This is a genomic window from Hymenobacter cellulosivorans (genome assembly GCF_022919135.1).
GTDB lineage: Bacteria > Bacteroidota > Bacteroidia > Cytophagales > Hymenobacteraceae > Hymenobacter > Hymenobacter cellulosivorans.
The window spans coordinates 5,637,892-5,752,714 of sequence record NZ_CP095049.1 but is presented as its reverse complement, the minus strand read 5'-3'; the positions used below and the strand labels follow the sequence as shown (position 1 = coordinate 5,752,714).

Annotated in this window: 98 protein-coding genes and 2 pseudogenes (1 of these 100 cut by a window edge); 42 read left to right on the top strand and 58 right to left on the bottom strand. The window is 58.8% G+C overall.

The window, feature by feature from the left end:
• The 8 genes from prfB to MUN80_RS24280 form a co-directional block, all read right to left on the bottom strand.
• Positions 1-173, bottom strand: a protein-coding gene (prfB, locus tag MUN80_RS24315; RefSeq protein ID WP_244717232.1) for a peptide chain release factor 2 whose coding sequence is annotated in 2 segments (ribosomal slippage) — positions 1-121 and positions 123-173 — 1,077 coding nt in all (it extends 905 nt beyond the left edge of the window). Because the reading frame shifts where the segments join, the coding sequence is not laid out codon by codon here.
• Between the two features lie 119 nt (positions 174-292).
• Complete coding sequence (locus MUN80_RS24310; protein ID WP_244717229.1) at positions 293-1,357, bottom strand: branched-chain amino acid aminotransferase; 1,065 nt, start codon at positions 1,355-1,357, stop codon at positions 293-295.
• Positions 1,358-1,423: 66 nt separating this feature from the next.
• A complete protein-coding gene (locus MUN80_RS24305) occupies positions 1,424-1,975 on the bottom strand; it encodes a cob(I)yrinic acid a,c-diamide adenosyltransferase (protein WP_244717227.1) in 552 nt (183 codons plus the stop codon).
• A gap of 93 nt (positions 1,976-2,068) precedes the next feature.
• Positions 2,069-2,782, bottom strand: a complete 714-nt coding sequence (locus tag MUN80_RS24300; RefSeq protein WP_244717225.1) for an ABC transporter ATP-binding protein — start codon at positions 2,780-2,782, stop codon at positions 2,069-2,071.
• Positions 2,783-2,800: 18 nt separating this feature from the next.
• On the bottom strand, positions 2,801-5,854 hold the full coding sequence (locus MUN80_RS24295) for a tetratricopeptide repeat protein (protein ID WP_244717223.1): 3,054 nt from the start codon (positions 5,852-5,854) through the stop codon (positions 2,801-2,803).
• A 9-nt stretch (positions 5,855-5,863) separates the two neighbouring features.
• The gene (gene gatC, locus MUN80_RS24290; protein ID WP_135397914.1) at positions 5,864-6,151 is read right to left on the bottom strand and encodes an Asp-tRNA(Asn)/Glu-tRNA(Gln) amidotransferase subunit GatC; all 288 of its coding nucleotides are present in this window, start codon (positions 6,149-6,151) and stop codon (positions 5,864-5,866) included.
• A 27-nt stretch (positions 6,152-6,178) separates the two neighbouring features.
• Positions 6,179-7,003 (bottom strand): lysophospholipid acyltransferase family protein, encoded by an 825-nt coding sequence (locus MUN80_RS24285; RefSeq protein WP_244717221.1) that lies wholly within the window; start codon positions 7,001-7,003, stop codon positions 6,179-6,181.
• Positions 7,004-7,072: 69 nt separating this feature from the next.
• On the bottom strand, positions 7,073-7,654 hold the full coding sequence (locus MUN80_RS24280) for an NUDIX domain-containing protein (RefSeq protein WP_244717219.1): 582 nt from the start codon (positions 7,652-7,654) through the stop codon (positions 7,073-7,075).
• 443 nt (positions 7,655-8,097) lie between these two features.
• Between MUN80_RS24280 and MUN80_RS24275 the strand changes: the two genes are divergently transcribed.
• Together MUN80_RS24275 and rnhB are read left to right on the top strand one after the other, a co-directional pair.
• Positions 8,098-8,340: a hypothetical protein gene (locus MUN80_RS24275; protein ID WP_244717217.1), complete on the top strand. Its 243-nt coding sequence runs from the start codon at positions 8,098-8,100 to the stop codon at positions 8,338-8,340.
• 214 nt (positions 8,341-8,554) lie between these two features.
• Positions 8,555-9,130, top strand: a complete 576-nt coding sequence (gene rnhB, locus MUN80_RS24270; protein ID WP_244717215.1) for a ribonuclease HII — start codon at positions 8,555-8,557, stop codon at positions 9,128-9,130.
• A gap of 244 nt (positions 9,131-9,374) precedes the next feature.
• Here rnhB and MUN80_RS24265 read toward each other — a convergent pair whose 3' ends face one another.
• From MUN80_RS24265 to MUN80_RS24255, 3 genes are read right to left on the bottom strand one after another with little or no spacing between them, the layout of a single operon-like run.
• A complete protein-coding gene (locus tag MUN80_RS24265; RefSeq protein ID WP_244717213.1) occupies positions 9,375-9,818 on the bottom strand; it encodes a response regulator in 444 nt (147 codons plus the stop codon).
• Positions 9,819-9,874: 56 nt separating this feature from the next.
• Complete coding sequence (locus MUN80_RS24260; RefSeq protein ID WP_244717211.1) at positions 9,875-11,416, bottom strand: sensor histidine kinase; 1,542 nt, start codon at positions 11,414-11,416, stop codon at positions 9,875-9,877.
• Positions 11,417-11,446: 30 nt separating this feature from the next.
• Positions 11,447-11,812 (bottom strand): CZB domain-containing protein, encoded by a 366-nt coding sequence (locus tag MUN80_RS24255; RefSeq protein WP_244717208.1) that lies wholly within the window; start codon positions 11,810-11,812, stop codon positions 11,447-11,449.
• A gap of 206 nt (positions 11,813-12,018) precedes the next feature.
• Here MUN80_RS24255 and gcvT point away from each other — a divergent pair, with 206 nt between their 5' ends.
• Positions 12,019-13,125: a glycine cleavage system aminomethyltransferase GcvT gene (gene gcvT, locus MUN80_RS24250; RefSeq protein WP_244724957.1), complete on the top strand. Its 1,107-nt coding sequence runs from the start codon at positions 12,019-12,021 to the stop codon at positions 13,123-13,125.
• A 131-nt stretch (positions 13,126-13,256) separates the two neighbouring features.
• Positions 13,257-13,973 (top strand): 2-phosphosulfolactate phosphatase, encoded by a 717-nt coding sequence (locus MUN80_RS24245; RefSeq protein ID WP_244717206.1) that lies wholly within the window; start codon positions 13,257-13,259, stop codon positions 13,971-13,973.
• Between the two features lie 285 nt (positions 13,974-14,258).
• Here the strand turns inward: MUN80_RS24245 and MUN80_RS24240 are convergent, their stop codons facing one another.
• Positions 14,259-14,585, bottom strand: a complete 327-nt coding sequence (locus tag MUN80_RS24240) for a nucleotide pyrophosphohydrolase (RefSeq protein ID WP_244717204.1) — start codon at positions 14,583-14,585, stop codon at positions 14,259-14,261.
• Between the two features lie 308 nt (positions 14,586-14,893).
• Complete coding sequence (dtd, locus tag MUN80_RS24235) at positions 14,894-15,343, bottom strand: D-aminoacyl-tRNA deacylase (RefSeq protein ID WP_244717202.1); 450 nt, start codon at positions 15,341-15,343, stop codon at positions 14,894-14,896.
• A gap of 74 nt (positions 15,344-15,417) precedes the next feature.
• On the opposite strand from dtd, the gene MUN80_RS24230 reads away from it, so the two are divergent.
• A complete protein-coding gene (locus tag MUN80_RS24230) occupies positions 15,418-16,911 on the top strand; it encodes a hypothetical protein (protein ID WP_244717200.1) in 1,494 nt (497 codons plus the stop codon).
• 56 nt (positions 16,912-16,967) lie between these two features.
• On the opposite strand, the gene mltG is transcribed toward MUN80_RS24230, so the two are convergent.
• The 3 genes from mltG to MUN80_RS24215 all read right to left on the bottom strand — a co-directional run bounded on the left by mltG (position 16,968) and on the right by MUN80_RS24215 (position 20,487).
• A complete protein-coding gene (gene mltG / locus MUN80_RS24225; RefSeq protein ID WP_244717198.1) occupies positions 16,968-18,038 on the bottom strand; it encodes an endolytic transglycosylase MltG in 1,071 nt (356 codons plus the stop codon).
• A gap of 18 nt (positions 18,039-18,056) precedes the next feature.
• A complete protein-coding gene (locus tag MUN80_RS24220) occupies positions 18,057-18,827 on the bottom strand; it encodes a class I SAM-dependent methyltransferase (protein ID WP_244717196.1) in 771 nt (256 codons plus the stop codon).
• A 211-nt stretch (positions 18,828-19,038) separates the two neighbouring features.
• Positions 19,039-20,487 (bottom strand): helix-turn-helix domain-containing protein, encoded by a 1,449-nt coding sequence (locus tag MUN80_RS24215; protein ID WP_244717194.1) that lies wholly within the window; start codon positions 20,485-20,487, stop codon positions 19,039-19,041.
• A gap of 239 nt (positions 20,488-20,726) precedes the next feature.
• Here MUN80_RS24215 and aceB point away from each other — a divergent pair, with 239 nt between their 5' ends.
• Positions 20,727-22,361, top strand: coding sequence for a malate synthase A (gene aceB / locus MUN80_RS24210; protein ID WP_244717192.1), 1,635 nt, complete (start codon positions 20,727-20,729; stop codon positions 22,359-22,361).
• A 202-nt stretch (positions 22,362-22,563) separates the two neighbouring features.
• Positions 22,564-23,850 carry an isocitrate lyase gene (gene aceA / locus MUN80_RS24205; RefSeq protein ID WP_244717190.1) on the top strand — a complete coding sequence of 429 codons (1,287 nt, stop codon included), beginning with the start codon at positions 22,564-22,566 and terminating at the stop codon, positions 23,848-23,850.
• Positions 23,851-24,219: 369 nt separating this feature from the next.
• Here the strand turns inward: aceA and MUN80_RS24200 are convergent, their stop codons facing one another.
• Both MUN80_RS24200 and MUN80_RS24195 read right to left on the bottom strand, forming a co-directional pair.
• Positions 24,220-25,398 (bottom strand): ribonuclease D, encoded by a 1,179-nt coding sequence (locus MUN80_RS24200; RefSeq protein ID WP_244717188.1) that lies wholly within the window; start codon positions 25,396-25,398, stop codon positions 24,220-24,222.
• A gap of 137 nt (positions 25,399-25,535) precedes the next feature.
• On the bottom strand, positions 25,536-26,024 hold the full coding sequence (locus MUN80_RS24195; protein WP_244717186.1) for a hypothetical protein: 489 nt from the start codon (positions 26,022-26,024) through the stop codon (positions 25,536-25,538).
• A gap of 212 nt (positions 26,025-26,236) precedes the next feature.
• On the opposite strand from MUN80_RS24195, the gene MUN80_RS24190 reads away from it, so the two are divergent.
• On the top strand, positions 26,237-26,485 hold the full coding sequence (locus MUN80_RS24190) for a hypothetical protein (RefSeq protein WP_244717184.1): 249 nt from the start codon (positions 26,237-26,239) through the stop codon (positions 26,483-26,485).
• 191 nt (positions 26,486-26,676) lie between these two features.
• On the opposite strand, the gene MUN80_RS24185 is transcribed toward MUN80_RS24190, so the two are convergent.
• Positions 26,677-27,096: a DUF2721 domain-containing protein gene (locus MUN80_RS24185; protein WP_244717182.1), complete on the bottom strand. Its 420-nt coding sequence runs from the start codon at positions 27,094-27,096 to the stop codon at positions 26,677-26,679.
• 154 nt (positions 27,097-27,250) lie between these two features.
• Here MUN80_RS24185 and MUN80_RS24180 point away from each other — a divergent pair, with 154 nt between their 5' ends.
• On the top strand, positions 27,251-29,812 hold the full coding sequence (locus tag MUN80_RS24180) for a M14 family metallopeptidase (RefSeq protein ID WP_244717180.1): 2,562 nt from the start codon (positions 27,251-27,253) through the stop codon (positions 29,810-29,812).
• Positions 29,813-29,887: 75 nt separating this feature from the next.
• On the opposite strand, the gene MUN80_RS24175 is transcribed toward MUN80_RS24180, so the two are convergent.
• From MUN80_RS24175 to MUN80_RS24165, 3 genes are all read right to left on the bottom strand, one after another.
• Positions 29,888-30,205 carry a hypothetical protein gene (locus MUN80_RS24175; RefSeq protein ID WP_244717178.1) on the bottom strand — a complete coding sequence of 106 codons (318 nt, stop codon included), beginning with the start codon at positions 30,203-30,205 and terminating at the stop codon, positions 29,888-29,890.
• 266 nt (positions 30,206-30,471) lie between these two features.
• The gene (locus tag MUN80_RS24170) at positions 30,472-31,707 is read right to left on the bottom strand and encodes an S-adenosylmethionine:tRNA ribosyltransferase-isomerase (RefSeq protein ID WP_244717176.1); all 1,236 of its coding nucleotides are present in this window, start codon (positions 31,705-31,707) and stop codon (positions 30,472-30,474) included.
• A gap of 62 nt (positions 31,708-31,769) precedes the next feature.
• On the bottom strand, positions 31,770-32,549 hold the full coding sequence (locus tag MUN80_RS24165) for a class I SAM-dependent methyltransferase (RefSeq protein ID WP_244717174.1): 780 nt from the start codon (positions 32,547-32,549) through the stop codon (positions 31,770-31,772).
• A gap of 249 nt (positions 32,550-32,798) precedes the next feature.
• Here MUN80_RS24165 and MUN80_RS24160 point away from each other — a divergent pair, with 249 nt between their 5' ends.
• Positions 32,799-33,389, top strand: a complete 591-nt coding sequence (locus MUN80_RS24160) for a hypothetical protein (protein WP_244717173.1) — start codon at positions 32,799-32,801, stop codon at positions 33,387-33,389.
• Between the two features lie 997 nt (positions 33,390-34,386).
• On the opposite strand, the gene priA is transcribed toward MUN80_RS24160, so the two are convergent.
• The 6 genes from priA to rpsF form a co-directional block, all read right to left on the bottom strand.
• On the bottom strand, positions 34,387-36,924 hold the full coding sequence (gene priA, locus MUN80_RS24155) for a replication restart helicase PriA (RefSeq protein ID WP_244717171.1): 2,538 nt from the start codon (positions 36,922-36,924) through the stop codon (positions 34,387-34,389).
• 109 nt (positions 36,925-37,033) lie between these two features.
• On the bottom strand, positions 37,034-39,085 hold the full coding sequence (locus MUN80_RS24150; protein WP_244717169.1) for a thioredoxin domain-containing protein: 2,052 nt from the start codon (positions 39,083-39,085) through the stop codon (positions 37,034-37,036).
• A 56-nt stretch (positions 39,086-39,141) separates the two neighbouring features.
• On the bottom strand, positions 39,142-41,358 hold the full coding sequence (locus MUN80_RS24145) for a GSCFA domain-containing protein (RefSeq protein WP_244717167.1): 2,217 nt from the start codon (positions 41,356-41,358) through the stop codon (positions 39,142-39,144).
• A gap of 305 nt (positions 41,359-41,663) precedes the next feature.
• Positions 41,664-42,107: a 50S ribosomal protein L9 gene (gene rplI / locus MUN80_RS24140; RefSeq protein WP_100338886.1), complete on the bottom strand. Its 444-nt coding sequence runs from the start codon at positions 42,105-42,107 to the stop codon at positions 41,664-41,666.
• A gap of 21 nt (positions 42,108-42,128) precedes the next feature.
• Positions 42,129-42,380, bottom strand: a complete 252-nt coding sequence (gene rpsR, locus MUN80_RS24135) for a 30S ribosomal protein S18 (RefSeq protein ID WP_100338887.1) — start codon at positions 42,378-42,380, stop codon at positions 42,129-42,131.
• Between the two features lie 4 nt (positions 42,381-42,384).
• Positions 42,385-42,762 carry a 30S ribosomal protein S6 gene (gene rpsF, locus MUN80_RS24130; protein WP_244717165.1) on the bottom strand — a complete coding sequence of 126 codons (378 nt, stop codon included), beginning with the start codon at positions 42,760-42,762 and terminating at the stop codon, positions 42,385-42,387.
• 383 nt (positions 42,763-43,145) lie between these two features.
• On the opposite strand from rpsF, the gene MUN80_RS24125 reads away from it, so the two are divergent.
• The 19 genes from MUN80_RS24125 (at position 43,146) to MUN80_RS24035 (ending at position 68,269) form a co-directional block, all read left to right on the top strand.
• Entirely contained in the window at positions 43,146-44,507 is a 1,362-nt protein-coding gene (locus MUN80_RS24125) for a cytochrome c3 family protein (protein ID WP_244717163.1), read from the top strand.
• Between the two features lie 154 nt (positions 44,508-44,661).
• Positions 44,662-47,691 (top strand): TAT-variant-translocated molybdopterin oxidoreductase, encoded by a 3,030-nt coding sequence (locus MUN80_RS24120; RefSeq protein WP_244717161.1) that lies wholly within the window; start codon positions 44,662-44,664, stop codon positions 47,689-47,691.
• A gap of 111 nt (positions 47,692-47,802) precedes the next feature.
• A complete protein-coding gene (gene nrfD, locus MUN80_RS24115; protein WP_244717159.1) occupies positions 47,803-49,260 on the top strand; it encodes an NrfD/PsrC family molybdoenzyme membrane anchor subunit in 1,458 nt (485 codons plus the stop codon).
• Positions 49,253-49,777 carry a DUF3341 domain-containing protein gene (locus MUN80_RS24110; RefSeq protein ID WP_244717157.1) on the top strand — a complete coding sequence of 175 codons (525 nt, stop codon included), beginning with the start codon at positions 49,253-49,255 and terminating at the stop codon, positions 49,775-49,777. Before nrfD ends, MUN80_RS24110 begins: the two co-directional genes overlap by 8 nt.
• On the top strand, positions 49,777-50,499 hold the full coding sequence (locus tag MUN80_RS24105) for a c-type cytochrome (RefSeq protein WP_244717155.1): 723 nt from the start codon (positions 49,777-49,779) through the stop codon (positions 50,497-50,499). Before MUN80_RS24110 ends, MUN80_RS24105 begins: the two co-directional genes overlap by 1 nt.
• A gap of 2 nt (positions 50,500-50,501) precedes the next feature.
• Positions 50,502-51,833, top strand: a complete 1,332-nt coding sequence (locus tag MUN80_RS24100) for a quinol:cytochrome C oxidoreductase (protein ID WP_244717153.1) — start codon at positions 50,502-50,504, stop codon at positions 51,831-51,833.
• 94 nt (positions 51,834-51,927) lie between these two features.
• Positions 51,928-52,998 carry a cytochrome c oxidase subunit II gene (locus tag MUN80_RS24095; RefSeq protein ID WP_244717151.1) on the top strand — a complete coding sequence of 357 codons (1,071 nt, stop codon included), beginning with the start codon at positions 51,928-51,930 and terminating at the stop codon, positions 52,996-52,998.
• Positions 52,999-53,024: 26 nt separating this feature from the next.
• Positions 53,025-54,890 carry a cytochrome c oxidase subunit I gene (locus MUN80_RS24090; RefSeq protein ID WP_244717149.1) on the top strand — a complete coding sequence of 622 codons (1,866 nt, stop codon included), beginning with the start codon at positions 53,025-53,027 and terminating at the stop codon, positions 54,888-54,890.
• A gap of 168 nt (positions 54,891-55,058) precedes the next feature.
• A complete protein-coding gene (locus MUN80_RS24085; protein WP_244717147.1) occupies positions 55,059-56,138 on the top strand; it encodes a COX15/CtaA family protein in 1,080 nt (359 codons plus the stop codon).
• 51 nt (positions 56,139-56,189) lie between these two features.
• On the top strand, positions 56,190-57,041 hold the full coding sequence (cyoE, locus tag MUN80_RS24080) for a heme o synthase (protein WP_244717145.1): 852 nt from the start codon (positions 56,190-56,192) through the stop codon (positions 57,039-57,041).
• A gap of 9 nt (positions 57,042-57,050) precedes the next feature.
• On the top strand, positions 57,051-57,638 hold the full coding sequence (locus MUN80_RS24075; protein WP_244717143.1) for a cytochrome c oxidase subunit 3: 588 nt from the start codon (positions 57,051-57,053) through the stop codon (positions 57,636-57,638).
• 22 nt (positions 57,639-57,660) lie between these two features.
• Complete coding sequence (locus tag MUN80_RS24070) at positions 57,661-58,434, top strand: cytochrome c oxidase subunit 3 (RefSeq protein ID WP_244717141.1); 774 nt, start codon at positions 57,661-57,663, stop codon at positions 58,432-58,434.
• A gap of 92 nt (positions 58,435-58,526) precedes the next feature.
• Positions 58,527-58,868, top strand: coding sequence for a cytochrome C oxidase subunit IV family protein (locus tag MUN80_RS24065; protein ID WP_244717139.1), 342 nt, complete (start codon positions 58,527-58,529; stop codon positions 58,866-58,868).
• Positions 58,869-58,872: 4 nt separating this feature from the next.
• On the top strand, positions 58,873-59,547 hold the full coding sequence (locus MUN80_RS24060; RefSeq protein WP_244717137.1) for an SCO family protein: 675 nt from the start codon (positions 58,873-58,875) through the stop codon (positions 59,545-59,547).
• Positions 59,522-60,076, top strand: coding sequence for a DUF420 domain-containing protein (locus MUN80_RS24055; RefSeq protein WP_244717135.1), 555 nt, complete (start codon positions 59,522-59,524; stop codon positions 60,074-60,076). Before MUN80_RS24060 ends, MUN80_RS24055 begins: the two co-directional genes overlap by 26 nt.
• A gap of 41 nt (positions 60,077-60,117) precedes the next feature.
• The gene (locus MUN80_RS24050) at positions 60,118-60,363 is read left to right on the top strand and encodes a CAMCR motif-containing small membrane protein (RefSeq protein ID WP_244717133.1); all 246 of its coding nucleotides are present in this window, start codon (positions 60,118-60,120) and stop codon (positions 60,361-60,363) included.
• Complete coding sequence (locus tag MUN80_RS24045) at positions 60,363-60,770, top strand: DUF983 domain-containing protein (RefSeq protein WP_244717131.1); 408 nt, start codon at positions 60,363-60,365, stop codon at positions 60,768-60,770. The genes MUN80_RS24050 and MUN80_RS24045 overlap by 1 nt, the downstream gene beginning before the upstream one ends.
• Positions 60,771-60,853: 83 nt before the next feature.
• Positions 60,854-64,585: a sensor histidine kinase gene (locus MUN80_RS24040; protein ID WP_244717129.1), complete on the top strand. Its 3,732-nt coding sequence runs from the start codon at positions 60,854-60,856 to the stop codon at positions 64,583-64,585.
• Between the two features lie 153 nt (positions 64,586-64,738).
• Positions 64,739-68,269, top strand: a complete 3,531-nt coding sequence (locus MUN80_RS24035; RefSeq protein ID WP_244717127.1) for a DUF8818 domain-containing protein — start codon at positions 64,739-64,741, stop codon at positions 68,267-68,269.
• Positions 68,270-68,371: 102 nt separating this feature from the next.
• On the opposite strand, the gene MUN80_RS24030 is transcribed toward MUN80_RS24035, so the two are convergent.
• The 3 genes from MUN80_RS24030 to MUN80_RS24020 all read right to left on the bottom strand — a co-directional run bounded on the left by MUN80_RS24030 (position 68,372) and on the right by MUN80_RS24020 (position 72,904).
• Positions 68,372-70,006, bottom strand: a complete 1,635-nt coding sequence (locus MUN80_RS24030) for a tyrosinase family protein (RefSeq protein WP_244717125.1) — start codon at positions 70,004-70,006, stop codon at positions 68,372-68,374.
• Positions 70,003-70,476 carry a hypothetical protein gene (locus tag MUN80_RS24025; protein WP_244717123.1) on the bottom strand — a complete coding sequence of 158 codons (474 nt, stop codon included), beginning with the start codon at positions 70,474-70,476 and terminating at the stop codon, positions 70,003-70,005. Before MUN80_RS24025 ends, MUN80_RS24030 begins: the two co-directional genes overlap by 4 nt.
• A gap of 328 nt (positions 70,477-70,804) precedes the next feature.
• Positions 70,805-72,904, bottom strand: coding sequence for a beta-N-acetylhexosaminidase (locus MUN80_RS24020; RefSeq protein WP_244717121.1), 2,100 nt, complete (start codon positions 72,902-72,904; stop codon positions 70,805-70,807).
• A 126-nt stretch (positions 72,905-73,030) separates the two neighbouring features.
• Here MUN80_RS24020 and MUN80_RS24015 point away from each other — a divergent pair, with 126 nt between their 5' ends.
• Positions 73,031-74,815, top strand: a complete 1,785-nt coding sequence (locus tag MUN80_RS24015; RefSeq protein WP_244717119.1) for a hypothetical protein — start codon at positions 73,031-73,033, stop codon at positions 74,813-74,815.
• 18 nt (positions 74,816-74,833) lie between these two features.
• Here MUN80_RS24015 and MUN80_RS24010 read toward each other — a convergent pair whose 3' ends face one another.
• The 6 genes from MUN80_RS24010 to MUN80_RS23985 form a co-directional block, all read right to left on the bottom strand.
• Positions 74,834-76,192, bottom strand: coding sequence for a DUF58 domain-containing protein (locus tag MUN80_RS24010; RefSeq protein WP_244724956.1), 1,359 nt, complete (start codon positions 76,190-76,192; stop codon positions 74,834-74,836).
• 127 nt (positions 76,193-76,319) lie between these two features.
• Positions 76,320-77,360, bottom strand: a complete 1,041-nt coding sequence (locus MUN80_RS24005; protein WP_262922028.1) for an AAA family ATPase — start codon at positions 77,358-77,360, stop codon at positions 76,320-76,322.
• Positions 77,361-77,520: 160 nt separating this feature from the next.
• Positions 77,521-78,918, bottom strand: a complete 1,398-nt coding sequence (locus MUN80_RS24000) for a DUF4350 domain-containing protein (RefSeq protein WP_244717117.1) — start codon at positions 78,916-78,918, stop codon at positions 77,521-77,523.
• Between the two features lie 12 nt (positions 78,919-78,930).
• Complete coding sequence (locus tag MUN80_RS23995; RefSeq protein ID WP_244717115.1) at positions 78,931-79,653, bottom strand: DUF4129 domain-containing protein; 723 nt, start codon at positions 79,651-79,653, stop codon at positions 78,931-78,933.
• 129 nt (positions 79,654-79,782) lie between these two features.
• Complete coding sequence (locus MUN80_RS23990) at positions 79,783-80,745, bottom strand: hypothetical protein (protein ID WP_244717113.1); 963 nt, start codon at positions 80,743-80,745, stop codon at positions 79,783-79,785.
• A gap of 13 nt (positions 80,746-80,758) precedes the next feature.
• Positions 80,759-81,709, bottom strand: coding sequence for a stage II sporulation protein M (locus MUN80_RS23985; RefSeq protein ID WP_244717111.1), 951 nt, complete (start codon positions 81,707-81,709; stop codon positions 80,759-80,761).
• Positions 81,710-81,928: 219 nt separating this feature from the next.
• Here MUN80_RS23985 and MUN80_RS23980 point away from each other — a divergent pair, with 219 nt between their 5' ends.
• Entirely contained in the window at positions 81,929-82,654 is a 726-nt protein-coding gene (locus MUN80_RS23980; protein WP_244717109.1) for an RDD family protein, read from the top strand.
• 99 nt (positions 82,655-82,753) lie between these two features.
• Here MUN80_RS23980 and MUN80_RS26260 read toward each other — a convergent pair whose 3' ends face one another.
• The 3 genes and pseudogenes from MUN80_RS26260 to MUN80_RS23970 form a co-directional block, all read right to left on the bottom strand.
• The gene (locus tag MUN80_RS26260) at positions 82,754-83,065 is read right to left on the bottom strand and encodes a T9SS type A sorting domain-containing protein (RefSeq protein ID WP_375373996.1); all 312 of its coding nucleotides are present in this window, start codon (positions 83,063-83,065) and stop codon (positions 82,754-82,756) included.
• A gap of 60 nt (positions 83,066-83,125) precedes the next feature.
• A pseudogene (locus tag MUN80_RS23975) lies at positions 83,126-84,754 on the bottom strand (DUF4394 domain-containing protein); the annotation flags it as partial.
• Between the two features lie 231 nt (positions 84,755-84,985).
• Positions 84,986-85,717 carry an SDR family oxidoreductase gene (locus MUN80_RS23970; RefSeq protein ID WP_244717105.1) on the bottom strand — a complete coding sequence of 244 codons (732 nt, stop codon included), beginning with the start codon at positions 85,715-85,717 and terminating at the stop codon, positions 84,986-84,988.
• 353 nt (positions 85,718-86,070) lie between these two features.
• Between MUN80_RS23970 and MUN80_RS23965 the strand changes: the two genes are divergently transcribed.
• Together MUN80_RS23965 and MUN80_RS23960 are read left to right on the top strand one after the other, a co-directional pair.
• Positions 86,071-86,310, top strand: a complete 240-nt coding sequence (locus MUN80_RS23965) for a hypothetical protein (protein ID WP_244717103.1) — start codon at positions 86,071-86,073, stop codon at positions 86,308-86,310.
• A gap of 11 nt (positions 86,311-86,321) precedes the next feature.
• Positions 86,322-86,732, top strand: coding sequence for a hypothetical protein (locus tag MUN80_RS23960; protein WP_244717101.1), 411 nt, complete (start codon positions 86,322-86,324; stop codon positions 86,730-86,732).
• Positions 86,733-86,753: 21 nt separating this feature from the next.
• On the opposite strand, the gene MUN80_RS23955 is transcribed toward MUN80_RS23960, so the two are convergent.
• Both MUN80_RS23955 and MUN80_RS23950 read right to left on the bottom strand, forming a co-directional pair.
• On the bottom strand, positions 86,754-87,380 hold the full coding sequence (locus MUN80_RS23955) for a response regulator (RefSeq protein WP_244717099.1): 627 nt from the start codon (positions 87,378-87,380) through the stop codon (positions 86,754-86,756).
• Between the two features lie 3 nt (positions 87,381-87,383).
• Positions 87,384-89,444: a tetratricopeptide repeat-containing sensor histidine kinase gene (locus tag MUN80_RS23950; protein ID WP_244717097.1), complete on the bottom strand. Its 2,061-nt coding sequence runs from the start codon at positions 89,442-89,444 to the stop codon at positions 87,384-87,386.
• Between the two features lie 163 nt (positions 89,445-89,607).
• On the opposite strand from MUN80_RS23950, the gene MUN80_RS23945 reads away from it, so the two are divergent.
• From MUN80_RS23945 to MUN80_RS23935, 3 genes are all read left to right on the top strand, one after another.
• Positions 89,608-90,984, top strand: coding sequence for a YCF48-related protein (locus tag MUN80_RS23945; protein ID WP_244717095.1), 1,377 nt, complete (start codon positions 89,608-89,610; stop codon positions 90,982-90,984).
• 58 nt (positions 90,985-91,042) lie between these two features.
• The gene (locus MUN80_RS23940; RefSeq protein WP_244717093.1) at positions 91,043-91,852 is read left to right on the top strand and encodes a carboxypeptidase-like regulatory domain-containing protein; all 810 of its coding nucleotides are present in this window, start codon (positions 91,043-91,045) and stop codon (positions 91,850-91,852) included.
• A 66-nt stretch (positions 91,853-91,918) separates the two neighbouring features.
• On the top strand, positions 91,919-92,917 hold the full coding sequence (locus MUN80_RS23935) for a porin family protein (protein ID WP_244717091.1): 999 nt from the start codon (positions 91,919-91,921) through the stop codon (positions 92,915-92,917).
• Between the two features lie 111 nt (positions 92,918-93,028).
• Here the strand turns inward: MUN80_RS23935 and MUN80_RS23930 are convergent, their stop codons facing one another.
• Both MUN80_RS23930 and MUN80_RS23925 read right to left on the bottom strand, forming a co-directional pair.
• On the bottom strand, positions 93,029-93,556 hold the full coding sequence (locus tag MUN80_RS23930) for an RDD family protein (protein WP_244717089.1): 528 nt from the start codon (positions 93,554-93,556) through the stop codon (positions 93,029-93,031).
• 185 nt (positions 93,557-93,741) lie between these two features.
• A complete protein-coding gene (locus MUN80_RS23925; RefSeq protein ID WP_244717087.1) occupies positions 93,742-94,641 on the bottom strand; it encodes an arginase family protein in 900 nt (299 codons plus the stop codon).
• 428 nt (positions 94,642-95,069) lie between these two features.
• On the opposite strand from MUN80_RS23925, the gene MUN80_RS23920 reads away from it, so the two are divergent.
• Positions 95,070-95,834 carry a type 1 glutamine amidotransferase domain-containing protein gene (locus MUN80_RS23920; RefSeq protein ID WP_244717085.1) on the top strand — a complete coding sequence of 255 codons (765 nt, stop codon included), beginning with the start codon at positions 95,070-95,072 and terminating at the stop codon, positions 95,832-95,834.
• Positions 95,835-96,180: 346 nt separating this feature from the next.
• Entirely contained in the window at positions 96,181-96,756 is a 576-nt protein-coding gene (locus tag MUN80_RS23915) for a Crp/Fnr family transcriptional regulator (protein WP_244717083.1), read from the top strand.
• A gap of 160 nt (positions 96,757-96,916) precedes the next feature.
• On the opposite strand, the gene MUN80_RS23910 is transcribed toward MUN80_RS23915, so the two are convergent.
• From MUN80_RS23910 to MUN80_RS23880, 7 genes are all read right to left on the bottom strand, one after another.
• Complete coding sequence (locus tag MUN80_RS23910; RefSeq protein ID WP_244717081.1) at positions 96,917-97,075, bottom strand: hypothetical protein; 159 nt, start codon at positions 97,073-97,075, stop codon at positions 96,917-96,919.
• A gap of 122 nt (positions 97,076-97,197) precedes the next feature.
• A complete protein-coding gene (locus MUN80_RS23905; RefSeq protein WP_244717079.1) occupies positions 97,198-98,478 on the bottom strand; it encodes an erythromycin esterase family protein in 1,281 nt (426 codons plus the stop codon).
• Positions 98,479-99,109: 631 nt separating this feature from the next.
• Positions 99,110-99,487: a hypothetical protein gene (locus MUN80_RS23900; protein ID WP_244717077.1), complete on the bottom strand. Its 378-nt coding sequence runs from the start codon at positions 99,485-99,487 to the stop codon at positions 99,110-99,112.
• A 368-nt stretch (positions 99,488-99,855) separates the two neighbouring features.
• Positions 99,856-100,893 carry a bestrophin family protein gene (locus tag MUN80_RS23895; protein ID WP_244717075.1) on the bottom strand — a complete coding sequence of 346 codons (1,038 nt, stop codon included), beginning with the start codon at positions 100,891-100,893 and terminating at the stop codon, positions 99,856-99,858.
• A gap of 42 nt (positions 100,894-100,935) precedes the next feature.
• On the bottom strand, positions 100,936-102,060 hold the full coding sequence (locus tag MUN80_RS23890) for an adenylate/guanylate cyclase domain-containing protein (RefSeq protein WP_244717073.1): 1,125 nt from the start codon (positions 102,058-102,060) through the stop codon (positions 100,936-100,938).
• A gap of 56 nt (positions 102,061-102,116) precedes the next feature.
• Positions 102,117-102,956 (bottom strand): helix-turn-helix domain-containing protein, encoded by an 840-nt coding sequence (locus MUN80_RS23885; RefSeq protein WP_244717071.1) that lies wholly within the window; start codon positions 102,954-102,956, stop codon positions 102,117-102,119.
• Between the two features lie 168 nt (positions 102,957-103,124).
• Entirely contained in the window at positions 103,125-104,144 is a 1,020-nt protein-coding gene (locus MUN80_RS23880; protein ID WP_244717069.1) for an SDR family NAD(P)-dependent oxidoreductase, read from the bottom strand.
• 565 nt (positions 104,145-104,709) lie between these two features.
• On the opposite strand from MUN80_RS23880, the gene MUN80_RS23875 reads away from it, so the two are divergent.
• A complete protein-coding gene (locus MUN80_RS23875; RefSeq protein ID WP_244717067.1) occupies positions 104,710-105,468 on the top strand; it encodes a DUF72 domain-containing protein in 759 nt (252 codons plus the stop codon).
• Positions 105,469-105,760: 292 nt separating this feature from the next.
• Here the strand turns inward: MUN80_RS23875 and MUN80_RS23870 are convergent, their stop codons facing one another.
• The 4 genes and pseudogenes from MUN80_RS23870 to MUN80_RS26295 all read right to left on the bottom strand — a co-directional run bounded on the left by MUN80_RS23870 (position 105,761) and on the right by MUN80_RS26295 (position 108,536).
• On the bottom strand, positions 105,761-106,372 hold the full coding sequence (locus tag MUN80_RS23870; RefSeq protein WP_244724954.1) for a S66 peptidase family protein: 612 nt from the start codon (positions 106,370-106,372) through the stop codon (positions 105,761-105,763).
• A 48-nt stretch (positions 106,373-106,420) separates the two neighbouring features.
• A pseudogene (locus MUN80_RS23865) lies at positions 106,421-106,822 on the bottom strand (LD-carboxypeptidase); the annotation flags it as partial.
• Positions 106,823-106,854: 32 nt separating this feature from the next.
• Positions 106,855-107,655 (bottom strand): nucleotidyltransferase domain-containing protein, encoded by an 801-nt coding sequence (locus MUN80_RS23860; protein ID WP_244717065.1) that lies wholly within the window; start codon positions 107,653-107,655, stop codon positions 106,855-106,857.
• A gap of 74 nt (positions 107,656-107,729) precedes the next feature.
• Positions 107,730-108,536, bottom strand: coding sequence for a helix-turn-helix domain-containing protein (locus tag MUN80_RS26295; protein ID WP_511181441.1), 807 nt, complete (start codon positions 108,534-108,536; stop codon positions 107,730-107,732).
• A 231-nt stretch (positions 108,537-108,767) separates the two neighbouring features.
• Between MUN80_RS26295 and MUN80_RS23850 the strand changes: the two genes are divergently transcribed.
• Together MUN80_RS23850 and MUN80_RS23845 are read left to right on the top strand one after the other, a co-directional pair.
• Complete coding sequence (locus MUN80_RS23850; protein ID WP_244717061.1) at positions 108,768-110,030, top strand: peptidase MA family metallohydrolase; 1,263 nt, start codon at positions 108,768-108,770, stop codon at positions 110,028-110,030.
• Between the two features lie 282 nt (positions 110,031-110,312).
• On the top strand, positions 110,313-110,687 hold the full coding sequence (locus MUN80_RS23845) for a zinc-binding dehydrogenase (RefSeq protein ID WP_375373971.1): 375 nt from the start codon (positions 110,313-110,315) through the stop codon (positions 110,685-110,687).
• A gap of 372 nt (positions 110,688-111,059) precedes the next feature.
• On the opposite strand, the gene MUN80_RS23840 is transcribed toward MUN80_RS23845, so the two are convergent.
• A complete protein-coding gene (locus tag MUN80_RS23840) occupies positions 111,060-111,827 on the bottom strand; it encodes a glucose 1-dehydrogenase (protein ID WP_244717059.1) in 768 nt (255 codons plus the stop codon).
• Positions 111,828-112,244: 417 nt separating this feature from the next.
• On the opposite strand from MUN80_RS23840, the gene MUN80_RS23835 reads away from it, so the two are divergent.
• Complete coding sequence (locus MUN80_RS23835; RefSeq protein ID WP_244717057.1) at positions 112,245-112,823, top strand: Crp/Fnr family transcriptional regulator; 579 nt, start codon at positions 112,245-112,247, stop codon at positions 112,821-112,823.
• Here the strand turns inward: MUN80_RS23835 and MUN80_RS23830 are convergent, their stop codons facing one another.
• Positions 112,824-113,837 (bottom strand): SDR family NAD(P)-dependent oxidoreductase, encoded by a 1,014-nt coding sequence (locus MUN80_RS23830; RefSeq protein ID WP_244717055.1) that lies wholly within the window; start codon positions 113,835-113,837, stop codon positions 112,824-112,826.
• A gap of 28 nt (positions 113,838-113,865) precedes the next feature.
• Entirely contained in the window at positions 113,866-114,621 is a 756-nt protein-coding gene (locus MUN80_RS23825) for an SDR family NAD(P)-dependent oxidoreductase (protein WP_244717053.1), read from the bottom strand.
• Positions 114,622-114,823: the final 202 nt, after the last annotated feature.

The window sequence follows — 114,823 nt, the reverse complement described above, 5'->3', positions numbered from 1 at the left end:
CGGTTTTGATGTCCTTCAGGATAGCTTCCGCCTTCTTGGAATCATCCCAGAAGCCTGGGGCTGTCGTCTGCTTCTCGGTTTCTACGACCTGAGCTTTGCGGTTGTCGTAGTCAAAGGTACCTCCTCAAGGCCTCAGCGCGGCCCTTCAATTCCTTAACCTGGTCTTGGGTCATTGGAAAAAAAGATGAATGTTGAAAAAAATGGGTGTTAAGCAAAGGTAACTAATGCAAAACGCCCGCCGCCGAATTGTTATCGGCAGCGGGCGTAGCCTTATACAGGCATTTTTAAGCCCCTATACCTGCACCATCCACTGGTGGGTGTCGGGGGCCTCGCCCGTGCGAATGTCACTTAGCATGGCACTGGCTTTCTGCGAAAATGAGTTAGCAGTCGGCGTAGGCAGGTTATAATCCTGGCCCTGGTAGCCAATAGTGGCAATGGGAGCAATGGTGGCAGCGGTGCCTACTCCGAAAGCCTCTTGCAGCGTGCCGTTGGCCTGGGCTGTCATTACTTCCGTAGCCGACACCTTACGCTCTTCCACGGGCATGCCCAGGTCGCGGGCTACTTGCAGCACACTCTTCCGGGTGATGCCATCCAGAATCGAAGTGCTCAGGGCAGGCGTAATCACCTTGCCGTCGATGACAAACATAACGTTCATCGTGCCCGATTCCTCGATAAACTGGTGGGCCGATGAATCGGTCCAGAGCAACTGGTGGTAACCTTCTTGCTGGGCCAGCTTGGTGGGCCACATAGCTGCGCCGTAGTTGCCGGCAGCCTTGGCGTAGCCGGCGCCACCTTCGGCTGAGCGAACGAACTTCTCTTCGAAACGAACGCGCAAAGGCTTGTTATAGTACAAGCCAACCGGGCAAGTGAAGATCATGAAACGGTAGTTGTCTGAGGGGCGTACGCCGATGAAACCATCCGTAGCAAACATGAAAGGCCGGATGTATAGGGCGCTGCCAGGGGCTTTAGGAACCCAGTTGGCGTCGAGGCGAATAAGCTGGGACAAGCCCTGCATAAACAGCTCCTCGGGAATCTGCGGCATGCACATGCGCTCCGCCGAGAGGTTGAGACGCTGCAGGTTGTCGTAGGGACGGAACAGGGCAATTTCGCCCTGCGGGTTTTTGTAGGCCTTCATGCCCTCAAAAATAGCCTGACCGTAGTGCAGAGCCGAGTTAGCAGGGCTGACGGCCATGTCGCCGTAGGGCACAATCTGGGGCTCCTGCCATTCGCCATCCTGATAGTCGACAACAAACATGTGGTCGGAGAATACCTTGCCGAATTCAAGGTTGGCAGGATCCAGCTCCTGAAGGCGGGAGGCCGTGGTGCGCTGGGTCCGAATAGTGAGTGTGTCGAGCATAAGCAGGATAGTGGGAGAGTGGGAAAAGAGCGGGTGGGAGATAGAGGCAATATCCCTGAAACGGGCCTAGGAGAGGCGCGGTTTCCAGGTAACTTCTTCGGCATTCAATTCGTGCGCCATCTGGCGGCTGAGCACGAATAAATAGTCCGATAAACGGTTGAGGTACATCACCACGAGTTCGGCTACGAAGGAGTCTTCGCGCAGGGCAATAACCAGTCGTTCGGCGCGGCGGCACACGCAGCGGGCCACGTGGGCGTAGGATACGGAAGGGTGGCCGCCAGGCAGAATGAACACCCGCAACTCGGGCAGCGTCTCGTTCATCCGGTCCATTTCGCGCTCCAGCAGCAGGACGTCTTCCTCGTGCAGATCCGGAATTTTCATCTTCGACTTCTCCGGATCGGAAGCCAGCGAGGCGCCCATTGTGAAGAGCCGGTCCTGGATTTCCTTGAGCAGGTCGCGGCGGCTGAGGTTTACTTCCTGGTCACGCACCAGGCCGATGTAGGAGTTGAGCTCGTCGACGGTGCCGTAGCACTCGATGCGCAGGCTGGACTTAGGAACCCGGGTGCCGCCAATAAGCGAAGTAAGGCCTTTGTCGCCGGTTTTGGTGTAGATCTTCATGCAATGAACGAAGGACAGAGGGCAGGAGCTGAGGTTGCAGAAAAAACATGAACAAAAAAGTCAGCTCAATGTCGGCAGCTCGTCCTTGGAAAGTCAGCTGAGGATGTGGGTCGCCACTTTGTGGTTAACCACATCCGACTCCACCTGCCCGTCGCGCAGGCGCACGATGCGGTGGGCAAAGTTGGCAATATCCTCTTCGTGGGTTACCATGATAATGGTATTGCCTTTGGCGTAAAGGGCCTCAAACAAGTCCATAATTTCGTGACTGGTCTTGGAGTCGAGGGCACCGGTTGGTTCGTCGGCCAACAACACGCTGGGGTCGTTGACTAAGGCCCGAGCAATGGCTACGCGCTGGCGCTGACCGCCGGACAGCTCATTGGGCTTGTGCTTGGCGCGGGTGTCGAGGCCTACGCTCTTGAGGGCCAGCATGGCTTTCTCCTCCCGGTCTGACTTGCTGTAGCCGGCATAAATCAGGGGCAGAGCCACGTTGTCGAGGGATGTGGCCCGGGGCAGCAGGTTGAAGCTCTGGAAAATGAAGCCGATTTCCTTGTTGCGCACGTCGGCCAGCTGATTGTCCGACATGCTGCTGACGTTTTTGCCATTCAGGATGTAGGTACCTCGTGTGGGTGTGTCGAGGCAGCCCACGATGTTCATCAGCGTGGATTTGCCCGAACCCGAAGGCCCCATGAAGGCTACATACTCGCCCCGCTGGATGGTGATGGTGACGGACCGTAGTGCCTGGATGAGCTCCGTGCCCATCTGGTATTCCTTCGCAATGTCGAGGGTTTCAATTACTGGATGTAACATGGGCAGCTAGGTTTGGTCCTAATTCCAGGGAGTAGCGGCAGCCGTTTGGGAGGCGCGCCGGGCGTTGTACTGCGAAAGAAAGGTACTGTATTCCGCGGGTGAAAGCAATGGGCGCAGTTTTTCCAGGGAAGCTGCAGCATATTCACTCAAACCTGCTGGAATAGCGGCCAGCGTATAGGCTTTCAGCAAGGGCACCGACTCCGGGTTGTATTCCAGCCCCTTGAGCAAGGCGTTGTAGGCCGGCATGTCCTGTTGGCGGCTCAGGTAGAAGTCGGCGGCTGCCAGCACGGCAGCTTCCAGAAACGGAGCCTGCTCTACTACTCTGGCGTAGCGCTTGGTGGCTTGGGGCGCGTTGTTGTCCAGTTGGGCCAGGGCTGCCTGGTAATACAGTTTGTATGGCTGGTCGAGGCGGCTGAAATAGCCTTGCTGCACCACGGTGCGCAACTGGGGCAGCTGCTTACCTTGCAAGTAAAGCTGGCCGCGGAGCACATTCCAGGCCGAGCTGGCGGGCGTCGCCGTAGCGGGTTTTGGGGCAAAGAGCTCCAGGGCCTGCTGTGCCGCTGGCAACTGTCCGGCCTGCACGGCCCGGGGAATCTGGGCCAGCAAGGCCGCCTCGCGGGAAGCTGGGGGACTCAGACCCGCCGCCCGCGGTACGAGGCTTTCCGGGTACAATGATGCGCCTCGCAATACCAAATACTGAGCTTTTATTGAGTCGGGTGCTGTGGGATATTGCGTATTAAAGTCCAGGTTCAGAACAGACAGCAACCGCTGGGCCCGTTGGCTGGTGCCAAAGGTCTTATCCGATAGGGCTTGCTGAGCCGACACCCGGGCTGAGTCGGGCTGGTTGAGCAAGGCCAGTGCGTAAGCCCGGAACAAGGCAGCTTCCGCGTAGCCATTGCGGCGGGCATCGGCCAAGCGGGCAGCGGCGGGCTTGTACTGGCGTTGCTCCAACAGCCACAGTCCCCACAGGTTCTGGTAGTAGGCGCTGCCCGCGGAATTTCCGGTGGTGAGCGGTAGCAGGGTGTTTTGCGCGGCCACGGTTTGGCCACCGTAGTGCTGGGTCAGGGCCCGCAGAAAGGTCAGCTGGTCGGCGTAGGGACTGTTGTCGGGCTGCTGGGCCAGGCGCTCCAGCAGTCCGAGCTGACTTACATCGGCCAGGGCAGTGCGGTGCAGGGCGTCGTGGTAGAGGCGGGCAAACTCGGCCGTAGTCAGCACCGGGGAAGGCAACTCCGTGGTGGCCGGTTTTCGGGGTTTGCCACTAAGCAGGTGAAGCAGGGAGACGTTGCTGGACCAGGCGGCATTATCAGTGCCGCTTTTCCGTTCGGCAATCAGCTTGCGGGCAGCCTCCATTTGCTGATCCTGAATCAGGAAAGCCAGCCGGTTGGTTTCCACGGCCGGGCTGTTGGGGGCCAGCGCCTCAGCGCGCTGCAGATAATAATCTACCGAGTCGGTGAGGGTGGAGCGGGTGTAAAGCTGGGCCAGGTCGTTGGCCAGGCGGGCGCTGCGGGGCGTGTTTTTGATGCCTTGGCGCAGTACGGCAAGCCGGTCGAAAAAGTCACCAGGCTCATTATACAGAGCAGCCAGGCGCAGGGAAATCTTTTCCGACGGAGCTCGGTTCAAGGCCCGACGCAAAGCATTTATTTCATTCTGACGTTGGGAGCGGAAATGGTACAACGCCGCCCGGCCCATGCTGGCGCGGTGGTTGTGCTGGTCGAGCACGTCACTTTCGGCGTAGTACCGCTCGGCCAGCAAGGCCAGCCCATCGGCATTGGGCTGCTCCTCACTCTGGAGGCGGGTCAGGTCGCCCACGTTGTTGAAGTAACCGGCCTGCACCTGGTCGAGTACGAAGAAATTGTTGCGCATTTCCACGGCCAGCAGGCTGCCGATACCCACCACGTACACAATGTAGAAGGGCAAGCGTTTGGGCTCGTACACCACCCGAAACACCCGCAGCTTCTGCCGAATCAGGGTAACGAAGTTGAAGAGCACGTAAATTAGGAAGGCCGTACCTACGCAGAGCAGGGCTAGGGCCGTAAAGTCGCGGGCGGCGCTGAGCAGCGGGTCATTAGCAGTGGCAAAGGCAAAGCCCAGAAAGCCCGCCGCCACCGTAAGCAGCACCAGAAATAGCAGCTGGGCTGCCTCAAACGGCACAAACTCTTCGTAGGTAGCCGCCCGGCGGCGCAAGTTCAGCCAGCTGATAACAGCGGCTGGCACCAGCAACACGAGCGGGTCCAGATTAACGCCGGGCAGAATGAGTAGCTCGCCATTGTTCCAGTAATACAGCAGCAGCGTGCCCAAGTACAGGCCGCTGGCCAGCAAAAACGGCAGGATGCCGAAGCGGCTGCCCGGGTTTTCTGCCTGGGAGTTAAACCACAGCAATCCATAAATATTCTCGATGCTCAGCCAGAGCACCAGCAGCGCTACGGCCGCCGCGCCGCTGCTGGTAGCGTAGCTTACCAGGTGCAAGGCAGTAGTATCGGCGGGGTTTTCGCTGCGCTGAAACAGCAGGGCGGCTAAGCCTGCCACCAGCAAGGCAAAAGTGAGCAAGCGGCGGCCCAGCGGCACATCTGACCAGAAGGCGTGAAACACGTAGGCCGGTACGCCCAGCGTGGCCAGGGTCAGAATCAGGAAGTACTGCTCCCGCGAGTCGAAAACGCCGAGCATGTCAGCATTGAAAGACATCAGCAGGAAGAACAGCAGAGCCATACCCGCCACAAACGACAAGCGCGGCAAGGTGCTGATAACGGCCAGGTAAAAGACTAATGCCACAGCCAGCAGCCCGAGCAAGGCCACGGCTGCGTCGGGCCGCACGAAGGGCCCGGTCACGTCGTGGGTAGCGCTGACCAGATAGCCATTGACGCGCACTGGTAGCTCATCCAGCCCGACCCGCACGTGTTGGAGCACGGTGGGTACAGGTTTGAGCTGGGCTATTTCCTGCACCCGCAGCGTGTAGTCGTCGCCGGTGAAGTAATAATACAGGGCCAGGGCCAGGGCAATGCCGGCCAGCACGCCCAATACTGAGCGGATAAGTCGCCAGCCGGAAGAGCGGGGAGAAGAAAGCAGGAGCGTCAAGACAGAAGGTTATTCCAGCACTTTTGGTACGCGGAAATAGTCGGAGTCCTTGCGCGGGGCGTTGCGCAGGCCTTCCTGGTGGCTCACCGAGTTGCGGGCCTCATCGGGGCGCAGCACATTAATTTCGTGCGACAAATGCACCAGCGGCTCCACGTTGGTCGTGTCCAGCTCGCTAAGCTGAGCCACCCAGTCCAGAATCTTGTTCAGGTCGCCCAGCATCTGCTGCTCTTTGGTGGCGTCGAATTCGAGGCGAGAAAGATGAGCCAGTTTGCGCAGGGTTGATAAATCGGTACTCACAGTGGTAAGGAAAAAGAGAAGTTCAACTTAGGACTTGGGCAGATCCAGCTCCGGCTGCGGAGCGGGTTCCGGTTTGGGCTTGCCCAGGCGGGAAGGCCCCGGAATACCGGCGGCTTCGGGCCGAAACGCGCTGGCAATAGTACGAAAAGCCTGGTCCCGGATACGGGGCACATCGGCAGTAGTCAGACCCTGAGTGAAGATAGGCTCGTGAATTACGACCTGCAACGGCGTGTAGCGCACCCGGATACCGCCAACATCGGGCATAAAGCGGTGGTTCAACGGCATCGAAACCGGCACGATGGGTACGCCCGTGGCAATGGCCAGCTGAAAGGCTCCGTCCTTGAAGGGACCCATTTCCTCACCAGGCTTTTTGGAAATCGTGCCTTCCGGAAAAATCACTACCGAGCGGCCCGCTTCCAGGCTTTGCTTGGCCTGCACCATCGCCCGGCCCCGACTTACGGCGCTGTTGCGGTTCACAGTAATGTAGACGCTGCCGAAAATCGGGCCCCAGAGCGGTACTTGGGCCAGGGCACTTTTGCCGATAATGTTCAGATAGCCCGGAATAGCCTTGAACAGCACCGGAATATCGATGTAGGAGCTGTGGTTCGAAACGTAAATGCACGGCTGGCCCGCTGGTAGCGGCTGTTTGCGGACGATATCCACGGGCATGCCCCACATTCGGATGGCAAATGACGACCAGCCCCGGTTGATGCTGTGCAGGTGCCGGTGCAAAGACGGCTTGCGGCCCAGCAACACCTGAATCGGGTAGGTAACTACGAAGGGCAGTACAAACCAGAACGTGCTCCAGGTAGTGTAGATGCGGTGCCAGATATAGTGCAACAGTCGACGCATACCGGCAAAAATACGAGCTATAAACTTAGAAGCCGTTGGCTGCTCCGGGTACGAGCCGCGGGGCCGCAACTATTGCTGCCGACTCTGCAGCACCTTTTCGGCCTTGAGCAAACCCGCCACGCTAATGGCGTCGGTTATCCGGTCGTCCATGACCATGGCTACAGCTTCCGATAGGGGCAGCTTCCAGAGGCGCAGCTCCTCGGTTTCTTCGGGCTCTACTTCGCCAGCCTCCAGGTCTTCGGCCAAGTACACGAAGCCTTCCTCGTCGGTAACCGAATTGGAGGTGTGCAGGCGGGCAATTTTGGTCCAGCGCCGGGCCGTAAAACCTGTTTCCTCCTTGAGCTCCCGTTGGGCCGATTCGAGAATGTCCAATTCTACCGGTCCGCCGCCCATCGGAATTTCCCAGGAATATTCGTTCAGCGGGTAGCGGTACTGCCCCACCAGCCAGGTGTTGCCCTCCGCATCCACAGGCACAATTCCCAGGGCCTTATTCTTCATTGAAACGACGCCGTAGATGCCCCGGCCGCCCTTAGGGTTGATTACTTGGTCTTCCCGTACCCGAATCCAGGGGTTCTGGTAAGTCAGCTCAGAGCTGAGAATTTGCCACGGGTTGTGGGTTTCGTCGAAGTCAGGCGAGGGAATATGGCTCATAGTAGAGAAGTAAATCGAAACGGCTTAACAGGGCAAAGGTACAATTTCACCGTCAGCCCGGAAGAGCATTTCACGTCCGTCGGGCTACAAGCTGGGTTAGTCGGGTAAGAACCCTCGTTTGACAAAAACAGCCTAATAAACGCCTGACACCAAGTAGTTTTGTCGTAGAAAGGAACCAGCACAGATAGAGGTTGTGGAAAGGAAGTCTCTGTCTTGTGTAACAAGCCGACCGGTCAAGGAGTAGGGTGGATGAATTTCTACCGGTCGGTGCAAAATTAAGAGCCGTTGCCTAGAGCAACGGCTTTTTTTGTGCCCGGATTTTTGGCGGCACTACGCCAAAATCTTGTTGGGCCCTGGGTTGGCTTTACCTCAACCCCATAGTGTTGGGGTGCGTACCAGTCAGTAATTGGCTGTTTACATCCCAGCCGGTACCGGATATTTTTATGGCAAATCAGCCCAAAAACCAGCCCGCCCAGGCCCAGCCCGGAGACCCATTGTTCAATCTGAAACACGCCCAGGCCGAAGCTGAGCTAGCCCAGAATACGGGCGGCCTTGGCCCCATCACCAACGTATATGTTACTTCCGACGAGGACGACGCCATTGACGAAGGCCCTCGTGACAAGCAAGGCAACCGCCGCGGTGAGCCCGACGCTCCCGATGCTGGCACTACCGCCGGCCGACACTAAGCAGTGAACCAGTGAGATAGTGAAATGGCGCGTTTTTATGCTGCCGGCTTTTGGCTTGCACGCAGCAAAAGCGACATTTCCTTTCTCTACAATAAACTTTCCTTGAAAAAGGCCTCTCCGGGTGCTGCGGCTCCCGGGGAGGCCTTTTTGTTTGCAGCTACTTTAGTGGCTTGGTTGGGCCAGCGGGGCGGCTGGTCGTACCTTCGCCGCCTCTATGCTGCTTGCCTCCTACACTGAACTCCCGCTTGAAGCCGGCCTCGACGAAGCCGGCCGCGGCTGCCTGGCCGGTCCGGTTTTCGCCGCTGCTGTTATTCTGCCCCCCGATTTTGCTCCCGCATACCTCAACGACTCCAAGCTGATGACGGCGCGGCGACGGGAGGTAATCCGCAAGGATATCTGTCGAGAAGCCGTAGCCTGGGCCGTAGGCGAGGCCAATACCGCAGAAATTGCCTCTATCAATATTGCCCAGGCCAGCTACCTGGCCATGCACCGGGCCGTGGCCCAGCTAGCCCAGGTGCCGGAGCACCTGATTGTGGACGGCAACCGGTTTCGGGCCTACCCTGGTATCGAGCATACTTGCTTCGTGAAGGGCGACGGGCGCTACCGCAGCATTGCCGCCGCCTCGGTGCTGGCCAAAACCTTCCGCGACGACCGAATGCACGAACTGGCCCTGGAGTATCCTATGTATGGCTGGGAGCAAAATGCCGGCTACCCCACCGAAAAGCACCGCGCCGCCATCCGCGAGTACGGTCCCAGTGAGCACCACCGCATGGGCTTCCGGCTGTTGTAAATAGTGAAATAGTGAGATGGTGAGTTGTCGTTCGGCTGGCGCTTGTTGCGCTTATTATCTTGAGCAGCGTGACGCAAACAACCTTCCTTCGGTAAGTGCCCGGCCCGGCTTAATGCAAAAAAGCCCCTTCCATGTTTTGGGAAAGGGCTTTTTGCATTGGTAAAACCGGTAGCGGGGTAAGTGAAGCCTTACAAGCGCCAGCCGAACGACAACTCACCAGTTCACCATCTCCCTATTTCACCATTTAATCTTTCAAGCGGAGCAGGTCTAGGAAGAGGCTGAAGCCGTCGACGGTAGAGCCGCCTTCCCCGAACTTGTCGAAGTTTAGGGGCTTGATGATGTAACCACTTACAGCTAGTTCCCGGGCTTTGAGGCGGTCGGTTTCCAGGTCGGAGGTCGTCATAATGAATACGTTCAAGCCCACAAAATCGGGGTCGGAGCGTAGGGCTTCCAGCAGCTCCAGGCCGTTCATGCGGGGCATGTTGATGTCGAGCATGACTACACTGGGCTTCTGAATCTGGTTCTGGCCGCCTTCACCCTTGAGCAGGTGCAGGGCTTCACGGCCGTTTTTGGCAATATGCAGGGGGACGTTGATATCGTGTTTGCGTAACTCCCGCTGCACATTCATGATGTCCATCTGGTCGTCCTCGACGAGCAGAATGCTGGGGGCAAGTTCGGCGGTTGACATATGGTGGGAAGGAAAAGTCAGGTCTGAATTCATCTTCTATACGGAAGTTTTAATATTCAGACGGTCTTAGCCGCCGATTGAGCGGCCGTAATCCGGCGTTCGGCGTGCATGGCGCGCTCTTTGGGCCAGGTGAAGATGAAGGTAGCGCCCTGGCCTTCTGTCGATTCAACGTGGATGGTGCCGCCCTGGCGCTCCACAATTTTCTTGACAATAGCCAGGCCCACCCCGGTGCTTTCCAGCGTGTCGCGCTCCACCAGGGTCTGGAAGATGACGAAAATCCGCTCGTGGTACTCTGGGTCGATGCCGGGGCCGTTGTCGGCAATGGAGAAGGTATACTGCAGCCGATCTTCGCGGCAGCTGATGCGCACCACGCCCTGCTCGGGCCGGTCGTGGTACTTCAGGGCGTTGCTGATCAGGTTGGTAAACACCTGCTGCAGCTGCACCCGATTCGACATCATAGTGGGCAAATACGTGGGCAGCTCTACGCGGAAGCCCGGTGGCGGCGCCAGCGAGTCCACGATTTCGTTGAGCAGCTCCCGCACGTTGATGCGCTCATCGGCCTGCTTGGTGCGCCCGATGCGGGCCAGGTCCAGAATGCCGCTGATCAGGTTTTCCATGCGGTGCACCCGGGTCCGCATCAGCAGCAGAAATTCGCGGATATGCTCGGGCACGTCCTGGCCCATGTCCTCCTCAATCCAGCGGGAGGCACTTTCGATGCCTCGCAGCGGCGCTTTCAAATCGTGCGACACGACGTAGGCAAACTGGTCGAGCTCCTGGTTGCGGCGCTCCAGCTGATTGATGGTCGAGTCGATGGTGCGGGCCATGACGTTGAGTGAGTCGGCCAGCTCACTTAGCTCATCTTGCTCCGTATCCTGGATGCGGGTGTTGTAGTCACCGGTGGCAATCTGGGTCGAGAGGCCCACCATCATATCGATGCGGTGGGCAATTAGGCGGGTGATGTAAGATGCCCAAAGCAAGCCAATGCCGATGGCCAGCACCGTGACAATAATCGAAATCAGGCGGGTCTGGCGGATGCTGTCTTCCAGCTTCTGCCGCACTTTGTCGCGGTCGGCTAGCTCGGTGCGCTCGAAGCCGGCAAACAGCACCCGAATCTGGTCCATGATCTGCTTGCCGGTCAGGCTTTCGGCCAGGGCCCGGTGCGCCATGCCTTCCATGCCGATCTGGTCGGGGTTGCGGCGGCGAGCCTCGCGCTTTTCGCTGATCAGCAGGTGGGAATATGCCGACCACTGCTGGTAGAGGCGCTGGGTACGCAGAATGCGGGCATACTGCGGGTCGTCGGGCTCCATCTGATTGCGCAGGCTGGCAAACTGCTGGAGCAACTCCTGTTCTCCCTTATAATAGGGCTGGAGCACGGCTTCGCTGCCAATGAGCATATAGCCCCGGAAGCCGGATTCCATGTCGATGATATTGCGAAACAGCGCCGAGGCCTCGGCCGTGACAATCTGGGAGGCCTGAACTCGCTCGGAGTTGCGCAGCACCTGGCGCGAGAGCTGGTAGTTGACGAATACAACCAGGGCAAACAAGGCCGAAATGACCAGGAAACCAGCAAATAGTTTGGTGGAAAGCTTGAGCTTCATGCGGCGCCGCTACGGAAAGGACCGGTAGAGTTAGCGAGGCGTACGCAGCTTGCTCTGGATGGTTTGCAGCAGCTCGGTGATTCGGTCGGTGAGGGGCAGCAGCTCGGTGAGGCCTTCGCGGGCCTGCTCGGTAAATCCCTGCAGGTACATATCCATGAGCTGGTTGGCCTGCTGGTGCACCTGGCGGTGGGCCCGGTCGAGGGCGGCCCATTCGGGCACGTGCCCCCAGGCACTGCGGCGGCGCTCCGTAATCCAGATGCCGAGGCTGCACTGGTCCGGGTCGCGGGCCGGGCCCTCGGCCATAGCGCTGCCGTAGAGAAAGGAGCGAAGCTTGGATTTAAACAGCAAGTGCTTGAGCATGGCCGTTTCGAAATCCTGTTTGATGTCTAAATCCATAAGTAACTGCCCGCGGGAGGCACGCTGCGAGAGAGATGCAAAGGTAACCAGTCCCGAAAATAAGGCGGCAACGGCCCGACCCAGAATAGCAGAAGTGGGGCGCAATGGTTGAGCTTGTACGGTCCAGCCACCGGAAATGGCTAATTTCGCCCGGTCCTTTCTCCGAGGACTTGCGCAAAACTTCCCTCCACCTCCCAACCTGCCCCATGGCCGAAGAACTCAAAACCGTTGTCCTCAATGACGTGCACCAGCAGCTAGGTGCCAAAATGGTCCCGTTTGCGGGGTATAACATGCCCGTGCGCTACTCTTCCGACCTGGAAGAGCACCGCACCGTACGGCGCGCCGTGGGTATTTTCGACGTGTCGCACATGGGTGAGTTTCGGGTGCGTGGCCCTCAGGCCCTGGACCTGATTCAGCGCGTGACTAGCAACGACGCCAGCAAGCTTACCGATGGCAAGGCCCAGTACTCCTGCCTGCCCAACCAGGATGGGGGCATCGTGGACGATTTGCTGGTGTACAAGCTGGCCGACGAAGACTATATGCTGGTCGTAAATGCCTCCAACATTGAGAAGGACTGGAACTGGATCAGCCAGTTTAACACGGGTGGGGCCGAGCTGGAAAACATTTCCGACCAAACCAGCCTGTTTGCCGTGCAAGGCCCCAAAGCCGCCGAGGCGCTGCAGAGCCTGACCGACGCCGACCTGAAGAGCATTCCCTACTATAGCTTCGTGCAGGGCACGTTTGCCGGCGCGCCGAATGTCATTATCTCAGCCACGGGGTACACCGGGGCTGGCGGCTTCGAGCTGTATATTCCCAACGAACATGCCCAGCAGGTGTGGGACAAAATCATGGAAGCCGGGCAGCCGTTCGGTCTGAAGCCCATCGGGCTTGGTGCGCGCGACACGCTGCGCCTGGAAATGGGCTTCTCGCTCTACGGCAACGACATCGACGACTCGACTTCGCCGCTGGAAGCCGGCCTGGGCTGGATTACCAAATTCACCAAGGAGTTTACCAACTCGGCCAGCCTCAAGACTCAGAAAGAGCAGGGCGTGAGCCGCAAGCTGGTGGCTTTCCTGATGGATGGGGCCGGGATTCCGCGCAGCCACTACGAGTTGGTAAATGAGGCCGGCGAGAAAATCGGGGAAGTTACTTCGGGCACTCAGTCGCCGTCGTTGAGCAAAGGCATCGGCCTGGGCTACGTGAAAACCGAATTCAGCGCGCCCGGCAGCCAGATATTCGTGCAGGTGCGGGGTAAGAACCTGCCCGCTACCGTGGTGAAGCTGCCGTTTGTGAAAGGCACGGAAGAGGCATAGGCACTGGCCATTATTTGACTAGAACGTCATTCGGAGCGAAGTCTGCGAGATTCCTCGGCTTCGCTCCGAATGACGTTCTGCTTTCTTTTTGACTTTTCCTTTGACTTCTCAATCCCCTAATACCTTTTCGTATGCCCTCAGTTGATATTTGCTTTAGTCCGGAGCTGTTGCCATTGTACCAGTTGGAAGGGAAGGTGGCCGTGGTAGTGGATATTCTGCGGGCAACTTCCTCTATCGTAACGGCGCTGGCGGCGGGCGTGACGCATATCGTGCCCTTCAGCGAGCTGGAAGACTGCCGGGCTCTGGCGGCCCAGGGCTACCTGACGGCTGCTGAGCGCGACGGGCGCCAGGCCGAGGGCTTCGACCTGGGCAACTCGCCTTTCGGCTACCTTGATGGGGTACTGCCCGTACAAGGGCGGGGCGTGGCCATTACCACTACCAACGGCACCCGGGCCCTGCATCTGTCCTTGGCTGCTGATGCCGTAGTAATCGGGGCTTTTCTCAATCTGGAGGCCGTGGCGGAGTTTGCGCGGGCCCAGGGCAAGGACGTAATAGTGGTGTGTGCGGGCTGGAAGGGCATGTTCAACCTGGAGGATACCGTTTTTGGCGGGGCCCTGGCCGAGCGGCTGGCTTCCACGTTTGACACGAGCAGCAGCGACGCTACACTAGCCGCCCGCCACTTGTGGCAGCAAGCCCAACCGGATTTGGCCGGTTATCTGTTGCAGTCGGCCCACGTGCGGCGGCTCAATTCGCTGGAGGCTAATAAGGACTTCGAGTACTGCGTGCAGGTGGATACCCACTCGGTGCTGCCCATTTGGCAAGAGGGGCGGCTAATAGCCAACGGGTAATACTCTCAAGAATACACTAACGCAACAGGGCGTCCGGAAGCAGTTTCCGGACGCCCTGTTGCGTTGTAGCGCGGCTCTGCAACCACGTCGGACGTCCAGGATACGGCTTCGGCCACTGTTGAAACCATTTCGGACGCCCCTGAAGTCATTTCGGACACCCTTGAAAGCATTTCGGACGTCCTTGAATCCATTTTGGACGCCTTAAGTGCGGTTTTGGACCCCCTTGAACCCATTTCGGACGACCCTGAACTCATTTCGGAGGGGTGATGGGCGGGATGGGAAGACCTAGCGCAGCTTCTCGTTTTGCTGGTGGCGGGTGGCGTCGCGCTGGGTTTTCTTTTCCAGGTTGCGCTGCAACGCTTCCGTGAGGTTGACCCCAGTTTGATTGGCCAGGCAGATTACCACGAACAGCACATCGGCCAGTTCATCGGCTAAGACCTTGTCCTTATCCGACTCTTTAAAGGACTGTTCCCCGTACTGGCGGGCAATGATGCGGGCCACTTCCCCAACTTCCTCGGTAAGCATGGCCATGTTGGTCAGCTCATTGAAATACCGCACGCCGGTGGTTTGAATCCAGGTATCAACGGTTTGTTGGGCTTCTTCGATGGTCATAGCGGTGGAGTGGTAAAATGGTGAAACAGTGAGTTGGACGTGCTGGTGGCGCTAACAACTTTTGTCCTTGCGAGGCAGAGCCGAAGCAATCCGGCCTCTACGAAGGTAGTCACAGCCTTTTCCCAGAAAGCTTTGATGTCTGCGCAGGGGTTAGGCTCTGACTCTGGGACGCAGCGGTATGTAGCGACGTCTCGGCACTGAATAATGGCGAAAGGGCTTTCTGATAAAAGAGCGAGTCGCACTACGTAGAGGACGCATTGCTTCGCCCTTCAGCCTTGCAAGGGCATAAACTCGCAAATTTCACCTCCTCACCGCTCCGGCGAGTCGAGGACGATGGTGACGGGACCGTCGTTGAGGAGCTCTACTTTCATGTCGGCGCCGAACTCGCCAGTGGGCACGGGCTGACCCAAGAGCTGTTCCAGCATGTGCACAAACTGCTCGTAGAGCGGGATGGCCACGGGGGGCGGGGCGGCTCCAATGTAGCTAGGACGGTTGCCCTTGCGGGCGTCGGCCAGCAGCGTAAACTGGCTTACGACCAGCACCTGGCCCCCGATGTCCTGGACGCTGCGGTTCATTTTGCCTTCTTCGTCGCTGAAGATGCGCAGCTGTACGAGCTTGCGGGCCATCCAGTCGAGGGACTGGGTAGTATCGTCGGGGGCAAAGCCGGCCAGTACCAGCAAGCCGGGGCCAATCTGGCCGGTAACGCGGCCTTCCACCGTGACGCTGGCCTGACTGACGCGCTGAAGAACTACTCGCATAGGCGAAGAGCGAAAAGCTGAATGTTCGGGAGGGTTGTCGTACTTCGCAGGGCCAACCGGCGCCCGACATCCGCATGACGGCCACGAAGAACGACAATCTGCCCCTAAAAAATGCTCTACCCGCACTGCTGGCCCTGCTGCTGGTAGCGGCCGTGCGCCTCTACGGCCTCAGTCAGGCTGCCTTACCCGACTACGACTCGGTGCGCAACTGGCAGATTGTGCAGGAAATAGCCCAGGGCAACCTGCGCAACCTGTTCCACCACGGCAGCCCCGGCTTCTCGGTGCTCTACGTGCCGGTGGCCTGGGTCACGACCAACTTTCGCGTGTTTCAGCACTTGAATGCCCTGTTGGCCGTGGCGGCGGTGGGGGCCCTGGTAGCCTTTGTGACTAAGGTGGCCCGGCTGGGGCCCTGGGAAACCGCGCTGCTCATTCTATTTATCGGCAGTTCGGTGTTCCTCACCTTTTCCGGCCGCGACTTCACCATGGGTTCGGCTTCGCTATTGGTATTTGCCGGACTGCTGAATGCCTACTACCAGCGGCTAAACATGCCCACCGACCAACACCTGCGCCGGGCGGCACTCTGGCTGGCCCTGGGCTTGAGCATCAACTATAAGTTTATCCTGACCCTACCGATTCTGGGTGTGTTGGAGCTCTTGCAGCGCGACGGGCTTTTGTGGGCGCGGCGCAACTGGCTGCGGGTGGCGGGCATTTTGGCCACGCCGTTTGTGGTGTTTGGCCTCATCGGGGTATTGGCCGGGTTGCCCTGGTACCGGTGGCCGGCCGTGTACTACAACGTGCTGTTTCCGGGCGCGGCCAACGCAGCCGGGCGGCAAGGCAGCGTGCAGCTGGACTTGCTGTTTTACCCGTGGTTTATGCTGGACTATGAGTCGTGGCTGATGCTGGCGTGGGTGCCTCTGCTGCCCTGGCTGTGGCGGCGGGAGTTGTTTACCGGGTTGCGGCATATCAACCTGATGCGCTACCTGGCGGTGTGGGCCTACGCATATCTGGTGGGCATGTCATTGCTGCTGAAAGCACCCCGGGGGCTGCTGCTGGCTTATGGGCTGTTCTACACCCTGGCTTTTCTGAGCTTGCGGCGCAATGTAGGTGGGTGGGGCCTGGCCCTGCTTGTGCTGCTGGCCTGCAGCTTTAACCTGGGTAAGATTCGAACGGAGGTGTACGCCCACACGCCCAGCAGCTACCCACAGGTAGCCCAGTGGCTGCGGGCCCGAGGAGCCAGTAAAGTAGTCAGCACCGTAGGCCTGGGACTAGCGCCATTCGGGGTAGATTCGGTGGTGAGTATCACGTCCGAGAAGCAGCTGTCTGCATGGCGGCAGCGCGGCTTTCACTACGTGCTGCTCGACGACTACTACGTAGTGACCAACGTGCAGCAGTTCGACTCCCTGCGGCGGCAGCAGCCGGTTGCTGAATGGCAGGAGCCGCCACTAGCCTCGCCGCTGCTGTTCTTGGAGCACTCTGAATACACCGGGCTGAGCATGAAAGAAACGATAAAGCGCCAGGACCAGGTAAGTCGGAGTGGCGGGGCGCACCTGCGGCTATATCGGCTGTAGCAGGCATTTCCTGCCGAGTGCACTGTGAAGTAGAGCTTCGCGGCGTGGAGCAAAGACTACCGCAGAATCTTCAGGCTGTCGAGGGTGTGCTGGTACTTGCGGGCGTTGCGCTTGTGGTCGGCGTAGGTTTCGGCAAAGTCGGAGAAGCCGCTGCGGTCGGGGCGGGCACAGAAGAAGTAGTACTTATGGGCCGTGGGCTTGAGCACGGCATTCAGGCTGGAGCGGTTGGCCGAGGTGATAGGGCCTGGTGGCAGGCCTTTGTGTTTGTAGGTGTTATAGGGCGAGTCTACGAGCTTGTCCTTGTTGAGCACCCGCTTCACTCCAAAGTTGCCAATGGCCCAGAGCAGGGTCGGGTCGGCCTGCAGGCGCATACCGTGCTTGAGCCGATTCAGATATACCCCGGCAATGATGGGTTTGTCCGTTGGCTCCGAGGTTTCGCGCTGCACAATGCTGGCCAGTACGTGTACCTGCGTGGGGGTGAGGCCCAGTGAATCGGCCCGCTGCCGGCGCTGGGGCGTCCAGAACCGGCCGTGCATGGCCGCTGCCGAATCCAAGAACTGGGTGGCTGAGGTGTTCCATTCAAACTGATAAGGCCCCGGCAGGAACATGGTCAGAATGGTGGTCGTGTCGAGGTGGTAGCGGCGCAGCAGCAGACCGTTGTCGTTGAGCAGGCGGCGCAGGTGGGCCGAGTCGGCTTCGAGCTGCCGGGCTACCTGCCGGATCAGCTGGGGCTTGTACTTGAAAGCGTCGAGGGTGAAGTCTACCGTGTCCTGGGGGCCCTGGCTGAGCTTGTCGATCAGGGCGGAGTTGCCCAGGTCCGGAGTCAGCAAATAGCGGCCGGGACGCACGTGGGCCGGATACTCGCGCCACTGAGCCACCTGCCGGAACGTCTCCGGGTCGCGCAGCAACTCGTGCTTGTCCAACGAATCCAGCACGGCTTGGTAGGAAGCGCCGGTACGGATGTACAGGTACGCCGGGCCAAACGCCGAGGCCGTTACGTTCGGTTTCCACAGCAGCTGCCAGGCTTTAAAGCCGACAACACCGCCCGCCACCAGAAGTATCACGAGCAGAATTCGCCCGACCCGCCACCAGAGCGGAGTTGTATTCGAAGAAGGTTGTTGACTCAAAACGTTGTACGGCTTGTTTTAGGGCTTGACGGCCTTGGCCACCACCCGTTGCCAGACAAAGGTAAAGTCTGCGCCGGGAAGCTCCTGAATCTGAAAATGCTGCTGGGCCTCGACCGACGCGTTTTGAAACTCCCGGCGAACCTGCTCGGCCTTCTCGCCGGTGCAGCCGGCTTTGGTCAGCCAGTCGTTGAGCTGCATGGCACCGTCGGGCGCGGCTTCCTCCACTTTCTCCACCACTAGCCCAGCAGCCTCCATGGCAGCTCGCCACTCCCGGGGCTCCAGGTTGCGGGCGTGCGACGGGTCCCGGAGCTTTTCCACGTAGTTCTGCCACTGGTTCAGCTCTGGCTGATTGTCGAGCACGCAGGTATCAGCCAGCAAAAACTGGCCGCCGGGCTGCAGCACCCGGCGCACTTCCGCCAGAAATTGCGGTACCGAGTCGAAATGGTGGGGCGCCACCCGGCAGGTAACGATGCTGAACGAGGCGTCGGGAAACGGCAGTTGCTCAGCCGCGCCTTCCAGCCACGTCACGTTAGCTATTCCTTGTTCCTGCTGCCGCTTCTGCGCTTCGGCTAGCATCCCTGTCGAAACATCCAGTCCTACTACCGACTGCACATGCGGGGCAAAGGCCAGAGCCGTAAAGCCCGTGCCGGTAGCTACATCCAGCACGGTATCGGTCGGCTGGGCATCGGCGTGCTCCAGTAGCCACCGCAGCAGCGCCTCACTCCACGTGTTCCACTGGGTATTGTAGTGCGCGGCTTGGCGGTCAAACTGTTCTTTAGCGGAAGTCATGGAGGTAGTTGTTGGTTGCTCGTTGGCAGTTATTAGGCAGAAGAACGTCTGGTCGAGCAGCGCGAGGCATCTTGCCTGCTGACATTGTCGGGCTATACGCCAAGCTCAGCATGAGGTATTATTGCGTTGTTCTGTATTTAACAACGGACTCCGTGAGATGTGCCGCGTTGCTCAACCGGACGTTCTTTAACAGAACATCGAGCAACTAAAATCATCCCCCGTTTACCAGCGTGGCAATGGCGGCTTCGATTTCCTGGGTGCGCTGCTTCCGCTCGATTTCAATGGGAGCGGCGGCCCGCACTTCGCAGTCGTAGATGGCGCACCGCTCACAGGTTTCGTTGACAATGCGCACCGGAATGGCCGGGTCGTCGAGGAAACTGACTTTCTGCTTGAGGTTGTCGTCGCAGAGGAGGCCCACGGTTACGCTCACGGCGGGTTCATTGGGCCCGCCGGCCCGGGCCAGGGTCAGGCACAGGTACTCGTCGTCGGTGCCGAAATAATGGGAGCGTTGGGCCGAAATAGCCGTGTTTGGGGCACCGGAAAGCGGCTCCTGGCGCAGTTCCGAAATCAGACGCAGCGATACCCAGCGGCGACAGTAGTGCTCGTGCAGCTCGTTGCCGTGGGGGTTGTGCAGGCGGGAAAGGTGGAGCTCCTTGGTCAGCATGAAGCCCGCGTTGGCGTTGGCCTGGTCGAAGCGCAGGAAAAACAGGCTCTGTAGGCCGAAGTGCCGGGGCAGCAGGTTGGTGATGCGCTGCATAAACATCTCCGGCGACACGTCATACTTGCTGATCAAGTCCAGAAATGCCGATGGGTCCCACTTTTTGCTGGCAAATAGCTTTTGAAAGTCCCGGGTCAGGTTTTCCTCTTCCATCAGCAGGGCTCCGGCGAAGTAGGAAGCCTTGAAGTTGTTGAGCACCTCGTCGAAGCTGCGCACCGGGAAGGACGCATTCACGTAGGGCCGCTCCCGCAGATTGAGGTAGTTAAACGCCAGCTCCCGGCCCAATACAAAGGCTTCCTGGGCCCGGGTAAGACCAGGACGCATGAGTAGGCGCTTGGTTTTGGGTTGAAACACCGAGCGGAGTCGGCCCAGACTAGCGTACTCGCCCAGCTTGGTGCGGTCCACGCTGTAGCCGTATTTCTCGGTCAGGACCTGCTCCAGCTGCCGGGTGGCGAAGGGCGCGGCTACCATCAGCTTTTCCTGGCCAATGAAGGTGCGTACGTCCTGCTCCAGCTCTTCGAAGTAGTTGTCGTGCATCTCCTGGTAGGAGCGCAGGGCGGCCAGAAAAAAGTGCTCCTGCCGCATTTCGTAGTTGCGGGCAATTTCGAACAGCGTCCCGATGAAGGCGTTCATCTTGGCAGGAGCGTCCGAAATCAGCTCTACGATGCGCACCGGATCTAACCCGAACATTTCCAGGGGAAACTCTTTGAGCAAATCCGACTGCAGCAGCTCAGAAATAGGCTCCAGCTTGCGGCTCAAGGTCAGGGAAGTCAACTGGTCGTAGCTTACTTCCAGCACCTTGCTCAGACTCAGTATTTTATCGGCCTTGGGATACTTCTTGCCCTTTTCTATCTCATTCAGATACGATACCGACACGTCGCAGGCCCGGGCCAGCTCGGCGGGGGTAAAGCCGCGTTCCTGCCGCAGCTCGCGCAGTTTCAAACCAAAAATTAACCGGACAACCTGACCGTGACTAAGCATAAGGGAATACAGAAGTAGGCTCCGCGCAGCTAACAAGGACTACGGGAACGGCTACAAGAAAAAGATACAGCGCTGAAAGCCTAGCAAAAGTAGGTAAAAACCAACTTTTATAAACTTTAGCGAAAATTCGCTTGATTAATAAAATTCGCTAACGTATGTTTGGTTATATTCTTTCCCGCTTCTCTCCAAACCCTAAGCCTATGTCACCTTTCACTGAGTCCCAAACGTTGGTTTCCCCACCCGCCTACCTCACGCCCGAGCGGGTGAAAGTGGTAGGAGCCTACTCTCCCGAGTTTGCTGAAATCCTGACGCCGTCGGCCCTGGCCTTTGTAGCCGAGCTGCACCGCCGTTTCGACCGGACCCGCCGGGAGCTGTTGCTGCGCCGTGAGGCCCGGCAGCGCGACTTCGAGGCTGGTATCCTGCCCGACTTCCTGCCCGAGACCAAGATGATTCGGGACAAGCCCTGGACCGTGGCGCCCGTGCCTGCCGATTTGCAGGACCGCCGGGTGGAAATCACCGGGCCGGTGGAGCGTAAGATGATTATCAACGCCCTGAACTCGGGGGCCAAGGTGTTCATGGCTGATCTGGAAGATTCCAACTCCCCGACCTGGGCCAACGTCATCGAAGGGCAGCGCAACCTACGCGACGCCGTGCGCCGGACTATTTCGCTCAGCACCCCGACCAAGGAATACAAGCTGAACGAGGAAACTGCTACGCTGGTAGTGCGGCCGCGCGGCTGGCACCTGGTCGAAAATCATGTGCTGGTGGATGGGGAGCCCATTAGCGCCTCTATGTTCGACTTCGGGCTGTATTTTTTTCATAACGCCCACGAACTGTGCAGCCGCGGCAGCGCCCCGTATTACTACCTGCCCAAGATTGAAAGTCATCTGGAAGCCCGGCTATGGAACGACATTTTCGGCTTTGCCCAATGGTCGTTGAAAATGCCCAAGTGCACCATCAAGGCCACGGTCCTGATTGAAACGCTGCCCGCCGCCTTTGAGCTCAACGAAATCCTGTATGAGCTGCGGGAGCACAGTGCTGGCCTGAACTGCGGGCGTTGGGACTATATCTTCTCCTACATCAAGCGTCTGGGGCTGAAGCCCGAGTTTCGTCTGCCCGACCGGGCCCAGGTAACCATGATGGTGCCCTTTATGGCCGCGTATTCCCAGTTGGTTGTCCAGACCTGCCACCGCCGCGGGGTGCACGCCATTGGGGGCATGGCCGCCCAGATTCCGATTAAGAACGACCCCGAAGCTAACGAGGCCGCCTTGGAGAAAGTCCGTCTCGACAAGGTGCGCGAAGCCAAAAACGGCCACGATGGCACCTGGGTAGCTCACCCTGGCTTGGTACCGGTGGCGTTGGCTGTGTTCAACGAACTGATGCCCCAACCCAACCAGATTGACAACAAGCGCGAAGACGTGCAGGTAACGGCGGCCGACCTGGTGAAAGCGCCCCAGGGCACAATTACCGAGGAAGGCCTTAAACTCAACATCGACGTGGCTATTCAGTACATCGAGGCCTGGCTGGGCGGCAACGGCTGCGTACCCATCTACAACCTGATGGAAGACGCCGCCACAGCCGAAATCAGTCGGGCCCAGGTGTGGCAGTGGCTGCACACGCCCGGCACGACCCTGACTGACGGCCGCGAAATCACCGTGGAGCTGTACCGCTCGTACGTGCCCCAGCAACTGGAGAAAATCCGCAGCCTGGTAGGGGAGGAGCGTTATACCAACGGCCGCTATCTGCAGGCCGCCCGCCTCTTCGACAGCCTGGTGACCAGTGAGAAGTTCATCGAGTTTCTGACCGTGCCGGCCTACGAGCAGCTGCCGAGCTAAACCATCCCACTGCTAGAAGCGTGGTCTGCTGCCTTCTAAGCAGTAGGCTATCCACCCTACTTCGCGCGGTTAAAACCGTGCGCCAGCTCTTTCTTGCCTTTTTCAAAAGCGGCTTTTCAGCCTGCCGGGCACCGCTTTGCCTTCTCATTCCTGCTTCCACAACCACTTTTCCACTCTTCCTTTCACTTCAATTTCCTCTCTCATGAACAAGCAAGAACGTATTGCCGCCATTACGCACGACTGGGCCACGAATCCGCGCTGGAAAGGCGTAGAGCGGCCATATTCGGCCGAGGATGTGGTAAAGCTGCAAAACTCTATCCGCATCGAGTATTCCCTGGCCCGGCAGGGAGCTGAGCGGCTCTGGAGCCTGCTGCACACGGAGCAGTACGTGGCCGGGCTCGGGGCCCTGACCGGCAACCAGGCCGTGCAGGAAGTGCAGGCCGGCCTGAATGCCATTTACCTCAGCGGCTGGCAGGTGGCCGCCGACGCCAACGGCGCCGGCCAGATGTACCCCGACCAAAGTCTGTACCCGGTAGACAGCGTGCCAAGCGTGGTGAAGCGCATCAACAACGCCCTGCTGCGCGCCGACCAGATTCAGAACCTGAGCGGAGAAGGCAACGTGCACTGGCTGGTACCCATCGTGGCCGATGCCGAGGCCGGTTTCGGGGGCAACCTCAATGCTTTTGAGTTAATGAAAATGATGATTGAGGCCGGGGCTGCCGGGGTGCATTTCGAGGATCAACTGTCTTCGGCCAAGAAGTGCGGCCACCTGGGCGGCAAGGTGCTAGTGCCCACCCAGGAGGCTATCAACAAGCTGGTAGCCGCCCGCCTGGCCTCCGACGTGCTGGGCGTGCCCACCCTGGTGGTAGCCCGCACCGACGCCGATGCCGCCGACCTGATTACCTCCGACGTGGATGAGCGGGACCTGCCCTTCGTACTCTCGCATGAGGAGCGAACCAGTGAAGGATTCTACCGGGTGCGGCCCGGCGTGGAGGCCTGCATAGCCCGGGGCCTGGCCTACGCGCCCTACGCCGATTTGCTGTGGATGGAAACCTCCCACCCCGATTTGGAGCAGGCCCGGCAGTTTGCCGAAGGCATTCATGCCCGGTACCCAGGCAAGCTGCTGGCCTACAACTGCTCCCCCTCGTTCAACTGGGCTTCCAAGCTGAGTGTGGAGCAGATGGAAACCTTCCGGGAAGAACTGGCCGCCTTGGGCTTCAAGTTCCAGTTTATCACCCTCGCCGGCTTCCATGCCCTCAACACTAGCATGTTTGAGCTGGCTCGGGCCTACCGGGAGCGGGGCATGGCCGGCTACTCCGAGCTGCAGGAGCGGGAGTTTGCCTTGCAGCAGCACGGTTTCAAGGCCGTTAAGCACCAGTCGTTCGTGGGCACGGGCTACTTCGACGCCGTGCAGAGCGTAGTATCCGCCGGCAAGGCCAGCACTTCGGCCTTGGTGGGCTCCACGGAGGAAGCCCAGTTCACCCACTGAGAGCCCGCCAGCCGTTGCCGTAAACGGACCCAATGACTCAAGCAAAAGGTCCCGTCGATTTTAAAAATGGACGGGACCTTTTGCAAAATCGACCTGATGATTTTTAAAATGGACGGGACGATTTTCCCCTGAGCTACCCACGGCCTTGTCACTTCATCGGCACGCCTGCCCCGTGACATCCTAATACTATCAACGTGACATAGGTATGTCACGGCCGTGACATGCCTATGTCACATTTTGCAAGCCGGCTGAGGTAAGGAACGCCCAGCTGATAAAAAGCCAAAGGCCACCCGTTCGGGTGGCCTTTCTGCAGATCGGGTAATCGTCCACAAAATCTGTGAAATCCGTCGAATCCGTCGAATTCGCGGTTCAGGCAAACGGCTCGGCTATTTGCTCGTAGCTTAGCCCGTGGCGCTGGCAGGCATCCTGCAGAATGGTTTTCTGCCAGGGGCGCAGCACCTGGTCGGCGCCCAGCTCGATGATGTCGGCCACGAGGCGGTTGGAGAGCACCAGGTTGGCTACGTACACGTTGATGTCGGCCGTGATGAGGCCTTTAAGCTGGGTCAGGAGCTGCTCGCGGGCGTCGGCTTTGGCGGCCTTGTCGCCGCTGAGGCGGCGGCGGAAGGGGAAGCGGCGCTGCTCACCGGTTTGGGCCGGCTCGGGCACGGGCACGAAGTTGTCGGGCGAGAGGGCGGCCAGTTGCTCCAGGTAAGGGGTGCGCTTGAGCTCGGGGTGCAGGCCGCGGGTATTTTTCCAGTCGTTGGCGTCGCGGGGGGTAGCACGCACCAGCTCCGAGAGTCGGTCGTTGGCAAACACCATGTAGGGCGGCTTGTCGAGCTGCCGGGCCACCTGGTCGCGGAGCATGTACAAGTCGCGAAACAGGGGCAACTCGCCGGGCTGAATCCGGTACTTGCCCGCAATGCGCAGGTAGGGCCGGTCGTCGCGGGTGTAGCGCACTTCCTCCAGGGCAGCGTTTTCCTGCTCGGCCCATTCGGTGCGGCCCAGCTCGGCCAGCTTGGCCTTGAGACGGTCGGCCAGCTCGAAAAGGTAGAGCACGTCGTTGGCGGCGTACACTTTCTGAGCCTCGGTCAGGGGGCGCTTCAGCCAGTTCGATTTCTGCTCGCCCTTGTCTACTTCCAGGCCCAACTCGGCCTGAATCAGGCGGCCCAGGGAGATGTTGTTGTCCGACTCGCCCAGCAACGTATACTGCACGCTGGTGTCGAGAATGTTGCGCACGTGCACGCCGTAGAGCTCATCGAGGAGCAGAATGTCGGACTTGCAGCTGTGAAATACCTTTTCCACGGCCGGGTCGCGCAGCAGGGCCCAGAGGGGCTCCAGCTCTTGGGCCGGGTTGGTCAAGGGAATGGGGTCGAGCAGGTAGACCACCTGCCCGTCGTAAATCTGGATCAGCGCCAGGTTGCGGCCGTAGCGGTGGCGCATGTCGTCGAATTCGAGGTCGACGGCCAGGCGCGGAGCTTTTTGCAGCGCTGCGGCGGCCTGCTCCATTTCGGCAGCGGTAGTCAGGTACTGAATAGTAGGTGTAGACATTCAGGCAAATAGAAAGGCAGCGGCAAGGCTGCTGGATGATGGCTCAAGCCATTTTGGTAAAGGTAGGCAGCCGGGTGGAGCAAAACCAGTAGGGCTTTGCCAGCGGGAAAGTAGTAGAAAGCCCGCTACCAACCAGCTTACGCCTCGTCTTCCTCGTCTTCGTCCTCGTCGTGGTGGCTGAAATCAAGCTCCTGGGCCACTTGCAGTGCTTCCTGAATGACTTCCTCCATCAGCGGCTTGGTGTCGGCGTCGAGGGTGCGCTCAAACAGGCCCAGCAGCAGCTCGCCATCCTCATTCACGTAGAGGTTGGTGTAGAGCTTCTCGAACAGCTTGGCGTCCTTGGTGATGGTAGCGTCAATTTCCTGCACCGACTTGGCCTTCAGGGCCCGGTGCAGCACGTCCATCACCTTGCGGCTTTCCTCATGGTCGCCCAGGTCGGCCAGCAGCTTCAAAATGCTCATGGCCACGGCCAGGCGCACCCGCTCGAAGCGGAAGGCAATATCGGCCTTGCCAGCCTGCTCGAAGGTTTTGTAGGCCGAAAGGTCGGCGGCCGAGAGGTACTGGGCGGCTTCGGCCTCGGTGCGGAAGGCTTCGCGCAGCAGCTGTTCGTAGGAAGTAGAGCTCATCGTAGAGGAAAAACGAAGGGTCCCGCGCCCGGCAAAACAGGGGCGGAGCCAAATTAAACGGCGGGATTCGGCGGCAAACCGTAACCCGAAGGCCCAAAGGTACGATTGCAGAAGAAGGTTAGCCGCCTGTGGTGGGCGGCGCGGCCAACTTTGCCGCCCCGACGCGGTTGGCCTACCCTGATTCATCCTTATCACCTTTAAACTTCTGCACGATGACGCACAAAACGAAATGGCTGGTGTACGCTCCCTCCGGGCTGATGGTAATTGGTTTGGGTACTTGTCTGATTCAGTGGGCTACGGCCCTGCAAAAGGATGGCGAGCCAACCGCCAAGTGGGTGGGAGCCGGTACGCTGGCCCTGGGTGTATTCAATGCCGGTATCAGCCTTTTTGGCCGGGGCGTAGCCGAAAGTGTGCTCTACCAGATTCGCGAGAAGGACGCTGGTGCCACCGAAGGCAAGTAGCCCACGACCCTAGTTCCCCACGGCTCGGCTAAAGCCGGCCAGGCATAGACCCAGCCTGTGCCCGGCCGGCCCGAAGCATTAGCAATAGCTGCCAGATTCCTCTTCAGATGCGCCGGGAGCAGCTTTGGTCGGACCGGGAAGAACTTCGGGTAGGCTGGACAGCATTGCGGGCGTTGCGGGCAGCGGTTAGCTCAAGCTTGATGGGCCAGACGCTGCTCCTCGTTTTCTTCCAGGTCGTTGAGTTCAATTTGCAGGGCTACCACCGAAATCTGGATTTCGTAGAGCGACATGCCCAACGACACGAGCAAGGCCAGCAGGCTAGCCCCGAACACCAGGGCCCCGGCCGAGTTGAAGCCCGCATAAATCAGAAACATGGCCAGCACGCAGCCCAGCATGGAGCCTACGCCCACGGCCTGCATGTTGCGCACCATCTCCACCCGGCGGCGTAGGTTATGAATCTGCTGAATCAGGTGGGGGCTGTGGGTGGTCTTGTACTGGGTTTTGAGCGTGCGCACAATGTTGACCAAGGCCAGAAAGCGGTTGGTATAGGCCAGCAGGAGCAATGACAAAGCCGGAAACAGCAGGGCCGGCGTGGTGAGCGTAATTTCCATGAGTACTAGGCAGGCAAGTTTGGGCCGCCCCGGCTGGCTCCGGGTTTCTTTTTTGCGGGGGCCAGGTGGGGCGGGGGCCTAAAGTAGCCGCCGAATCAATAGGTTTGACCTGCCCGCCGGATTTTCGGCCGTTTCTCTTCTTTGCTTACCGTCCATGCCTCCTCGTAACGTGCCGGCTCTGGTTCGAGCCTTGTTGCTGCTTCCGCTCTTGTTGCTACCTGGCCGCCTGTGGGCCCAGGCGCCGGAGCCGGGCGGTTTGCTCACGCCTTCGCAGTTTCTGGGCTATCCGTTGGGTAGTCGTTTTACGCCCCACGCTCAACTGTTAAATTACGTGCAGCAGGTAACCCAACACTCCGGTGGGCGGATGCGGGTGCAGTCCTACGGGAGCACCTACGAGGGCCGGCCGCTGGAAGTAGTGCAAGTGGGTACGCCCGAGAACCTGGCACGGCTGGAGGAAATCAGACGGAACAACCTGCGGCGGGCGGGGCTGGAAACCGGGGCCGTACAGCGGCAAATGCCCGCTGTGGTCTGGCTGAGCTACAACATTCACGGCAACGAGGCAGTGTCGTCGGAGGCGGTGATGGAAGTGCTCTACGATCTGGCTAACCCCCAGAACACTCAGGTTCAGCAATGGCTGCAAAACGTGGTGGTGCTCGTGGACCCCTGCGTAAACCCCGACGGGCACGAGCGGTACGTGCAGTGGTACAACCGCAGCCGCAACCAGCAGCCCAATGCCTCGCCCTATGCCTGGGAGCACCACGAGCCGTGGCCCGGTGGGCGCTACAACCATTATTTCTTTGACCTCAACCGGGACTGGGCCTGGCAAACCCAGCAGGAAAGCCGGCAGCGCGTGGCCCTCTACAACCAGTGGCTGCCCCAGGTCCATGCCGACTTCCACGAAATGAGCGTGGATGACCCCTACTACTTCTCGCCGGCGGCCAAGCCCTTCCACGAGGATATTACCGCTTGGCAGCGCAATTTTCAGAACGTCATCGGCGACTACAACCGCAAGGTGTTCGACCAGAACAACTGGCTTTACTTTACCCGCGAAACCTACGACCTGTTTTACCCCAGCTACGGCGACACCTACCCTAGCTTTAACGGAGCCATCGGCATGACTTACGAGCAGGGCGGCTCGGGCAGGGCCGGAGTGCGCGTAGCCAAGTCCGACGGCGACACGCTCACGCTCAGCCAACGCATTGCCCACCACCACGCCGCCAGCCTGGCCACCATCCAGGCTGCCTCCGACCGGCAGCCCGAGCTGGTGCGGGAATTTGAGAAGTACTATACCAACGCCCGCACCCAGCCCCGCGGCGCTTACAAGACGTTCGTGCTGAGCGGCAATGCGGCTCCCGGCCAGCTCCGGGCCTTCACCGACTACCTCGACCGGCAGCAGATTCAGTACTGTTACGCGGGGCGCAAGCTCAGCACCCGCGCCTTTAGCTACGCCACCGGCAAAACCGAAAACGTGCAGCTCCAGCCCCAGGACGTGGTAGTGAGCATGTACCAGCCCAAGTCGACGCTGGTGAAAGTGCTGTTTGAGCCCCGCCCGGCCCTGGAAGACTCTCTGACCTACGACATTACCGCCTGGGCCTTGCCGTATTCTTTCGGTCTGAATGCCTATGCCCTAACTCAAAAGCTGGACGGTCGGGCTCGGAAACCGGCGACCGTGACCGGCAACGCCGCCGTAACGGACAAGCCTTACGCTTACGTGGCCCGGTGGAGCAGCCTGCAGGACATGAAGTTTCTAAGCCAGTTGCTCCAACAGCGGGTGAAAGTGCGGGTGGCCCAGCGGGCTTTCGAGGCGGAAGGCCAGAAGTACCAGCCCGGTACTTTGATTCTTACCCGCACCGGTAACGAAACTTTAGGAGCTCGTTTTGACCAAATCGTGCGGGCCCAGGCCGACTCTGCCGGCGTGCAGGTGCAGGCTGTGCGCTCGGGCTTCTCCACCAGTGGTGCCGACCTGGGCTCGGGCTACGTGCGCTACGTGAGCCGGCCCAATGTGGCGGTAGTGGCCGGAGAGGGCGTTTCGGCCACAGCCTTCGGGGAAGTCTGGCATTTCTTCGAGCAGCAACTGGGCTACCCGGTCACGGTGCTGGGCGCTGACTACCTGCGCACGGTACCCCTGCAGAAATTCGACGTGCTTATCCTGCCCGACGGCAACTACGCGGATATCTACCCCGAGAAAAGCCTGGAAGCCCTGAAAGCCTGGGTGCGCGGCGGCGGCAAGCTCATTGCTTTGGAAGGGGCTGCGGCTTTCCTGGCTAATAAAAAGGACTTCCTGCTCAAGACCAAAACTGCCGACAGCACGGCCAAAATTCAGAAGCCCTACCAGCAGCTGCGGACCTATGCCGAGGCCGAGCGGCAGCAGATTGGGGAGCGGGTGCAGGGCAGCGTCTACCGGGTACAGCTCGACACTACTCACCCGCTGGCGTTTGGCTACGGCTCTACCTACTTCGCTCTCGTGCGCGACACGCTTAACTACCGTTTCCTCGAAACCGGTGGCTGGAACGTGGGCGTCCTCAAGCGCGACAACCATGCGGCCGGTTTTGCTGGTCGCAGTGCCCGCCGCAAGCTCACCGACACTTTCGTGCTGGGCACCCAGGACATGGGCCGCGGCCAAATCGTGTACCTAGCCGATAACCCGCTGTTTCGCGGTTTCTGGCAGGGCGGCAAGCTGCTGTTTGGTAACGCCCTGTTCTTTGTAGGTCAGTAGCGCCAAGGACTTAGTCCAAACAAAAAGCCCTTGCCAACGAATTGGCAAGGGCTTTTTACTAGGAGCAGAGGTAGACTAATCTACTACGTCCTCGGCTTTATTTTTCACGGCCGAAGCACCTTTTTTCACGGCGCGGCCGGTTTTCTGAGCACCTTTCTTTACCACCGAGCCCGTTTTTTTACCGGCGTATTTGGCGTCTTCCTTAGTGTTGTAGGCAGCTTGGCCTGCCTTGGTGCGGCCCGAGCGGCTTTCTACTTTCACCGTGCCATTGTCCCGCACTTCAGCGGTAGTTTTAGCACCGGTAGAGTTGTCCCGAACTACAGCCTTATTGTCCTGCGCGTGCGCAGCAACCGAAAATGCTACCATAGCCAGCAGCAGAGTTATCTTTTTCATGATGAAGAGTCGTCGTTAGAAATAGGGAATTCTAGGTCCTTATACGGGTCCGACGAAATAGGTTGTGCCCGCCGACTCAATCAGGAGAGCCGAACTAGTGTGGAGCTTACAAGATAGGCTGAGCCCTCACTAAAAGCATAATTGGAGCACATGACGTGAAACGGCCGGGTCATGTGCTTTCACAGAAGTGGAAGGAGTAAAGAGGGAATGGCTAAAAGAAGTATTCACCTGAGCCCATGCAGAAGCCATGAAAGCTGACCCGGCCATTAAGGCAGCAGCAGGGAACTGTCGCCGTAGCTCAGGAAGCGGTAATTGTGGGCCAGGGCATGGTCGTACACCCGGCGCCAGTCGGGGCCGATGAGGGCCGATACGAGCAGGAGCAGGGTGCTTTCAGGCTGGTGAAAATTAGTAACCAGACCCTGAATAACCCGAAACCGGTAGCCCGGCGCAATCAAAAGCTGAGTAGTAGCCTGAATCGAGTCGGAGCCGCTTTGCTCAAGCGAGTCGAGCAAGGCCTGCAACGCGGCTGCCAATGATACTTCGGGGCCTTCCTCATACGGCTGCCACTGCGTAACGTGGAAGGCGGATTCGGTAGCGTAGCTGGGCTCCCGCACGAGCCGGGTCCCCAGCCAATACAGGCTTTCTAGAGTGCGCAGGCTGGTAGTGCCCACGGCAATAATCGGCTGGGGAGCGTGGCTGAGCAGTTGGCGCAGCAAAGCAGCATTGACGGCAATGGGCTCGGCGTGCATGGCGTGGCCATCCATCTGGGCGGCTTTTACCGGCTGAAAGGTGCCGGCGCCCACGTGCAAGGTCAGTTCGGCGGTAGCAATACCCCGGGCCTTGAGGTCGGCAAATACGGCATCGGAGAAGTGCAAACCGGCCGTGGGAGCTGCTACAGCACCTTCGTGGGCCGCGTACACCGTCTGGTAGCGCACGGCATCCACGTCGGTGTCTTCCCGGTTGAGGTAGGGTGGGAGGGGCAAATGGCCCGCCGCCCGCAGGATTTCGGCAAAAGGCGCTTCGGCCGGCTGCCAGCTAAACTGAATCAGGGAATAGCCATCAGCTGCTTCCAGCCGCTCGGCCGTCAGTACTGCCGGCGTATCCAGCACGGTAAAGCTGATTTGTACCGGACCGGTTTTCCAGCGCTTACCGTTGCCGACCAAACATTTCCAGACGCAACTGCCGGTTTGCTGCATGGCCAGCTCCACGGAGCGGTGCGGGGCCACCGGCTCCAGGCAAAACAGCTCCACAACGCCGCCTGTGGGCTTTTGGCAAAACAGCCGGGCCCGCACCACTTTGGTATTATTGAAAATTAGCAGCGACTCGGCCGGCAGTTCGGTGGGAAGGTCGGTGAAGCGCCGGTCCTGAATAGCGCCCTGCCGGTACACCAGCAGCTGCGACTGGTCACGGTTGGGCAAGGGCTCGGGCGCAATGCGTGCGGCCGGGAGCTCGTAGGTATAATCGAAAATGGAAAGCAGGCGTGGGTCGGGAGTGGCAGACATAGCTGCAAAGGTACGCCGGGGCGCTGGCTTAGCCAGTATGCCCGGTACCAACCTGCCCAAGGCTACTTAGGCCGCCGGAAAAACATCAGGTGCTGCTGGGGCAGGGTTTCGACGCTTTCGATAAACTCCAGGCCCACGGCTTTCATTTCCTTGCGAGCCTGCTCCACGCTCATCTTATGGATACGCTTGATGGGCACCTTGGGGTCTTCGGCGCGGTATTCGGCCAGGGCCACCCGGCCGTTGGGCTTCAGCGCGGCTTTAATGGACCGCATCATTTCCCGCGGGTGGTCAAACTCGTGGTAAGCATCCACAATCAGGGCCAAATCCACGCTGTTGGCCGGCAAGTTGGGGTTCTGCACTGTGCCCAGTACCGGCTCCACGTTCGGGGCGTTGTTGCGCTCCTTGTTGTCTTGCAGGTAGGTTATCATTTCGGGCTGAATATCCACGGCCAATACCTTGCCCTGGGGCACGAGGGCACTCATCCGGAACGAAAAATAACCGGTGCCGGCGCCAATGTCGGCTACCACGTCAGTGGGCTTCAGACGCAGAGCTTTGAGCAGCACATCGGTTCCTTCCTCCTGTTCCCGGCCGGAGCGCTCCAGCCAATCGGCACCTTCGTGGCCCATGACGTGCGCAATCTGCCGGCCCAGGTAGTAGCGGCTGATGCCATTGGGGTCGGCCGGCGGCCGGATTTCGTAGCCGGTGGTGTCGGGCACGGATGACTGTCGGCGCTGCTCGGCGGCCGTAGCGGCCGTGCTTTCACTCAGCGGCTGGGTGCAGGCCTGAAATAGCAAAATACCCAGCGCCCAGGAGCCCAGGAAGGAAACAGAAGGAATGGTCATACGCACAGGTGCAAATAAACTGTGTTCGGGCAAACATCCATGCGCGGCGAAGGGTTCGTTCGGGCTGGAGTGGTGGAGCTAGGAAGAAGTATTCACAAGAATTTATATTGCTGAAGCTCGTCTTACTGAAGGAGTTGAGGGGTAGAAAGAGGATGAAATTCAGGTTTAAAATCACAAAGTTGCCCCACTATTTATATTTTGGCCCGTAGAAAGCCTGTTTTTGAACACATCACCCAACTTCCTAACACCATGAAACACGTATCCGGACTCTTGCACAAGCTGACTGCTTTCGCGGCTGTCGTTGTTGCACTCAGCAGCTGTAATCGGGCAGAATATGCCATGCTGCCCAAGACTTCCTCGTACCACGGCACCGCCAACCGGGCCGTAGCTGTGAAGCCTGCTCCGGAGGCCACTACTCCCGCCTCGGACGTAGCTGCCGCGCCCGAAGCTACTCCTGCCCCGGAAGCTGCACCCGCAGTGGCTCCCGCCGCTGTAGCCACTGCTCCTGCTGCCGTAGCCAAGACGACGACGTCAGTGGCCGCCGTGCAGCCTGCCGCTCCAGCTAAAGCCCAGGCTAGCCGGAAGCTGAACCTGGTAGAGCGCGCCATGGTAGCCAAAGTAGTGAAGAAGGCAAATCAGCTGAACAGCAAAACCCAGGTGAAAAAGCACAGCGAAACGGCTAGTGCCAACAAGCTCAGCGGCAATATTCGCACGGGTATCATCCTGCTGCTGATTGGTCTACTGCTGGGTATCTTTGGCGGAGTCATCGGCCTGCTGGGTGCCATCATCGCCCTGATTGGCGTAGTGCTCATCATTCTGGGCCTGCTCGACGAGGTATAAGCCGCAGACTTTCCCCACTAAAAAAGCCCTGCCGACAGCTGTCAGCAGGGCTTTTTAGTGGGGTTTTGTCGAGCAGTTGGAAATCGGCGCGAGGCTGTTGGCTGGATATATATATGGTTCGCCTAAGGAAACCCAGCCCAAAACAATAGCCTGTGTAGCGTTGAGTTATCAAGAGCGAGGGATGTGAGGGTTCTTTATCTATCTTACCCCAGATTCCGCACTAGTGTACTATTTACTCGTTCCCTATGAAATTTACGTTTGTAAGTCTTTTACTCTGCAGTCTGCTGCTCGAGAGTTGCCATAGTACCCGGGTGGCAGCTACGTTTCCTGCAGTTCGCGAGTATGGCGCGGTAAAGTCGTTACCGGCTACGGTTGACTCCAGTAAAGCTTCAGAATTACCACCAGCAACGCTTACGGCAGCCGTAATAGAGCCCGGCGCTACCACCCTTCCTGACCGGCAGCCAAACCGTCGGCTCATTCTCGTTGCTCCGAAGCCCGCTGGCCCGACTACTCACATCTTGGCTCCCGATACAGCCGTGCAACGGCCCGCTGCTGCCCAGCCCACAGCCGGCCCTGATCCATTCACAACCCAAGTAAACCTAGTCGGGGGGGTTATTGGTACGGCGGGGTTAGCACTTATTCTCTACTCTTTTTCCAATGCCTCCAAGGAAAAAAACAACGGCTGGGAAAGTGTACATGCAGCTTTGGTTGGGCTGCTTTTAGCCTCCGTAGGAACGGTTCTGTTGTTCTTTCAGGGTAAGAACGGCCGGGGACGCTTGCGCCGGCAAGCCCGCCGGGCAGCTCGTAACCCGCAGGCTACCGAAGCAGCTACTGAACCCAATGGCAGCAAAAGCTTGCGGCGCTGGGGTATACTATTAGCGCTACTAGGAGGCATAGTAAGCTTACTGGGGGTTGTGTATGGCGGCCTTGTGCTCCTTGCAATTGGGGCTGCACTGCTTTTAGCGGGGCTGATCTAGCCGACCCGGTACGTTACTTTTTACATGGGGTCCACGTCGGCTACGAGGCGGGTCTGCTTGAACTCCTTCTGGTCCTTGACTACGTTCATAGCCTCCGTAATCTGGCCTTTGGCGTGCTTGAGCACCGTATGTTCCCGGTCAAGCTTGATGGTGATTTCCTGCAGGTAGAAGTTGCGAATCCGGAAGATGTATGGCGCTTCCGGCCCCAGCACAGCTTCGCGGCCCAGGCGGTATACCAGCTCCTGGGTCAACAGAATGGCGGCCTGCTCCGCTACCAGCTGATCCACATGCTTCACGGTGAGCCGGATAACGCGCATAAAGGGCGGAAAGCCGTACTCTCGCCGCTGGGTAATTTCGTATTCGTAGAATTCGAGGTAGTCGTTACGGATTACCTTGTCAAAAATCACCTGGGCCGGGTCGGCTGTCTGAATGATTACCTTGCCCTTTTTGCCCTTGCGCCCCGCCCGACCACTCACCTGCACAAACATCTGGAACGCCCGTTCGTGGGCCCGGAAGTCGGGGTAGTGGATGATGCTGTCGGCGTTGATGATGCCCACTAGGCTCACGTTAGCAAAGTCCAGGCCCTTGGTTACCATCTGGGTGCCTACCAGCACGTTGGTGGTTTGCTGCTCAAAATCGGCAATAATCTGCTGATAGGAATTCTTGGCCCGGGTCGTGTCGAGGTCCATGCGCTGCACGTTGGCCGCGGGCAGCATGATTTTGAGGTCATCCTCAATTTTCTCGGTACCAAAACCGACGGTTTTCAAATTGCGGGAGCCGCAGGCCGGGCATTCTACCGGCATTCGGTCATGGAAACCGCAGTAATGGCAGCGCAGCTCGTGCGCGTGCTTGTGGTAGCTCAGGCTCACGGCGCAGTTCTTACACTTCGGAATCCAGCCGCAGTCGAGGCAGGAAATGAAGGGCGAGTAGCCGCGGCGGTTCTGAAACAGAATCACCTGCTCCTTGAGGCCCAGCTTCCGCTCGATTTCCCCCAGCAGCTCGGGCGTGAAGTGGTTGAGCATTTTCTTGGCCTCGCGCTGCTTGCGCGTATCGACCAACTCAATTTCGGGCAAACCAGCCTCGCCGAAACGTTTGCTGAGCGTGACTAGTCCCCAACGCCCAGCCCGGGTTTGGTAATAGGTTTCTACGGCCGGAGTGGCCGAGCCCAGCAGGGTTTTGGCTCCCTGAAAGTTGGCCATCATCAGGGCCACTTCCCGGGCGTTGTAACGTGGGGCCGGGTCGTACTGCTTGTAGCTCGACTCGTGCTCTTCGTCCACGATGATGAGGGACATATTGTCGAAGGGCAGAAATACGGCGGAGCGCACGCCCACCACCACCTGGAAGCGGCCCGAGAGCACGCCATTCCACACTTCCACCCGCTCGTTGTCCGAAAACTTGGAGTGGTACACGCCCAAGCGGGTGCCAAACACGCGCATCAGGCGGGTCACAATCTGGGCCGTGAGGGCAATTTCGGGCAATAGATACAGCACCTGTCCGCCACCTTCGAGGGCCTTGCGGATCAGCTCGATGTAGATTTCGGTTTTGCCCGCGCCCGTCACGCCGTGCAGCAGCACGATGTCCTTTTCCCCAAACAGGCGGAGCACTTCGTCGTGCGCGGCAGTTTGCGCTTCGCTCAGCGTGAAGGGCATTTTGGCCTCCGGCGAATCATCGAGGGGGAAGCGGGACACGATGACGTCGAACTGCTCCAGTACCCCGTTTTTAATAAGGGTATTGACGGCTGACGGGGAGAGGTGGGGGCTGCTGGTCAGGGCGGCTTTTTCCATGCCCTGGTGGTTGCTGTGCACGTTTTGGTACACCGGCACCCGCTGCAGGTAGCGCATCAGCACGTCGAGCTGCTTAGGCTTGCTGGCCATTTTGGCGAAGAGCTCCTCCAACACGTTTTCCTCCACAAAATGGTGGGCTAGGCGCACTTTCTTCACCACCTTGGGCGAGTATTTGTCGGCCAGGTGCTCAAACAGAAAGATAACGTCCTTTTGAATCAGGGACTTAATAACCTTATGGAAGTTGGCACTGCCCAACAGGTCGCCCACTTCGGTAAAGGTCAGAGCTTTGCCATCCTCCGAACTGAGGACTGCCACAATTCGCTCTTCCTGCTCGCTGAGCGGGTAGGGGTTGGTGTCGGGCTCGAAAGCCGGGTGGAGCTGAATGCGCGACTCTGAGCTGAGCTTTAGGGCCGAGGGCAACGCGGCATTGATAACCTCGCCCAGGGTGCACATGTAGTAGTCGGCCATCCAGCGGAAAAGCTTCAGCTGGGCCTGGGTCACGACGGGCGCATCGTCGATAAACTCCAGGATGTACTTGGCCTGGTACTGGGCCGGCGGCGTTTCGTGCACGGCCGCCACGATGCAGCTAAGCGTTTTCTTGGCCCCAAACTGCACAATCACGCGGCCCCCGATGACGACCTCGTCGTTCATCTCGTAGGGCACGCGGTAGGTATACAGCTTGGGCAGCGGCAGGGGCAGAATCACGTCCACGAACAGCGTGACGCGGTCGGCTCCGGCGGCTTCCGGCTGGGCAAAGTCGAAGGAAAGGCTCAACGGACAGATTAGCTAACAACAGGACCGCAAAGGTAAGCCGAATTGCGGGCCGCAGGTTTCTCCGGGTTTCGCAATTCGGCTTATGTGGGTCAGAGCCAACAAGTAAAAGTTAGCTGGCGCCAGGTGCGGGCAACTGGGCCAGAGCCGCCGCAACGCTATATACCGGCTGCTGGCAGGCCCGGTTGAAGCACACGTACAGCGTCGTTTTACCGTTCTGAGCCGTGCGGTGTAGCAGCAGCGGCAGTTCACCGGCTTCTGCCGCTCCGGCCACCACGGCGTAGGGTAGAAAGTGGCGGCTCAGCTCTTCCCGCACTGCTTCAACCTCGGGCCCGACAATGGCAATTTCAGCCATAGGCTGGAGCAAGGCTGCGTAAAGTGAGGCCCAGTTCGTTAGATGCTGGGGCTCTTTGATTACTAAATCTTGTACCTGACCCAGCATCGTGGCAGCCAGGTCACGGTACTCGGGTTTTTCCAGGTGTAGGCTCAATCGGAGCAGGTTATGGGCCATTACCGAGTTGGAGCCGGGAATGACGTTGTCGAACAACTCTTTTTTGCGGGCAATCAGCTTTTCGCCGGTGTCGTCGGTGTAGAAGAACTGATTTTCCTCCGGGTCGAAGAAGTGAGCCTGCACGTATTGGGTCAGGGCCTCGGCTTCGTGCAGCCACTGCGCGTCGAAAGTCACCTCGTAGAGGCCGATATAGGCTTGAATCACCAGGGCGTAATCCTCCAGAAACCCGTCGATGGTGGCGCGGCCGGCCTTATAATTGCGGCGCAGGCGCGGGCCCTGCCGTAGGTTTTGTTGCAGAAACCGGGCGTTTTGCAGAGCCAGCTCCAGAAAACCCGCTTCGCCAAAGGCCCGGTAGGCATCCACCAGCCCACTTAGCATCAGGGCATTCCACCCGGTCAGGATTTTGTCGTCGAGGCCCGGGCGCACCCGTTGGTTGCGGACCCGCCGGATTTTCTGTTTCCACTCCGCTACTATGGCCTCCAGCACCGCTACTTCCAGCTCGTGTTCGGCGGCAAACTCTGCATCCGACTGCCGACGGTGCAGAATATTGCGGCCATGTTCCCAATTTCCCAGGGCCGTGCAGTTATAGTACGCCGAAAACAACGCTTCCTCGTCGCCGAGAATGGCCTGCAGCTCCTCTTTGGTAAAGACATAGAACTTGCCTTCTTCGCCCTCACTATCCGCATCCAGTGACGAATAGAACCCTCCTTCCGGACTGGTTAGCTCCCGCTTAATGAAGGCCACAGTATCATACACTACGTCCCGGAACAGTGGGTCTTGGGTAAGCTGAAAGGCTTCGGCGTATAGACTAATCAATTGCCCATTGTCGTAAAGCATCTTCTCGAAGTGGGGTACCAGCCACTCGGCATCTACCGAGTAGCGGGCAAAGCCGCCTCCCACTTGGTCATAAATGCCGCCCCAGGCCATTTCGCGCAAGGTCAGCAGGGTTTGGTTGAGCACCAGCTGGCTGCCGGTACGAGCGTGGCAGCGCAGTAAAAACCGCCAGATGCTGGGCATCGGAAACTTCGGGGCCCGGTTCATGCCGCCTTTCTCGGCGTCGAACCGTACGCCCAGGTTGTACACCAGCAGCTTAAACTGCTCTTCCGACAACGCTAAACCGGCGGAAGCTGCCCCGTACTTTTCCAGGTCACTGGCCCGCAGGATGCGCGCAAACTCCTCGGCAGACTTGTCTAGCTCGGCGCGGTGCTCCCCCTGGTACGCTTCGCCGATACTTTCCAGCAGCTGCACCCAGCTGCGGGGTGGAAAGTAGGTGCCTCCGTAGAATGGCTTGGCATCCGGGTTCAGAAAGACGTTCAGCGGCCAGCCACCCTGGACGCCCATAGCTTGCAGGGCGTCCATGTACACCTGGTCCACATCGGGCCGCTCTTCCCGGTCAACCTTAATGCACACGAAGTGCTGGTTCATCACCTCGGCAATGCGCGGATTCTCGAACGACTCCCGCTCCATGACGTGGCACCAGTGGCAAGCCGCGTAGCCAATGCTGACGATAATGGGCTTTTGCTCGGCCTGAGCCCGGCTCAGGGCTTCTTCTCCCCAAGGGTACCAATCAACCGGGTTGTGGGCGTGCTGAAGCAAATACGGGCTGGTTTCCTGGCTGAGGCGGTTGGTGTGGGCCGGCTGGGGAAAAGACATAGGAGCAAGGCTGGGATGAAAAAGACAAAACCCGGCCGTAAGGGCCGGGTTTTGGTTTACGAAGCTGCCGGTGTTTCGTCGGCAGCACCGGGCTTTTTACGCGGGGGCCGACTGCGTTTTTTCGGCGCTGCAGGCTGTGGTTCGTCGGCCGCTGGAGCAGGTGCCGGGGCTGGAGCCGGCGTTGCCGCTTTGGGTTTCTTCGGGGCGGGCTTTCTGGCTGGAGCTTTCTTCGGTGCCGTAGCAGTGGGCTGCGGGGTTTCCGGTGTGGCTTCGGCTTCTTTGGGCGCTGTAGCAGCTTTAGCCCGCGAAGCACGGGGCTTTCTGGCCGGAGCAAGCGTCGGAGCAGCTTGTACGGGCTCCGGTACTACCGTTTCCACCGGTGCAGCTTCCACCGGCGTTGGCTCTGTGGCAGAAGTTGCTTCCGGCGTTGGTGCGTCGAGGGTAATAGATGGTTCGGGCGCAAGCGGGGCAGTTGCTTCAGGAATCACCGTTTCCACTACCACCGGCTGAACGGCCTCCACTGTTTCTTCCGGCGCTACGACTGGCTCAGCGTACAGCGGGGCAGGCTTTCGCCGCGACTTGGTAGGTGGAGTCGTGATAATCCGGTCCTTGGTATCTCGGGGTTTCTTTTCCGCCGCGATTTGTCCTTTTCCGCGCGACTTTTGGCCCCGCCGCCGAGGCTCTGGAGTTTCCTCCGGCTCGTCCATCGGCTGCAACCAGTCCACATTCGGTGCTGGCTCCGGTTTAGGAGTTTCAGTGCGAACAATCGGTGCTGGAGTTTCCGCTGGGGCGGCCTCAGGCTGAGCAGCGGGTTCTGCCAGCACGGGCTCTGCAGTACTATCTCCACCCGAAACAGTAAGGGCAGCTTCAAGCTCAACTTCAGGCTCTGCTGCTACTGCCGCTTGCTGCTCAGGCTCCTGGGGTTCAACCGTAGCTGTAGCCGACACTGAAGCGGCAGCGGCGGCTTCGGCGGCTTGCTGGGCGGCTCTTTTACGGGCCGTACGCTTGGCTCCACCCCGACTGCGCCGCTTTTTCTTGACAAACACGGGAGCTTCACTCTCCAGAGATATGCCCAGGTTTTCCTCGGGGGTGTCTTCCGTATCATACTCATCCTCCTCCGCTTCTTCTGGTTCCGCAGCCTCGTCAGCGGCGGGCTCAGAAGTCACTAGTGGGGTTGCTACCGGTACTACCGCCGTCACGACGTCAATAAGCTCGGTAGTTGGCTCGCCAATATCAATGCGTTCCTCATCATCGTCCTCAAGCTCCGGCTCGGGCACTGGCTGAGGCTTGGGCAGGGGCAAAGCAGCCAGCTGCCGCTCCACCTCCCCGATTTCGGCGTGTACGTCTGCCTGGCTGGCTAAGCGGTGCAGCCGGCCCAGCGTGGCTTCCAGAAACTCCCGGTGCTCGGCGGCTTCCGGGTACAGCGGCCGGTGCCCCAGGGCCTGACGTACGGCTTCCCATTCCCGTCGGAAACGGCCAAAGGCCGGGTCGAAGTACGTGCGGGTGAAACGCTCCCAGATGTAGTTTTCGGCCACGTCCGAGGGGTGCAGCATATCGGCAGCGTAGAAGCGGTAGTCGCGCAAGTCGTCTACCAGCAGCTCGTACGCCGGGAAGTACGACACGTCGGGCAGCAGCTCGCTCAGATAGTGGCAAGCCACGCGCAGCACCGACTTGCTCACCGAGTTCAATGGCAGCGTATCCTTTACGTGCCGCACTGGGCTTACCGTCAGAATAAAGCGCAGCTTGGGGTTGGCCCGCCGCAGATAAGCGTGGGTTTCCGCTACGGCATTGATAATCTCGTCGGGCGTCAGTAGTACTTTCTCAAACTTCTCGGCCGGCACTTTGTGGCAATTGTTGACTACCTCATCGGTTTCCAGCAAGCGGTATGCGTAAGCCGTGCCCAGGGTCAGCACCACCACGTCGGTCTGCGCCAGAAACTCACCAACCTCTTGCACCAGCCCCTGGATTCGCTGCAGCAGCGTTACGGGCGAGTCGGCCCCGATAGTGGCGTGCAAATCGTAGCTCTGCCAGCGGCCCCGGGCTTCTACTAGGTGCTGTTGCCAGTCCATATCCTCGCCGGCGGCCGCGCGCAGCAGCTGGCACGCCGAGAGAGGGTTGAACACGGTGCCAAAAGGATTAACCAGGGTGCTCACCTTGGTTTCCGCTAGGCGGTGGCCAATAGTGTCCGAAAAGCACGAGCCCACCGTCAGCACTCGGGTTGAGAGCGGTAGCTGTTGGGGGTGCGGCGTCAGCGGTAATTCAGTACGAAACATTCTACAGGTATAAGGCCTAACAAGGGCCAACGAACAGGCAACCTACTCAACTCTGTGCGTTCAGCCAAAACCGGTAATAGCTCCCAAGTAGGGGAGGAGCCCCGGAAAGCGTACGGCAGCCGTCCACCGTTGGATTAGTGGTCCGGAAGACTAAAGATATACACTGCTCACGCAGAAGACGTTTCCGCACCCGATCAGGATACGGCTTTGAACAGTTTTTCGGCGCAGCAGCCTAAACCAACCAAGAGCAAAAAAGCCTGACTACCGCGGTAGTCAGGCTTTTTCTTACTCGAAGTGGCAGCAGCTTACTCAGCTACTACGTTGAAGCGCACCTGGTGCTTCACTTCTTTGTGCAGGTTGATGGTAGCCGTGTACTCACCAGCCGACGCAGGCTCCTGGTCGAAGGAGATGCGCTTGCGGTCTACGTCTACGCCCTTAGCTTTCAAAGCCTCGGCCAGCTGCAGGGTGGTCACGCGGCCGAAGATCTTGCCGGTTTCGCCCACTTTGGCTTTGATCTCGAAAGCGGCATCACCGATTTTGTCGGCAATGGCCTGCGCGTCACCTTTGATCTTGTCGGCTTTGTGAGCAGCCTGACGTACGTTCTCGGCAACGATTTTCTTGTTGGTCTTGTCGGCCAGCATGGCCAGACCCTGCGGCAGCAGGTAGTTACGACCGTAACCGGGCTTTACAGTAACGATGTCGTTCTTGTAGCCCAGGTTCTTTACGTCGTCTTTCAGAATTACTTCCATGTCAGTCTCTGTAAGAAAGGTTTACTTCAACGAATCGGTTACGTAGGGCATCAGAGCCAAGTGACGGGCTTTGGCCACGGCTTGGGCAATTTTGCGCTGGAATTTCAGGCTGGTGCCGGTGATACGACGGGGCAGAATGCGGCCCTGCTCGTTCACAAACTTCAGCAGGAAGTTCGGGTCTTTGTAGTCCACGTATTTAATGCCGTTCTTCTTGAAGCGGCAATATTTCTTACGGGTATCCTGCTTGTGGATTTTCTCGTTGGCTAGGCTCATGGTCTTACTGGGCTACGGCTTCCGATTGTTGTTTGGCCTTCTGCTGGTTCATCTCGCCGTTGCGACGACGCTGGCTGTATGCCACCGCGTGCTTGTCGAGAACGGTCGTCAGGAAGCGGATGACACGCTCGTCGCGGCGGAACGCCAGCTCGAGTACGTCAACGATGTTACCTGAGCCAGTGAACTCCACCAGGAAGTAGTATCCGGTGTTTTTCTTCTGGATGGGGTAAGCCAACTTCTTGAGGCCCCAGTTTTCGGAGTGGATAATGTCGGCGCTATTTTCCTTAAGCACCTGCGAGAACTTCTCGATCGTCTCTTGCACCTGCGTCTCGTTCAACACGGGAGTCAGGATGAAGACCGTCTCGTAATTTCTTACTTCCATTAGACGGGATGAAAAAATTAAATGAAAAATTGAATCAGGGCGCAAAGATACTATTAATCCAGGGTTATCACCAAGATGAGCCCGAAATTTATGTTAGGTCTTGAAATTAAAGCGACTAAGTCAGCCCAAGGTCAAACCTTTGAAGCTAAGACGAGTTAGCCTATAGAGTAGTATTAATCCGGGGAAGCAAGAGTTCAGGTGTAGCGCGCAGGATTGACCTTCTATATATAGTAAGGAGTCGCGCCGGGATGGTTTTTAGAATGATTCTAAGCAAGCTGGAATGGGCGAAAATTAGCCCAGGCAGGTTTGTGGTCTGCGATTCCCGACCTACATTTGTGGCCTTGAAGTACCCCTGCCTTTCTTTTTCCCAGTCACTTTGTGCTATGAATAGCATCCGACTTCGTCCTCTCTCCCACGTCTTTCTAGCTCTGTTTCTGACATTTGCTGCGGTGGGTTCCTCCACTGCCCAGCAAGGCGAAGCATCCCCGGTAGCTACTGCGCCGGCTGCTAGCAAAGATGGTGTGACGCCTGGCGCTACTGCCGCCGCCGCCCCAGCTGCCGCTGCGGGTGCCACTACCGGTGATGCCGCTGCAATCAGCGCTGGTGCCGCATTGTTCACGCAAAACTGCGCTCAGTGCCACGCCATCAATGATGTTGTGGTCGGCCCTGCCCTTAAAGACGTTCACAAGCGCCGGCCAATCTCCTGGCTGATTCCGTGGATCAAGAACTCCAGCAAAGTCGTTGCCAGCGGCGACGAGTACGCGGTGAAGATCTTCAATCAGTATCAGAAGCAGCAGATGCCGAGCTTCCAGCTCTCCGACGCTGAAATCACCTCGATTATCTCCTATGTAGCTTCTGAAAGCGATAAGCCTTCAGCTGCTACTGGGGGCGGTGCTACTGCTGGCAACGCCGAGAAAGTAGATGGCGCCGATGGTGGCGCGGCTGCCGCCGGTGCTGGCACTGGCAACAGCACCATCGACATTCTCCTGATTGTATTGGTAGTTGTGCTCCTGGTGCTGGTGGTAACTCTGGTTATCATCGCCAACATCATGAAGGATGTGCTGCGCGGCCGCAAAGACCTCGATGGTCGCGACGTGGAGCAGCTGGAGCAGCGCTTCGACCTGTCCAAAATCTACAAGTCGCCCGTAGTGCGCGGCCTGGCTCTGACGCTGTTTGTACTTGTTGTACTGTACGAATCGGTACAGGGGGTAATGGCTATCGGTCTGGCTCAGGGCTACCAGCCTACCCAGCCCATTGCCTTCTCGCACAAGCTGCACGCTGGTGAAAACCAGATCAACTGCTCGTATTGCCACACCTCGGTGTACAAGAGCAAGAGCGCTAACATTCCTTCGGCCAACATTTGTATGAACTGCCACTCGCAGGTAAAGACGGAGTCGCCCGAAATCAAGAAGATCTACCGCGCCATCGAGCGGAAGCAGCCTATCCAGTGGGTTCGTATCCACAACCTGCCTGACCTGGCGTACTTCAACCACTCGCAGCACACCCAGGTAGGCGGCATCGAGTGCCAGACCTGCCACGGCCCGATCCAGAACATGGAGGTAGTGTATCAGTATTCGCCCCTGACCATGGGCTGGTGCATCAACTGCCACCGCGAAACTCCCCTCAACACGAAGGGCAACGGCTACTACACCAACCTGGTGAAGCTGCACGACAAAGCCAACGCTGGTGCTCCTTTCACGGTATCGTCGAACGGCGGTACGGAGTGCTCGAAGTGCCACTACTAGCCTAGCAAGGTCTTAGGTGCCCGGAACGCAGCCCCTGCCTCCGGCGCGCCTAAGACCTGTTTTCTTCTTTAAAAACCCGCATACCAACTTAGAGACTTACCGGACCAGAATCCAAGTCGCTAAGTCCCTAAGACCCTAGTCCCCAAAAAACACGATGCAAGAGTCGCCTAAGTACTGGAAGGGAATTGAGGAACTGGAAAGCTCACCGGAGTTTGTCAAAAACGCGTTTAGCGAGTTTGCTGACTTCCTGCCGGTGAAGGAATCCCACGGCTCTTCCGACGCCGCGGTAGCCCCGCGTCGCGACTTCCTCAAACTCATGGGCTTTGGTATTGCCGCCGCCACGTTGGCTAGCTGCGAAACCCCGGTCCGCAAGGCAATTCCGTACCTCAACAAGCCTGAAGAGGTAGATCCAGGTATTGCCAACTTTTACGCCTCCACCTATTTCAACGGTACCGACTACAACAGTGTGTTGGTGAAAACCCGCGAGGGCCGTCCGATCAAGCTGGAAGGTAACCCCGGTTCGCCCATCACGCGCGGTGGCCTGTCGGCCCGGGCTCAGGCCTCGGTGCTGAGCCTCTACGACAAAGGCCGTCTGCAGCACTTCGCCATCAAAGGCAAGAAGGCCGCTACCGACCAGGTTGACCAGGAGATCCGCACGAAGCTGGCTGGTGCTACCGGCCGTATTGCCATCGTGTCGCCGACCATTATCAGTCCCACGACCAAGAAGGTAATTGCCGAGTTTGCCGCGCGCTACCCTAACACGGAGCATGTGATGTACGATGCCAACTCGCAGTCGGCATTGCTGCGTGCCAACGGTGGAGTTCTGCCTTCGTACGATTTCAGCAAAGCTGCCGTAATCGTGAGCCTGGGTGCCGATTTCCTCGGCACTTGGCTGTCGCCGGTTGAATATGCTCAGCAGTATATCACCAACCGTAAGGTCTCGGCTGAGAAGAAGACGATGAACCGTCACTTCCAGTTTGAAACGGCTATGACTCTGACTGGTGCCAATGCCGATGTGCGGGTACCGGTTAAGCCTTCGGAAATGGGCGCTACTGCTGTGGCTCTGTACAACGCCGTAGTTGGCGGTGGTGCAGCCGCTGGTTCCGCTCAACTGAAAAAGGCTGCTGCTGAACTGCGTGCTGCTGGCAGCCGGGGTTTGGTCGTGTCGGGCTCGAACGATGTAGCTATCCAAACGCTGGTTACGGCCATTAACCAGACCCTCGGCAGTGCTGCTGTTGACCTGACCGCGCCTTCTATGCTGCGTCAGGGCGATGATGCCCGCATGGTGCGCTTGGTGAATGACATGAATGCCGGTAACGTTGGCGCCGTGATTTTCTATCATGCCAACCCTGCTTACGACCACCCGCTGGCCGAGAAAGTAAAGTCGGGCCTGGCTAAGGTGCCGGTAAAGATTTCGCTCAACGACCGTTTAGACGAAACCGGCTCTCTTTGCGACTACGCCTGCCCCGACCACAACTACCTCGAGTCATGGAATGACTTTGAGCCTAAGCGTGGCTTCTTGAGCTTGGCTCAGCCTACTATTTCGCCGTTGTTTGCTACCCGTCAGGCCCAAGACAGCCTGCTCACCTGGGCTGGCAATCCGCAAAGCTACTACAACTACCTGCGTGCTTCGTGGCGCGGTTTGTTGGGTGGCAACTTCCAGGCGGGCTGGGATAAGGCCGTACACGACGGTGTTGCTGTTGGCACCCTGTCGCCGGCGCCTGTGGCTCAAGTAGCTCCGGCTATGAGTGCAGCTCAGGCTGTAGCCGCTATCGGCTCTGCTCCGAAAGGTTCGGGCGTTGAGCTGGCCATCTACGAGAAAGTTGGTATTGGCCCCGGCAACTGGGAAGGTAATAACCCCTGGCTGCAGGAATTGCCCGACCCAGTTTCTAAAGCTACTTGGGGCAACTACGTAGCCGTTCCGCGTGCTATGGCTGTGAAAAACGGCTGGGAGCAAGGCGACGTGTTGAAAGTAACGGCCAACGGAGTCTCTATTGAGCTACCCGTACTGGTTCAGCCTGGCCAAGCCAACGACACAGTCGGTATTGCCATCGGCTACGGCCGCAAGATGGCTGGTAAGGTTGGTGACAACGTAGGTGCCAACGTGTATCCTATGGCCATGGTGCGCGACAATAGCATCATCTACGCCAACACCGTTACCCTAGAGAAAACGGGTGCTCAGTCGCCCATCGCCCAGACCCAGACTCACCACACCATCATGGACCGCAAGCCGGTGGTGCAGGAGTCGACGCTGGCCAAATACATTGAAAACCCACGCGAGGTAACCGAGTACGACAAGATTGCTACGCCGGAAGGCTTGGAGAAACCTAATAAGGTTTCGCTTTGGCAGGACTACGAGTACAAGAACCACCATTGGGGCATGGTTATCGACCTCAACTCGTGCATCGGCTGCGGCTCGTGCGTGATTGGTTGTCAGGTTGAGAACAACGTTGCCGTAGTTGGTAAGCAGGAGGTAATCAACCGCCGTGAAATGCACTGGCTGCGTATCGACCGCTACTACAGCTCGGACGCCAGCAAAGAGGATTTCGCCGAGAAAGGCAAGTTGGATACCTACAAGGCCATGGAAGATCCGTCGGAAAACCCGTCGGTGATTTTCCAGCCCATGCTGTGCCAGCACTGCAACCACGCTCCTTGCGAAACGGTGTGCCCCGTACTGGCTACTACCCACAGCTCGGAAGGTCTCAATCAGATGACCTACAACCGTTGCGTAGGTACCCGCTACTGCGCTAACAACTGCCCCTATAAGGTTCGTCGCTTCAACTGGTTCTCGTACTACTCGAATGAGAAGTTCGAAGACGTGAACAGCCACATGTTCACCGACCTGGGCCGTATGGTACTGAACCCCGACGTAACCGTCCGGGCTCGGGGTGTGATGGAGAAATGCTCGTTCTGCGTACAGCGCATTCAGCTCGGTAAGCTGGAGGCTAAGAAGCAGAAGCGCCGTCCGAAAGATGGAGAAGTAGTAACCGCCTGCGCGCAGTCGTGCCCTACCCAAGCCATCGTATTCGGTGACATGCGGGATCCGGAGTCGCAGATTTCGAAGATCATCAAGCGTGAAGATGGCGAGCGGGGCTTCCACGTGCTGGATGCCATCAACGTGCAGCCTAACATCACGTATCTGACCAAGATCCGGAACACGGAAACTGAAGTTCGCAACGCTTAATAACAGGGTCAAGGAGCTTAGGAACGTAGGGTAGGGGAGATGTCCGACCACTGGTTCGAAACAGACGAGAGCCCCTACGTTCCTAAGACCCCCAACTAACCAACTAAAACTATGCAGCACGTATCGCCTGTACGGGAGCCGCTCGTAACCGGGGGGAAATCGTACCACGACGTCACTCAAGACGTGTGCCGCCAGGTAGAAGCCGCCCCCAATGTTCGGTGGATGGCCGCCCTGAGCGTAGCGCTCTTCTTTCTCGGCGTTTTCCTCTACTCCGTGTACCGCACCCTGTGGTATGGTATCGGGGAATGGGGTCTGAACAAAACTGTGGGCTGGGCCTGGGACATCACCAATTTCGTGTGGTGGGTGGGCATCGGCCACGCCGGCACGCTGATTTCGGCCGTGCTCCTGCTGTTCCGCCAGAAGTGGCGCAGCTCTATCAACCGCGCCGCCGAAGCTATGACGATCTTCGCCGTAATCTGCGCCGCCATGTTCCCGGTACTGCACATGGGCCGTCCGTGGCTCGCTTACTGGGTATTCCCGCTGCAAAACACCTTCGGTTCGCTGTGGGTAAACTTCAATTCGCCCCTGCTCTGGGACGTATTCGCTATTTCGACCTATTTCACCGTCTCGCTCGTGTTCTGGTACACGGGTCTGGTACCTGACTTCGCTACAATCCGCGACCGTGCTAAGGGCCCGATTGCCAAAGTAGCCTACTCGCTGCTGAGCATGGGCTGGACGGGTTCGGCCAAGCACTGGAGCCGCTACGAAACCGTCTCGCTGATCCTGGCCGGGGTGTCGACCCCGCTGGTACTCTCGGTCCACACCATCGTGTCAATGGACTTTGCCACCTCGGTGGTGCCGGGCTGGCACACGACCATCTTCCCGCCCTACTTCGTGGCCGGGGCTATCTTCTCGGGCTTCGCCATGGTACTGACCCTGATGCTCATCACCCGGGTCGTGTTCAAGCTGGAAGATTACATCACGATGGAGCACATCGCCCTGATGAACAAAATCATGATGATCACCGGCTCGATTGTCGGGGTAGCTTACATCACCGAATTCTTCATTGCCTGGTATTCGCAGGTGGAGTTTGAGCAGTACGCTTTCATCAACCGGGCCACGGGTCCGTACTGGTGGGCGTACTGGTCGATGATGACCTGCAACGTGATTACGCCCCAGCTGGTGTGGATCCGCAAAGTGCGCTACAGTATCCCGCTCACGTTCGTGCTGTCGATCATCGTCAACATCGGCATGTGGTTCGAGCGGTTCGTGATTATCGTCACCTCGCTGCACCGTGACTACCTGCCTTCGAGCTGGGTCATGTTCTCGCCTACGATTATCGACATCGGTATTTATGTAGGTACGATGGGCTTGTTCTTCACGCTGTTCCTGCTCTTCGCTAAGTTCTTCCCCGTGGTAAACATGGCTGAAGTGAAGACCGTGCTGAAATACACGGTGGATAACGGTCCGACCTACACCGGTCATGACCCGCACCACGACCTGATTCACAAGCCAACCACCCACGGAGTGCCTGCCAATGCTCCGGTAAACTACAACAAGCATGACTAAGCGCTTCGCCCTCGGCATCTTCGACGACGAAGACGTGCTGATGCACGCCATTGAAAACGTCCGCGCGGCGGGCGTAAAAATCTACGAAGTGTTTACTCCGTTCCCCATTCACGGCATCGATGATGCCTTGGGTATCGAACGCTCCCGCCTGCCCATCGCCGCATTCTTCTACGGCATGTGCGGTCTGGCCTTCGCTCTGTGGATGCAGATCTACATGCTGGGTTTCGACTGGCCGATGATTATCGGTGGTAAGCCGCACATTGCGCTGCCCGCCTTTATCCCAGTTTCTTTCGAATTGACGGTATTCTTTACCTGCCACGGCATGGTAATCACCTTCTACGCTATCAGCAAACTGTATCCTCGCTGGAGAACTCCAGTACTGGACGTACGCTCAACGGACGACAAGTTCGTGATGGCCATTGAGATCAACGAAAGCACTGACCTCAACAATCTGAGCAAGCTGCTGCGCGAGAATGGCGCCTCGGAGGTGAACGAAAAAGAAATGACTAAGAACTAATGACGCACACGCTGAAACTAGGTCTGCAAGCGTCGGCTATTCTATTTGCCTCGGTTCTGACTACAGCTTGTAACAAGGCTGATGATACGGGCTTGGAGTATGCGCCGCAGATGTACGAGCCAATCGGCTACGAGCCTCTGAAGCAGGTTCATACAAATACGGTTAACCCCATGGGGTTGAACATGCGCACTCCGGTGGTGGGCACTGTACCCCAAGGAAAGCTGGCTTATTACTCACACATTCCCAAGGATAGTGTTGGTACCGCTGAGCGCCGTCTTCGCAACCCTTACTCCTACACCAAGGCTAACCTGGAAGAAGGCAAGGTTCTGTACACCCGCATCTGCTCCCATTGCCACGGGGAGGCTGGTGCCGGCGACGGCCCGGTTGGACAGAAGTTCAAAGGTGTACCAAACTACTCGGCTGGTACTTACAAAACCATGAACGATGCGCACATTTACCATGTAATTCAGTGGGGCAAAGGCCGCATGATGCCTCATGGTTCAATTGTGAACCCGCAGGAGCGTTGGAAGATTGCCATGTACGTTCGCGTACTGCAACGGGGCGAAGGCCCTGATGGCTTGGCCAAGCTGGTAAATGTTAGCAATGACTCTACCGAAATGACCGACCGCGCTACTCAGTCCCCAGTTCTGGAGGCTCAAGCCGACAAAACTTCAACTACTCCCGGTCAAGGTGACCAGGCTCGAAACGGAACGGCGAACTAACTATGGCAACTCTGACGCATCAAGAAAGCGCCACGGCTGAATACCTGGAGCTTTCGCCGAGAACCCGCAAAACCTTCATCAGCATCATCGTTGCTGGGGTAATAGTGCTGGCAATAGGTTTGATTTTGGCTGCCATGCATATTGGCGGCGGACATGAAGCGGCTGGTGCCGCCCACGGCGCGGCGCATGCTGCTGGTCCGGAGGCTGGTGCTGGTGCTGCTCACCATGAAGGCAGCCCCGTTTGGCTGAAGCGCCTGCTAGTGAGCCTGTGGCACAACAACGTGTTCTTCGTTGGGGTGTCGGCTATCGGTACCTTCTTCGTAGCGCTGCAGTACGTAGCCTACGCTGGTTGGTCGGTAGTTATTAAGCGTATCAATGAAGCCATGAGCGTATGGCTGCTGCCTGGTCTGGTTATCTTCCTGGTAGTCTTCTTTGCCGGCCGTCATGACCTGTTTCACTGGACCCACGATGGTATCATGGACCCTAAGTCGGAAAACTATGACGCCATCATTGCTGGTAAAAGCGGTTTTCTAAATACGCCTTTCTACCTGATCCGCATGGTAGTCTACCTCGGTATCTGGTGGTTCTTCTCCGAGCGTTTGCGCAAAATTTCGCTGGCCGAAGATCTGAACGGCGGCACTGAGTATTTCCACAAGAGTATTAACGTAGCGGCTTTGTTTCTAGTGCTCTACGCTGTTACCTCGTCGATGTCGGCTTGGGACTGGGTTATGTCGGTTGACGTGCACTGGTTCTCGACTATGTTTGGCTGGTACGTATTCGCCTCGTGGTGGGTATCGGGCATTGCCCTGACGACGCTAACCGCTATTTACCTGAAGCAGGCCGGTTACCTGAAGTTCGTTAACGCCAACCACCTGCACGATTTGGGCAAGTTCATGTTTGGCTTCAGCATCTTCTGGACCTATGTATGGTTCTCGCAGTTCATGCTGATTTGGTACGCCAACCTGCCTGAGGAAGCCGTGTACTACAACCAGCGTCTGGGCGGCTTCAATGGTGCTTACACCTGGATGTTCTTCTTCAACCTGGTTATCAACTTCGCATTTCCCTTCTTGGTGCTGATGCGCCGGGATGCCAAGCGTCAAATGATCATGCTGAAGATCGTCAGCATCGCCGTTTTGATCGGTCACTGGTCGGACTTCTACTTAATGCTGGAGCCTGCAACTATGAAGGGTGAGAATGGGTTCATCATAGAGATTGGCGTTGCCTTGATCTTCCTGGGTACGTTCCTCATTCTTTTCACTAAGCGCTTGGCGCAGGCCTCTCTGGTACCGGTTAACCACCCGTTCCTAGACGAAAGCGTGCACCACACGACTTAATTAGACATGAGTATTGAGAAGTGAGAAGTTAGACTGTAATGTGTAACGGAACTCTCACTTCTAACCTCTCAACTCTCACCTCTTCATTCAACTAATGATTGCTCTTGGTATTCTTCTGGTACTCGTGCTGCTGCTGGTCGTATTCGGCCTGCTGTTCCGCATCCAGATTCTGACTTCCATTTTCTCGGGCAGCTCTGCGCGCGAGATTGGCACGAGTAACCGCGTCAACGCCATCCTCTTTATCATCTTCATGATTGTTGGTGGTGCGGCGTTTGCTTACTCCTTCATTGAAAACTACGGCAAGATGAACCCGCCGATTGCGTCGGTTCACGGCTTTGAGATGGAGCGCCTCTTCTGGACGACGATGATCATCATCGGTATCGTGTTCGTCCTGACCCACATTTTGCTGTTCGTATACTCTTATAAGTACCAGCATAAGGAAGGTCGTCGCGCTTACTTCTTCCCCCACAACAACAAGATTGAAATCATCTGGACGGTAATCCCGGCTATCGTTATGGCTGGTCTGGTATTCGCCGGCTGGAAAGAGTGGACCAAAATCACTGGCCCCGCTCCGAAGGATTCGGTAGTACTGGAAGTAATGGGCAAGCAGTTTAACTGGCTTGTGCGTTACCCCGGTCGTGACCAGAAATTGGGTGTTGTTAACTACCGTCTGATTGACGCTACCAATGAGTTCGGCTTCGACCTCAGTGACAAGAGTGGTCTGGATGACTTTGTTGCCGGTGAGATTCACGTGCCCAAGGGCCACCCCGTGTTGCTAAAGATTCGCTCGCGCGACGTATTGCACGCCGTTTACATGCCGCATTTCCGCGTGCAGATGTATGCCGTACCCGGTATGCCAACCAAGTTCTGGTTTACCCCGACCAAGACGACCGACGAGATGCGCGCTCAGCTGGGCAACCCCAAGTTCAACTACGAACTGGCCTGCAACCAGATTTGCGGCCGTGGCCACTTTGCTATGAAGCTGAACATTGTTGTGGACGAGCCGGATGACTACGTAGCTTGGTTTGCCCAGCAGAAGTCTTTCTCGGAGCAGAACCCTGATGTTCTGGCTAACTTCCAGCAGAAATCGGATAAATTGGTAGAAAAGGAAAACGCTTCAGCTGCGGCTGCTGTTGTAACTCAGGCTGCCAAGGCCTCGCTCTAATTCTTATCTAACGCACGCTCTCTTTTATGGCTGCTAATCTTCCTACTCACTCGCAAGTGCAGGGTGGCATCGGGGTCACCGAGCCAAGCACCACGCACCACGACGAGCACCTGCACCACGACGAGCACCATGATCAGCACTGGCTGTTCAAGTACGTCTTCAGCCAGGACCACAAAGTAATTGCCAAGCAGTTCCTGATTACGGGTATCTTCTGGGCAATCATTGGTGGTACGCTCTCCAGCTTGTTCCGTCTGCAGCTCGGCTGGCCCGAGTCGACCTTCGAATGGCTTTCGCCCTTCCTAGGCAAGTGGATTGAGGCGGGCAAGCTCAACCCCGAATTTTACCTTGCCCTGGTAACGATGCACGGTACCATTATGGTATTCTTCGTGCTGACGGCCGGTTTGTCGGGTACGTTCTCTAACTTCCTGATTCCGCTGCAGATTGGGGCCCGCGATATGGCTTCAGGCTTCATGAACATGCTCTCGTACTGGTTCTTTTTCCTGTCGAGCATCATCATGTTCACCTCGCTCTTCATCGAGACGGGTCCTGCCGCTGCCGGCTGGACAATCTACCCACCGCTGAGCGCTCTGCCCCAGGCTATTCCTGGTTCGGGTTTGGGTATGACGCTGTGGCTGGTTTCGATGGCGCTGTTCATCGTGTCTCAGCTGCTGGGTGGTGTTAACTACATCACGACGGTAATCAACCTGCGTACCCGCGGCATGTCGATGTCGAAGTTGCCCCTGACTATCTGGGCTTTCTTCTTGACGGCTGTCCTAGGTCTGCTCTCGTTCCCGGTTCTGTTCTCGGCCGCTTTGCTGCTGATCTTTGACCGTTCGTTTGGCACGTCGTTCTTCCTGTCGGATATCTATATTGCCGGTCAGGCTCTGAACCACCAGGGTGGTAGCCCAATTCTGTTCCAGCACTTGTTCTGGTTCCTGGGTCACCCCGAAGTGTACATCGTTATTATGCCTGCCATGGGTATGGTATCGGAAATCCTGGCTACCAACTCGCGTAAGCCAATCTTCGGTTACCGCGCTATGATTGGCTCGCTGCTCGGTATTTCGCTGCTCTCATTCGTAGTGTGGGCTCACCACATGTTCGTGACCGGCATGAATCCCTTCCTCGGTTCGGTGTTCATGTTCCTGACACTGATCATCGCCGTACCGTCGGCAGTGAAGACCTTTAACTGGCTGGCAACGTTGTGGCGCGGTAACATCCGCTTTACGACAGCTATGCTGTTCTCAATTGGCTTTGTATCGCTGTTCATTTCGGGTGGTCTGACTGGTATCATCCTTGGTAACGCTGCTATCGACATCCAGATGCACAACACCTACTTCGTGGTAGCTCACTTCCACTTAGTAATGGGTTCGTCGGCCTTCTTCGGGCTGTTCGCTGGTGTGTATCACTGGTTCCCCAAGATGTTCGGCCGTATGCTCGACGAGAAATTGGGCTACATCCACTTCTGGCTGACCTTCATCGGTGTTTACTTGGTATTCATGCCAATGCACTACGTAGGTATTGCTGGTTTCCCCCGTCGTTACTACGCTTGGACAGGTTTCGACTCGTTCAGCCAGTTTGCCGACCTGAACAAGTTTATCTCAGCTGCAGCTATTCTGGCCTTCTTCGGTCAGTTTATCTTCATCTTCAACTTCTTCTACAGCATCTTCCGTGGCCGTCGGGCTACTGAGAACCCCTGGAACTCGACGACGCTGGAGTGGACAACGCCGGTGCTTCCTGGTCACGGCAACTGGCCCGGCGAAATTCCTGCCGTCTACCGTTGGCCTTACGACTACAGCAAGCCCGGTGCTGCTGAGGACTTTATCCCGCAGAACGTGCCATATTCGCAGACCCAGTCTTCGAACTTGCCTTACGAGCGCGACACAGAAGAATAGTCTTCGGAATGCCATTTGAAACGGGCCGCTGTATTCACGGCGGCCCGTTTTCTTACCCAAGAATGGGGAAATCCGGTACCGGCACCACCGGCTGGGTTTCCCCATTTTGCTGTCTAATCAAACCAGCTTTTCAATTGTTGAGAAGGTAGCATAAGCACCCTGACAAGTATGATAGTACCCGCATTTGTGCGCCGGTTCCGCCTGATTGGAATTGTAACCGTGGTAGCCGTGTACATCCTGATTATGGTTGGTGGAATAGTACGCAGCACCGGTTCTGGGATGGGCTGCCCCGACTGGCCGAAGTGCTTCGGCACTTGGGTTCCACCAACTGAGGCCAGTCAGCTCCCAGCCAACTACAAAGAGATTTACACGGCCCAACGCGTAGCTAAGAACCAGAAGCTGGCCAAGACTTTGCAGCGGCTGGGCTTTAAGCAAGTGGCGAGTGAGATTTTTGCTCACCCAACTCAGTACATCGAAACCGACTTCAACGTCACTAAAACCTGGATTGAGTACGTCAATCGGTTGGTAGGCGCACTGATTGGCATCTTTGTCTTTCTAACGGTTGTCTTTGCCCTCCCATATTGGCGACGCGACCGAACAGTGTTCTGGCTGGCCTTCGGGTCGTTTCTGCTGACCGGCGTACAGGGCTACCTGGGTTCCCTAGTAGTTTCGACCAACCTGCTGCCCATTATGGTAACCATTCATATGGGTCTGGCGCTGGTAATCGTGGCAATGCTGATTTACGCCGTAATACGTTCCCAGCGGGAGAATGTAGCAATTGAGCCGGTCTTTGTTAGGTCTAGCCTTAGACCATGGCTGTGGCTGATTACGCTGCTGACTTTTGTTCAAATTGTGATAGGGACCCAAGTGCGGGAGGAAGTGGATATGGTCGCCTTTGCTGCCAACTACATGAGCCGTGCCACTTGGATTGAGCAATTAGGCAACGTATTTAAGTTTCACCGCACCTTTTCGGCGCTGCTTCTGCTGCTGAATGCCTACGTAGCCTATCAGCTCTACAAACTGCCTTCGGGGCAGCTGCGGCGCATGGCTACGGCCAATATCGGCCTGATTGGGCTGGAAATCCTAGCGGGCATTACCCTGGCGTACTTTGCCCTGCCAGCGCTGGTGCAGCCACTGCACCTCACACTGGCTACGGTTCTGTTCGGAACCCAGTTCCTGACCATCGTGCTGCATAGCCGGGCAACGAAATTCGAGCGGCAGGCCGCTTATCCGGGCGTTGTTGCGTAACTTTGCGGCCCCGTTTGAGGCTGATCTGGCGGGAGTTTTGATTGCGTAAGAATGACGAAAGCCAAAGCCTATTTCCAGTTAATCAAATTCCGGCTGGCACTAACGGTGGCCTTTTCCAGCGCCATCGGCTACTTGCTCGGCGCGCAGGAGTTTGATTGGAGCCGGGCCTTGCTCGTGCTGCTAGGCGGTTTGGCCGTCACCGGCTCGGCCAACACCATCAACCAGATCCACGAAATCGACCTGGATAAGCTCATGAAGCGCACGGCCAAGCGGCCGTTGCCTACGGGCGTACTGAGTGCTACCGAGGCCTGGGTATTCGCCGTCGTTATGGGTATCACCGGGCTGTTCATCCTCGGGTACTTTTTCAATACGCTGGCCGCGGCCCTATCGCTGTTGTCACTGATTCTGTACGGCTTCGTTTATACCCCGCTCAAGACGATTTCGCCCATTTGCGTGGCCGTAGGTGCTATTCCAGGGGGGATGCCGCCGCTGTTGGGCTGGGTAGCCGCTACGGGCGTTTTGGGTACGGAGGCCTGGGTACTGTTTGGTATTCAATTCATGTGGCAGTTTCCGCACTTTTGGGCCATTGCGTGGGTTTTAGATGAGGACTACAAGAAGGCTGGCTTCAAGATGCTGCCCACTCCGGGCGGGAAAGATTTGCGGACGGCCTTCCAGATTATGACTTACACCCTGCTACTGATTCCGCTGAGCTTGTTGCCTCTGCAACTGGGCATGGCGGGCAAAACCTCGGCTCTGATTGCGGTAGTGTGTGGGGTGCTGTTTCTGATGCAGACCTTTTACCTAATGCGGACCTGTTCCAAAAAAGCTGCGATGAGCATCATGTTCGGGTCCTTTTTGTACCTGCCAATCGTGCAGATTGCGCTGGTTTTCGACAAAATTTAACCCTTCAGGATGGCAACTTCCGAAATTTTGCAAGACAAAGAAGCCGGTACGGGTATGCACCCCAAGCGCCTTCTGCTACTGCTGATGATGATCAGCATTACCATGATTTTCGCCGCCTATACCAGTGCCTACATCGTACGGCGGGAAGAAGGCAACTGGTTGGAATTCGATTTGCCGGGCGGTCTGCTCTATACCAGCCTTATTATTGCCCTGAGCAGCGCTACGATGCAATGGGCTTGGTTTTCGGCTCGCAAGGATGAAGTGCGGCGGGCTCAAATAGGTGTCGCTCTGACGCTTATCCTGGGCGTCGTGTTCCTGATAGGCCAGTGGAACGTGTGGGTTGAACTCGTAGCCAATAAAATTCACTTTGGTGGCGTTGATGCAAACCCGTCGGGCTCCTTCCTGTATGTGCTGACCGGCGTACACGCTTTTCACCTGATTACGGGCCTAATCTTTCTGGTCATCGTATTGCGTAAAAGCCTGAACTATCAGGTACATTCTCGCCAGATGCTCTCCATTGGCAATGCCACAATCTACTGGCACTTCCTCGGCGCGCTTTGGTTGTACCTGTATTTGTTCCTACTTTTGAACCACTGATTTCGTTTTTACTTCGCTCGTTATGTCCACCACCTCCACGACGCAGACGCTTCACAACAACGCCTCCATCGAGCGGCCCCGTTCCGGGACCTGGGATGGCGGCAACGAACCCTTTAAGGCTAGCTATGGCAAGCTGATGATGTGGTTCTTCCTGCTGTCGGATGCCTTTACGTTCGCCGCCTTCCTGACAACCTACGGGTTGATGCGCCACCGCCACCTGGCTTTCACCGGCGACCACAAAGACTTTGTGTTCTCCACCGCCTACTGGCCTATCCCGGACAAGGTATTCAACTCTTTCCCCGGTCTGCACGGCATGGATTTGCCGCTGGCCTTCGTAGCGTTGATGACGATGATTCTCATCTTCAGTTCCGTAACGATGGTATTGGCCGTAGAAGCGGGTCACCGCATGGACAAGGCTGATGTGCAAAAGTGGCTGTTGTGGACGCTGCTCTTTGGCGCTACGTTCGTAAGCTGCCAAGCCTGGGAGTGGAGCCACTTTATTGCTGGCACGGATGCCGGTACCAAGATGCTGGACGGCACGATTTTCCACGGCGCTAACCTGCAAATGAATCAGTACGGTCCCGTACTGTTTGCCGACCTGTTCTTCTTTATCACCGGTTTCCACGGCACCCACGTATTCAGCGGTCTTGTGCTGCTGACCTGGGCTTTCATTGCTACCACCAACGGTACCTTCGAGAAGCGCGGTCATTACGAGATGGTGGAAAAAATCGGTTTGTACTGGCACTTCGTAGACTTGGTGTGGGTATTCGTATTTACCTTCTTCTACCTCGTCTAACTGAGATTTTGCGTTTCAAAAGGTTGATTAGTGAGTAAGCCAGCCGGCAGCCCTTTTCAGCCTTCATCATCTAGCATTCAACATTCCCTGTCATGGCTCATCACGCACCTGACCACACTCAGCCAATCGGTGAGATTCCAAAGCCCGTCACGGGCTGGATCTGGAAGACGTTCTTCGTTCTGGTTGGCGTAACCGCCCTGGAATTCCTCGTTACCTTCGTTATGGACCCCAGCACCTTCCGGAACTCGATTCTGATTGTGTTGACCATCTTCAAAGCCTTTTTCATCGTGGCCGAGTTCATGCACTTGAAGCATGAAACCAAAGGCCTGATCTGGTCGATTCTGGTGCCCATGGCCTTGCTTATCTGGCTGATGGTGGCTCTGATTACCGAAGGTTCGGCTATTGGCGAAACCGTCTATAACGCCTTCAAGTAAACGAATGCGGCCCAAGCAAACCCTGGTCCTGGGCCTTATTCTGCTATTGCCGGTACTGGCGTTTTTGTTTCTCAAAACCTTCGGTACCAACCGTTTCGCGCTGCCTACTTACCTGCCCGACCGTGTCGACTCGACGCTGGTAGGGGGGAAGTGGCAGCGCGATACTGTTTTTCACACCCTGCGTAATTTCCAGTTGCCGTCCCAATCGGGGCGCGTGGTAAGCCAGCAGGATTTGAAAGGTGGGCTCTATGTGGCTAATTTCTTCTTCGCCACCTGCCCCGGCGCCTGTCCGCGGGTGAGTAGCCAAATGATGCGGGTGCAGGAGAAATTCCGCAAGGAGCCCCGCGTCAAGCTCGTTTCCTACACCGTCGACCCTGCGCACGACTCGGTAGCGGTGCTGGCTAGGTATGCCGAGCAGTACAGTGCTATTGCCGGTAAGTGGTTTTTCCTGACCGGCAACAAAGCGGAACTGTACCGGTTAGCTACCGAGGAGTTTCGCCTACCCGCGCCTTCGGGTGCCGCCCCGGGCATCGTACACAGTCAGAACCTGTATCTGGTAGACCGCAACCACCAGGTTCGGGGAATTTATGATGGCACCAAGCCGCGGGAGGTAGAGCGCCTTATCACCGAAATCAGCGTTTTGTTGTACACCTATGATCACGACAAGTCCGGTCAATAATCCTGGCAGCAACGCCCGGATCAAGGCCCTTATGATCGTCCTGGGAGTGGCTATACCAGTGGTAGTAGCCATTCTGCATTTTTTCTCCAAGTCATTTCACATTGCTGGCGCGCAGGTAAAATTCCTGCCGGCCGTAAATGCGGTGCTGAATTCGTTGACGGCCGTGTGCCTGCTGCTGGGCTTTTACTTTATCCGGCAGAAGCAGGTCCTCAAGCACCGGGCCATGATGGGCACGGCCTTTTTGCTGGGAGCGTTGTTCCTGGTGTCGTATGTAGTCTACCACTCGCAAGTAGAATCTACCAAGTTTGGCGGCGAAGGAGTGATTCGCACAGTTTACTACTTTATTCTGCTTTCCCACATTCTACTGGCTGCCGTAACCGTGGGGCTGGTGCTCTTTACCCTGTATTTCGCCCTGACCGAGCAATTTGCCAAGCATCGGCGCATTGCCCGCTGGACCTTTCCCATCTGGTTGTACGTTTCTATTACAGGCGTTATCGTGTACTTCATGATTTCGCCGTACTATACCTAAAACGCAGGCAACTTTTCCTCACGCAGTTGGTTTTCAAAGAGATGAAAAAGATAGGAGCTGGATTATTCGCCTTGGTGCTAGCCGTGCTGCTGAGCGTGGCCCCACTAGCCTCGCAGGCGCAGTGCACCATGTGTAAAACGCAGGTAGAAGCTGCCCGCACCGAGAAGGACTCGTACGACACCTCGGGCCTAAACAAGGGCATTGTGTACCTGATGACGGTGCCGTACCTGCTGATCGGTACCATTGGCTACTTCTGGTACCGCAACAGCCACAAGAAAAAGAAGTAGTGGCAGAATCCTCCGCGGGGCTAGCCTTACTGGCCCTGAAGTGCCCACGCTGCCACCGCGGACCCTTATTCCGGCACTCGGCCCTGAACCTGGCTAAGTTTGACGAAATGTATGAGGCCTGCCCCGACTGCGGGCAGCACTATGAGCCGGAAATAGGCTTCTATTGGGGAGCCATGTACGTGAGCTATGGCTTTTCCGTCAGCATTGTCGTCATTGTAGGGTTTGTGCTGTATTACCTAGCCCACGACCCGCCCGTTTGGGTATATGTGGCGACGGTGGCCATAACCGTTTTGCTGCTCACTCCGCTGTTATTTCGCTACGCCCGGGCCGTGATGCTGTATTTTTTTGGCGGCGTACGCTACGAGCCCCGCACCTATGGACGCTACTCACAACGGCGCGAAGAATAGGAAATGCCGCCCTTTGGCGGCATTTTTGTTTGGGCTACCGGCCTCATTTACTCTTTTATAGTCTGTTATAGCTCACTCTGCTGTTGAAGTCGTCCCGTTTTTCTCCCTTTGTCGTGCTGCTGGCCGCGGCCCTCTGCTTTATAGGGGCCTTTCTGAGCAACCACTACGGGACGCGTGCTTCCGGCGTATTGCTGCACACCGACGTAGTGCGCCTGCAAAACCTGGTGGAAGGTGCCGAAACCGTAGCGCAGCGCGAAGGCACCGACGTGGCCCGGCGTCTGCAGAGCGGCGAGCTGAACTTCGGTACGCTGGTAGGGCACACCACATATCCGTGCTTTGTTTTTCGCGGCGATAAGCTGCTTTACTGGTCGGACCACACTACCCGGCCTGAGCCGGAAAACGTGGGACAAACGTTCCGCGAGAAGTTGGTGGAAATGAAGTTTGGCTACTACTTGGCCGTGCGGCAGACTGCCGGGCCGTACGTGGTGCTGACCTATATCCCGCTGGAAAAGCGTTACGGCATTAGCAACCGTTACCTGCGGGAGGGCTCCGAACGAGCCTTGTTTCGCGGGCTCAACGTGCGGATTATGCCCAACATGCCCGGCTCCCGGCTGCCGTGGCTCCGCTCCCAGGAAGGCAAATACCTGTGCTCGGTAGAGAGCCTGCAGACCAATCCTATAACGGGCAAATACTTGTTGCTGGCGTTTCTGGGTCTCGGCTCGGCGCTTTATATCATGGGGTGGGTGCTGCTGGCCCGTCGCCTGATAGGTCAGGGACGGATTATGGCCGGGGCTGCCAGCATCGTAGGGCCGCTGGCTGCGTACCGGGCGGTGCTGCTGTACCTGGGGTTGCCGTTTTCCATCGTCGAGCTGCCCTTGTTCGACCCGCGCCTGTACGCGGCTTCCTGGTTGTCGCCTTCTTTGGGCGACCTGCTTATCAACGCCCTGCTGTTAACGCTGACGGCCTACTACCTGCTGTTGCTTTTCCGGCGCTACGGCCTGGTGCGGCAGATGCGGCACGCCCAGAGCTTCATGGGGCGGGTGGTGAGCGGGGCAGCCGTGGTTATGGCTTTTTGGGGGCTGCTGGAATTGCTGTTCCAGTTTTACTCTAACAGCTTTAACAACTCCCAGCTGGTACTGGATATCACCCAGAATATCCAGCTCTCGGGCTTTAAGCTGCTGCTGTGCCTGGCCATTGTGCTGCACACGGGTGGCTACCTGGTCGGCTTTTATATCCTGTCTCAGCTCTTTATTGCCATTGGGCGGCCTGCTACCCGGCAGCTGGGTGCTTCCTTGCTGGCCGTTTCTACGTTGCTGTTTCTGCCCGCCGGTATCGTGCTCGGCGAGTCCACACCGATTCTGCTGGGTTTGACGCTGCTGTTTTTTCTGGTGGTTCGAATCACTGGGCTCAAGCAGATTGCCTCCATCGTACCGTACCAGGTATACCTGTTCATTTTTCTGATGCTGGGCATTAGCTCGGCGGTGGGGGCCCTGGCGCTGTATGAGCATTTCGACCGGCAGCTGGTGCTGACCAAGCAGAAAATTGCCGGCAACCTGCTGGTAGATAACGACCTGCAGGGCGAATATTTGCTGGCTGAGCGCACCCGGGAAATGGCTGCCGACCCGCTGATTCGCACCATGCTGGCTAGCCCGTTTAGCAACCAGGACGTAGTGCGCCAGAAAATAGTGAAGTATTACCTGCGCGACTATTTCGACAAGTATGAGGTGCGGGTAACTCTGTTTGACCCCACCGGCAAGCCAATTCAGGAGCCCAAGTCGCAGGCTTTACTGCCGGTTACGCGCCGCCAGCTGCTACGTGCTGCCGTCGCCACCGACCAGCCTAACGTTTACCTTATTCGCAACCCCAACTCGTTTAGCACCCGGCGCTACGTGGCTTTTGTGGGCGTGCCGAGTCCGCGCGGGGGCAACAGCACCGTGCTGCTGGAACTGTCGCTGAAAAAGCTGACGGCCTACAGCGTGGTGCCCGAGTTGTTGGTCGACCAGAAGTATTTTCAGCCTAGTCTGGGCCCCGAGCTCAGCTACGCTGGGTACGAGAATGGCCGCTTAGTGTATAATGAAGGCGACTTCGACTACGTCAACCGCCTTTCGCCCCAGCAACTGCTCGACCCGCGCCTCTACAGTACCGGGCTGCCGGCCAACGGCTTTCATCACCTAGCCGTGCGCGGCCCCCAGAACCGCACGGCCGTCGTGACGACGGCCACCTATTCGTTTGCTGACTGGCTGGCCAACTTCTCCTTCCTGTTTTTGCTGCACACCTTTTTCTGGCTGCTCTGCATTGGGGGGTATATGCTGGCCCGCGGCCGGTATTTCGAGGCGTTTCGCACCAACTTCAGCACTAAGATTCAGCTGTTTCTCAACTTTGGCATTCTAGTGCCCCTCATTGTAGTCAGCATTGCCACGGCCAGCCAGGTCACCAATTCTTACAAGCGCGACCTGCTGCGTACCTACGAGCGGCGGGGCCGGACGGTACAGGAAAACCTGCTCAAAAACCGCGGCGTGCTGGCCGATACCGCCAGCCGTACAGCCCTGGTTGATTTGGCCGAAAACGTGTCGAGCCTGACCGAAACCGACCTGAACCTCTATGATGCCCAGGGCGTGCTGCTGGTGAGCAGCCAGCCCCTGATTTTTGAGTCGGGGTTGCTAAGCCCCCTGATGAATCCCCAGGCCGCCGCGGCCCTGGCCGAGCAGGCCCAGCCCCGGGTGCTGCTCACCGAGCGGGCCGGCACCTTGTCATTCAATTCGCTGTATCTGCCCTTGCGCACGGTGATGGGACCCGAGCGGGCCAACGTAGTGGTGGGCTACGTGGGCATTCCGTTCTTCGACTCGGAGAAAGAGCTTGATAATAAGCTTATCGAACTGATTTCGACCATTCTGAACATCTTCACCGTGATGTTCATCCTGTTTCTGGTCCTGACTTTCATTGCCTCGCGCATGCTGACGGCACCCTTGAAAGTGCTGACCGAGAAGCTCAAGCACACTACGCTGACCGGGCAAAACGAAATGCTGGCCTACGAGTCGTCGGACGAAATCGGGCTGCTGGTGCGCGAGTACAACGCCATGCTGCTCAAGCTCGAGGAAAGCAAGCAGGAGTTGGCCACCCAGGAAAAGGAAGCTGCCTGGCGCGAAATGGCCCGACAGGTAGCCCACGAAATAAAGAACCCGCTGACGCCGATGAAGCTGAGCCTGCAGTTTCTGCAGAAGGCCATTACCGAAAAGCGGCCCAACGCCGAGGAGCTTATCGGTAAGATTTCCCAGACCCTGATTACCCAGGTTGACGTGCTCAGCGACATTGCTACCTCGTTCAGCAACTTCACCAACCTACCCGCCATGCGGCCCGAGCGCCTCGACGTGGCTTCTATTCTGCGCCGCTGCGTGGGCTTGCACCAGGGAGGAGCCCGGGGCGGCAGCATCGAGCTAGAACTGACGCCCGAAGCCGAAGACGGACAGTACGTGGTGTTTGCCGACGAAAACCTGCTGGTCCGCACCTTCAACAACCTGCTCATAAACGCGCTGCAGGCCGTGCCCGAAACCCGCAAGCCGCTGATAAAAGCTCAGCTGGAAGCCATTGGGCCCGACCGGGTGCGGGTGTGCATCGAAGACAACGGAGCCGGCATTCTGGAAAGTGTGCGCGACAAAGTGTTTGTGCCGAACTTTACTACCAAGGAATCCGGGTCGGGCATCGGGCTGGCCGTAGCCCGCCGTGGTATTGAAAGTGCCGGCGGCAAAATCTGGTTTGAAACCGAGGAAGGCGTTGGTACCACCTTTTGCATTGAGTTGCCGCTGGCCCCGGCGTAGGTTTTGGTTTTGAGTTGTTCGTTGTCCGTTGTTAGTCTTGGCAAACAGAGTTCTATCAACGGACAACGAACAACTAAAAACTAAACCGCAGGCTTTTTGCGTTGTCCAGCCACCTGCCTCCCCGCCGAAGATAAACCCCGTTGCCAGTACCGAATGATCAGCAGCAATACGCTTCGAATCCTGCGCATTTGCCTGCTACTGCTCGGAGGGCTGCTGAGTCTGGGGGCTCAGGCGCAGCAGCAGCGGGACGTGCCTTCGTCGCGGCGCTGCCGCTGGGTGCGCCTGGCGCCGGGCCGCGACACGACCAGCTTTCTACTGGCCGATTCGGTGACCATCGTGCCCTCGTCGGTGAGCGTGGCGGGCCGCTCGGTGGCTTACGATGCTCGCACCGGCCGCTACCAACTGGCGCGCCCCACGCCGGCCGCTGCTGCTGATTCGGCCGGCGCGGCGAGTCCGACTGTCGACTCGGTACTGGTGTGCTACCGGGTGCTGCCTTTCCAGCTGGCGGCCCCGCGCTACCGCCGGCCCCGCCAGCTGATGGACAGTGTGGGCTTCGGTCGGCGGCCTTTCGGAGTGCAGGATTTTGCCGTGAAAGAGCAAATTCTGAGCACGCCGGGCATCAACAAAACCGGCAACCTGTCGCGCGGCGTTTCCTTTGGCAACACCCAGAACGTGTTTGTCAACTCCTCGCTCAACCTGCAGCTCGACGGCAAGCTCACCGACGACATCACGCTCACGGCGGCCATCAGTGACCAGAACGTGCCGTTCCAGCCCGAGGGCAACACCCAGCAGCTTCAGGAATTCGACCGAATCTACATCACGCTGACTCATCCGCGCTGGAACCTGACGGCCGGCGACGTAGTGCTGCGCAACAAGCCCGACTACTTTCTGCGCTTCTACAAAAACGTGCAGGGCGCCGCCATCGAAACCAACCTGGGTGCCAAGCCAGTCCGCCGCAGCAATACCACCGTAGCGGCCGGGGTAGCCAAGGGCAAGTTTGCCTCCATCGACATTGCGCCCATCGAAAACGTGCAGGGGCCGTACCGCCTGCGCGGGCCCAACGGGGAGCAGTTTATCATCGTGCTGGCCAACTCCGAGCGGGTCTACCTCGACGGCCGCCTCATGACCCGGGGCTTCGATTTCGACTACGTCATCGACTACAACCAGGCCGAGGTGACGTTTTCGCCCCAGCACCTGATTACCCGCAACTCCCGCATCAAGGTTGATTTCGAGTATTCCGACTTCAACTACTCCCGCTCACTCTACCACCTGAGCCATTACCAGGAGCTGGGCAAGCTCAGCGTGCACGCCAACTACTACCGCGAAGCCGACAACCCCGACAACTCGCCCAACCTGACCCTGGACGACAGTACCCGGGCCCTATTGCAGCGCGTGAGTGAAAACGTGAGCCAGGTGAGTACGGCCGGCGGCGCGGCCGAGCAGTACGACCGGCGCAAACTGCAGTACAACCAAGCTGAAGTGCTGGATCCGGTAACCCAGCAGCTGGTTCGGGTTTATACCTATCCGCCCGACTCGACGCGGCAAGTGTACACCGTACGCTTCACCGACAAGGGCGCGGGCGGCGGCAACTACAACCTGAGCACGCGCTATACTAACGCCAATGGGCGGGTATACGAATTCGTGGGGCAGGGGCGGGGCCGCTACCTCGACGAGCGCCTGGTGCCCACGCCCTTGGAGAAGCAGATGATTTCGGTAGGGGCCAATTACCGCCTCGATTCTACCACCACGGTTTTCGTGAACGTGGCTTCCACTGACCTCGACCTCAACCGGTTTTCGGCCCAGGCCGATAAGGGCCAGGCCATGCATGTGGGCTATACCGTACTGGACCGCGCCCTGGGCTTGCCCATTCTGAAGGCGTACAAATTGCGCAGCGCCCTGGATTACGAGTATACCAGCCACCGCTTTGCGCCCATCGACCGGTACCGCGACATTGAGTTTGACCGCAACTGGAGCACTACCAGCACCGTGCAAGGCAACGCTACTAGGCGTGTGGCCCGGGAAGACAACGTGCTCAATTTCTCGGTGGGTGCCGTCAAGGATGTCAATAACCTCATCAACTACCGCGTGACGCGGCGCTACCGGGCCGGCGAAGTCAACGGGCTGCAGAACTGGCTGGACGTGGCTCAGAAGCTCGGCGACGTGGAAATGCGCGTCGGTTTGTTTTTGCTCAGCACTGAGGCCGGCCGGTTCCGCTCTACCTGGGCCCGGGGCGAGGCCGCGGCCCGCTACGCCCGCGGCCCGCTAGTGCCTGGCTATGCCTACCGCTTCGATAAAAACCGGGTGGCCCTGCCCAGCGGCGATTCGCTGAGCTCGGCCAATTACTTCGACGAGCACAACGTGTTTGTGCAAAGCCGGGACAGCGCCAAAACCCGCTTCCGCCTCGACTACACATACCGCCGCGACCAAACGCCGCTGCTCAATGAGCTGCGCACCCGCGGGCAGGCCCAAACCTGGCAGGGCACGTTTGCCAGCCGCTTGGGCAAAAATCAGGACCTGAGCCTGCTGGCCACCTACCGCGACCTGAGTGCCCGCGACAGTGCCCGCCAAAGCACCGTACTGGGCAAGCTCGACTGGAATGCCACCTTTCTGCAGAACGTACTACGCTCGGAGCTCAGCTATAGTGTAGCTACGGGCCGGGAGCTGCGCCGCGACTTTTCCTTTATTCCCGTGGTGGCCGGGCAGGGCACGCACTACTACCAGGACACTGACGGCGACGGAATCCAGGAGAAAGACGAATTCTTCGAGGCTCAGACGCCCGAGGCCCAGTACCGCACCTACATCAAGGTGTTTTTGCCCACCGACGACTACATCGTGGCCTTTACCAACCGGTTTGGCTACCGGCTCACGCTCAGCGCCCCGCGGCAGTGGCGTGACCAGCCTGGCTGGCGCAGCCTGCTGGCCCGCTTCTCTACCATCAGCAGCGTCACCCTCGACCGGCGCACCATCGACAAAGACCTGAGCTCCCGCCTCAACCCGTTTGCTTTCCAAACCGCCGATACCCTGCTCTTGTCTTTGAACAAGCTGCTGCGCAATACGCTGTATTTCAACCGATCCAATCCAATCTTCGGGGCCGAATTTACCGTGCAGCAAACCCAGCAGAAAGTGCTGCTCACCCAAGGCTTTGACGTACGCAACCTGGCCAGCCAGTCGGTGTTGTTGCGCCGGACGCTGGCCCAGAGCTTTACGGCGCGGCTCACTACAGCCCGCAACATCCGGGAAAGTATTTCGGATTACTCGCCGACCCGCAATTTCCGGATTCTGGCCTACGAAGTTACCCCAGAAATCAGCTACCAGCCCAACAGTACTCTGCGCTTTACCGGCACCTATCAGCGCCTCGACAAGCGCAACACCGCCGGCCCCGACCAGGATATTCGTGGCGTATTCGACGAATTGGGCCTGGAAACACGCATCAGTCAGGTAAGCAAGCGTACCGTGAGCGGCACGGCCCGCTACGTGCGCGTGGGCTTTGATGCCGACCAGACCTCGCTAGTAGCCCTGGAAATCCTGAATGCCCTGCGCCCGGGCAGCAACTTCACCTGGAACCTGAACGTGGAGCAGCGCCTGAGCAATGGCCTCAACATCACTGTGGCCTACGACGGCCGCAAGCCCAACGGCCTGGCCCCGATTCATACTGGCCGCATGCAGGTGTCAGTGCTGTTTTAAGACCATTACTACGCCAAAGCCCCCGAGCCGGGCCGTCCGGCCTTGGCCAGCCGCTCACCGATTCGGGGGCGTAACAAGCAGCGCGGCAAGGTGCCGGCGCGCCTAGCGGATTTCCACGTGCATCTTGCTTTTCACGGCCTGCACGGTTTTGGCCTGAGACGTATTGGCCTCGGCAGCAGCAGCGGCGCGGGCGGGTATGGGGCGGCTGCCCGCGCGGGTAATCAGCTCCACGGTAATATTGTCGAGGGTTTTTTCCTCCTCGCGCAGCGTAATGAGCGGGAAAGCCGCCTTTACTTCCAGGTGAGTTTGGCAGTTGATGCAGGAACCTGAGTCCCAGCGGCTCAGCACCGATTTGTAGCCGATGAGTTCTTTCTGGCCGTCTTTCTCCGCAAAGGCTGCAATGATGAAGGAGCCTTTGATGGGGGCCTTGTTGATCTGGGAAACGTGCAGTACCTGCTGGCCCGAAGCCTTTTGGGCCACCGCCGCTTGCGCCATAACGGGCACTTCGGCCAGGGAGCCAACCGTGTAAGTGTAGCCCAGCTGGGTTTCGATGTTGATACAGTCGCGCGAAACGTAATCTGAACCGTTGTTGTCCGTGCCCTGCTTAAAGGGGTACAAGGGGGTGTCCAGCGTAAGCGGGGTATTATCGGGAATGCCCGGCGTCGGACCCTGAGACGGGTTGCCGGAGGAATTGGTGCCCGCGTAGTTGTCGATGATTTCGAGCTGGTCGGTGGCCTGGTGCTGCTGCTGCCACAGCCAGAAAACCCGGTCCACGTTGCAGTGGTGAAGGTAGAAAATGGGGTCCAGGGCGGCGGTGTCGTTTTCGCCCATGTCGCCGTTGGCATCCTGAATCAGCGACAGGTCGGTGCCGGGCACGTCGAACCCGCCCACGGCCAGGTGAATGTCGTTGTGGGGCTGCTCCAGCGGCATTACCTGTTCGTTGGCCGGCTTGCCGGTATTCCATTCCTGGGCCGAGGTGGTGTTGGAAAAGACCGTGTAGTTGGGTGCCTGTAGGCACTGCTGAAACTCGGCCAGAATGCCAATCGGGTTCTCCGTGCCATTGTAGAAGGTATGCTTCATCCACTGCACCACGTTGGAGTCAAGCGTCGCAATGTTCTGTTCGGCGTCGGGATACTGTGCGTTGTGGGAGGCGGTGGCCGCCTGGTCCTGGGGCGTGCCCACCAGGCCCGACAAGGGGTAGCGCACCGTCTCGTAACCGACCGGCTTGGAATAGTTCGGGTCGTCGGGGTTGCCTTGGTTATCCGACTTGACGTTGTCGACAATGGCTACCGGCAGGGTGAAGGACCGCAGCGGGTTCGGAATCATCTGTCCATCCAGCGGGTACGTTTCCGCCGTCAGCACCTTCGGAATCCCGGTGGTCAGCGTGTAGTTGTCGGTTTCGTCCCAGTAGGGCAGCGTTACGTCCTCGCAGCCGGGAATGCTGCGCAGCGCCTCCTCAACTTTGAGGCAGTACACCCGGTGCCAGGTCGGAAACAGGACGTTGCCGTGGTTGCAGTAGCCACCCCAGTAGGCGCTGTCGGTGGCACCCTCGCCCCGGAAAGGCTCCCCGTGGTAGCCGCCCAGGTTGAAAAACGACTTCAGGTCGTCCGGGGGCAAGGCCTTGATGCCGGCCCAGGCCCGGATCAGGTTGTCGAGCGGCTTGGTATTACCGGCGTCGTACTCTTTTTGCAGCTCGATGACCGAGTAGCGGGTGCGGATAGGGGAGGGAGAATTCATGCGGGAACGTTGGATTTAATGCGTGATAAGGCGGTAAAAGAGAAAGTATTCAGCAGGGAGCCCGTAACTAATGCCGCAATGCCAGCCAGGGCCAGCCACGGGCCAGAGACAACGCCGATGCGGGCCAGCAGCAGGCAGGCGGCTCCTAGCAGGCTGCAGGCGAAGGGCCAGTAACGCTGGGCTGCGAACTGCCGAAACAGCAGATACAGGTGCAGCACCAGCAACCCAACCAGCACGGGCAGCATCCAGGGCTGATAAGCCGGCAGCCGGGTAAGACCAATGCTGCCCAGCACGCTCATGTAAGCCGCCCAGCACATCGGGCACTTCGGGAAAAAGGCAATACCCAGGCTAACCAGCGTGGGCGGCACCGACTTGGCCAGGCGGCCGGCCTGGGCGCGCACGTCCCGGTTTGCCGCAGCCGGCGGGGCGCAGCCACACGAGCAAGCCGGCGGAGCAACAGTAGATTCCATGCGTATCATCTTGGCTTATTGATAGAAGCATGACAAAGCTATGCTTCGGCTCAGGCCCATATACCCGTAAAAAAGCCTGATTTGAAAACCAGGTGTTTTTACCTGGTTGCGCCTAGCGTGGGGCAGTAAGCCCTAGGATTTGCTACCGGTTCTGGCTTCGGTTCCAGCCCTCAAGCATGAACTGCACAGCTCAGGTAGGCACTGAAGCTTGCTTCTCCGGCAAGCAAAAGCCGCGGCGCAGTAACCAGCTGTTGTGGTCACCGCGCCGCGGCTTTCTTGTTTTGAATACTGTGCCGTTGCACCGGGCAAGGCGTACTGTAAGCTTATTTTATAAGGTCAGCAGCTTGCGAAGGTGGTTGACTACGGCCAGCTCGGCCTGACCGGCGGGAGCTTTGGCGGCATCCAGCTGCTTAAGAGCCGTAGCCTGCCAGGCCGCCGCCGGCTTCTGGCCCTTTTCCAGCATCTGCAGGCGCTCCAGGCCCAGGGCCGCTAACTGCCGTAGCTGGGTGGAGAGCGGGGCGTATTCCCACAGGCTGGAGCCTTTCAGAAACAAGGGCTGCAGTTTTTGGTCATTGCTTTCCCAGGTACGCAGCTGGGAATTCAGGAAGGACAGCAAGGCTTTGGAGCTGGCTCCCTTGAACCGCTCCGCGGGCGGCGCCAACTCCAGGTACTGATTCAATCCTTCCACTGCCACGCCAAACTGCCGGGCCGCTTCCGATTCGGCCGGGGCCGCGTCTACCAGGCGGGTCAGTGGGGTAGAGGGCGTGTAGGTGAAGCCCTGGAAATGGCGCTTATACTCCTTCACGGGCTCCAAAACGCCTGCCAACGTGCGCAGGGCCGCCACGTCGCGGCCCCCGGCCAGTTGAGTCAGTAGCTGCTCCGGAGCCTTGCGGTGCCGTAGCCCCAGCGTTTCGAGCTCCACTGACACGACGCCCAAACGGCGGTACATGTCGGGCACGTCGCGCACGGCAGCAGCCGACCACAGCCGTTCAGCCACCGCCGCCGCCCGGGGCCAGATGCGGCTTTCGATGATGACGCTGTCGGCAAATTCGGACCACATGGTGGCCTCACCGCCCAGAATCAAGTTTTTCTGGGTGGCCGAAAGGGGCGCGTCGGCGGGTACGGGGTCGGTGAGGTAGTGGCTGGCGGCCGTCAGGTTCAGGTCGAGGTAGTAACCATTGGAAAGCAGGGCGGCGTGGCCCTGCTTGGCGGCATCATACAGCCCTTTACGGCCGCGCCAGCTCTGAATGACGGCATCTTCAGGCAAGCCCGGCCCCAGGATTTCGTCCCAGCCCACCATTCTCTTCTGGTACTTGGTCACAAACTGTAGAATGCGCCGGTTGAAATGCGTCTGCAGGGCGTGCTTATCGAGCTGGCCGTTGTCTTTCAGAAACCCGTTTTGCTTTGCCCAGGCCATGATGCGCGGGCTACGCCGCCACTGCCGCCCGTCGTTTTCGTCGCCGCCAATGTGGAAGTAGGGGTCGGGAAACAGCGCCGTCATTTCGCCCAGCATCTTGTCGATAAGCTGGTAGGTGGTTTCCTTGGTGGGGTCCAGGGCAATGTTGAGCGTACGCCAGGTTTGGGCCGGGCCGTAGGTTGAGTCGATGGAAGCCAGCTCCGGGTAAGCCGCCATCCAGCTGGTCGTATGGCCGGGCATGTCGAACTCAGGAATAACCCGGATGCCGCGCTGAGCAGCATAGCGAATAACCTCGCGCACCTGATCCTGGGTGTAAAATTGCCCACCAACCTGGTGCAGGCGGGGCAGCACCTTGCTTTCGACCCGGAAGGCCTGGTCGTCGGACAGGTGCCAGTGCAGCACGTTAAGCTTCACGGCGGCCATACCATCGAGGTTGCGCTTGAGCACGGGCAGGGGCATAAAGTGCCGGGCGGCATCAACGAGCAGGCCTCGCCATTTAAAGCGGGGGGAGTCGGCAATATCCACTTCGGCGAAGTGGTAGTCCTTTTTCTCTGTGTTCAGCAGCTGCCGTAGCGTAGCCAGCCCGCGCAGGATGCCCAAGTGAGTGTTGGCCGACAGCGCAATGCCCATGGGCGTCACGCGCAGGCTGTACATCTCGTCGTCGCCGAGAAGGGTGAGTTGCCCCAGGCGGCCGTAGGTGATGGTTAAATCGGCAGCCCCGGAAGCCACAAACTGAGTGGTCAGGCGCTTATCGTTGGTTTGCTGCCCAAGCCAAGTGCCGAACTCCGCCAGCGGGGGGCGGAGCGCCGAATCGGCTTTGGGGCCCTGCACCTGTACCCGCCACTGGCCCTTCAGCGCAAAACGGCTTTTGCCCCACTGCACCGTGCTGGGCACTGGCAGCAGGCTGCGGGTATCCGTAACCACGGGGGCCTGGGCCGCCAGCGGATTTACGCTTAGGCACCAGATAAAAACAACGAATACAAACGACGACAGAAACGGACGAGCCAGCATAAGCAAAGAAAACGACGGAAGCTAAAGGTATGCAACGACCGGGCCCAAGTGCACGAAACCGGGGATTAACCGCTAATTTGGAGCTTTTATCGGCCTAGTAGCTACCGTATCGGAACCGACTGTATTATGAAATCTGCTTCCTGGCTGGCGTGGCTTGTGTGCGTAATCGTGCTGTTGAGCACTGCTTTTCAAGCGTGGGTGTGGCACAAAGACAAGCTCGAGTACATCGGCTCGGATACGGCCGGCTACTACCTCTACCTGCCCGCCACGCTGGTACACCACGATTTGCGGCAGCTCAACTTCCGCGACGAGATGATAGCCCAGTATCATCCCACGCCCCGGTTTGAGCACGCCACCCGCGACTCGGTATCGGGCAACTTCGTGCTGAAATACTCCTCCGGCCTGGCCCTGCAGGAGCTGCCCTTTTTTCTGGTAGCCCACGCGCTGGCCGGGCCCCTGGGCTACCCCGCCGACGGCTATTCGCCGCCTTATCAGTGGGCCTTGTTGGTCGCCAGCCTATTGGTGGCCATCGGCAGCCTGGCCCTGGTGCGCCGGGCATTGCTGCCGCGGTTTGGGGAGTGGCCTACGGCGCTGACGCTGCTGATTCTGGTGCTGGGTACCAATTATCTGGTGTATAGCGCCGGGCAAGGTGCCATGACCCACAACTGGCTGTTGGGCTGGTACGCGGTGTTGTTGCTGCTCACGCCCAGCTTTTACGCTCGCCCGACCTTGTGTAAAGCCCTGGGAATCGGGGCTACGGTGGGGATAATGACCTTAACGCGCCCCACCGAAATTCTGGCCGTGCTGCTGCCGTTGCTCTGGGGGCTGGAGTTGAGCCGCGCGGTGTGGCAGCAGCGGCTGGCTTTCTGGCGACAGCACCTGCGCCTGCTGCTGGCCGCCGTGGCGGCAGGTGGGCTGCTGGTCAGCATTCAGATGTTCTATTGGCACTACGCCACCGGCTCCTGGGTGTACTACAGCTACGTGGATGAGGGCTTCGATTGGCTCAAGCCCCACGTCTGGGACGGCCTCTTCAGCTTCCGTAGCGGCTGGCTGATGTACTCGCCCCTGCTACTGACCGCGCTGGTCGGCTACGCCGCGCTGCGTCGGCAGCAGCCCGCTGCTTTCTGGCCCATGGTCATCTACTTGGTGGTGTTCATCTACGTCACGTTTGCCTGGCAGCAGTGGACTTACGGCGGTTCCTTGGGCGCCCGGGCCATGATTCAGACCTACGCCGTGCTGGCCTGGCCGCTGGCGGCGGCGCTGTGCTGGCTGCTGACCCGGCCCCGCTGGGCGGCGGCCTACGGAGGGCTGGCCGTGGTGGGGTGCTACTACAGCATGTGGCTCATATTCTGCGGGCTGGTGTACGTCGGGGATATGAACCGCTCCTATCTGTGGCGCATCCTGTTCCGCTACGAGGTGCCCGTTGAAACCCGCCTGCTGCTCGACAGCAACTCGGAGTTTACCGGCACGGCTGTCCGGCAGCGGGTGCTGTGGCAGCAGGATTTCGAGCAGGAAACACTCGGCCTTTGTGGCACTCCGGCCCTGGAAGGCCGGTGCTCCTTGGCCCTGGATTCCTTGCACCCGCAAAGCCAGGAGTACGTCATGCCCGCCCGGCCCGGCGACTTTCAGTGGGTGCGGGCCTCGGCCGTAGCTAAGGCAAACTACCCGGAGTGGGACATGCCGCGCATGACGCAGTACGTCATCCGCTTCCGCCGGGGCTCGGAGGTCGTGAAGGAGCGTACCGTGCGCCTGCAGCGGGCCCTGGAAGACACCTGGCCCCAGGAGCTGCACTTTGATATGCGCCCGCCCAAGGACGAATTCGACAACGTTTCGGTGGTTTTCCTCTACTATGGCTCCCAGGCCGGGCTGCTGCTGGATTCGGCCAAGCTAACGGTCTTCGACGAAGAGTAATTGCTGCTCGGCTTACCGCTAGATCAGGCCCCGCGCCTTGAATTCCAGGTAGCGGTTGATGGTGTTGACGGTGAGCTGCTGGGGTGGCGTGAGCAGGCTGTAGATGCCGTAGCGCTGCAGCTCGCGCACAATCTGGCGCTTTTCCTGGGCAAATTTCTCGGCTATGGTCTGGTTGTAGACGTCGGCGGTGCTGCTGGCGGGCTGGTCGAGGTAGTGCTGGAGCTCGGTATTCTCGAAGAACACCACTAGTAGCAGATGGTCTTTGGCCAGGCCGCGCAGGTAGGGCAGCTGGCGTTGCAGGCCGTTGAGGGTTTCGAAGTTGGTGAACAGGATCAGCAGGCTGCGCTGGCGGATTTTGGCCTTGACGTTGGAATAGAGCAGCTGGTAGTCGGTTTCCAGGTAGCGGGTGCGCTGCTTGTAGAGCACCTCCAGAATCTTCTGCATGTGGCCTGCCCGCCGCTCAGCTGGCACCACCGTGCTCAGGCGGTCGGCAAACGTGAGCAAACCGGCCTTGTCGTGCTTGAGCAGGGCAATATTGCTGACGACGAGCGTGGCGTTGATGGCGTAATCGAGCAAGCTCAGGCCCTCGAAGGGCATGCGCATCACCCGGCCCTTATCAATAAGGCAGTACACCTGCTGGGCCCGCTCGTCCTGATAGTGGTTCACCACCAGCGTATCGGTGCCGGTACCGGCGCGGCGGGCCGTGGCTTTCCAGTTGATGGTGCGCGGGTCGTCGCCGGGAACGTAGGGCCGGATCTGCTCAAACTCCATGCTGTGGCCCACCCGGCGGATGCGTTTCACCCCGATTTCCGTCAGCCGGTTGCTGATGGCCAGCAGCTCATACTGCCGCATCTGCAAAAACGACGGGTATACCGGCACCACCTGATCTTGCCCGTAGCAGAAGCGCCGTTGCGCCAGCCCCAGCGGCGACTTGACAAACACGTTCAGGGCCCCAAACTGGTACTCGCCCCGCCGCACTGGCCGCAGTTGGTAGTGAATCACGGTGGTTTGACCCGCCGGTACCGTGGCCCGGAACAGCACGTCGCGGCGCTGAAACTGGGGTGGAATCTCGTCGATGGTTTCCGTCGTGACCGGGAAGCGGTAGGTGTTTTCCAGGTAAATGGCTACGTCGTTGTCGCTGCCGTTGGCCAGCTTATCCCCCAGCACCCGCCGCCCGAAGACGCCGCCGGCTCCGGTGCGGGCCGAGCCAAACAGCAGCAGCCAATCGACCAGCGTCAGGACTACCAGCAGACCCAGCAGCAACTGCATAGGCACCAGCAGTCCGGGCCAGAAAAAGGCGACGACCAGTCCGAATACCACGGCGGTCAGTAGCAAGAAAAAGCGCAGGGTCAGAAACAGGGATTTCACGAAAGGCAGTCGAAAAACAGGCGTGGCAAATCAGGCGCGCGGCAAATGGGGCTAGCGCGTTCGAGCAGTAGTACCCGGAACGGTCATGCCGCTAGCTAGTCGACGTGACGTTCTTAGTGCTTGCTAGGCGTAAAGCCTAACGGGGCACTTCAATCTGCTGCACAATTTGCTTGACTACGTCATCGGCTGTCTGGCCTTCCATTTCGCGCTCCGGCGTCAGCAGAATGCGGTGGCGCAGCACGTGGGGCGCCAGATACTGCACGTCTTCCGGCGTCACGAAGTCGCGGCCGCGCAGGGCGGCCAGGGCTTTGGCGCCGTTGAGCAGTGCCAAAGAAGCCCGCGGCGAAGCGCCCAGATACAGGCTTTTGTGGGCCCGCGTCTGGCCCACGAGGCGGGCAATGTATTCCAGAAGCTGGGGCTCTACGTGCTGGCGCTGCACTTGCTGGCGCAATTCGCGCAGGTCGTCGGCCGTCAATACGGCCTGCACCTGCTCCAGAGCCGTGCTGCCCAGGCCCGCGTGGTGGCCCTGCAGAATAGCAACTTCTTCCGTCAGTGAGGGGTAGCCCACGTGCAGTTTAAACAGGAACCGGTCGAGCTGAGCCTCGGGCAGGCGGTAGGTGCCTTCCTGCTCAATCGGGTTCTGGGTAGCCAGCACCACAAACGGGTCCGTCATGGCGTAGCGGGTGCCATCCTGGGTTATCTGCCGCTCTTCCATCACCTCAAACAGGGCCGACTGGGTCTTGGCTGGCGCCCGGTTGATTTCATCAATCAGCACGATGCTGGCGAAGATAGGCCCGGGCCGAAACTCGAACTCGGACGTGTTGGGCCGAAACACGGCGGTGCCCAGCACGTCGGAAGGCATTAGGTCGGGGGTGAACTGCAGGCGGCTAAACGACACAGCCAGGGTGCGGGCCAGTAACTTGGCCGTAAGGGTTTTGGCCACGCCGGGCACGCCTTCCAGCAATACGTGCCCATCGGCCAGCACGGCAGTCAGCAGCAGCTCGGCCAGGTCGTGTTGGCCCACAATCACCTTGCTCAACTCACCGCGAATCGCCTCGGCGTGCCGACTTAGGTTGCTCAAATCGGTGCGGGGCACAAAGGCAGCGGGGGCGTCTGGGGTCGCTGCAGGCACATGTGGCTCGGGAGCGGAGAAGGTAGATTCAGAGGTGTTTTCCATGGGAAGAAGCAGTGCGGCTGCTACGTGAGGAGAAGAAATGCCGTGAGAATTATTTAATTAGCCCCAATCTATGCTCGATCATAAAGCTGCTTTAATAGCAATAAAGCTCATATCGGAATAGTTAAAAAACGGTAAAATTATATTTGCTAGCATAATGCAATTATTTACTGACAGCTTGGCGAAACTCGTGTAGGGCCCGGCTAAGCAGCAGCAACTCCGTATCCGAAACCTGTGGGGCCGTGCGAACCAGGTTAATGCGGCGCACCAGTTGCTCTACTGCCGTCACGGGCACACCAGCCTTTTGAGCTACCCGTTCCCGGGATTCAGCACTGTTGAAATCGAGGCTAGGCTCATTGAGGCGTTGGCGCAGAAACTCCAGGAACAGCCCGATTTTCTTCTCGGCAATCAGGGCGTGGTTGCCGCCCTGGCGGTAGAGGCTGGCTACGGTGCGGGTGAACTGCAGCGTCGTGTTGGGCAGGGGCTTCAGAATTGGGATGATGCGCTGCCGCCGCCGGGCCTCGAACAGCACGAAAAGCACGGCCCCCACCAGGCTCAGATACAAGGCCCGCCGCAGGGCATCGTGGGCCAGCAGTACCCGCAGCAACGACTGTTCGCCCTGCCGACCCTGCTTCTGGTACTCGTCCCACCACACCGGGCGGCCAGCAGGCAAATAGGAGAGGGCTGCAAAGGCCAGGTTGCCAGTGGGTGGCTGCAGCACGAAGTAGTTGGTAAACGCTAACGGCACGGAGCAGACGTATACGTGGCCCCGGCCGTGCGGAATCCGAACCAGTACAGCCCGGCCCTGGGCGTCGGTGGCCAGCTGGGTAGCCCGTAGGCCGCTGTCGGGCAGGATGCGGTAGGAGGCCCCAACGAGAGGAAAGCGGAAGGCGCGTCCTGCCCGGCCGGATAGTCGGGGGTTGGTCAGCCGCAGCCCTACCGAGTCTTCGAGCAGGGCCTTGGGAGAATTGTCGCGCAGACGGGGCTTGCCCAGAAAGGGCGCGGTGTCGAACCCGAGCGTATCGGCAAACCGGGGCGTAAACCGTTCGGCGGCAATAAACACGTCGTTGCCGCGAGCTACGTGCCGCAGCAGGGCCCGGGTATCGGACGGGCTAAGTTCGAAGTCGTTGTTGACGAACAGGTAAGTGGTCTTGGGGTAGTCCGACTCGGCTAAGCCCTGAGCATAGTCACTTTCTTCCGAGTCGATTTCTGCAACTTCGGGCGCTGCATCCGCCCGTAGGCCCAGTGAGTCGGCGGGCGTGGCGGTGCTGTCAGTGGCTTCTTCCTGCTCCAGGTACACTTCCTCATCGGAAGCGGGTTGCAGCTCGTCTTCACCTTCCAGCTGGCTGTAAATCGGCAGCCGGACGGCTTTCACTTCCCGCGCGGGCACGCCCATGACCTCGGGTAGTACCTGATAGAGGACGTAGGTGCCGTAAGGAATCTTGTCTTTATTCTGGTAGGTGGGCCGCCAATCCAGAGGTTTGGGGCGGTTGTATTCCACGGCTACGTAGGCTCCGAACAGAAGGGCCAGGCCCAGCAAATACCAGCGGAAGGTCGTCATGGCGCGGGGAGGCTAGGCGGCGTGGGCCACGGTGGAAAGCTGGCGCTGGAAGGCCACGCGTACTTCGCGAGCCAGGGTGTAGTGGGCCAGGGACAAATCCTGTTGCTCCCCGTACCAGACGTATTCAAACTGCTGGGTAAGCTCCCGGAATACTGGCCGTAGCTGGCCCGCTGTCAGCTCCTGCAAGTAGTCGTGGTTGGTTTTTTCGGGCTGCCACTGAATCAGGCCCTGGTCGGTGAGCTGCTTGAGCACGTACAAATAGCCCAGGCGCACGGCTAGGCGGTAGTTGCCGACGGCTTCGGCTTCGGTCAGCAGCGCGTCGAAGTCCAGCCCGTGAATATCTTCCGTGGTGGTATCGTAGGGCAAGGGCATGGTGCGCGGGGCCCGGCCAAAGGCCCGGGTCAAATCAACCTGCATCAGCTTGAGCACCACGAATACCAGCCCGACCACCAGCAGGGCGTAGATGCCGTACTCCCACACCACTTTGCCGCCACGGGTAGAAAGCACTTCGTTGAGCCAGTGCATCAGCCGGGCCCAGAACAGGTCCCAGGTGCTTTGCTCACTCTTCACTTCCACGTACTGAAACGCGCGCTGCTCCCGGAATTCCCGCAGGCGGCCGGGGGCCGGCTGGCGCAGGGGCACGGCAGTGTTCCGGTCGGTGGGCAGGGTATGCACCGCAAGATCGGGCTTGTGCGCTGGCTGCTGGGCCTGGCCGGTCGGGCCGGCTAGCAGCAAAAACAGGAGTAGACCCCAACCGAAAAACCGCATCCGAATACGCAAAAACACTAGCAATGAAGCAGGATAAATAGCGGAGCCGGGCCCGCGTGGGGGAAAGATAAGGCAGAAGCGCCGGGCGAGGCTGGATTAGTATTCCCCTTCTTCATCGGCGCGGTAGGTCTGATTATAGGCCAGAGGAGTAGGGCTCTGGCCGATGCTGCCAATCAAGGAGCGTAGGCCCAGACCTTCCTTGCGCTCCACCAGGTTGAAATACTGGAAGGCCACGGCTAGCAACGGAATAGCCGCCGTAAACATGATGCCCAGCGCGTACAGACACTGCGTGGCAATACCCAGCGCATCCGAATCCAGCCCGGGAACGTTGAGCATCTTCCCCACCATGACGGCGTACTGCGGCAGTATAAAGATGAAGCACAGCATCATCTGAATCATGCTCGTAACCATAATCAGCCCGAACGTGGACCACCACTTGCCCTGCACCAGATAAAAGCTGCGCCGCAGGCTCTGCCACAGGTTGTCGTCTTCCAGCCAGAGAATGGGGAAATACAAGGTCAGCGGCACCATCACGTACAGGAACAGCGGAAAGATGACCAGGAAGAGCAGCCCGAAAAACGAGGTTATGGCCATCAGGCTCGTCAGGGCCAGCATTACCAGCAGATAAAGGCCAAACAGCAGCCCAAAAGCGCCCAGCATCCGACCCAGCCGGCCCTTGATAACCTGCCACACCGCTGCTGGCGCGGGCACGGCTTCGGCGGTCAGAATCACGCGCACGTAGCCATACACGGTGCCCATCAGCATCACGCCGGCCAGCATACCGCCCAGCATCGTAATGCCCATTCCCGAAAAGTAGGAGGCATTGAACAGCTCTCCTGGTGCTACTGGCCCGTAGGGCTTGCCCATGGAATTCAGGGCGAAGTTGGTAATCAGGCCCAGCCCTACGCCCATCAGCAGGGCGGCGGGCAGCACGAAGTACACCAGGCATTTGCCCAAGGGCCGCCAGTGAGCCGTTATACACTCAAAGGTGGCCGCTATTTTATTACCAAAATCCCGCTCCTGCCGAAAAGCAGCGGCGGTAGTAAACGTCGACTTCATAAGGCGAAGGAGGTCATAGCGTACCAGCCCGGCGGGCCAGCTGCCGCGGATACAGAATAAAGTACCAGATGATAAAGGCGGCCGAAGTGCCAATAATAAGCAGGCTCAGCAGCACGGGCATCTCGGTGTGGCGCGTCACAAAGCCTTCCAGGAAGCCGGCCACAATAAAAATCGGGACCAGGCCTATAGCCAGCTTTAGCCCGTCGCGGGCGCCCTGGCGGAAAGAGTCGGCCCGGGAAAAGGTGCCGGGAAACAGCAGACTGCGCGCCATGACTAGCCCCGCCCCGCCGGCCAGCACCACGGCCGATATTTCCAATGTACCATGAATCCAGATGGTGACCAGGGAAGGCAGCAGCACGCCTTTCTGGTAGAAAAAGTATTGGAAGGAGCCCAGCATCACCCCGTTCTGAAACAGCGCCCAGAGCGTGCCCAGGCCCAGCGTGGCGCCCAGGGCATAAGCCGTCAGGGCCACGTAGATGTTGTTCATAGTGATGTAGAGAAACATGGGCGTCTCGCTCATGCCCTTATACACGGCCATTGGGTCGCCCCGCTCAATGTTTTCGATGGTGCGGTTCACGTACTCGTCGCCCAGCACGACTCGCACGAAGGTGTCGTCGTTGGCGGCCGACAACACGCCCAGCAGCGTAAAAACCGTAAACAGTACCAACGACCAGGCCAGCGTGCGGTGGTGCTGGGCCACGAGCAAGGGTAGCTCCTGCCGCCAAAAGTGACCAAAGCGCGTCGTGGTTTCGCTCTTGTTCTGGTAGAGCTTCTGGTGCAGGCGCGCGGTCAGGTCGTTGAGGTAGCGCGTGGTAGTCGACGAGGGGTAGAAGGTCTGGGCGTAGGCCAGGTCGTCGGTCAGCTCGATGAAGCGGGCGGCCAGCTCGTCGGGGCCGGTGGCCGGCTCATTTTCGTAGCGCCGCCACTTGGCCTCATTTTGCCGAAGAAATACCGCCTCACGCATACACTGAATAAATAACTGGAAAAGCCACGCCGAACGGCAGTGCCGGTGCTAAAAAGCTGCCGGATAAAGCCCGCCCGGCCGGTAAAGCCGCTAAAGCCGGATTTGCGAAGATTGGTAAATTTTTCGACCTGATTGACTTTATATAAGGACTAAATTGCGTCCTTGGTCCAGGCTTGGACTTTTTCGTCGTTCGTTTTCTTTCTTACCGGTTGCCTTGTTATGAGTACCATTCGCGTCCAGACTACCCAGAACGTTACCCTCGAATATGAGGTAGCCAGCGTGGGAGAGCGTATCGTGGCCAATATTATTGATACCCTAATCCTGATTGGCTGGGCTGCAGCCTGGGTGCTGCTGCTCACCGCTTTAGGAGTGCAGGACGGGGCCGTGGCTATAGTAGTTGTGTTGCTGGTGGGACTGCCCTACATTTTCTACCACCTGCTCTGCGAAATTCTGTTTAATGGGCAGAGTCTGGGTAAAAAAGCCCGCCATATCAAAGTAATCCGCCTCGACGGCACCCCGCCCCGCATCGGCGACTACCTGCTGCGCTGGGTGCTGCGCATCGTGGATATGGGCTTTTTTGGAGGGTTGGTAGCCGTGGTAGTCATCTTGGCCAATGGCAAAGGGCAGCGCGTCGGCGACCTGGCCGCCGGGACCTGCGTGGTCAGTACCCGCCCGCGCCCGGATGCGGCCAGTTTGCTGGCTCCCGCCCTGACCGATGCCAACTACGTGGTGGTGTTTCCGCAGGCATCCCTGCTGGCCGACCACGATGTGGCTACTATCCGGCAATTGCTGGCCAAGGGCCTGGAGCGGGGAAACTATGCGTTCCTCAACGAAGTTGCCAACCGCGTCAAGGAAGTGACCGGGGTGCAGACTGACCTGAACGACGAAGCCTTCCTGCGCACCATCCTGCGCGACCATGCCCACCTAGCCGCGGAAGGCAGCTAAGCCAGATCAGGGCGTAGTTAAGACAGATTCAATAAAAAAGCCCTTCCACGAATTGTGGAAGGGCTCTTTTATATGGTCAGCTTAGGCTGCCGGGGTGGGTTAGTTCAGCAGTACGCCGCGCTGGGTACCGGCGGCCTTACCGTCGAGCAGCAGCTGGAAGAAGTACACGCCCTGACGCAGGTTCGAGGCGCTGTTCCAGCGGATGCCTTGCGTACCAGCGCCCAGGCGGCCGGCCTCAATCCGGTCGACCTGGCGACCCAGGGCATCCGTCACCACCATCGTCACCTGGGCCGAAGAAGCCAGGGTGAAGGCCAGACGGGTGTCGGCCGTTACGGGGTTGGGATACAGACCCAGGCCTGCTACCTCTTCCCGGTCGCGGGTACCGGTCGTAACGCCGGTAGCGGCGGCCACGGCAATGTCGCGGACGGTAATGCCGTTGCCGATTACGCCCACGGCAGTAGCGGCACCGGTCGTCAGGTTTACAGTGTAGAAGCTGCTATTGGCCGAAGTGCCAGTAGTAGCCACCAAGTACGCCGAGTTAACGCCCGCGCTGGTGCTGTAGATATCCATATCCACGTTGGCCGGATTCGTGTTGGCCACGATGCCGGAGCTGCCCACGGTGGTCAGCTGCCCGTCGGCGGGTGGGTTGGCAGTGCTCTGGGTATTGAGCACGTTCAGTACCTCGTCGTAGTTGTAGAGCGTGGTGGCGGTAGTACCGGCGAAGCTGTTGGTGTAGGCCACCGCCCCGATGGTCGGCGTATTGGTGCCAGTGGTGTAGGCCACGGGGCCGTCGGTAGCAGCCAGCGTGCCGGTTACCGGGTTGAGGCGGTAGTTGTTGCGGTTAGCGCCCACCACCCGGATGCGGTCCACGGTGGGGTTGAAGTCGAAGCTAACGCCGCCCGTGCCCAGGGCCAGGGCAATACCGGCGCTGGTCGGCGTCGCTACGCCGGTAGTTCCGTTGATGGTGTAGAGCTGGGCCGTCTGGGTCGTAGCATTGTAGCCCAGGGCGTACAGAGCGTTATTCAGCGGCCGCACGTCGAGGCCCACCAGGGTCTGGGTGGCATCTACGCCAGTAATGCCCACGGCTGTGCGCACCAGCGTGGGCTGGGCCGAGTCGAAGGTAATCAGGTTGGTACCAGCCAATGCGTAAACTAACTGGCCCGTAATGGCGGGCAGCGTGGCGGGCCGGTTGATAGCTACGGCTATATCCACGAAGCTAAAGGCGTTGCTGCTGCCCAGCGTACCCACGGCCGTAGCCGCGCCGGTAGCCAAATTGACTGTGTAAAGCTGGTTGATAGACGTAAACGTAATCGGCGACGACGTTGCCAGGGTTAGGTATGCCTGGTTCTGGCCCGTGGTAGGGTTAAAGTAGATGTCGAGGTCCGACACCTGGAGCGCCGTGTTAACCGATACTCCCAGAGCTCCCACCGTATTCAGGGTGCCGTTGTTGGGCGGGTCCTGGCGCACGAGGCGGCTGAAGGAATCGTCAATGTTGTAGAGCGTTGTTCCCGAGGCCCCAATGTAGGAGTTGGTGTAAGCCGATGAGCCCACGCCCGGCGTTTGGCCAGCATTGGCGTCGGTAGCGGCATAGGCCAGGTTGCCATCGGTAGCGGCAATAGTACCCGTGACGGGGTTCAGGCGGTAGTTGGCCTGGGTCAGACCCGACGTTACCCGGATGCGGTCCACGGTGGGGTTGAAGTCAAAGCCCACGCGGGTACCACCATCCCGGCCCAGGTTCAGGCTCATCAGGCCGCCTACGGGCGTCAGGGCGCCGGTCGTCGAGAGAACGTACAGCTGGGCGTTGTTCGTGGTAACATTGTCGTTGTAGCCGAGGGCAAAAATCTGGCCCGTGGCGGGACGCACGTCAATACCGATCAGCTCCTGGTTTGCGCCCAGACCCGTAATCGGCACGCTAGACGTGAAAGTTCCGGGTGCCGTTACCTGGAACGTCGCCAAGCTGTATTCGTCAATCTGGTTGATGGTGATGCCGTAGGCCGTTTGGGCCGAAGCTGGGGTAATGGCCGCCGTCAGGCCCAGGGCTGTGAGGCCGAGTAGAGCTTTACTGAAGGCACGTAATGGGTTTGTAGGGGTTCGTTTCATGATAAGAACAAATGGGGATTAGAGGTAAGGCGGAGTAAGAACCGCCCCGGGTGCTTGTTGAAACTCTACGGTTATAAAGCTGGCTTTGGATTGATTTAATTGATTTTTAATGCGTAGCCGGCCTTTTAGCTTAACTGTATCGGACTGCTTTGCCCGCTCGTTGGGCCAAAAACAGTAAAGGCAGCCCCGCAGGAGGCTGCCTTTACTTGGAATCGTCAGGTGCAAACGGGCTTACCAGGCTACCGGCTTGCCCTGCCAGGTTACGAAGCTGCCGTTTTCCTCGGCGTGAAGCTGGTCGGTGAGGCGGATGATGCCCCGGGCCGAGTCGGCAGCGGGCAGGGCCGCGCCGGTACCGCCCATGTCGGTGCGCATCCAGCCCGGGTCGACCATGATGGAAATGATGCCGTAGTGGCCTGCTTCGGCCGCCAGGGTGCGCATATACATGTTCATCGCCGCCTTGCTGGCGCTGTAGTGGTAGTGGCTGCCCGAGGCCTTCAGCTCCAAAGAGCCCAGGCCCGACGACAGGCTCACTACCCGGCTTTTATTTCCGGCCTTGAGCAGGGGCAAAAACTGCTGGGTCACGAGCAGAGGCCCTACGGCGTTGGTGGCGAATACCTGCATGGCGTCGTCGTAGCGCAGCTGGCCCAGCTTCTGATTTTCGGAGTCGTCTTCGATGCCCGAGCCGGGGTGGCCCGGCAGAATTCCGGCGTTGTTGATCAGAATATCGAGGTGGTCGGTGGCGGCGGCCACCTGCTCGTAGGCCGTAGTCAACGACTCGGCCCGGGTCACGTCCAGGGGCAGGACCACAAGTTTGCCGGCAAATTGCTGGCCCAGGGCCAGCAGGTCGGTGGCGCCTTCGGGCTGGCGGGTGGCGGCAAACACCTGGTCGCCGCGCTCCAGGTACTGCCGGGTAAGTTCGAGGCCCAGGCCGCGGTTGGCGCCGGTGATGAGGACAGATTTCATGGGTGGAGAGCTTAGGGATTACAAAGACAAAACCGAGGGCAAAAGCTGATTTTCCGCCGGAAGTTTAGCCAAATAAAAGTCGGTTTGGGGAGGGTTTACCAGTGCGGGGCCAAAAAAACATCCGGGAACGTTCCCGGATATTCCTTAGGTGCCCGACTGCTCCGGCTCGGGCGCTACCCGGGTAGTCAACGGCGGCAGCGGGCGGTGGTTCCTACTGGAAAACCAGTATTTTCGGTGCAAAATGCGGGATTTGCTCCTGCACAGTAGCCGCCGAAAGGGTTTATCGGCTAAGTTGCAGCACCTTTTTGGCCGGCGCCGGTAAACACTAGCCGGACCGTGGGGCAAGGGAACGTATGCTACTTTCTACTCTTTTAGTTGCGGGTGTCCAGCTACTCTACCAGCCGGCCCCGGCCACCTGGCCAGCCGGCGACACGACGCGCGTGGTGCGGGGCTTTCTGAACCAGAACTATGCCTGGGGCACGCTCGTGTTGCGGGATGGCAGCCGCTTGCAGGCCTACCTGCCGGCCACCACAACCGGGGGAGAAGTACTGGTGCCGTACTACGTGGAAGCCCCGAAGCCCGGTCCAAAGTAAAGCCCAAGCTGGTGGCCACCAACAAAGTGAAGTGCATGCGGGTGCAGGGCCAGTACTCGGAAGTACTGCCCCCGGCCGACAAGGGCGACCTGCCCCGGCTGGCCGCCCGGCGGCAAGCCGGAACCGTGGAGCTGTTTCTGATGCAGATGACTGAGCCCCCATTGGTAACTACTTATCTGGGCTCGGCTCCGGTGCTTGGTTCCCCGGCTACCAGCACGCCCGGCACAACCGTGGCGTCGTGGTATCTGCGGCGCGGCGCGGGCGTACCCCGCCTGATAACTCCCGAAAACTTCGCCAGCCAGGTCAGCGTGCTTCTGGCCGACGACAAAGAACTGGCCGCCAAGGTGGCGGCCGGGTCGCCGGGCCACCGGTTTGTCGATTTAGAGCATCTTATTCAGCAGTACAACCAGCGTCGCCGCTGAGGCCCTGGCGGTCAACCGGCACTAAAGCAACTGATACTCGGCAGCCAGCCGGATCAGCATGGCCGTGTTGTGCACCCCGAACTTGGTGAGCAGGTTGCGGCGGTGCGTTTCAATGGTCAGGGCACTGACGAACAGCTGCTGGGCCATTTCCTGGCTGGTCAGGCCCTGGGCTATCAGGGTCAAAACTTCCCGCTCCCGGCGCGTGAGCAGGGGCCGCACCGCTGCGGCCGGCTCAGGCTGCAGCAGCAGCTCCTGGATTTCGTCGCTGAAGTACTTTTTACCGGCGTGCACCCGGGTAATGGCTTCAGCCAGCTCTTCGGGCGACGCGTTTTTGAGTACGTAGCCCGCCGCGCCTTCCTGCATCATCCGCGTTACGTAGCTTTTCTCCTGCAGCGTGGTCAGGGCCAGTATCTTCAGGCCCGGCTGAGCTTCAGTGAGCTGCCGACAGACGTCCACGCCGCTCTGGTCGGGCAGGTTGATGTCGAGCAGTACCACGTCGGGGCGGTGCTCGGCCACCACGGCGTAGGCCTCGGCCGCAGAGGTAGCCGTGCCTACTACCGAAATAAAGTCCAGAGCCTGCAGCAGCATTTGCAGGCCGGCCAGCAGCATGCGGTGGTCATCCACGAGTACTACCCGAATCGGAGTCATAGGCTAGGCTAAATGATTGGTAGGAAAAGAAGCTGCTGGTGTGGCGGCGGAAGCAGGCAGACGCAGCTCCAGGCTAACGGAAGTACCCTGGCCCGGCTCCGACTGTACTTGCAGCGTGCCGCCCAGGTAGTGGGCCCGCGCCTGCACGCTGCGCAAGCCTACGCCGAGCTTGTTAGTATGCATATCAAAGCCCTGGCCGTCGTCTTCCACCACCAAATGCAGCTCGTCGTCGTGGCGCATGAGCTGCACCAGAATTTGACTGGCGCGGGCGTAACGCAGGGCGTTGGTGAGCAGCTCCTGCACAATGCGGTAGAGTTCTACTTCGGTGGCCGGGGCCAGCCGGGGCGTTAGGCCGTGGGTGGTAAGCTGCACCGGTACGGAGCCGGCCTGCTGCACGGCCTGGCACAGGTCGTGCAGGGCCGGCGCCAGCCCAAAGGAGAGTAGAGCCTCGGGCATCAGGTTGCGGGCCACCCGGCGCAGCTCGGCAATCGAACTGTCGAGGTGGTCAATGGACTGGTCGAACAGGGGAGCTGACTCACTGGGCAGCCCGCCCCGGGTTCGTATAGAGCTCAAATAGAGCTTCACGGCCGACAGCATGCCGCCCAGTCCGTCGTGCAGGTCGCGGGCCACACGGCGGCGCTCCTCGTCCTGGCCCTGCAGCATGGCCCGGGTGGTGAGTAAGGCCTGCTGCTGCTCCCGGGTCCGGCGGGCCAGGCGCTGGCGGTAGCGCAGCAGGGCCAGCCCCAGGCCCACCCCCGCAGTCAGCACGCCCAGCAATACCAGGTAGATAGTGTTGAGTTGGCGCTGGCGGTCCAGGGCTTCTTGCTGAGCGGCCTGCAGCTGGCGGGCAACCCGTAGCTGCTGGGTCTGCTGGCGGGTACGGTAGCGGGTTTCGAGCTGGTTGATTTGCTCCCGCACGGTGGTGCCGGCCAGCGTGTCGCGCAGGCGCTGGCCGCGCTGGAAGTAGCGCAGGGCCGACTGCCACTGGCCTGCGGCTTCCTCCACGCGCGCCAGCACATCCAGGTTTTCGAGCATCTGTTGCGGGTCGGCTAGCTGCTCGCTCAACACCAGGCTGCGCTGTAGCTGAGCCCGGGCTTGAGCCCAGTTGCCGGCCTGCGCATCGAGCTGGCCCAGGCCTAGCAATACCTTGGCCTGGTAGCCCAGGGCACCTTTCTGGGTTAGGTACGGCATGGCCTGGGCAAACGCCTGCCGCGCCTCGGGCCGCCGCTTGCCGGCCAGGTGGTACTGAGCCAGGGTGCCGTAGTATTCGCCGGTGTAGAGGCTGCCGGGTTGGGCCAGGGGCCGGGCGGCCTGCAACGTCAGTCCGGCGCTGTCGGGGCGGCCCTGACTCAGGTGCCAGCTGGCCAGCTGCAAATACACGGGCAGCAGCTCGGCCGCGGGAGGGGGGCCGGCACCCAGGGTTACGGCCTGGCGCCAGTAGCGCACGGCCTGGGCGGGCTGCCCCAGCACCTGAAAGCTGTTGCCCAGGTTGCAGTACACCGTGAGCAGGGTGCGGGAGTCGCCCAGCTGGGTGAGCAGATTGGCGGCCTGTAAGTAGTAGCGGGTGGAGGCTTCGTACTGGCCCAGGTGGTCGGCCACGTTGCCGCGGTTGTTGGCAATGGAGGCCCGCAGCCGGCGCAGGCGCGAGGCCTCCGGGGCGCGCCGTTGCAGGGCGTCGGCTACAGTCTGGGCCTGCTGCCCGTAGTAGGCGGCTGCCGCATTGTCGTGGCGGATGATGGCCAGGGTGCACAGTTGCAGCCAGCCGTAGGCCACGCCATAGTCATAGCCGACGCGGCGGCTGAGGGCCAGGGCCTGGCGGGCATACTGGCTGGCCTGGGCCGTGTCGGTGGCAACCAGGGCGGCCGACAGGCGCAGCGTGGTTTTGATCCGGTCGGTGTCGGTAGGGGCCGTGCGTAGGGCGCGCCGCAGGCTGTCGGAGGGCAGCGGGGCCGGGGCGGCTACCACTGGCCGAGTTAGCATGCTCAGCAGCCCTAGCAGCAGGACCTGCGCCAGGCGGCTGCGGGTTCGTTTTTGCGCGCAGAGAGGGGAAAACAGCGAAGCCATGCAGCAGCAAACTTGGGGGCTATTTGGCGAAAAACCTTGGCCCGAAATGAAATTACTGGTTTTCCAGTAGAGCAAAATCCTGCTTTCCGGCGATTTCAGGACCAGGCCCGGGCCGTGACCTTTGCATCAGTTCCTCACCCTATTTCTTTTCCGGTTCGCCCTTATGAAAAAGCCATTACTATTTCTGCTTACCAGTTTGTTAGGCCTTTCCACCAGCCATGCCCAATGGGTAAGCCAGTCCGTTGCCTTTAGTGCCGATACGTATTATCCGGCCTCGCTCCAGGCCGTAGACGCCTCGGCGGCCTGGGCCGTGGGCAGCAACCCGAGCGGCATGTTCACGCCCCAGGGTGTTGGTACCCAGGAAGTAGCCCGCACCACCGGCGGAAACAGCTGGCAAACCAGTACGGTACCCAGCCTGGCCCCCGATGAGGTTATAACCTCGTTGACGGCCCAAAGCGCGGCCAGCGCCTGGATAACGACTATCGGCTCGACCCGCAGCCAGATCCTGCACACCACCGACGGCGGCACAAGCTGGCAGCCAATGCTCACGCTGACCAGCCCCACTGCCGACCGCAGCCTGAATTACCTGGGCTTCTTTGATGCCAGTCACGGCCTCTGCCTGGGCGACGCCGACAACGGGGACCGGCTGGTGCTCTTCACCACCACCGACGGCGGCACTACCTGGACGGCCAACCAGAATCTGCCTTTGCTCACCGACCAGGAGTACCTCACTTCCGTGAGTCGCCCGGCAATAGTAGGCAACCACATCTGGGTAGCCACCACTGCCTCCCGGGTGTTTCATTCCGCCGACCGGGGCCTGAGCTGGAGCGTCAGCGAGTTGCCGGCCGCCGCCTTTACCCCCAACGGACCCCGGGCCCTGGCTTTTGCGGATGCGCAGCACGGGCTGGCGCTGTTTTCCCGTACCGACGGTTTCACCGACAACGCGCCGCTGTATCGGACTACCGATGGCGGGGCAACGTGGCAGGCGGTGCCTTTTGCCGGGCCCCTGCACGGCAGCAATCTGGTGCTGGTGCCCGGAACCGGGAACTACCTTTCGGTGGGCGAAAACCTGCCGGTGCCCGGCATACCGGCCGATGCTGGCTCCTCCTACAGCCGCGACGCCGGCGCTACCTGGACGGCCCTGGAAAGCACCGACAACCATCAGCTGCTGACCGCGGCTGGTCCACTGGCCATCTGGTCCTCTTCCTACAATTTCACGACGGGCCGCAGCAACGGAGTCCGCAAGCTTGCTAGCCCAGTGCTGCCCACGCGCAGTGCCCAGACAACCCTGGCCGCTCGCCTGCAGGCCTATCCCAATCCCAGTCCCGATGGGCACTTCACGCTGGAAATAGCGGGGGGCGCAGCCGGAGCACCCATCCGGGTATTCGACCAACTGGGCCGGGAAGTATACCACACGACCTGGCCGGCCGCATCCCCGAACCGCCAGCAGCTGCACCTGACCAGCCAACCTGCCGGGCTCTACCTGTTGCAGGTCGGGGCCGGGGCCGCTACCCTTCGGCAGACTGTGTGGGTGCAATAAAGCCCGCAGCCTTTGCTTCTGCTATTATTTACTAACCAGACAACTACGCATAATTCCCATGGCTCTGCTTCGCTCCTTTACCCATGCTCGTTTTTTGTTCTATTTCATGCTCCGGGCTTTCCGTCCCGCAGTAGTTCTTGCCCTGGCGATGGGGGCCTTACTGACCAGCTGCGACGCTAGCACCAAGGATTCTGATCCGGCTCCAGCTGCGGTAGGGGCCATTTCCGGGATGGTTACCGTCCAGGATGAGGTAGGGCAGCCCGTGGCCAATAAAGCGGGCATAACGGTGACGCTGGAAGGTAGTTCAACCTCTGTCAGCACAGTTACCGGTGCCGACGGCAGCTTCCAGTTGAAGAACCTTCCTTGGGGCACCTATAAGATTGTCTACAAGCGGAACGACCTGGGAACCATACAGGAAGCAAGCCTGGTGCTGAACGAGCAGCATCGGACCCTGGCCCGGACGGCAACGCTAGGCCAGCTGGCTTCCACGGTGGTCACCAGCTTTTCGCTCGGCGGCGATGGTCCTTTGTCTAATTCCCAGGCCTATACGGTCGGCGTCAACCATAACTCGGCTGTGTACCCCGACGATTACGGCTTCCGGATCTACATGGGCGCTACTGCCGGGGTAAGCAGCACCAACTATCAGTTTACGTCCCTGGTCTATAGCAACCAAAACCCCACCCAGTTCTGGTTTCACTATGCTGACCTGCTTAAAAGAGGCTTTAAGAGCGGCGACATGGTGTACCTGGTCGTGTACGGGGCACCCGGCCGGGAAGTGACCTATGCCGACCCGGCCAACGGCAGGGCCCAACTTGTCAGCAACCTCAATCCGACCCCTTCAGCGGTACGCTCTTTTGTGCTGCCGTAAGCTGCCGCCACTTGCCAGCCTTTGCCCGCCTGCTTCTCTATTCTGAATTCTCTACCGTTGATTTCCATGAAAAACCTGCGTTCAACTCGCTCTTTTCGGCCCTGCGCCGCCCTGCTCGGTCTTGCTTTTTTACTAGGCCTTTCCAGTCAGGCCCGCGCTCAGGAAGGCTTGCACGTAGGCCTGAAGACGGGGCTCAATCTGGCCACGTACACGGGCGGTGCCATTGGCCGGCAAACGGGCTGGCAGCCGGGCATATCCACTGGAGCCGTGCTGGGCTACCCACTATCGGCCGGCAGCGGAATCCAGCTGGAGGTGCTCTACTCTCAAAAGGGGGCCTACCAGGCCGGCTACCGCCACACGTATCAGAACCCTGCCCTAACGGCCGGCAGCAGTACGTATCGGGCTTCGTTGGCGTATCTCGACGTGCCGGTGCTGTATACCTTCGGGCCGGGCAGTAATGGCCAGGGCCTGTTTGCCGAAGTAGGCCCCCAGCTGAGCCTGGCCCTGCATAAGCGTGAATCGGTGCGGCCCACGGGCGAGGCGGGCAGCGGCCACGAGGAAACGCTTACTACCGACCACCGCGCTCTGGTGCCGGTAGCGGCGGGCTATGTGGCCGGCCTGGGCTACCAGCTTAGCAATGGCCTGGGTGCGGAACTACGCTACAGCGGCGACTTCACCCGCGTGTACCGCTCCGGCTACGGCGCCGGCAGCCTTGCCCCAACGGCCAGCAACAACTTTCACAACGGGGTGCTACAGCTGCAGGTGCGCTTTCTGTTTGGCTCGAAAAAGTCGGCGGGGCCCGCGCCCGAACGCCGCCCCGCCCGGGTACGCCACTACCCGCCAGCTCCGCCGGTAGAGCCCACCCAGGCCTATCTCGACTCGCTCTACCGCGACCCGAAAGTGCGCCGGGTTATCCAGATCTTCTCGATTCTGTCCTTGGTTGATTCCTACAACCGGGCGCGGCCCGTATACGTGCCCGGCCCAGGCGCTCCGGCCCCCGGGCGCCGCATCCCAACTCCCCGTTCTCAGCCCCGCCCCCGAACCGAGCGTCCCACTGCGTACTAATGCTGGCTCCTGCCGGGTAGGTAGGAGTAGGCGTAAGCTCAAGGCTAATCACCCATAGAAAAGCCGGCCAGGGACACCTGACCGGCTTTTTGCAAAAAATAAAAGCTAGACTTAGTTCATTTTCACCACCCGGGTCTTCGAAAGCCGGTCGTGCAGGCCGGGACCATCGCCGAAAAAGGTAAAGGCCTCGAAGGGAATAAGCCGGCTTAGGCTGCGTTTGGCAATGGCATTGGTGGTGGGCTTAGAGCCGTCCTCCATTACTACCCGGGTCCGGGTCACGAGCTTGCCCATGGTGCGGCCGGTGGTAGCCTCCATGATGAAATAGTAGGTGAGCATTACCAGGAAGCCCAGGACCGTGGACAAGGGCCCTTGCAGGCTGTCCAGCAATGCCTGGCTGTCGATGAGCAGGGCTACTACGCCCAGTAGCAGCCCCACGCCAAAGCTGCAGGCATAAAAGCAAATGGCGTCTACCAGGTAGTTGGCAAAGCGCTGCCCCGTAGTGGCCGGGGTCAGGGCCAGCGGCGATTCTAATAGATCGGCAAAGGCCGACGGATTCTCCACGCGTTCATCCGCGTAATCTTGATCAAGGTAATCCTGCTGCATAGTGGGGTAAGTTGAGTTAGGCCACAAGATGCGCATAAATTACCCCGCCGCAATAGGGGACGGCGAGCCCACAAAAAAAACGTTCGGGAGAGGCTCCAGATACTTGCTGGGGAAAGCCTGGCCCGCTGTGGGTGCAGCCAAGCAGGTATATTATTCCCATCAATCATGGCCGGGCACGAATTCCACTGAGTTAAACCTGCATCAGAATAGGAACAGACCTCTTACGCCGTAAGTACGGTAAAGAGGGGCTGCAGGCCCGCCACAAAGTCCCGGGTAATTTTGCCGCCAGGGTCCAGGCTAGGATCTAAAATTGTGATGTCGAGTCCTGCCGCCAGGGGAGATTGGAGCAGCGGCACCAGCAGCTCGGCCAGTTCGGCGTACGTCAGGCCGTCGGGCTGGGGCGAATCCACGGCGGGCATCAGGGCATTATCCAGCACGTCCACGTCGAGATGAATCCAAAACCCATCAAGCTGCCGGGCGCTGACATACTCCAGGAAGGCCGCGGCAGTAGCCCTGAGCCCTTGGCGGCGGAGTTCGGCTAGGTCCACGTACGGAATGGGCGAGGCGGTGATGGCCGCCACGTAGTCCTCGTCCATATCCCGGTTGCCGACACTCCAGGCGTGTTCGGGGCGCACGTAGGGGCGCTGGCCGCCCAGCGTGGTGAGCTTCGCGGGCCCGCGCCCCGTTACCAGGGCCAGGTCCATGCCGGCCGCGCCGCCCGACGCCGACAGGCCCGGCCAGGCATAATCGGTGTGCCCGTCCAGAAAAAACAAGCCATAGGTGCCCACAGCTTTCAAGCCCAGCATGGCCCCCAGCAGAATGCTGCAGTCACCGCCAACTACTATTGTAAAGGCCCCGGGCTGCACCAGTTCGGCAATACAGGCGGCCAGCTGCTGGGAGTATTGGGCCACGGCATCAGCATTGCGCACCCCGGATTCCGGGTCGAGCTGCCCGGTGTAGGGTGGGGGCGGCACGGTGCGTACGAGCTGGGGCTGCAACGCTTCGTGGAAGCCCCACTGCTTCAGCCAGGCGGGAAGTTGGTCGACGGCAGGGGCGGTGCCGGGGATGAGCTCCTTCAGGCCCAGGTTGCTGGGCGCTTCTACAAGATGGACCGTGGGCATACGATGCAGGGAATAAACGAGGGGCAACCAAACAGGAGTAGCGAAATTCGGAAGAATATACCCGGTAGAATTGCCTTCTACACCCAGGATATTCAGATACTAGGCATACGCAAAGCCCCGTGAATTGGAAGTTATGATTCCAAGAGAGAGGAGGCAGAAGGCTTTAGAAAATGACGCCATCGGCTATACCCCTGGCAGCATCTGGCACCCAAAACTTGTGACCTAGGTCACCGTTCTGCCGCTGCCTTCCGACGGAACTTTGCATAGTAGATTTCACCACGTGCCCGCCAGCTTTCTGTTCGGGAAGCCCCGCCTGAAAACCGGGTCGTGATGGCGCCCATGATCCAGCTTCGGAAGGACGGTGGCATCAGCTTGGCCACAAAAGCTAGCGGGTTGGAATCCACCCCACGAAAACGAAACTCACACCCATGCACACCCACAAGCTCGCCACCATCTTAGGCGCCCTGCTGCTACTTATTGGCAGCCTCACGGCCCAGGCACAAAAGCAAAACCGATCAACGATGAAAAAGAAAATCCTGTTCGTGGTGACGAGCCACGATACGAAAGGCAGCACCGGCGAGAAGACGGGATACTACCTGAGCGAAGTCTCCCACGCCTGGAAAGTATTAACTACGGCCGGCTATGAAATTGATTTTGTGAGCCCCAAAGGCGGCAACCCGCCGGTGGATGGCTTTGACCTGACAGATCCTGAAAACAAGGAGTTTTGGGAGAATAAGCAGTACCACCAGAAAATTTCGCACAGCCTGAAGCCCGCCGATGTCCGGCCGGAAGAGTACGCGGCCATTTACTATGCCGGCGGGCACGGCGCCATGTGGGACTTGCCCGATAATACCGCCATTGCCGGCATTGCTGCCGCTATTTATCAGCGCAACGGCCTGGTAGCCGCCGTGTGCCACGGCCCAGCGGGGTTGGTCAACATCAAGCTCAACGACGGCTCCTATCTGGTTGCTGGCAAGAAGATAAACGGCTTCAGCAACGAAGAGGAAGCCCTGGTAAAGCTGACAACCATCGTGCCCTTTCTCCTGGAAAACAAGCTCATCGAGCGGGGCGGCCAGTACGAGAAGTCGGCACCGTGGCAGACCCACGTAACCAGTGACCAGCGCGTGATTACCGGGCAAAATCCCCAATCAGCCAAGGCCGTAGCAGAAGTTATCCGGGATGGCCTGAAGTAGAAGAACACCTGTTTTCCGGCAAAAGGGCTTATTTCCTCATGTACACCACATGAGCGAATAAGCCCTTTTCGTGTGCTTCTCAGCCAGGATTTGCCAGGAAGCGCCCGCGTGGGCAGCGTAGCGCCCGGTAAGACTTTACAAGAAGCCTTGCATCCACTACCACAGTCCTTTTTATTTGTCTGGCTGACTTCTCGCTGCAGCCTGTCCTTTCAGTCGTTGGCTTGTTCAATGCTCCGCCGCTTGCATTTGTGGTGACGCCCGTAGCCGCCCGACAACCGCACGAATCGAAAGGCTGCGGGCTTTTCCTGATCGTATAAAGTGGGGCAACTCACAGTCGTAAATCCACATGGAATTTGCCTCTTTTCTGCGTCGGCATATCGAGGAAATAGTCCCGCTTTCTGATGAAGAGTTTGGGGAAGTTGCCAGGCATTTCGTGCCACGAACCGTTGCCAAGCAGGACTACCTAATCGAGGTAGGGCACCGGGTAGCGACAGAATTCCTCGTGGTGAAAGGCTGTCTGAAAACCTCCGCCTACGATGAGGAAGGGAAAGAGTACATCGTACAGTTTGCCCTCGAGAATTGGTGGGTATCCGACTACCCCGCTCTAACCCACAAGGCTAGCGCCGGAATGGCCGTGCAGGCCTTGGAGCCGAGTATCGTGTTGGAGCTTCCTGTGGAGCAGCGCGACAACATGTGTCAGCAGGTACCAGCCATGCACATATTCTTCGGCAATAAGGCCCTGCGTGGCTATGTGGCGGCCCAAAACCGGGTACTGTCGTTGCTTCGCAATTCGGCTAAAGAGAAGTATGAGTTGCTACTGGGCCAGTACCCTGAGCTGTTTCAGCGCCTGCCCAAAAGAACCCTTGCTCACTACTTAGGCGTGTCCCGGGAAACCTTAAGCCGCCTGGAAAAACGGGGGTAGCGTGTGTTGAGTGTGCAGCGCCTCCATTTAGTTTTTGTGCTCGGAGGCACGAGAACCCCCTTCGGTACGCGTACAACGGAACTCGCGCTACCAGTCTGCCCACGAAAAAGGCTCTGCATCCATGAGGATACAGAGCCTTTTCACTTAAACGCCGGTGACTTTACCCGGCCGCAATGGCCTTGCGCTTGCTCACGCGGAGGTAACGCTCCTCCGAGCCCTGGGCCAGCAGCTCCTCGTCGCAGCCCGATTTCTTGATGGTCCAGCTCAGCGAGTACAGGTCCTTGCGCAAATCCAGGTCGAAGTCGGCAATCAGGGTCATTCGTAGCCTCGGCCACGATGGTCTCGTGAGGGAAGGCGAAGTAGAAAGGGCTGGTTCGCGGGACATCTTCCTGCTCGGCCGCGGGTCGGGCTGCTAGGTGATGGGAGCAGGAATGTCAAAGCCTACTCGCTTTTTTTCGTTGCCTGCATCTCGCGGATAAAGAACAGGCCATCGTACACCAAATTCCACGGGATAGGCGCAAACCGTGCTGGAATCGTGAAATGAGCGGGGGCTTTGAGCAGGAAGGGCGTTGATGGGTTGTTGAATTGCTTGTTGTAGGCAGTAAAGTCCAGGAAGCCATAGGCCGTGCTCGTGGGCACCCAGGTTTCCAGGCCATTCGGGTCGGGCGCCTGCACCGTATACGGAGCCTCGCCCAGCCGACCGGCGGTACCTTGGTAGGAGGCAAAACCCAGCACGTACGTTTGCCTGGCCCACTGCGGGTCCTGGGTGAAATGCGTGCCCATATTGTGCCAGATTACCTGATTAAATTTTTTGGCCTTGCTGGTTATCTGGTCGGTACGCTTAATGATGTGTCCATTGGCAGCCCAGACGATGATCTTCGCATCTTTGTGCTGCGTGGTCAGCAAGAACTTCAGGTTGTCGGCCATGACTTTGTCCCGAACCAATCTGTAGGCTGTATCATCCTCCACGATAAGGGCGCGCATGCCCTCAATCACGCGCGGCCAGGCCGACGTGTCGCGGGCGGTGAGCTGGGCCTGGCTGATAAGCTGCAGGCCGTCCTCCAGGGTTTTGCGCATACCGGGGCGAAATGCTCCGGGCGTACGCGGCTCGGCAATTCGTCCTTGCAGCGCCGCCAGAAACTGCTGGTAGGCGGCCGGGGAGGAAAACTTGCTGGCGATTCCCGAGCCAACCAGATAACGGTCCAGGTCGGTTCTCAGGTGTAAGTAACTGTAGCTAGCGTAAAGCTGCGAATCGAAGCCGCTCACGTGGAGCGGGTTGGCGGATTGTAAAGTTTGCGGGATGTACTGCTCAAACAAGTAGCGACAGTCCGCGCTGCGCGTCCAGATGGGCCAGATATTGCGTTGCAGAAAGTGCCGGATGGAGTCGGGTTGCTTGGCCAGCTGGTCCCAGCCCGTGGTCAAGCCGTAGAAGTCACTCTCGAAGGCCAGGACGGTAAAGCCTTTGCGCTCGTGCAGGTACTTTATCAGGCGCGTTTTGGCCTGAAACGTCGGGCCATCCCCGTGGTCCTGCTCGCCCAGCATAACGACCCGGGCCTCGCCGATGGCCTTGCCCACGGCCGCTAAATCGGCATAGTCGTCGGCAGCGGCAGTAGCATCAAGCGTGGTGACTTGCACCGTATTCGTCGTTACGTAGGAGCGGATGTCTTGCCCGAAGGCAGTGGCGCACAGGAGTAAGCCGGCAGCAGTACTAAGTAATTTCATTGGTGAGGGTTTATATAATAATAAAGAAGGGGCTCCTATCTGGAAGGCTGGTATAAACAGGTAGCTACCGTTTTCGAGGCAGATTCAGCGCTGGTTCACGGAGTAAGTATGCCAGCGAGTACGAAGCACAATTACTCTTTCTAGAACCACCGGCTAGATGCACGAAGCGTCAAAAGGGTTGTCCGGCATCCCCTGCTTTGCATGGGCTACTTCTAAGAGGCGCTTACCAGCTCTGAGAAGAATCGCGACGGGACGGTAGGCGCTTCTTGATCCATCCAGCAACCTCGTTGGCTAACCCGGCTAGAACTGCTGCACAAGCCTCCTGGCACGCGCACTACCAAGTACGCGCTACTAGTCACCCAAGTACAAAGGCCCCGCATCATCCGTGGTGCGGGGCCTTTGTACTTCGTTATCGGCAAGCTTACCCGGCGGCAAGGGCCTTACGCTTGCTCACGCGAGTGGTTGATTTTACGCTGGGGTGCGTTAGCATGTGCGGCAGGGGCAAAAGCCGGAACAGGGCGGTGCCAGGCAACCGGCATCGGCGAAATCTGGAAGAGTATACCCATTAAAACAGGAGAAAACTGTTTGGGACTATCCCCAAACGGTTTTCTCTGGATTAGAGCAGGGCTGCTCAGGCGGATAACGTGTCGTGGTGGGCTTGCACGTCCTCAATAACTTTGGTGAGAAAGCCTACCTGAATGTCTACCTGGTCGGATTTCGCATCGGCCAGGAATTCGGCGGTGCCGCCGGTGTCGGCCGAGCGGTTTTGCAGGCGGGTTTTCTGGTAGGTAGCCGTAATCAGCTGATCCTGATAGCGGCTGCGGTCCGCGTCCGACAGGTCGGGGCGGGCCAGCTGGTCGGTCAGGTAGGTTACCTGGTTGATGGCCGTGGTTAGGCGAGCTGCCACCGAGGCGTCGGCCCGGTCTTCCTGGCGGTCCTGGAAAGCCAGGTTCTGGTCGCGGTTGGAGTAGCTGTCCAACTGGGCCTCCAAGCTGACTTTGGCCGCCACACACTGCGCCCGGGTTTTGAACGCCGGAGGGACTGTCCCCCGGGCGCCTCCCGCCAGCAGGTGGCGCTGCCGGCGCACACGGATTCGCAGCAGAGCGGCTTACGCGTAGTGGCCACTCGGCACAGCCAAGCGACTGCGCGGGGAAGCTATATAGCTTAACCACCGTTAAGGTGAACGACAGAGGTATTGAATTATTCCCTGCCGTATTTCTAGAACCGCTCTAAAGCGAATCGACTTCTATTCGCAAGGTCAGAAAGGGTGGCGCAGCAAAGCTGGCACGTTAGTTCTCCTGGACGTGACAAAGCAGGGCCGGCCACTTTTGAGCATCTCCGACCGCTCTCTGCCTGTAACATACAGTAGCAGTGGGATTACAACAACACATGATTAACGGGCTGAATGGGAGCCGGTACCTCCATTTCGCCCAGTTGCTGCAGCAAGTCAATTTCAATGGTGCGGTTTAAGGACAGCATGGGCACGTCGTTGGAGAGTCCTTCAAACGGGTTTTCGGAATAGTCGCCGACCAGCTCCATGACCACGTATACCCAGCTGATCAAAACTACAAAGGGAACTGCCACCCAAATGCCGTTGTCGCCCATCTTACCAAATTCGGAGAAAAACCCAAATGGGAGCATGGCGATGAAGATGCAGACCATCATAAAGCCGACGCTGGCAAATTGGCGCGGGAACGGCGTGTGCTTAATCCGCTCGGCTTTGCCCTGATGCTCGTAAAAACCGTTGAGAATACTCTGGAGTGTACTGTGCTCGCCCTCGCCCACATGACCAGCCTGTCGGAGGTGAGCCAGCTGTTGGTATTGCTGGTCCAGAAGCTGGGCGGCGGCATTTTGATAGGTAAGCAGAACCTCCCGCTCCGCCGCCGACAGGTACCGGTGAATCCGTTCCTCGGTAATGTCTTCCCCGAACAGCCCCAGCCCGATTTTTTGCAGCTTTTGCTGGGCGTCTTGCCCATATAAGCCGGACTGGCTCACGTGCTCCCACACGGTGGGAGCCAGCAATTGCCGACGCAGCAGGTAAAGCCAGGCAATGTGCCGGTAAACCATCTGCTGCTTGGTCCCAGCTAGTCCTTCTGCGAGTGGGTTTCCGGCGGCTGCCGGCACCACCAAGGTCTTGAGGTTAGACCCCCAGATGCGCGAACTGCTGACTATGCTACCCCAGGCGGTGCGGGCTTCCCAGAGGCGGTCGTACGCCTGGTTATTTTTAAATCCCACGTAAAACGTAACGGCCGTGCCAAGCAAGGAAAGAGGCAGCCAGGGGATGCTAAACAGGCGCAAAGCAGTGTACCGGTACAGCACCGCAACCAGCAGCGTATAGGGAACCAGCCAGGTTAAATGCTTGCCCGAATTAAAGAAGGCTGTTTCCGTCAGGCTGTAGTTCTTTTTAACGTACATAGAGTTGCTATTGAAGGGGGCACCCAAATCATTTGCACTTCCTTATTCTTGCCAGTCCACACGCACCAACCCGATTTTTTCGGCTTTGCCCCGCAATTGGACCATTCCCAGGGACTGCGCGTTGAGGTGCGGGTCCGGTGCCATTTTTCCCAACAGATGCTCTGAGGCAAGAAACTCAGCTTGGTAATGATTGCACACACTCTGAATTCGGGCGGCCGTGTTCAGCGTATCGCCGTGGTAGGCAATATCCTTTTTGATTTCTCCTATCTCCACGGCCGATACATCCCCCGCGTGTATACCCGCCTTGAAGTGCGGCAGGCAGCCATAGGTGGTCTGGTAGTGGGCTGCGCGCTGCCGGAACTGGTTTTGACAGGCGAAGAAGAACCGGATGCAGGCATGATTCCGCACGCCTTCGCTCGTCGGCCACATCACGACGATTTCGTCGCCCACGTACTGGTAGACCTGGGCCTCAAACGGAAAGAGCACCTCGTTGATATCGGCAAAACAGTCCCGGATGAAGGCGCTGTACTGGCGGTGCCCCAAGGCTTCTGCCGTGGCCGTCGAGGATTGTAGATCCATAAAGAGAAAAATTCGTTCTTCCTCTTGTGGATCACGGTACCGGCCCAGCAGCAAGGGTACCAGCACGCCGGGCCCGTACTTCTTGTGTATCTGGTTGATGAAGCTAATCACCAGGCTCATGAACGAATAATAGAGCAGCAGCAGCCCGAATAAATACTTGGCCGCCTGCCCATTCAAGGCCATTCCCGGCAGCAATAAAGCAGGCACAAGGGCAGAATCAACCAGGATCAGCTCCAGCAACCCAACCAGCAGCGCAATCAGAGCCACCGAGCCCAGCGCTTTGGCAAGCAACTCCTGCCCGAGGGATAGGCTGCGGGAAATCCGCCGGTCCAGGTGGTAACCCATCAACCCCAGGGCCACGCCCCATACCAGCCCGAGCACCACGGCCGTTAGCAGCGGCGGTCCTATGGTCCCGGCTACGGGCAGGTGTAGAACCTGGCTAAGGAGTCGGGCGTGCAGGCTCAGCACGGCGGCCAGCAACAGATTGGCCAGTATCCAGAAATTGGCCTGGGTGCCCACGTACGTGAGCAGGGGAAACCGGGCGGTGTAGCGCTGCGCCAGGGTTGTGTACTCGAAGTGCTTTTCCATGCCGTGCCGGTTAACGTGTGGGGAAAGGGGCCCAGGCCAAGGGGCCCCATCCCCAATTAGCTTGCTGGGTGAGCCTGCGCCTGGCCGGTGGGGGCGAGCAGCTGCGCGGGGGAATAGCCAAACTGCTTTTTGAAGGCGTACGAAAAGTGCGAGAGGTTCTCAAAGCCGGTTTCGTAGCAAACGTCAGTGGGCTTCTTCCGGTGTTCGGCCAACTGGTAATGCGCCAATTCCAGCCGCTTGCGCGTGAGCCACCGCTGCGGAGTCGTGTTGAAGGCCTTTTTAAAGTCCCGTTTGAATGTGGTCAGGCTGCGGCCCGTGAGTTGGCCGAAGGTTTCCGCCGGCAGGTTGAACATGTAGTTCTTTTCCATAAAATGGATGAGGTCCACTTTATGCGGGTCATCGAAATTGGCCAGCAGGCTGTCTAGGTCCGGCTCCACTGTGCGCAGGATGCTGATGGCCTCCCTCATCTTCAGAGCAGCTAAATCTGGCGGGAAAGGGCCTTTCACTGCAAAATAGGGTACCAAGGATGCCAGGCAGCTCTCCAGCAGGGGATGCTGCCGAAAGCTGCGGATTTTGGGTACGGGCGGCTCCCCCGCTTTCACACCTAGGCCGCTATAAAAGTCCCGGAGAATGTCCGTGGTCAGTGACATGACCACGGTTTTGTGGGGCAGGCCGTCTTTGGGGTAATTAAGGACGGTGGCCGGCTGATTCCGGGGAATGAGGAAGATGTCGCCGGTTTGGAAGTCGTGTACGCCGTCGGCCTGCACAATCCTGGTTCGCCCGGAAATAAACCAGATGAGCATGTGGTGGTCGAACACCACATCCGATTTAAAGAAGTGGTCTTCGTAGCAGGATAGCTTGATTTCCGGGGTCAGGTAAGTTGAAACGTGCTCCATGGCTATTCGGCGGGGTTTGGGGTTGGGCTGCTGACCAAGACAGGGTTGACCAAGATAATTGCTATATCGACTGTCCCCGTCCATCCGCAGGTCGGCTCCGTGATACGGGCGGCCTCATCGCTGAAAAGAAAGGTGATGGTGTAGCGACGTAAGAAGATGGGGCCAGCCTCAGTTAGCGGCGAAGGAAATACCGGTCAGCTGCTCGCTCAGGGTCCATAGCCGCTGGGCGCTGGTTTCGTCTAGCGAATAGGGCTGCACGCCCCGGGCCGTGGAAGGGTCGTCAGAACGGTGCTCAAGTTGTCCCTTGTCCAGTTCAGCCACGTCGGCATCTTCACAATACACCCCGCCAATGGTATCCAGCAAGGGGCTAGTGGCGCACCACACCGTCGTCGCCGCACCCTGCGGAATGGTTTTCAGCGTGGCGGCTACCTCGGGAAGAATGTTGCCCTGCGCATCACAAAAGCCCATTTGCTGAAACAGCTCGAGGGGTGCTTCGCGCCCGAGCTCGGTGCCGTTGATGGAGCCGGGATGCACGGCATATGCGCGGACGCCCGCCGCCTGGCCGCGCTGGTCCAGCGCCACCGTGAACAGGTTGCTGGCCGTCTTGGATTGTCCGTAGCCTTGGAGCGTGTGGTATTCCCGGTGCTCAAAATTAGGGTCCTCGAAGTTAAAGGGTGCCATCTGGTGCCCAAACGACGAAACGTTGACGACGCGGGCGCCCTGCGCTTGTTTGAGGGCCGGCCACAGGCGGGCTACCACATGAAACTGCCCCAGGTAGTTGGTAGCCAGCTGCGACTCGATGCCCCGCCGGTCGCGGCGCAACGGTACCCACATAATACCGGCATTATTAATCAGCAAATGCAGGGGCCGGCCGGAAGCCAGAAACCGGTTGGCAAACGTATCAATGGACTCGGGGTCTACTAAGTCCATCGTTTCCAGCTCCACGTTGGCAATGCCTTGCAGATTGTGCCTTGCTTTTTCCGTGTCGCGGGCCGGCACAATGACCGTAGCGCCGGCGGCGGCCAGCACCCGGGTGGTTTCCAACCCGATGCCCGCATTGCCGCCGGTTACAATCACAATTTTGCCAGTCAGGTCGAACCCATTGATAACGTCGGTGGCGGTGGTGGTGGCATTGAAGCCAGAGCCTAACGGGTGCTGCAGGGCTCCTTGAAAATTAACTTGTCTCATGGCTAAGGGAGTAAGTGATTAGCGTTAAGACAAAGGTCGAGGGCGCAGCGACGGATGACTTTGTTTAGAAGTCCTAATTCGTTTGTTTAAAGGTCCCTTTCTGTTGAATCATTGATCATTCGAACAGGATTTCACAACTTATCACTGGCCGTCATTAGCCTGTTTGCGGTAGGTGCGGGCATCGTGCTGCATCAGCTGCGGAAGCTCTTGCCGGGACCTCTCGTCGAGTCCTGATAACCTGGTAAGGCTAAGCACCATCTTATCGACGGAATAGAGCGAGTCCTGAGCCATTTGGCGGCAGTGAAAGTGTGCGGCCGGCGGTCGATGAGGCAGCGCGTGCCCAGAGCGCGCTAGTCGGGCAGGCGCAGCAGCGACGCGGCGTAGAAGCGCAGCTCGTTGGTCTCGGCGGCGTGCAGGGCCTTCGAGCGCCAGCCCCTGCCTGGCCTGCCAAGAGAGCTCCTATGACCAGCTGATGATACGTTGGGGCCCGGGAAGATACGCATGGGGTAAAACGCCGGGGCAGCGTGGCCCGTTATACCCCGAAACTCCCATATACCTCCTTCCCATGCCTACCCCCCTTGGCACCCTGCGCACTGGCACCAGCGGCATCGTAGTGCCTGGCCCCAAGGCCACCTTTCCGGAGGCCTACCAAGCTACGAGCCGCCTCACCTACTATGCCACCCTGTTTAACTCGGTGGAGATTAACAGCACCTTCTACCGCATCCCCCAGCCCAAAACGTTTGCTGCCTGGGCCGCGGAAACCGGTCCTGGGTTTGACTTTACCATCAAGCTGTGGCGCGATATTACGCACACCACCGCTCTTGCCGATGACCTCTCCGGTATTGCCCGCTTTCTAGAGGCAGCACGGGAGTTGGGCACCAAAAAGGGATGCCTGCTCATTCAGTTCCCGCCCAGCAACACCATTCGTCAGCTACACGCGGTCAGTACCCTATTGCATGCTATTACCGCGGCAGACCCCGCCCAGGAGTGGCGCAAAGCGGTTGAGTTTCGCCACCCAAGCTGGTATGCCGATGATACGTTTGAGATGCTGGACCACCACGGCGCCAGCCTCGTGCTGCACGACAAAGGTCCCGCCCGAAACGCCCAACTCAACGAGGGGGCCGACTTTGTGTATATGCGCTTCCACGGCCCGCAGGGAAACTACCGAGAGTCCTACGAGCATGACTTTCTGCACGACCAGGCCGAGCAGATACACGACTACCTCCAAGAGGGGAAAGACGTGTATGCCTACTTCAACAATACCATGGGCGCCGCGTTTGACAATGCCCAAGACCTGTACCGGCTGGTAGCGGAGCGGGCGTGAGCCGTACGACGCGCGTCTAGGGGCAGGGTGGCGCCGGTTTCCAGGGCCAAGTCGTGGTAAACCACGGCGCAGGCCTATCTGAGTAAACCCTCGTTGTTTCTGTATAAGTTAACCAAGGGGCAGCAGGGATGGGGATTCCTTCTTATACAGCTCAGGCATTTAAGCTGCCCTAGTAAAGGCCGATTACCTACTACGTTCGGACGGCGGACGGTTGTTAACTAGGTAATTCCTGAAAACGAGGCTTTTTTGCCTCCCATGGCGTAGCAGACCCGTTTCTGAGCGGCACTTAAACTTAATAGGATAAAAAAACGCGTTTTTCGGACGCTAGCACCCGGGCCTGCTGGCCAGAGGGAAGTACAATCTGGGGATCTGTGTGGCCAAAGTCCATATTCTGCACGATGGGAATATAGGCGTTGTAGCGGCGCACCGTGCCGATAATGGTCTCGCGTTGTTCCTTCCGGTAAGCTACTTGTGCTGCTGGCGTGAGCGAATGCTCATAGTGCCACACCTGAGGCCGACCAACCAATACTGCCTGGAAAATATTCAACCAGCCGCGCTCCCCAAACCCGGTGAGCAGGTACGCCAGAACCCAGGCGGCAGGCCGCCACTCCGACGTTTCCAGATATAACATTGTCCCTTCCAGCGCGTCGGAGGTAGGTAAATAGCCTCCTGCTGCCACTTGGGCCACCAACGACTCCACACACCCACCCCATAAAAGGCCGCAGCCGTCGGCTAGGACGTCCCAGTACCATCCTTCGTTAGGTTGCAGGGGGCGGGGCCGCGTCAGCGTGGTTGGGTTGGCCCATGACTCGCGTGCATCCGTAAACGACGGGCTAGCGGTTAGCTCCCTCTCCCCGCGCTCAAACAAGACCTGCGTCAGGTACTGAACGGTCAGTGCGTGCATGTGGCCCGGCATGACTAGCTGCGTCATCACCATGCCCCCGTAATAACTTGGAATACCTAGGTTCCAGAGGTAAGTTACCAGGTGGGTATTGTCGCTGAAGCCGAAGAAGGGCTTCGGGTTGGCGCGCAGCACGGCCGGATCCAGATACTTCAGCAGTTGAATCTAATCTTCCCCGCCGATGGTCGTGAAGACTGCTTTGTGCGCGGGGTTTGCAAAGGCCGCCAGCACATCGTTAGCCCGGTCTTGCAACGACGAGCCCAACACGCGAGTAGTAAGGTATTCCACCGGGTCTAAACCAAAGATAGTGCGTAGACGCTCCAGTCCCAGGTCCTGCACCCAGGGAAACAAGTCGGGTAAGCCAGCAGAGGGAGACAGAACGGCTACATGGTCGCCGTGACGTAGTTTAGGTAGGGTTACAAAGTGCGGTATAGTCTCCCCGTTGTACGCCATTCGTGATGCATACCCTCGTTACCCTCCAAACACTACGCGCCGGAGGCAACGTCGGCCAGGTACGTTACGGCTCGCCTTTCAACCTGCTGCTTGGCTACGAATTCAGGCGTTCGAAGGGTGTGTCGCAAGGACCGGTAGGTCGCAATAGCCTGCTCCAAGGCGTGGACACAACTGGTGCGCTCGGCGGTAGCAACCGTAGCGTGCAGAGAAGCCAGAGCCGAAGTTGGCAGCATCTGCTCCAGCTTCCGCACCCCCCGAACCGGTAACCCCCCGTGTTGCTGAGTCAAGAGCGGCCCGAGGACGGTGGTGCGCAGATAGTCCAGAAAGGACACAACCTCTAGTAGTTCTCCCCGGCCCAGCTTGGTTGCTGCATAATGTACCCAAATCCAGAACCGGTCCTCCAGCCATTGCAAAGACGGCGCCGGTGGGGGCTGGGCTCGGCTGGCCTGCAATACGCCGCTGACCAGAGTATCTTGCTGCCAAAGGATGGAGGGGTCTTCCACGCGCTGCGCCAGATCGGGCAAGGCCACAAACTTCAAATCTACATGAAGCAGCGGCTCGTCGTAGAGGCAGATGAGCAGCCGGGGCTCCCCCACGTGCTCACCGGTAAAGCACTCCAACAGTTGACCTAACGAGGCCGCCAGCAGGGGACGCTCCTCCATCAAGCGCGGGGCCTGCGCCGGGTCGAGCACGAGTACGAGGTCCAGGTCCGAGTATTGGTCCAGGGAGTTTTCGAGCCAGGAGCCTCCTACGGCTACTCCCACCAGCCCCGGGGTGCGGGCCAGTACGGGTAGCGCGTGGTCCAGAAAGAGTTGCTGAGCAGCAGGTACCATGAATGCAAACCGTAATAAGACGGCACAAAGGTGCAACTCACCCTGCAGCCAGCAGGTGGACAAAACGGACAAAGTTACAAGGCCCCCAGCGGCTGCCCCAGCAGCCGGCGACTAGCGCGGGCAAAGTGCGCGAAGTCGGCGTAGCCGGCTGCCTCATAGTCAAAGGCCTGCCCCTGGTGCCGATACAAGGTTAATGCGGCCTTGAAGCGGACTAGTTGGGCATAGCGTTTAGGACCCGCCCCGACAAGTTGCTGGAAATAGCGAGTTAGGGATTTGGGCGTGACACTCAGCTGGTCTGCTACCTGCGTAATAGAAGCTGGCGAGCTGACGGGGTTAGTGAGTTGCGCAACAGCGGCCTGTACCAGAGAGTAGCGGTAATCGATGACCAGAGGATGAAACAGGGTCTGCAAATACTCTTCGAGCAGCGCTACGCGGGCCGTAAACGAGCTACTTATAGCCAGAGCTGCTTCCAGGGCCGTGATGGGTAATACCGTTGCGGCGTCCACGGCTTGGTCGGCAAGCTCCGTAGCCGAGCAGCCAAGCAGTACAGCTACTGCTCCAGGCTGCAGGGTAACCCCAAAGAGCAGAGTGCCGGCCGGGTAGTGGCACCACCGGGTGTGGGTTAGGTGTCCAAAAATCTGGCTCGTAGTGAAGGTGAGGCCTGCGCCGACGGCAGGCGCGGAATACCAAGGCCGCCGCCTCAAATTGAAACTCAGCAGGCCGGCACTGGTTGGCAGAGCACAGCTGCTCAGCGCTGTTGTTGGCTCACATTGCCAGTAAAAAGCGACGTAAGGGCGCAAGTCGGCCCCTGGCTCGCTTCGGTGAAAGCTAGCGCTAACAAGGGTATCGGCTAAAACGCGCGGGCGGCAACCAAGCTGCATAACCCCAGAAAGCTACGTAGCCGGGGGCTCTAACGCAAATTGACCGCACATGCCACCAGCTACTATTAAACACAGCGGTGCCCGCGAATGAATACGAGTGGAAGAGCAACAAGAAGGCTCACTACCTACAGCGGCACTTACTAGTTCTGCGCTTTTAGTACTTTTCAGTTCCTGCCCGCCTGCTACTCTTTTCACAACCGAGAGACACGCAGACCCCTGCCTTTATACAGCATGAACAATGAGAAAAAGCTGGTTCGCCGGCTACTGCAGCCTTTCTTAGTAGCCTGTATTCTGCTGCTTACCCGAAGCAGCTTAGCGCAGCAAGGATTTCCGCAATACTACGAATATCTGAACCTGACCCAGAAAGCCGACTCCTTGAAACAAGCTCGTCAGTACGCCCAGGCGGCTGGCTTCTACGGGCAGGCGGCGCGAGTGAAAATGGAGAAGGGTATTCCCATCCCGCCCACGGAAAGCTACTACCACGCCGCCCAGGCATGGTCGCGGGCAAACAAGGCTGACAGCGCCTTTCAGTACCTGAGTGTCTTGGCCCGCCAGGGGTTCACGCACGCCGATACCTTGCGCCGGGACGTCTACTTCAACGGGTTGCACGCCGATGCCCGGTGGCTGCCTGTTCTGACCCGCGTCGACGGCAACGCAGCCCGGGAGCGCCGATTGGCGCAGGTGTACCGCGAGCGGACGGAATTTACGGGACCCCGAGAGGAGGTGGTGTTTAACCCACCGCAAGCCTACCTGCGGCAGTTTATCTATAATGACACCCTGGCCTTGACGTCGATTAACTACGCTAATTTCCGCCTCTTTTTCCGCGGCAATTCCTACACTGCAACCCACTTGCCGGCGCTCAAAGCCCAGCTTGCCAGTGCCTGGCCCCGTATTCTGAGCGTGCTGCAGGTGCCTGCCTACCAGAAAGGCATTTACCTGACCCTGGTTGATTCCAAACAGGAGCTGAGAGAGTTGACCGGCCTTAGCCCCGCCGGTGGTTTTGCGTTGGTTGGTCAGGATGCGGCTTTTCTCGTCAACAGCCCGACCCGCCGGCTACAGGCCAAGCACGAAATTTTTCACCTGCTCGCCAACGAGGTGTGGGGCGTTTGTCAGTCCCGGCTGCTCAATGAAGGGGGGGCTGTCTTCTGCGACAATGAGTGCTGGTACGAGAACCCCATCTATAGCATCAATGCCTACTTGTTGCAAACGGGTAAGCTGTTGCCGCTTTCTCGGTTAATTAAGGACTTCGATAACAGTGCCCGCACCGATCAGGTGGCTGCTTACCTGCAAAGCGCGGCGCTATTCAAGTATCTCTACGAGCAGTACGGCATCGACAAGATGAAGCAGCTGTGGGGGAGCGGCTTTGATAAGTTTCAAGCTATCTACGGGTTTTCCCTGGACCGGCTGGAAAAGGAGTGGAAGGCGTATATCCGCAAAAATGCTCCTCCCAAGGCTATAGACTGGGATAAAGTAAGCCAGGAAGGTTGCGGCTAGAAGGAGGATTTTGAATAGAGAATGAGTCATATCCAGACATATAGGTCCCCGTTGTGTTAACAAGCACTTGGACAATAGCGGCTTAAATGACCCTTTGGCTGAAGTGAGTCGATACTCACTTCACTGCCTGCTTGGCTTCTATTTCTAGCTTATAAGCCTCTAGAATAGCTCCCGTCAAGTAATCAAATTTGGGTGAGATGTCGAGCCGCACGCGGTTAAGCAACTCCACGCCCCGACGTTCGCTGTGGATCAAACCCGCTTCACGCAGAACTACACAACTTTGTGGTGACTACGGACGAGGCGCAGCTCAAAGCCGTACCGGGTTCCTTTGACTTCATCATCGATGCCGTGTCAGCCAAGCACGACCTAAACATGTATCTGTCGCTGCTGGCCACCGACGGCATCCACATCCTGCTGGGCGTGCCGGCTGAGCCCTACGACCTAGCGGCTTTCTCGGTGCTGACGGGCCGCAAGAGCGTAGTTGGCTCCAGCATCGGCGGCATCGCCGAAACCCAGGAAATGCTGGGCTTTGCCGCCGAACACGGCATCGTGTCGGATATCGAGCTGATTAATATCAAGGACAGCAATACAGCCTACGAGCGCATGCTCAAAGGCGATGTGCGCTACCGCTTCGTGCTGGACATCGCCACGCTGTAAGCCTGCTCCCTCAAACAAAACTGGCCCTACCCTCTTGCGCCGTACGGTGGCGGGGGTGGGGCCAGTTTTGTGGTATTAGCTAGGCAACAGCGGCGGTTGAAAAGGTACTCTTTTGCCCGAAAACCAATACCCTCGTTTTTCTCAACAGCTTTCAGTGGAAGCTTAATAAGCATGCTGAAGTGCCACCAGCACGTTGTGCTGAGCGGAGTCGAGGCATAGCTTAAACCAGGTTTTCGTTACGCCATTACTTAATATTCCATCCGGCAAGAACACACGAAATACAACCCGGCTCTAGACATAGCACAAACGGCAGTGGGTGGGCAGTCAATTTGCCCGCCCACTGCCGTTTCGCACGGATTATGGCCACAGCGACTAGCTCATCAGGCTGATGTTGGTCATGCCGCCGTCGGCCAGGATTTCCGTGCCGACGATAAACGAAGAGTCATCCGATGCCAAAAAAACCGCAGTTTTTCCCATTTCAGCGGGCAGGCCCATGCGGCCCAGGGGAATCAAATCGCGCCACACTTGCTTGACCTGTTCCAGCTGCGGCTGTGGCACCAGCTTGCCAAACACGGGGGTGTCAATCGAGCCCGGCGAGAGTGTGTTCACGCGGATTTTTCGGTCCAGCAAGTCGAGCGACAAGCCCTTCGCCAGGGAGATGACAGCCGCTTTCGCCGCGGCATAGATGGTCATGCCCGGGGCGGCCCGGTGGGCAGCACTCGAGCCAATCAGAATGATGGAGGCCCCGTCGTTCAGATAGGGAAGTGCTTGCTGAACTGTGAAATAAGAGCTCTTCAGATTTAAGTCCATGTACCGGTTGTAGTTGTCCTCGGTGACGTTCACGATGGAGGCCATGGGGCTGCCGTCGACTACCCCGCCGGCATTTACTACGAGTGTATCAATCTTGCCAAACCGTTCAGCCGTAGCCTGGAATACCCGTTTCAAGTCTTCCAGTTGAGTTACGTCGCCCCGAACGCTGATAAAGCCGGGGCCGAGTTCCTGCACGGCCTGGTCCAGGGTTTCCTGGTTTCGGCCGGTGATGGTGCCAGTGGCACCTTCGTTTTTGAGCGCTTCGGCAATGCCAAAGCCAATGCCACTATTGCCGCCGGTGACGACGGCTACTTTGCCTTGTAGTTTCATGAGAAGTGAAAAAGTGAGTAAAAAAGGAGGCATGGAGAGCTTGCCCCGAAGTTGGCCTGATCAAGTCTTGGCGGGATGCAGGCACGGCTGCTGGTTACAGCGCCTTACAAGTAGCGATGAAAGAAGCTTCCTCTTAGAAAGTAAACACCAGTTGGTTTGGCCTTTTGCCAAAGCAGAACCAGACCGCTTGCAGGTAGCAAAACGGGGCCTTGGCGGTTGGCTGCGCCGACGGGTACGCGCATCAGCCCAGCCGAATAGGCTCCTAGGTTTGGTGAAGGCAAGGGCGCGCCAAACACGCGCCCGGGTGTTCCGGTTTACCTGGCCGACTGGCGTAGTCGCGCGATGTGCCAGCTGGTGTCGCCAGACCCACGCAAGCCCGGCTACCCTACCTATTACTTATGTTCTACCCGTATTGCCATGGTTGAAGCATTTCGCAATTATCTGAGGTCGAAGGCCGCGTTTACCGACGCTGAATTGGAGCAGCTCGAAGCGGCGGCCATTCCTCGCAAGCTCAAGCGCCACGAGTTTCTGGTGCGCAGCGGAGAAATATGCCACTATATTGCCTTTGTCGTGCGGGGCTCCTTGCGCCTGTACCGCACCGACGAGCACGCCGAGGAGCACATCCTGCGCTTTGCCATCGAGAACTGGTGGATTACCGACGCCGAGAGCTTTCGGACTGGGCTACCCTCCGTCGGGGCTATCGACGCCCTGGAAGACACGCAGGTGCTACTGTGGTCGAAAGAAAGCTGGGACCGGGTGAAACGGGAAGTGCCGGCGTTCAATGCCCTGGAAAATCAACTGGCGGGCCGCAACCTCGACGCCCAGGTGAACCGGCTCTATGCAGCTATCAGCCACACCGCCGAAGAACGTTACCACGCCTTTGTGGCGGCCTTTCCGGATTTCTACCGGCGCATGCCTCTGCACATGATTGCCTCGTATTTGGGTGTATCACGCGAAACGCTCAGCCGCGTCCGCAAGCACACCGGGTTGTACTAGCTACTGCGTGGTGTCGAAGCGGATGCCCGTCAGCTCTTCGGATAAGGACCACAGCCGTTTCGCCGCAGCGGCATCGACGGAATAGGGCATGACGCCGGCCGACTGTACGCCTTCGGAAAATCCCTCCCCCAGCGCCAAGGACGCTACATCCACGTCCTCGCAATATACCCCGCCGAGGTCGTTCAGCAACGGGCTCGTGGCGCACCACGCCGTAGTAGCGGCCCCCTGCGGAATGGTTTTCAGCGCGGCAATAACTTCCGGCACCTCCTGGCCCTGGGCGTCGTAGAAGCCGAACTGCTGTAGTATTTCCAGGGGCGCTTCGCGCAGTAGCTCGGTGCCCCAGATATTGCCGGGGTGCACCGCGTACGCGCGGACGCCCGCGGCTTTGGCCCGATTATCTAATTCCAGGGCAAATAGGTTGAGCGCGGTTTTGGACTGCCCGTAGGCGGCCATGGTTTCGTACGGCCGGTGCTCGAAGTTGGGGTCTTCGAAATGGACGGGCCCAAACTGGTGCCCCAGCGAGGAGACGTTGACCACCCGGGCCCCGTGGGCTTGCTTGAGCGCCGGCCACAACCGCGCCGTTAGCTGGAAGGGCGCCAGGTAGTTGGTGGCCAATTGCGACTCCATGCCGCGACTATTGCGGCGTAGCGGCACGAACATGATGCCCGCGTTGTGGATGAGCAGGTGCAGCGGCCGGCCCGACGCCAGGAAGCTCGTCGCAAAGGCGTCGACGGAGTCGGGGTTCAGTAAATTCAGTTCGGCCAACTCCACGTTAGCTACGCCGCGCAGGTTTTCCTGGGCCTTGCCCAGACTGCGGGCCGGCACGATGACCGTAGCGCCGGCCGCGGCCAGCGTTTTGGTGGTTTCCAGGCCAATGCCCGTGTACCCGCCCGTGACGATGGCCACTTGGCCGGCTAGGCTCAGGTCCTGAAGAATCTCACTGGCCGTGGAGGTGGCCGTAAACCCCGAGCCGATAGGCGCTTGCAAAGCGCCGTTATTATTATTCTGTTCCATGGTGCTCAATGATGTGTGTTGCTAGATATTACAGTCCGTAAATGCCGCCGGAAACGGAAATTTTCTCCCCCGTAATCCAGGCCGCATCCTCCGACGCCAGAAACACGGCCACTTTTGCTATATCCTCCGGCTGCCCCGTACGGCCCAAGGGCGTCGTCGCCACCAAGCGGGTTTCCGCCTCGCTGCCGATAAAGCCGCCCCTGCGCGACCCTTCCGTGTCCACCACGCCCGGCAGAATTGAGTTGATGCGGATGTTGCGGCCGCTGAATTCCTTCGACAAGGCCGTGGTCAGGGCATCCAATGCGGCCTTCGACGCCGAATACACCGCGCCCGTAGGCAGCGGGGTTCTACCGGCCTCAGAACTGATATTGAGGATGGTGCCGCCGGTGGCGCTAAACAGCTTCAACGATTCCTGAATGGTGAGGATGGACCCCAGCACATTGAGGTTGAAGTGCTGGTGGAACGTCTCCTCGGACACGTCTTCAATCGGTTCGTAGCGGTACACGCCCGCGTTGTTGACCAGAATATCCAGGGCGCCGAATGCCCGTTCGGTTTCCTGGAACAGCCGGCGTACCTCGGCTTCCTTCGACACATCGGCTTGCACGGCAAGGGCGGTACCACCCGTGGCCGTAATGGCTTGCACCACGCGGTCGGCCGCGTCCTTGCTGGCAGCGTAGTTTACCACCACCTTGGCGCCCTCGGCGGCATAAAAAGAGGCAATGGCTGCTCCGATACCTTTGGAGGCGCCGGTAACAACGGCGACTTTATTTTGTAGCTTGTTCATTGTTGGTTAGTTGAGAAAATGGCCTCTCCAGCCGGTTCGTTGGTTCGGGAGGTAGTTGAAAAGCCCTTGGGCTTGGAGAAAGGCGCGGCCATTTGATAAGGCAAAATTGGCGGGGGCAGGGGAGTCAAAACGAGGACATTTGTCACCGAATTTGCTCCTCTTGCTGCAAGCTCCCGGCCACCAGCTACCGCAGCTCTACCGG

Bases quoted from the DNA above. Each gene is read 5' to 3' on its own strand.
- MUN80_RS24310 (WP_244717229.1), bottom strand. From the start codon at position 1,357: ATGCTCGACACACTCACTATTCGGACCCAGCGCACCACGGCCTCCCGC.
- MUN80_RS24305 (WP_244717227.1), bottom strand. From the start codon at position 1,975: ATGAAGATCTACACCAAAACCGGCGACAAAGGCCTTACTTCGCTTATT.
- MUN80_RS24300 (WP_244717225.1), bottom strand. From the start codon at position 2,782: ATGTTACATCCAGTAATTGAAACCCTCGACATTGCGAAGGAATACCAG.
- MUN80_RS24285 (WP_244717221.1), bottom strand. From the start codon at position 7,003: ATGCGTCGACTGTTGCACTATATCTGGCACCGCATCTACACTACCTGG.
- MUN80_RS24280 (WP_244717219.1), bottom strand. From the start codon at position 7,654: ATGAGCCATATTCCCTCGCCTGACTTCGACGAAACCCACAACCCGTGG.
- MUN80_RS24275 (WP_244717217.1), top strand. From the start codon at position 8,098: ATGGCAAATCAGCCCAAAAACCAGCCCGCCCAGGCCCAGCCCGGAGAC.
- rnhB (WP_244717215.1), top strand. From the start codon at position 8,555: ATGCTGCTTGCCTCCTACACTGAACTCCCGCTTGAAGCCGGCCTCGAC.
- MUN80_RS24265 (WP_244717213.1), bottom strand. From the start codon at position 9,818: ATGTCAACCGCCGAACTTGCCCCCAGCATTCTGCTCGTCGAGGACGAC.
- MUN80_RS24260 (WP_244717211.1), bottom strand. From the start codon at position 11,416: ATGAAGCTCAAGCTTTCCACCAAACTATTTGCTGGTTTCCTGGTCATT.
- MUN80_RS24255 (WP_244717208.1), bottom strand. From the start codon at position 11,812: ATGGATTTAGACATCAAACAGGATTTCGAAACGGCCATGCTCAAGCAC.
- gcvT (WP_244724957.1), top strand. From the start codon at position 12,019: ATGGCCGAAGAACTCAAAACCGTTGTCCTCAATGACGTGCACCAGCAG.
- MUN80_RS24245 (WP_244717206.1), top strand. From the start codon at position 13,257: ATGCCCTCAGTTGATATTTGCTTTAGTCCGGAGCTGTTGCCATTGTAC.
- MUN80_RS24240 (WP_244717204.1), bottom strand. From the start codon at position 14,585: ATGACCATCGAAGAAGCCCAACAAACCGTTGATACCTGGATTCAAACC.
- dtd (WP_244717202.1), bottom strand. From the start codon at position 15,343: ATGCGAGTAGTTCTTCAGCGCGTCAGTCAGGCCAGCGTCACGGTGGAA.
- MUN80_RS24230 (WP_244717200.1), top strand. From the start codon at position 15,418: ATGACGGCCACGAAGAACGACAATCTGCCCCTAAAAAATGCTCTACCC.
- MUN80_RS24220 (WP_244717196.1), bottom strand. From the start codon at position 18,827: ATGACTTCCGCTAAAGAACAGTTTGACCGCCAAGCCGCGCACTACAAT.
- aceB (WP_244717192.1), top strand. From the start codon at position 20,727: ATGTCACCTTTCACTGAGTCCCAAACGTTGGTTTCCCCACCCGCCTAC.
- aceA (WP_244717190.1), top strand. From the start codon at position 22,564: ATGAACAAGCAAGAACGTATTGCCGCCATTACGCACGACTGGGCCACG.
- MUN80_RS24200 (WP_244717188.1), bottom strand. From the start codon at position 25,398: ATGTCTACACCTACTATTCAGTACCTGACTACCGCTGCCGAAATGGAG.
- MUN80_RS24195 (WP_244717186.1), bottom strand. From the start codon at position 26,024: ATGAGCTCTACTTCCTACGAACAGCTGCTGCGCGAAGCCTTCCGCACC.
- MUN80_RS24190 (WP_244717184.1), top strand. From the start codon at position 26,237: ATGACGCACAAAACGAAATGGCTGGTGTACGCTCCCTCCGGGCTGATG.
- MUN80_RS24185 (WP_244717182.1), bottom strand. From the start codon at position 27,096: ATGGAAATTACGCTCACCACGCCGGCCCTGCTGTTTCCGGCTTTGTCA.
- MUN80_RS24180 (WP_244717180.1), top strand. From the start codon at position 27,251: ATGCCTCCTCGTAACGTGCCGGCTCTGGTTCGAGCCTTGTTGCTGCTT.
- MUN80_RS24175 (WP_244717178.1), bottom strand. From the start codon at position 30,205: ATGAAAAAGATAACTCTGCTGCTGGCTATGGTAGCATTTTCGGTTGCT.
- MUN80_RS24170 (WP_244717176.1), bottom strand. From the start codon at position 31,707: ATGTCTGCCACTCCCGACCCACGCCTGCTTTCCATTTTCGATTATACC.
- MUN80_RS24165 (WP_244717174.1), bottom strand. From the start codon at position 32,549: ATGACCATTCCTTCTGTTTCCTTCCTGGGCTCCTGGGCGCTGGGTATT.
- MUN80_RS24160 (WP_244717173.1), top strand. From the start codon at position 32,799: ATGAAACACGTATCCGGACTCTTGCACAAGCTGACTGCTTTCGCGGCT.
- MUN80_RS24150 (WP_244717169.1), bottom strand. From the start codon at position 39,085: ATGTCTTTTCCCCAGCCGGCCCACACCAACCGCCTCAGCCAGGAAACC.
- MUN80_RS24145 (WP_244717167.1), bottom strand. From the start codon at position 41,358: ATGTTTCGTACTGAATTACCGCTGACGCCGCACCCCCAACAGCTACCG.
- rplI (WP_100338886.1), bottom strand. From the start codon at position 42,107: ATGGAAGTAATTCTGAAAGACGACGTAAAGAACCTGGGCTACAAGAAC.
- rpsR (WP_100338887.1), bottom strand. From the start codon at position 42,380: ATGAGCCTAGCCAACGAGAAAATCCACAAGCAGGATACCCGTAAGAAA.
- rpsF (WP_244717165.1), bottom strand. From the start codon at position 42,762: ATGGAAGTAAGAAATTACGAGACGGTCTTCATCCTGACTCCCGTGTTG.
- MUN80_RS24125 (WP_244717163.1), top strand. From the start codon at position 43,146: ATGAATAGCATCCGACTTCGTCCTCTCTCCCACGTCTTTCTAGCTCTG.
- MUN80_RS24120 (WP_244717161.1), top strand. From the start codon at position 44,662: ATGCAAGAGTCGCCTAAGTACTGGAAGGGAATTGAGGAACTGGAAAGC.
- nrfD (WP_244717159.1), top strand. From the start codon at position 47,803: ATGCAGCACGTATCGCCTGTACGGGAGCCGCTCGTAACCGGGGGGAAA.
- MUN80_RS24110 (WP_244717157.1), top strand. From the start codon at position 49,253: ATGACTAAGCGCTTCGCCCTCGGCATCTTCGACGACGAAGACGTGCTG.
- MUN80_RS24105 (WP_244717155.1), top strand. From the start codon at position 49,777: ATGACGCACACGCTGAAACTAGGTCTGCAAGCGTCGGCTATTCTATTT.
- MUN80_RS24100 (WP_244717153.1), top strand. From the start codon at position 50,502: ATGGCAACTCTGACGCATCAAGAAAGCGCCACGGCTGAATACCTGGAG.
- MUN80_RS24095 (WP_244717151.1), top strand. From the start codon at position 51,928: ATGATTGCTCTTGGTATTCTTCTGGTACTCGTGCTGCTGCTGGTCGTA.
- MUN80_RS24090 (WP_244717149.1), top strand. From the start codon at position 53,025: ATGGCTGCTAATCTTCCTACTCACTCGCAAGTGCAGGGTGGCATCGGG.
- MUN80_RS24085 (WP_244717147.1), top strand. From the start codon at position 55,059: ATGATAGTACCCGCATTTGTGCGCCGGTTCCGCCTGATTGGAATTGTA.
- cyoE (WP_244717145.1), top strand. From the start codon at position 56,190: ATGACGAAAGCCAAAGCCTATTTCCAGTTAATCAAATTCCGGCTGGCA.
- MUN80_RS24075 (WP_244717143.1), top strand. From the start codon at position 57,051: ATGGCAACTTCCGAAATTTTGCAAGACAAAGAAGCCGGTACGGGTATG.
- MUN80_RS24070 (WP_244717141.1), top strand. From the start codon at position 57,661: ATGTCCACCACCTCCACGACGCAGACGCTTCACAACAACGCCTCCATC.
- MUN80_RS24065 (WP_244717139.1), top strand. From the start codon at position 58,527: ATGGCTCATCACGCACCTGACCACACTCAGCCAATCGGTGAGATTCCA.
- MUN80_RS24060 (WP_244717137.1), top strand. From the start codon at position 58,873: ATGCGGCCCAAGCAAACCCTGGTCCTGGGCCTTATTCTGCTATTGCCG.
- MUN80_RS24055 (WP_244717135.1), top strand. From the start codon at position 59,522: ATGATCACGACAAGTCCGGTCAATAATCCTGGCAGCAACGCCCGGATC.
- MUN80_RS24050 (WP_244717133.1), top strand. From the start codon at position 60,118: ATGAAAAAGATAGGAGCTGGATTATTCGCCTTGGTGCTAGCCGTGCTG.
- MUN80_RS24035 (WP_244717127.1), top strand. From the start codon at position 64,739: ATGATCAGCAGCAATACGCTTCGAATCCTGCGCATTTGCCTGCTACTG.
- MUN80_RS24030 (WP_244717125.1), bottom strand. From the start codon at position 70,006: ATGAATTCTCCCTCCCCTATCCGCACCCGCTACTCGGTCATCGAGCTG.
- MUN80_RS24025 (WP_244717123.1), bottom strand. From the start codon at position 70,476: ATGGAATCTACTGTTGCTCCGCCGGCTTGCTCGTGTGGCTGCGCCCCG.
- MUN80_RS24020 (WP_244717121.1), bottom strand. From the start codon at position 72,904: ATGCTGGCTCGTCCGTTTCTGTCGTCGTTTGTATTCGTTGTTTTTATC.
- MUN80_RS24015 (WP_244717119.1), top strand. From the start codon at position 73,031: ATGAAATCTGCTTCCTGGCTGGCGTGGCTTGTGTGCGTAATCGTGCTG.
- MUN80_RS24005 (WP_262922028.1), bottom strand. From the start codon at position 77,360: ATGGAAAACACCTCTGAATCTACCTTCTCCGCTCCCGAGCCACATGTG.
- MUN80_RS24000 (WP_244717117.1), bottom strand. From the start codon at position 78,918: ATGACGACCTTCCGCTGGTATTTGCTGGGCCTGGCCCTTCTGTTCGGA.
- MUN80_RS23990 (WP_244717113.1), bottom strand. From the start codon at position 80,745: ATGAAGTCGACGTTTACTACCGCCGCTGCTTTTCGGCAGGAGCGGGAT.
- MUN80_RS23985 (WP_244717111.1), bottom strand. From the start codon at position 81,709: ATGCGTGAGGCGGTATTTCTTCGGCAAAATGAGGCCAAGTGGCGGCGC.
- MUN80_RS23980 (WP_244717109.1), top strand. From the start codon at position 81,929: ATGAGTACCATTCGCGTCCAGACTACCCAGAACGTTACCCTCGAATAT.
- MUN80_RS23970 (WP_244717105.1), bottom strand. From the start codon at position 85,717: ATGAAATCTGTCCTCATCACCGGCGCCAACCGCGGCCTGGGCCTCGAA.
- MUN80_RS23965 (WP_244717103.1), top strand. From the start codon at position 86,071: ATGCTACTTTCTACTCTTTTAGTTGCGGGTGTCCAGCTACTCTACCAG.
- MUN80_RS23955 (WP_244717099.1), bottom strand. From the start codon at position 87,380: ATGACTCCGATTCGGGTAGTACTCGTGGATGACCACCGCATGCTGCTG.
- MUN80_RS23950 (WP_244717097.1), bottom strand. From the start codon at position 89,444: ATGGCTTCGCTGTTTTCCCCTCTCTGCGCGCAAAAACGAACCCGCAGC.
- MUN80_RS23945 (WP_244717095.1), top strand. From the start codon at position 89,608: ATGAAAAAGCCATTACTATTTCTGCTTACCAGTTTGTTAGGCCTTTCC.
- MUN80_RS23940 (WP_244717093.1), top strand. From the start codon at position 91,043: ATGGCTCTGCTTCGCTCCTTTACCCATGCTCGTTTTTTGTTCTATTTC.
- MUN80_RS23935 (WP_244717091.1), top strand. From the start codon at position 91,919: ATGAAAAACCTGCGTTCAACTCGCTCTTTTCGGCCCTGCGCCGCCCTG.
- MUN80_RS23930 (WP_244717089.1), bottom strand. From the start codon at position 93,556: ATGCGCATCTTGTGGCCTAACTCAACTTACCCCACTATGCAGCAGGAT.
- MUN80_RS23925 (WP_244717087.1), bottom strand. From the start codon at position 94,641: ATGCCCACGGTCCATCTTGTAGAAGCGCCCAGCAACCTGGGCCTGAAG.
- MUN80_RS23920 (WP_244717085.1), top strand. From the start codon at position 95,070: ATGCACACCCACAAGCTCGCCACCATCTTAGGCGCCCTGCTGCTACTT.
- MUN80_RS23915 (WP_244717083.1), top strand. From the start codon at position 96,181: ATGGAATTTGCCTCTTTTCTGCGTCGGCATATCGAGGAAATAGTCCCG.
- MUN80_RS23910 (WP_244717081.1), bottom strand. From the start codon at position 97,075: ATGACCCTGATTGCCGACTTCGACCTGGATTTGCGCAAGGACCTGTAC.
- MUN80_RS23905 (WP_244717079.1), bottom strand. From the start codon at position 98,478: ATGAAATTACTTAGTACTGCTGCCGGCTTACTCCTGTGCGCCACTGCC.
- MUN80_RS23895 (WP_244717075.1), bottom strand. From the start codon at position 100,893: ATGTACGTTAAAAAGAACTACAGCCTGACGGAAACAGCCTTCTTTAAT.
- MUN80_RS23890 (WP_244717073.1), bottom strand. From the start codon at position 102,060: ATGGAAAAGCACTTCGAGTACACAACCCTGGCGCAGCGCTACACCGCC.
- MUN80_RS23885 (WP_244717071.1), bottom strand. From the start codon at position 102,956: ATGGAGCACGTTTCAACTTACCTGACCCCGGAAATCAAGCTATCCTGC.
- MUN80_RS23880 (WP_244717069.1), bottom strand. From the start codon at position 104,144: ATGAGACAAGTTAATTTTCAAGGAGCCCTGCAGCACCCGTTAGGCTCT.
- MUN80_RS23875 (WP_244717067.1), top strand. From the start codon at position 104,710: ATGCCTACCCCCCTTGGCACCCTGCGCACTGGCACCAGCGGCATCGTA.
- MUN80_RS23870 (WP_244724954.1), bottom strand. From the start codon at position 106,372: ATGCACGCACTGACCGTTCAGTACCTGACGCAGGTCTTGTTTGAGCGC.
- MUN80_RS23860 (WP_244717065.1), bottom strand. From the start codon at position 107,655: ATGGTACCTGCTGCTCAGCAACTCTTTCTGGACCACGCGCTACCCGTA.
- MUN80_RS26295 (WP_511181441.1), bottom strand. From the start codon at position 108,536: ATGCAGCTTGGTTGCCGCCCGCGCGTTTTAGCCGATACCCTTGTTAGC.
- MUN80_RS23850 (WP_244717061.1), top strand. From the start codon at position 108,768: ATGAACAATGAGAAAAAGCTGGTTCGCCGGCTACTGCAGCCTTTCTTA.
- MUN80_RS23840 (WP_244717059.1), bottom strand. From the start codon at position 111,827: ATGAAACTACAAGGCAAAGTAGCCGTCGTCACCGGCGGCAATAGTGGC.
- MUN80_RS23835 (WP_244717057.1), top strand. From the start codon at position 112,245: ATGGTTGAAGCATTTCGCAATTATCTGAGGTCGAAGGCCGCGTTTACC.
- MUN80_RS23830 (WP_244717055.1), bottom strand. From the start codon at position 113,837: ATGGAACAGAATAATAATAACGGCGCTTTGCAAGCGCCTATCGGCTCG.
- MUN80_RS23825 (WP_244717053.1), bottom strand. From the start codon at position 114,621: ATGAACAAGCTACAAAATAAAGTCGCCGTTGTTACCGGCGCCTCCAAA.